General features: G+C 37.8%; 111 protein-coding genes, 1 tRNA gene and 1 other annotated feature (2 of these 113 running past the window's edge). Of the genes, 78 read left to right on the top strand and 34 right to left on the bottom strand.

The genetic code is table 11. The features are described 5' to 3' along the window. A protein-coding gene (locus ACFX4W_RS29735) for a galactokinase (RefSeq protein WP_043980494.1) crosses the window boundary here: on the top strand, positions 1-323 show its 3' end. 856 nt of this gene lie to the left of the window's left edge; 323 of the gene's 1,179 nt are visible here — the last part of the coding sequence; its start codon lies beyond the left edge, outside the window; the stop codon is at positions 321-323. Positions 324-353: 30 nt separating this feature from the next. Then, entirely contained in the window at positions 354-1,877 is a 1,524-nt protein-coding gene (galT, locus tag ACFX4W_RS29730; protein WP_043980492.1) for a UDP-glucose--hexose-1-phosphate uridylyltransferase, read from the top strand. A gap of 42 nt (positions 1,878-1,919) precedes the next feature. On the opposite strand, the gene ACFX4W_RS29725 is transcribed toward galT, so the two are convergent. Next, on the bottom strand, positions 1,920-2,804 hold the full coding sequence (locus ACFX4W_RS29725; protein WP_080781641.1) for an NAD(P)-dependent oxidoreductase: 885 nt from the start codon (positions 2,802-2,804) through the stop codon (positions 1,920-1,922). A gap of 202 nt (positions 2,805-3,006) precedes the next feature. Continuing rightward, positions 3,007-3,195 (bottom strand): YjzD family protein, encoded by a 189-nt coding sequence (locus ACFX4W_RS29720; RefSeq protein WP_013055400.1) that lies wholly within the window; start codon positions 3,193-3,195, stop codon positions 3,007-3,009. A gap of 209 nt (positions 3,196-3,404) precedes the next feature. Between ACFX4W_RS29720 and ACFX4W_RS29715 the strand changes: the two genes are divergently transcribed. The 3 genes from ACFX4W_RS29715 (at position 3,405) to ACFX4W_RS29705 (ending at position 5,483) form a co-directional block, all read left to right on the top strand. Next, a complete protein-coding gene (locus ACFX4W_RS29715; protein WP_043980490.1) occupies positions 3,405-4,145 on the top strand; it encodes a hypothetical protein in 741 nt (246 codons plus the stop codon). 181 nt (positions 4,146-4,326) lie between these two features. Then, positions 4,327-5,211, top strand: coding sequence for an NAD-dependent epimerase/dehydratase family protein (locus ACFX4W_RS29710; protein ID WP_016763037.1), 885 nt, complete (start codon positions 4,327-4,329; stop codon positions 5,209-5,211). Between the two features lie 77 nt (positions 5,212-5,288). Then, positions 5,289-5,483 (top strand): ComZ family protein, encoded by a 195-nt coding sequence (locus tag ACFX4W_RS29705; RefSeq protein WP_013081746.1) that lies wholly within the window; start codon positions 5,289-5,291, stop codon positions 5,481-5,483. 28 nt (positions 5,484-5,511) lie between these two features. On the opposite strand, the gene ACFX4W_RS29700 is transcribed toward ACFX4W_RS29705, so the two are convergent. Beyond that, positions 5,512-5,712: a hypothetical protein gene (locus tag ACFX4W_RS29700; protein ID WP_016763038.1), complete on the bottom strand. Its 201-nt coding sequence runs from the start codon at positions 5,710-5,712 to the stop codon at positions 5,512-5,514. A gap of 256 nt (positions 5,713-5,968) precedes the next feature. On the opposite strand from ACFX4W_RS29700, the gene ACFX4W_RS29695 reads away from it, so the two are divergent. The 9 genes from ACFX4W_RS29695 (at position 5,969) to ACFX4W_RS29655 (ending at position 16,052) form a co-directional block, all read left to right on the top strand. Next, the gene (locus ACFX4W_RS29695) at positions 5,969-6,907 is read left to right on the top strand and encodes a beta-ketoacyl-ACP synthase III (RefSeq protein ID WP_013081747.1); all 939 of its coding nucleotides are present in this window, start codon (positions 5,969-5,971) and stop codon (positions 6,905-6,907) included. A gap of 39 nt (positions 6,908-6,946) precedes the next feature. Next, positions 6,947-8,188 (top strand): beta-ketoacyl-ACP synthase II, encoded by a 1,242-nt coding sequence (gene fabF / locus ACFX4W_RS29690; RefSeq protein ID WP_013055405.1) that lies wholly within the window; start codon positions 6,947-6,949, stop codon positions 8,186-8,188. A gap of 106 nt (positions 8,189-8,294) precedes the next feature. Next, positions 8,295-9,068: a DUF2268 domain-containing putative Zn-dependent protease gene (locus ACFX4W_RS29685; protein WP_060746425.1), complete on the top strand. Its 774-nt coding sequence runs from the start codon at positions 8,295-8,297 to the stop codon at positions 9,066-9,068. Positions 9,069-9,294: 226 nt separating this feature from the next. Beyond that, on the top strand, positions 9,295-10,317 hold the full coding sequence (locus tag ACFX4W_RS29680; RefSeq protein ID WP_028407466.1) for an ABC transporter ATP-binding protein: 1,023 nt from the start codon (positions 9,295-9,297) through the stop codon (positions 10,315-10,317). After that, positions 10,317-11,300 carry an ABC transporter ATP-binding protein gene (locus tag ACFX4W_RS29675; RefSeq protein WP_043980486.1) on the top strand — a complete coding sequence of 328 codons (984 nt, stop codon included), beginning with the start codon at positions 10,317-10,319 and terminating at the stop codon, positions 11,298-11,300. The genes ACFX4W_RS29680 and ACFX4W_RS29675 overlap by 1 nt, the downstream gene beginning before the upstream one ends. A 43-nt stretch (positions 11,301-11,343) precedes the next feature. Further along, positions 11,344-13,083 carry an oligopeptide ABC transporter substrate-binding protein gene (gene opp4A, locus ACFX4W_RS29670; RefSeq protein WP_013055409.1) on the top strand — a complete coding sequence of 580 codons (1,740 nt, stop codon included), beginning with the start codon at positions 11,344-11,346 and terminating at the stop codon, positions 13,081-13,083. A 28-nt stretch (positions 13,084-13,111) separates the two neighbouring features. Continuing rightward, a complete protein-coding gene (gene opp4B / locus ACFX4W_RS29665; protein WP_013055410.1) occupies positions 13,112-14,077 on the top strand; it encodes an oligopeptide ABC transporter permease in 966 nt (321 codons plus the stop codon). A gap of 11 nt (positions 14,078-14,088) precedes the next feature. Further along, positions 14,089-15,003, top strand: coding sequence for an oligopeptide ABC transporter permease (opp4C, locus tag ACFX4W_RS29660; protein WP_043980484.1), 915 nt, complete (start codon positions 14,089-14,091; stop codon positions 15,001-15,003). A gap of 299 nt (positions 15,004-15,302) precedes the next feature. Next, entirely contained in the window at positions 15,303-16,052 is a 750-nt protein-coding gene (locus tag ACFX4W_RS29655) for a YjbA family protein (RefSeq protein ID WP_016763046.1), read from the top strand. 29 nt (positions 16,053-16,081) lie between these two features. Here the strand turns inward: ACFX4W_RS29655 and trpS are convergent, their stop codons facing one another. Beyond that, complete coding sequence (gene trpS, locus ACFX4W_RS29650) at positions 16,082-17,071, bottom strand: tryptophan--tRNA ligase (RefSeq protein ID WP_116733220.1); 990 nt, start codon at positions 17,069-17,071, stop codon at positions 16,082-16,084. A 76-nt stretch (positions 17,072-17,147) separates the two neighbouring features. After that, positions 17,148-17,352, bottom strand: a binding site (T-box leader). Between the two features lie 666 nt (positions 17,353-18,018). Here trpS and ACFX4W_RS29645 point away from each other — a divergent pair. The 5 genes from ACFX4W_RS29645 (at position 18,019) to ACFX4W_RS29625 (ending at position 23,631) form a co-directional block, all read left to right on the top strand. Then, positions 18,019-19,665, top strand: a complete 1,647-nt coding sequence (locus tag ACFX4W_RS29645; RefSeq protein ID WP_043980478.1) for a peptide ABC transporter substrate-binding protein — start codon at positions 18,019-18,021, stop codon at positions 19,663-19,665. A gap of 97 nt (positions 19,666-19,762) precedes the next feature. Further along, the gene (locus ACFX4W_RS29640; RefSeq protein WP_013055415.1) at positions 19,763-20,698 is read left to right on the top strand and encodes an ABC transporter permease; all 936 of its coding nucleotides are present in this window, start codon (positions 19,763-19,765) and stop codon (positions 20,696-20,698) included. A gap of 2 nt (positions 20,699-20,700) precedes the next feature. Beyond that, positions 20,701-21,627 (top strand): ABC transporter permease, encoded by a 927-nt coding sequence (locus ACFX4W_RS29635; RefSeq protein ID WP_013055416.1) that lies wholly within the window; start codon positions 20,701-20,703, stop codon positions 21,625-21,627. 14 nt (positions 21,628-21,641) lie between these two features. After that, positions 21,642-22,712: an ABC transporter ATP-binding protein gene (locus ACFX4W_RS29630; RefSeq protein ID WP_016763049.1), complete on the top strand. Its 1,071-nt coding sequence runs from the start codon at positions 21,642-21,644 to the stop codon at positions 22,710-22,712. A 1-nt stretch (position 22,713) separates the two neighbouring features. After that, complete coding sequence (locus tag ACFX4W_RS29625; RefSeq protein WP_020465427.1) at positions 22,714-23,631, top strand: ABC transporter ATP-binding protein; 918 nt, start codon at positions 22,714-22,716, stop codon at positions 23,629-23,631. A 282-nt stretch (positions 23,632-23,913) separates the two neighbouring features. Here the strand turns inward: ACFX4W_RS29625 and ACFX4W_RS29620 are convergent, their stop codons facing one another. Next, on the bottom strand, positions 23,914-24,489 hold the full coding sequence (locus ACFX4W_RS29620) for a GNAT family N-acetyltransferase (protein WP_013055419.1): 576 nt from the start codon (positions 24,487-24,489) through the stop codon (positions 23,914-23,916). Between the two features lie 451 nt (positions 24,490-24,940). Here ACFX4W_RS29620 and ACFX4W_RS29615 point away from each other — a divergent pair, with 451 nt between their 5' ends. From ACFX4W_RS29615 to madM, 6 genes are all read left to right on the top strand, one after another. Further along, on the top strand, positions 24,941-26,305 hold the full coding sequence (locus ACFX4W_RS29615) for an amino acid permease (protein WP_043980476.1): 1,365 nt from the start codon (positions 24,941-24,943) through the stop codon (positions 26,303-26,305). Between the two features lie 432 nt (positions 26,306-26,737). Then, positions 26,738-28,141: an amino acid permease gene (locus tag ACFX4W_RS29610; RefSeq protein WP_043980475.1), complete on the top strand. Its 1,404-nt coding sequence runs from the start codon at positions 26,738-26,740 to the stop codon at positions 28,139-28,141. Between the two features lie 418 nt (positions 28,142-28,559). Further along, positions 28,560-28,958: a transcriptional regulator SpxA gene (spxA, locus tag ACFX4W_RS29605; protein WP_013055422.1), complete on the top strand. Its 399-nt coding sequence runs from the start codon at positions 28,560-28,562 to the stop codon at positions 28,956-28,958. 201 nt (positions 28,959-29,159) lie between these two features. Continuing rightward, positions 29,160-30,056 carry a LysR family transcriptional regulator gene (locus ACFX4W_RS29600; RefSeq protein WP_043980474.1) on the top strand — a complete coding sequence of 299 codons (897 nt, stop codon included), beginning with the start codon at positions 29,160-29,162 and terminating at the stop codon, positions 30,054-30,056. A 195-nt stretch (positions 30,057-30,251) separates the two neighbouring features. Next, entirely contained in the window at positions 30,252-30,665 is a 414-nt protein-coding gene (madL, locus tag ACFX4W_RS29595) for a malonate transporter subunit MadL (protein ID WP_043980473.1), read from the top strand. After that, positions 30,662-31,423, top strand: coding sequence for a malonate transporter subunit MadM (madM, locus tag ACFX4W_RS29590; RefSeq protein WP_043980472.1), 762 nt, complete (start codon positions 30,662-30,664; stop codon positions 31,421-31,423). The genes madL and madM overlap by 4 nt, the downstream gene beginning before the upstream one ends. 96 nt (positions 31,424-31,519) lie before the next feature. On the opposite strand, the gene ACFX4W_RS29585 is transcribed toward madM, so the two are convergent. After that, positions 31,520-32,185 carry a TerC family protein gene (locus tag ACFX4W_RS29585; RefSeq protein WP_043980471.1) on the bottom strand — a complete coding sequence of 222 codons (666 nt, stop codon included), beginning with the start codon at positions 32,183-32,185 and terminating at the stop codon, positions 31,520-31,522. 360 nt (positions 32,186-32,545) lie between these two features. Here ACFX4W_RS29585 and mecA point away from each other — a divergent pair, with 360 nt between their 5' ends. From mecA to pepF, 4 genes are all read left to right on the top strand, one after another. Continuing rightward, entirely contained in the window at positions 32,546-33,226 is a 681-nt protein-coding gene (gene mecA / locus ACFX4W_RS29580; protein WP_013055427.1) for an adaptor protein MecA, read from the top strand. Positions 33,227-33,440: 214 nt separating this feature from the next. Next, positions 33,441-34,958, top strand: coding sequence for a cardiolipin synthase (cls, locus tag ACFX4W_RS29575; RefSeq protein WP_013081764.1), 1,518 nt, complete (start codon positions 33,441-33,443; stop codon positions 34,956-34,958). A gap of 119 nt (positions 34,959-35,077) precedes the next feature. Beyond that, positions 35,078-36,259: a competence protein CoiA gene (locus ACFX4W_RS29570; RefSeq protein WP_043980469.1), complete on the top strand. Its 1,182-nt coding sequence runs from the start codon at positions 35,078-35,080 to the stop codon at positions 36,257-36,259. A 163-nt stretch (positions 36,260-36,422) separates the two neighbouring features. After that, entirely contained in the window at positions 36,423-38,240 is a 1,818-nt protein-coding gene (pepF, locus tag ACFX4W_RS29565) for an oligoendopeptidase F (protein WP_028407481.1), read from the top strand. Positions 38,241-38,745: 505 nt separating this feature from the next. On the opposite strand, the gene ACFX4W_RS29560 is transcribed toward pepF, so the two are convergent. The 4 genes from ACFX4W_RS29560 to ACFX4W_RS29545 all read right to left on the bottom strand — a co-directional run bounded on the left by ACFX4W_RS29560 (position 38,746) and on the right by ACFX4W_RS29545 (position 41,605). Then, positions 38,746-39,597, bottom strand: coding sequence for a ClpXP adapter SpxH family protein (locus ACFX4W_RS29560; RefSeq protein WP_013081767.1), 852 nt, complete (start codon positions 39,595-39,597; stop codon positions 38,746-38,748). A gap of 26 nt (positions 39,598-39,623) precedes the next feature. Continuing rightward, positions 39,624-40,034 carry a globin domain-containing protein gene (locus ACFX4W_RS29555; protein WP_043980467.1) on the bottom strand — a complete coding sequence of 137 codons (411 nt, stop codon included), beginning with the start codon at positions 40,032-40,034 and terminating at the stop codon, positions 39,624-39,626. A 286-nt stretch (positions 40,035-40,320) separates the two neighbouring features. Then, positions 40,321-41,010, bottom strand: coding sequence for a lytic transglycosylase domain-containing protein (locus ACFX4W_RS29550; RefSeq protein ID WP_043980465.1), 690 nt, complete (start codon positions 41,008-41,010; stop codon positions 40,321-40,323). Positions 41,011-41,014: 4 nt separating this feature from the next. Beyond that, positions 41,015-41,605 (bottom strand): CYTH domain-containing protein, encoded by a 591-nt coding sequence (locus ACFX4W_RS29545; protein ID WP_043980463.1) that lies wholly within the window; start codon positions 41,603-41,605, stop codon positions 41,015-41,017. A gap of 216 nt (positions 41,606-41,821) precedes the next feature. Between ACFX4W_RS29545 and ACFX4W_RS29540 the strand changes: the two genes are divergently transcribed. From ACFX4W_RS29540 to ACFX4W_RS29525, 4 genes are all read left to right on the top strand, one after another. Continuing rightward, a complete protein-coding gene (locus ACFX4W_RS29540) occupies positions 41,822-42,208 on the top strand; it encodes a UPF0738 family protein (RefSeq protein ID WP_043980462.1) in 387 nt (128 codons plus the stop codon). Between the two features lie 27 nt (positions 42,209-42,235). Further along, on the top strand, positions 42,236-42,871 hold the full coding sequence (gene yjbM / locus ACFX4W_RS29535; protein ID WP_028407486.1) for a GTP diphosphokinase: 636 nt from the start codon (positions 42,236-42,238) through the stop codon (positions 42,869-42,871). 61 nt (positions 42,872-42,932) lie between these two features. Continuing rightward, complete coding sequence (locus ACFX4W_RS29530) at positions 42,933-43,730, top strand: NAD kinase (RefSeq protein ID WP_025749877.1); 798 nt, start codon at positions 42,933-42,935, stop codon at positions 43,728-43,730. A 14-nt stretch (positions 43,731-43,744) separates the two neighbouring features. Then, positions 43,745-44,653, top strand: a complete 909-nt coding sequence (locus ACFX4W_RS29525) for an RluA family pseudouridine synthase (protein ID WP_013081773.1) — start codon at positions 43,745-43,747, stop codon at positions 44,651-44,653. Between the two features lie 18 nt (positions 44,654-44,671). Here the strand turns inward: ACFX4W_RS29525 and prpE are convergent, their stop codons facing one another. Next, the gene (gene prpE / locus ACFX4W_RS29520; protein WP_043980458.1) at positions 44,672-45,412 is read right to left on the bottom strand and encodes a bis(5'-nucleosyl)-tetraphosphatase PrpE; all 741 of its coding nucleotides are present in this window, start codon (positions 45,410-45,412) and stop codon (positions 44,672-44,674) included. Between the two features lie 177 nt (positions 45,413-45,589). Between prpE and mgtE the strand changes: the two genes are divergently transcribed. The 4 genes from mgtE to ACFX4W_RS29500 all read left to right on the top strand — a co-directional run bounded on the left by mgtE (position 45,590) and on the right by ACFX4W_RS29500 (position 50,326). After that, complete coding sequence (mgtE, locus tag ACFX4W_RS29515; RefSeq protein WP_043980456.1) at positions 45,590-46,966, top strand: magnesium transporter; 1,377 nt, start codon at positions 45,590-45,592, stop codon at positions 46,964-46,966. Positions 46,967-47,124: 158 nt separating this feature from the next. Continuing rightward, on the top strand, positions 47,125-48,984 hold the full coding sequence (locus ACFX4W_RS29510) for a monovalent cation:proton antiporter family protein (protein ID WP_043980454.1): 1,860 nt from the start codon (positions 47,125-47,127) through the stop codon (positions 48,982-48,984). A gap of 416 nt (positions 48,985-49,400) precedes the next feature. Beyond that, positions 49,401-49,913: a CotO family spore coat protein gene (locus ACFX4W_RS29505; RefSeq protein ID WP_043980452.1), complete on the top strand. Its 513-nt coding sequence runs from the start codon at positions 49,401-49,403 to the stop codon at positions 49,911-49,913. A 77-nt stretch (positions 49,914-49,990) separates the two neighbouring features. Continuing rightward, positions 49,991-50,326, top strand: coding sequence for a DUF1360 domain-containing protein (locus ACFX4W_RS29500; protein ID WP_280559086.1), 336 nt, complete (start codon positions 49,991-49,993; stop codon positions 50,324-50,326). A gap of 47 nt (positions 50,327-50,373) precedes the next feature. Here the strand turns inward: ACFX4W_RS29500 and ACFX4W_RS29495 are convergent, their stop codons facing one another. Continuing rightward, positions 50,374-51,207: an OmpH family outer membrane protein gene (locus tag ACFX4W_RS29495; protein ID WP_043980444.1), complete on the bottom strand. Its 834-nt coding sequence runs from the start codon at positions 51,205-51,207 to the stop codon at positions 50,374-50,376. Positions 51,208-51,347: 140 nt separating this feature from the next. Continuing rightward, positions 51,348-52,085 carry a BMQ_0737 family morphogenetic spore coat protein gene (locus ACFX4W_RS29490; RefSeq protein WP_043980442.1) on the bottom strand — a complete coding sequence of 246 codons (738 nt, stop codon included), beginning with the start codon at positions 52,083-52,085 and terminating at the stop codon, positions 51,348-51,350. 261 nt (positions 52,086-52,346) lie between these two features. Here ACFX4W_RS29490 and ACFX4W_RS29485 point away from each other — a divergent pair, with 261 nt between their 5' ends. The 5 genes from ACFX4W_RS29485 (at position 52,347) to spoVIF (ending at position 53,820) form a co-directional block, all read left to right on the top strand. Next, on the top strand, positions 52,347-52,733 hold the full coding sequence (locus tag ACFX4W_RS29485) for a hypothetical protein (protein WP_043980440.1): 387 nt from the start codon (positions 52,347-52,349) through the stop codon (positions 52,731-52,733). Positions 52,734-52,800: 67 nt separating this feature from the next. Next, a complete protein-coding gene (locus ACFX4W_RS29480; protein ID WP_164797097.1) occupies positions 52,801-52,977 on the top strand; it encodes a hypothetical protein in 177 nt (58 codons plus the stop codon). 62 nt (positions 52,978-53,039) lie between these two features. Continuing rightward, positions 53,040-53,219 carry a hypothetical protein gene (locus ACFX4W_RS29475; RefSeq protein ID WP_043980438.1) on the top strand — a complete coding sequence of 60 codons (180 nt, stop codon included), beginning with the start codon at positions 53,040-53,042 and terminating at the stop codon, positions 53,217-53,219. An 87-nt stretch (positions 53,220-53,306) separates the two neighbouring features. Further along, a complete protein-coding gene (locus tag ACFX4W_RS29470; protein WP_013055448.1) occupies positions 53,307-53,429 on the top strand; it encodes a YjcZ family sporulation protein in 123 nt (40 codons plus the stop codon). A 133-nt stretch (positions 53,430-53,562) separates the two neighbouring features. Beyond that, positions 53,563-53,820, top strand: a complete 258-nt coding sequence (spoVIF, locus tag ACFX4W_RS29465; protein WP_013055449.1) for a sporulation-specific transcription regulator SpoVIF — start codon at positions 53,563-53,565, stop codon at positions 53,818-53,820. 47 nt (positions 53,821-53,867) lie between these two features. Here spoVIF and ACFX4W_RS29460 read toward each other — a convergent pair whose 3' ends face one another. Together ACFX4W_RS29460 and ACFX4W_RS29455 are read right to left on the bottom strand one after the other, a co-directional pair. After that, positions 53,868-54,656: a M48 family metallopeptidase gene (locus ACFX4W_RS29460; RefSeq protein ID WP_241771365.1), complete on the bottom strand. Its 789-nt coding sequence runs from the start codon at positions 54,654-54,656 to the stop codon at positions 53,868-53,870. A gap of 407 nt (positions 54,657-55,063) precedes the next feature. Next, entirely contained in the window at positions 55,064-57,382 is a 2,319-nt protein-coding gene (locus ACFX4W_RS29455; protein WP_043980436.1) for an ATP-dependent helicase, read from the bottom strand. A gap of 378 nt (positions 57,383-57,760) precedes the next feature. Between ACFX4W_RS29455 and ACFX4W_RS29450 the strand changes: the two genes are divergently transcribed. Next, complete coding sequence (locus ACFX4W_RS29450) at positions 57,761-58,012, top strand: hypothetical protein (RefSeq protein ID WP_043980435.1); 252 nt, start codon at positions 57,761-57,763, stop codon at positions 58,010-58,012. A gap of 75 nt (positions 58,013-58,087) precedes the next feature. On the opposite strand, the gene ACFX4W_RS29445 is transcribed toward ACFX4W_RS29450, so the two are convergent. From ACFX4W_RS29445 to ACFX4W_RS29425, 5 genes are all read right to left on the bottom strand, one after another. Beyond that, a complete protein-coding gene (locus ACFX4W_RS29445; RefSeq protein WP_013081784.1) occupies positions 58,088-58,765 on the bottom strand; it encodes a DUF421 domain-containing protein in 678 nt (225 codons plus the stop codon). Between the two features lie 89 nt (positions 58,766-58,854). Further along, entirely contained in the window at positions 58,855-59,289 is a 435-nt protein-coding gene (locus ACFX4W_RS29440; RefSeq protein WP_043980433.1) for a GNAT family N-acetyltransferase, read from the bottom strand. 5 nt (positions 59,290-59,294) lie between these two features. Continuing rightward, a complete protein-coding gene (locus ACFX4W_RS29435) occupies positions 59,295-59,807 on the bottom strand; it encodes a YjcG family protein (protein WP_013081786.1) in 513 nt (170 codons plus the stop codon). Between the two features lie 82 nt (positions 59,808-59,889). Beyond that, positions 59,890-60,615 carry an alpha/beta hydrolase gene (locus ACFX4W_RS29430; protein WP_043980431.1) on the bottom strand — a complete coding sequence of 242 codons (726 nt, stop codon included), beginning with the start codon at positions 60,613-60,615 and terminating at the stop codon, positions 59,890-59,892. A gap of 162 nt (positions 60,616-60,777) precedes the next feature. Further along, positions 60,778-61,164 carry a hypothetical protein gene (locus tag ACFX4W_RS29425; RefSeq protein WP_029324785.1) on the bottom strand — a complete coding sequence of 129 codons (387 nt, stop codon included), beginning with the start codon at positions 61,162-61,164 and terminating at the stop codon, positions 60,778-60,780. A gap of 173 nt (positions 61,165-61,337) precedes the next feature. On the opposite strand from ACFX4W_RS29425, the gene ACFX4W_RS29420 reads away from it, so the two are divergent. Continuing rightward, positions 61,338-61,874, top strand: a complete 537-nt coding sequence (locus tag ACFX4W_RS29420) for a phosphatidylglycerophosphatase A family protein (RefSeq protein ID WP_043980427.1) — start codon at positions 61,338-61,340, stop codon at positions 61,872-61,874. Between the two features lie 125 nt (positions 61,875-61,999). Here ACFX4W_RS29420 and ACFX4W_RS29415 read toward each other — a convergent pair whose 3' ends face one another. Further along, complete coding sequence (locus ACFX4W_RS29415) at positions 62,000-62,479, bottom strand: GNAT family N-acetyltransferase (RefSeq protein WP_025749861.1); 480 nt, start codon at positions 62,477-62,479, stop codon at positions 62,000-62,002. Positions 62,480-62,648: 169 nt separating this feature from the next. Next, a complete protein-coding gene (locus ACFX4W_RS29410) occupies positions 62,649-63,494 on the bottom strand; it encodes a MurR/RpiR family transcriptional regulator (RefSeq protein WP_013055460.1) in 846 nt (281 codons plus the stop codon). 150 nt (positions 63,495-63,644) lie between these two features. On the opposite strand from ACFX4W_RS29410, the gene gnd reads away from it, so the two are divergent. The 5 genes from gnd (at position 63,645) to ACFX4W_RS29385 (ending at position 70,281) form a co-directional block, all read left to right on the top strand. After that, a complete protein-coding gene (gene gnd / locus ACFX4W_RS29405) occupies positions 63,645-64,544 on the top strand; it encodes a phosphogluconate dehydrogenase (NAD(+)-dependent, decarboxylating) (RefSeq protein WP_377560485.1) in 900 nt (299 codons plus the stop codon). Positions 64,545-64,569: 25 nt separating this feature from the next. Continuing rightward, positions 64,570-66,111 (top strand): gluconokinase, encoded by a 1,542-nt coding sequence (gene gntK / locus ACFX4W_RS29400; RefSeq protein ID WP_043980421.1) that lies wholly within the window; start codon positions 64,570-64,572, stop codon positions 66,109-66,111. Positions 66,112-66,389: 278 nt separating this feature from the next. Then, positions 66,390-67,916, top strand: coding sequence for an NCS1 family nucleobase:cation symporter-1 (locus ACFX4W_RS29395; RefSeq protein ID WP_043980420.1), 1,527 nt, complete (start codon positions 66,390-66,392; stop codon positions 67,914-67,916). Positions 67,917-68,186: 270 nt separating this feature from the next. Next, the gene (locus tag ACFX4W_RS29390; protein WP_013081793.1) at positions 68,187-69,515 is read left to right on the top strand and encodes a GntT/GntP/DsdX family permease; all 1,329 of its coding nucleotides are present in this window, start codon (positions 68,187-68,189) and stop codon (positions 69,513-69,515) included. 154 nt (positions 69,516-69,669) lie between these two features. Next, entirely contained in the window at positions 69,670-70,281 is a 612-nt protein-coding gene (locus ACFX4W_RS29385; protein WP_028407502.1) for a DUF1349 domain-containing protein, read from the top strand. A 38-nt stretch (positions 70,282-70,319) separates the two neighbouring features. Here ACFX4W_RS29385 and ACFX4W_RS29380 read toward each other — a convergent pair whose 3' ends face one another. Next, positions 70,320-70,940, bottom strand: coding sequence for a YitT family protein (locus ACFX4W_RS29380; RefSeq protein ID WP_043980417.1), 621 nt, complete (start codon positions 70,938-70,940; stop codon positions 70,320-70,322). Between the two features lie 172 nt (positions 70,941-71,112). Between ACFX4W_RS29380 and ACFX4W_RS29375 the strand changes: the two genes are divergently transcribed. After that, a complete protein-coding gene (locus tag ACFX4W_RS29375) occupies positions 71,113-71,562 on the top strand; it encodes an Lrp/AsnC family transcriptional regulator (protein ID WP_013055467.1) in 450 nt (149 codons plus the stop codon). Positions 71,563-71,589: 27 nt separating this feature from the next. Here the strand turns inward: ACFX4W_RS29375 and ACFX4W_RS29370 are convergent, their stop codons facing one another. After that, complete coding sequence (locus ACFX4W_RS29370) at positions 71,590-72,345, bottom strand: arylamine N-acetyltransferase family protein (protein ID WP_043980415.1); 756 nt, start codon at positions 72,343-72,345, stop codon at positions 71,590-71,592. A gap of 264 nt (positions 72,346-72,609) precedes the next feature. Here ACFX4W_RS29370 and ACFX4W_RS29365 point away from each other — a divergent pair. The 3 genes from ACFX4W_RS29365 to ACFX4W_RS29355 all read left to right on the top strand — a co-directional run bounded on the left by ACFX4W_RS29365 (position 72,610) and on the right by ACFX4W_RS29355 (position 74,989). Then, positions 72,610-72,681, top strand: a tRNA-Val gene (locus ACFX4W_RS29365). A gap of 168 nt (positions 72,682-72,849) precedes the next feature. Further along, a complete protein-coding gene (locus ACFX4W_RS29360; protein ID WP_043980413.1) occupies positions 72,850-74,295 on the top strand; it encodes a DEAD/DEAH box helicase in 1,446 nt (481 codons plus the stop codon). 64 nt (positions 74,296-74,359) lie between these two features. Continuing rightward, on the top strand, positions 74,360-74,989 hold the full coding sequence (locus ACFX4W_RS29355; RefSeq protein ID WP_043980410.1) for a copper homeostasis protein CutC: 630 nt from the start codon (positions 74,360-74,362) through the stop codon (positions 74,987-74,989). Positions 74,990-75,323: 334 nt separating this feature from the next. Here the strand turns inward: ACFX4W_RS29355 and ACFX4W_RS29350 are convergent, their stop codons facing one another. Further along, a complete protein-coding gene (locus tag ACFX4W_RS29350; RefSeq protein ID WP_043980408.1) occupies positions 75,324-76,715 on the bottom strand; it encodes an amino acid permease in 1,392 nt (463 codons plus the stop codon). A 422-nt stretch (positions 76,716-77,137) separates the two neighbouring features. Here ACFX4W_RS29350 and ACFX4W_RS29345 point away from each other — a divergent pair, with 422 nt between their 5' ends. The 12 genes from ACFX4W_RS29345 to lrgB all read left to right on the top strand — a co-directional run bounded on the left by ACFX4W_RS29345 (position 77,138) and on the right by lrgB (position 88,707). Continuing rightward, positions 77,138-77,476, top strand: coding sequence for a YflT domain-containing protein (locus ACFX4W_RS29345; protein WP_013081802.1), 339 nt, complete (start codon positions 77,138-77,140; stop codon positions 77,474-77,476). A gap of 282 nt (positions 77,477-77,758) precedes the next feature. Next, positions 77,759-78,481 carry an MBL fold metallo-hydrolase gene (locus ACFX4W_RS29340; RefSeq protein ID WP_043980406.1) on the top strand — a complete coding sequence of 241 codons (723 nt, stop codon included), beginning with the start codon at positions 77,759-77,761 and terminating at the stop codon, positions 78,479-78,481. A 4-nt stretch (positions 78,482-78,485) separates the two neighbouring features. Continuing rightward, on the top strand, positions 78,486-79,064 hold the full coding sequence (locus ACFX4W_RS29335; protein ID WP_043980404.1) for a TetR/AcrR family transcriptional regulator: 579 nt from the start codon (positions 78,486-78,488) through the stop codon (positions 79,062-79,064). Between the two features lie 260 nt (positions 79,065-79,324). Beyond that, positions 79,325-81,274, top strand: coding sequence for a BglG family transcription antiterminator (locus ACFX4W_RS29330; RefSeq protein ID WP_043980402.1), 1,950 nt, complete (start codon positions 79,325-79,327; stop codon positions 81,272-81,274). Positions 81,275-81,435: 161 nt separating this feature from the next. Next, positions 81,436-81,741 (top strand): PTS sugar transporter subunit IIB, encoded by a 306-nt coding sequence (locus ACFX4W_RS29325; protein ID WP_013055477.1) that lies wholly within the window; start codon positions 81,436-81,438, stop codon positions 81,739-81,741. A 13-nt stretch (positions 81,742-81,754) separates the two neighbouring features. Then, positions 81,755-83,113, top strand: coding sequence for a PTS cellobiose transporter subunit IIC (gene celB / locus ACFX4W_RS29320; RefSeq protein ID WP_013055478.1), 1,359 nt, complete (start codon positions 81,755-81,757; stop codon positions 83,111-83,113). A gap of 13 nt (positions 83,114-83,126) precedes the next feature. Then, positions 83,127-83,456, top strand: coding sequence for a PTS lactose/cellobiose transporter subunit IIA (locus ACFX4W_RS29315; protein ID WP_025749845.1), 330 nt, complete (start codon positions 83,127-83,129; stop codon positions 83,454-83,456). Beyond that, entirely contained in the window at positions 83,453-84,781 is a 1,329-nt protein-coding gene (locus ACFX4W_RS29310; protein WP_043980400.1) for a 6-phospho-beta-glucosidase, read from the top strand. Before ACFX4W_RS29315 ends, ACFX4W_RS29310 begins: the two co-directional genes overlap by 4 nt. A gap of 121 nt (positions 84,782-84,902) precedes the next feature. Continuing rightward, on the top strand, positions 84,903-86,654 hold the full coding sequence (locus ACFX4W_RS29305) for a sensor histidine kinase (RefSeq protein WP_043980398.1): 1,752 nt from the start codon (positions 84,903-84,905) through the stop codon (positions 86,652-86,654). Between the two features lies 1 nt (position 86,655). Then, positions 86,656-87,396, top strand: a complete 741-nt coding sequence (locus tag ACFX4W_RS29300; RefSeq protein WP_043980396.1) for a LytR/AlgR family response regulator transcription factor — start codon at positions 86,656-86,658, stop codon at positions 87,394-87,396. A gap of 162 nt (positions 87,397-87,558) precedes the next feature. After that, entirely contained in the window at positions 87,559-87,993 is a 435-nt protein-coding gene (gene lrgA, locus ACFX4W_RS29295; protein ID WP_034654275.1) for an antiholin-like murein hydrolase modulator LrgA, read from the top strand. Between the two features lie 33 nt (positions 87,994-88,026). Beyond that, positions 88,027-88,707, top strand: coding sequence for an antiholin-like protein LrgB (gene lrgB, locus ACFX4W_RS29290; RefSeq protein WP_025749840.1), 681 nt, complete (start codon positions 88,027-88,029; stop codon positions 88,705-88,707). Between the two features lie 55 nt (positions 88,708-88,762). On the opposite strand, the gene ACFX4W_RS29285 is transcribed toward lrgB, so the two are convergent. Next, positions 88,763-89,197 (bottom strand): hypothetical protein, encoded by a 435-nt coding sequence (locus ACFX4W_RS29285; RefSeq protein ID WP_016763097.1) that lies wholly within the window; start codon positions 89,195-89,197, stop codon positions 88,763-88,765. A gap of 337 nt (positions 89,198-89,534) precedes the next feature. On the opposite strand from ACFX4W_RS29285, the gene nirB reads away from it, so the two are divergent. Then, entirely contained in the window at positions 89,535-91,880 is a 2,346-nt protein-coding gene (nirB, locus tag ACFX4W_RS29280) for a nitrite reductase large subunit NirB (RefSeq protein WP_043980390.1), read from the top strand. 19 nt (positions 91,881-91,899) lie between these two features. Next, positions 91,900-94,050 carry an assimilatory nitrate reductase catalytic subunit NasC gene (nasC, locus tag ACFX4W_RS29275; protein ID WP_043980388.1) on the top strand — a complete coding sequence of 717 codons (2,151 nt, stop codon included), beginning with the start codon at positions 91,900-91,902 and terminating at the stop codon, positions 94,048-94,050. A 49-nt stretch (positions 94,051-94,099) separates the two neighbouring features. Here the strand turns inward: nasC and ACFX4W_RS29270 are convergent, their stop codons facing one another. Then, a complete protein-coding gene (locus ACFX4W_RS29270; RefSeq protein ID WP_377560477.1) occupies positions 94,100-95,281 on the bottom strand; it encodes an MFS transporter in 1,182 nt (393 codons plus the stop codon). Between the two features lie 369 nt (positions 95,282-95,650). On the opposite strand from ACFX4W_RS29270, the gene speE reads away from it, so the two are divergent. After that, positions 95,651-96,538 carry a polyamine aminopropyltransferase gene (speE, locus tag ACFX4W_RS29265; RefSeq protein ID WP_043980383.1) on the top strand — a complete coding sequence of 296 codons (888 nt, stop codon included), beginning with the start codon at positions 95,651-95,653 and terminating at the stop codon, positions 96,536-96,538. 3 nt (positions 96,539-96,541) lie between these two features. Here speE and ACFX4W_RS29260 read toward each other — a convergent pair whose 3' ends face one another. Then, the gene (locus ACFX4W_RS29260; protein ID WP_043980381.1) at positions 96,542-97,216 is read right to left on the bottom strand and encodes a hypothetical protein; all 675 of its coding nucleotides are present in this window, start codon (positions 97,214-97,216) and stop codon (positions 96,542-96,544) included. Positions 97,217-97,461: 245 nt separating this feature from the next. Here ACFX4W_RS29260 and ACFX4W_RS29255 point away from each other — a divergent pair, with 245 nt between their 5' ends. Genes ACFX4W_RS29255 through ACFX4W_RS29230 form a run of 6 tightly spaced genes read left to right on the top strand, consistent with a single transcriptional unit; the run spans position 97,462 to position 106,407 of the window. Continuing rightward, positions 97,462-100,083, top strand: coding sequence for a putative amidoligase domain-containing protein (locus tag ACFX4W_RS29255; RefSeq protein ID WP_377560474.1), 2,622 nt, complete (start codon positions 97,462-97,464; stop codon positions 100,081-100,083). Beyond that, positions 100,080-101,489 carry a Mur ligase family protein gene (locus ACFX4W_RS29250; RefSeq protein ID WP_043980376.1) on the top strand — a complete coding sequence of 470 codons (1,410 nt, stop codon included), beginning with the start codon at positions 100,080-100,082 and terminating at the stop codon, positions 101,487-101,489. The genes ACFX4W_RS29255 and ACFX4W_RS29250 overlap by 4 nt, the downstream gene beginning before the upstream one ends. A gap of 13 nt (positions 101,490-101,502) precedes the next feature. Further along, positions 101,503-103,020 carry a phosphoenolpyruvate mutase gene (gene aepX, locus ACFX4W_RS29245; protein ID WP_043980374.1) on the top strand — a complete coding sequence of 506 codons (1,518 nt, stop codon included), beginning with the start codon at positions 101,503-101,505 and terminating at the stop codon, positions 103,018-103,020. Beyond that, the gene (gene aepY / locus ACFX4W_RS29240) at positions 103,013-104,143 is read left to right on the top strand and encodes a phosphonopyruvate decarboxylase (protein WP_043980371.1); all 1,131 of its coding nucleotides are present in this window, start codon (positions 103,013-103,015) and stop codon (positions 104,141-104,143) included. The genes aepX and aepY overlap by 8 nt, the downstream gene beginning before the upstream one ends. Next, positions 104,136-105,977, top strand: a complete 1,842-nt coding sequence (locus ACFX4W_RS29235; RefSeq protein ID WP_043980369.1) for a 2-aminoethylphosphonate aminotransferase — start codon at positions 104,136-104,138, stop codon at positions 105,975-105,977. Before aepY ends, ACFX4W_RS29235 begins: the two co-directional genes overlap by 8 nt. A 7-nt stretch (positions 105,978-105,984) precedes the next feature. After that, positions 105,985-106,407 (top strand): NUDIX hydrolase, encoded by a 423-nt coding sequence (locus tag ACFX4W_RS29230; RefSeq protein WP_013081823.1) that lies wholly within the window; start codon positions 105,985-105,987, stop codon positions 106,405-106,407. Between the two features lie 110 nt (positions 106,408-106,517). Here ACFX4W_RS29230 and budA read toward each other — a convergent pair whose 3' ends face one another. The 6 genes from budA to ACFX4W_RS29200 form a co-directional block, all read right to left on the bottom strand. After that, the gene (gene budA / locus ACFX4W_RS29225; protein WP_043980365.1) at positions 106,518-107,231 is read right to left on the bottom strand and encodes an acetolactate decarboxylase; all 714 of its coding nucleotides are present in this window, start codon (positions 107,229-107,231) and stop codon (positions 106,518-106,520) included. Positions 107,232-107,247: 16 nt separating this feature from the next. Then, the gene (gene alsS / locus ACFX4W_RS29220) at positions 107,248-108,927 is read right to left on the bottom strand and encodes an acetolactate synthase AlsS (RefSeq protein WP_080781640.1); all 1,680 of its coding nucleotides are present in this window, start codon (positions 108,925-108,927) and stop codon (positions 107,248-107,250) included. A gap of 223 nt (positions 108,928-109,150) precedes the next feature. Further along, positions 109,151-109,315, bottom strand: coding sequence for an aspartyl-phosphate phosphatase Spo0E family protein (locus ACFX4W_RS29215; RefSeq protein ID WP_014461503.1), 165 nt, complete (start codon positions 109,313-109,315; stop codon positions 109,151-109,153). Positions 109,316-110,185: 870 nt separating this feature from the next. Beyond that, the gene (locus ACFX4W_RS29210; RefSeq protein ID WP_043980363.1) at positions 110,186-110,383 is read right to left on the bottom strand and encodes a YwbE family protein; all 198 of its coding nucleotides are present in this window, start codon (positions 110,381-110,383) and stop codon (positions 110,186-110,188) included. After that, on the bottom strand, positions 110,383-110,562 hold the full coding sequence (locus ACFX4W_RS29205) for a hypothetical protein (protein WP_013055499.1): 180 nt from the start codon (positions 110,560-110,562) through the stop codon (positions 110,383-110,385). The genes ACFX4W_RS29210 and ACFX4W_RS29205 overlap by 1 nt, the downstream gene beginning before the upstream one ends. 84 nt (positions 110,563-110,646) lie before the next feature. Further along, on the bottom strand, positions 110,647-111,015 hold the full coding sequence (locus ACFX4W_RS29200; RefSeq protein ID WP_013055500.1) for a winged helix-turn-helix transcriptional regulator: 369 nt from the start codon (positions 111,013-111,015) through the stop codon (positions 110,647-110,649). Between the two features lie 329 nt (positions 111,016-111,344). Between ACFX4W_RS29200 and ACFX4W_RS29195 the strand changes: the two genes are divergently transcribed. The 4 genes from ACFX4W_RS29195 to mdcA all read left to right on the top strand — a co-directional run. Beyond that, positions 111,345-112,544 carry an MFS transporter gene (locus ACFX4W_RS29195; protein ID WP_014461498.1) on the top strand — a complete coding sequence of 400 codons (1,200 nt, stop codon included), beginning with the start codon at positions 111,345-111,347 and terminating at the stop codon, positions 112,542-112,544. A gap of 57 nt (positions 112,545-112,601) precedes the next feature. Beyond that, on the top strand, positions 112,602-113,558 hold the full coding sequence (locus tag ACFX4W_RS29190; RefSeq protein WP_043980360.1) for an LLM class oxidoreductase: 957 nt from the start codon (positions 112,602-112,604) through the stop codon (positions 113,556-113,558). A 224-nt stretch (positions 113,559-113,782) separates the two neighbouring features. Continuing rightward, positions 113,783-114,709 (top strand): malonate decarboxylase subunit epsilon, encoded by a 927-nt coding sequence (mdcH, locus tag ACFX4W_RS29185; RefSeq protein ID WP_043980358.1) that lies wholly within the window; start codon positions 113,783-113,785, stop codon positions 114,707-114,709. Positions 114,710-114,746: 37 nt separating this feature from the next. Continuing rightward, positions 114,747-115,343, top strand: the beginning of a protein-coding gene (gene mdcA / locus ACFX4W_RS29180) for a malonate decarboxylase subunit alpha (protein WP_043980356.1). 1,056 nt of this gene lie beyond the right edge of the window; the window shows 597 of its 1,653 coding nt (coding positions 1-597); the start codon lies at positions 114,747-114,749; its stop codon lies beyond the right edge, outside the window.

Here is a 115,343-nt window from a genome sequence, read left to right as displayed (position 1 = left end):
CTAAATTGCAAAACGGTGATTTAGAAGGGTTTGGTCAATTGATGAATGAATCGCACTGCTCACTGCGAGATGACTATGAAGTAAGCGGGAAAGAACTAGATGCTCTTGTAGAAGCAGCTTGGTTGCAAGAAGGTGTGATTGGATCACGCATGACAGGTGCAGGCTTTGGCGGCTGTACAATCAGTATCGTACAAAAAGCACAGGTTGATAGGTTTATTGAGGAAGTAAAAGACGCCTACTATAAGAAAACAAGTTTAGAAGCTGAATTTTATGTGGTTACGGTTGGAGAAGGAGCGCGTGAACTCACATTAGAAGCAGTATAAGAGAAAACAGATAGAGAAAGGAACGAGTGTATGTCAGTCAACATTCATGAAGAAATCACCCGACTTATTCAATATGGTTTACAAAAGAATCTATTAACAAAATGGGATATAGATGTGGTGAGAAATAAACTGCTGGAAGTGTTAAAGCTCGACGAATGTATTATAGTAGAAGTCAAAGAAGAACGTCTGGAACATCCAGCTGCTATTTTAGACAACATGCTTGATTGGGCTGCAGAAAACAATCGAATCGCCGAGAATTCTATCACGTATAGAGATTTATTCGATACCAAAATAATGGGATGCTTTGCAAGCATGCCTTCAGAGGTTAATCGGACATTTTATGATCACTATCAGCAAAGCCCCCAAAAAGCCACAAGCTATTATTATAAGCTGTCAAAAGACATTCACTATATTCGCAGAGATCGAATTGCTAAAAACGAAAGGTGGGTAACAAAAACTGACTTTGGAGAACTTGAAATTACTATCAACTTATCAAAGCCGGAAAAAGATCCAAAAGCAATTGCAGCAAGCAAATCATTGAAGGAAAGCAACTATCCGCTGTGTCTTCTATGTAAAGAAAATGCTGGTTATGCAGGTCGTATTAACCACCCAGCTCGTCAAAATCACCGGATTATTCCTGTGGAATTGCAGGAAGAGCTGTGGTACATGCAGTTTTCACCTTATGTCTATTATAATGAACATGCCATTGTTTTTGCGAGTGAACATACACCCATGCATATTTCAAAGCAAACGTTTAAGCGGCTGCTTGCCTTCGTTGAACAATTTCCACATTATTTTTTAGGGTCAAATGCAGATTTACCCATCGTAGGAGGATCTATTTTAACTCATGACCACTTTCAAGGCGGCTATCATGATTTTCCTATGGCTAAAGCAAAAATAAATAAATTGTTCTCTCTTAAAGCATATCCAAACGTGAAAGCTGGAATTGTTCATTGGCCGATGTCGGTCGTTCGTCTTCAAAGTTCGCACCTTGCACCATTAGTAGAAGCAGCGGATTTCATTTTGAGGAAATGGAAATCGTATAGTGATCAAAGTGCTGATATTTTAGCTTTTACAGATCAAACTCCTCACAACACGGTCACGCCTATTGCTAGGAAAAGAGGGGATTTGTACGAATTAGATTTAGTACTGCGAAACAATCGAACAAACGTCAAACATCCAGATGGCATTTATCATCCCCATGCAGAAGTTCATCATATCAAAAAAGAGAACATAGGTTTAATCGAAGTAATGGGGCTTGCGGTTTTACCCGGTCGTTTGAAAGACGAAATGAGTCTAGTGGCCGAAGGGTTAGTTCAGAATAACCTGAGCGAGTTAGCCAGCAGACATGATCAAGTGCAAAAACACGTGAAGTGGGCGGAACAAATCAAGAAAAAATATCCACATATTGAAGAGCAAAATGTCCAAAGCATTCTCCAACAAGAGCTCGGTTTGGTCTTTGCAACTATTTTAGAACATGCAGGTGTGTTTAAACAAAACACTGAAGGGCAGCTCGCATTCAGTCGTTTTATGAATTCGTTAAATGAAGCGTAAATCATTAATAAAAACAGGCAGCTCGTAATGAGCTGCCTGTTTTTATACAGTTAGGGCATGCTGTTTTAAAAGGGTGTACAGAGCCTGTGTCCCTTTACTATCATCGCCTTGTTTTTCGAGCTGTTCATAAAGCGATTTTGCTAACTTTAGCCCTGGTGTATACAACTCCATTTCTTCAGCTGACTCAATGGCAATTTTCATATCTTTAATAAAGTGTTTAATATAAAAACCTGGTTCGAAGTCTCCTTTAATCATGCGAGGAGCTAAATTGCTTAACGACCAGCTTCCAGCTGCTCCTGTTTCAATACTTTTTAAAACGGTGTTTGGATCTAACCCAGCTCTTTCAGCATAGAGTATCGCTTCACACACGCCCATCATATTAGAGGCAATAGCAATTTGATTGCACATTTTTGTATGTTGACCAGCACCAGCGCTTCCTTGAAGAACGATATTTGTCCCCATTTTTTCAAGTATAGGCGTAACGGCAGAGAATGCTTCAGAATCGCCTCCTACCATAATCGCTAATGTTGCTTTCTGAGCCCCAATATCGCCTCCTGAAACAGGAGCGTCAAGCGCATGAATGTGCTTCTCTTTTGCTGCTTGATAAATCTCACGAGCAAGTATAGGGCTTGATGTCGTCATATCAATTGTATAGCAGCCTTTCTTTGCATTATGTATAATGCCTTCTTTACCTAAATAAATCTCTTTTACATCGTGAGGATAGCCTACCATGGTGATAATAACATCAGATTGTTCGGCCACTTCTTGAACGGTTTCTTTCCAGTTGGCCCCTTTTTCAAGTAGTGCTTGAGCACGAGTTTTTGTTCGCGTATAAACAAGGACTTCATATCCTGCGTCAATTAAATGCCCGGCCATGCTTTGACCCATAACGCCTGTTCCGATAAAACCAATTTTTTCTTTAGTCACAGCAGTATTCACTCCTAAAATTAATAGTTTGATTATTCTAAAATTATATAGTTAAAGGTTGGGATAATCAATGATTATGAATGTATATAAATGTAAAAAACAGCTTCAGTCATTTGTTTTGAATACGAGTTAACGAAAGAAATTGCTGAGAAGAGCTTATGTCAAAAGATAAAAAAAGCGCTGGCTTTACAGCCAACACTTTTTAGTGATGATTATTTGCTGGTTTATTCGGTACACCCAGTTCTCCAATCAAAATTACAACTAGCGTGAAAACTACTCCAAGGATGGAAGCGGTTGCGAAACTGTAAGTACCGCCCGTCATTGCAGAGATTACGTACACTGCCATATTCATTAGTAAAAAGCCCCAAACAAAAGCCATTACGACACGCATTCTATTCACCTCGTTTACAGTACAGTTTGATTTCATTTTAGCATATAGCAGTCAAATAAGAAATTGAATTTTTTATGAATAAATAAGGGGCGTGTTCCCATGCAGAAACAAAAGAGCAATAAGTCAGAAATAGGCATTATTCTAGTGCGCTTTTTGATGGTTCTATCATACACTGTATGGAACAACTAGTAAGTTACGGAGGAAGAGCTATGATACATCGACGCTTTTTTAGCTTAGATACGCAATGGAATGTCGTACATGTCCCTGAACGACCGAATGGTTTCGGTGTGTTAGTATTGGGTGATAAAGATCATTTTGTTGAAAGTTCAACTAGCTTATGGATTCAGCATGGCGGAAGGTCACAGCTGTTGCAATGTTTACAAGATGAAGGATACACAGTATTTTATTCCAATTTATATGGGCGGCATTGGGGGTCTCCTGAAGCATATCACCTTGCAAAACAACTTTATCATTTAGTAATGAAACAAGAAATTTTAAATAAACGAATTCATATTTTAGCTGAAGGAATGGGGGCTCTGTTAGCGCTGCAGCTAATGGAAAATGACGGGAATACGTTCGTTCGATCAGCTGGTTTACTAAATCCATGTATTGATCTTCATACGCATGCAGAACATGAAAAAAACAATAAATTCTTTTATAAACAATTCACGAAGGACTTGACTCAAGCTTATAAAGTGGAGCGGAAGCAAGTATCAAAGTTAATTAAGGAGTACCCTTCTGTTACAGAATTAAAATCAGCGCTGCCCGTGAAGATATGGACGGCGCCTAATGCCTCTACTCATTATCCAATTGCACACAGTAAAAAATATGAACTACATCGTGAAGAACTTCACTCTCCGATTATGCTTTCACTTTATTTACCGGAAAAAAACTATTTGTTTGAACGGTCCCTTCTCCAATTTTATAAACAGCATGAAAAAGTGTTATAAGCAAAGCTTCTATGATTATACATATCATAGGGGCTTTTTGTATAAGAGATAAAATGAAAAAAGAGTTCATGATGCTTTTACAGATGAACCTCTTTGAAATAAGGAATGAGTGCCCTCTATAACTATAGGGATTTAAGCTTTTTGTTGAATAAATGATGAATGAAGAATTGGAGGAAGCGATATGGGAAATGTAGTAGTAATAGGGGCAAACCGCTTTATTGGTTTTCATTTATGTATGGCTTTTTTAGACGAAGGTACAGAAGTAAAAGGGTATACGCATTCTGCTCATAAAGAAGAAGATGATTTGCAGGAAGAGATGAAATTTTTCTTAGGGAGAAACGCTAATTATGCATCGACTGAAGTTGGAGAGTCATTAGATATGATTACCTCAGAAACGGATGTTGTCTACTTTACGTATTTCGATGGAGGAGATTTTTATCATCCTGATTTTTTAAGACAAGAAATGCAAAAAGCACAGCAAGTGCTCATTCAAGCGCTTAACAAATGCCGTCAATTCAACATTCGGTTTGTGTTTGTTTCTACCATGCGCGTATTTGGAGACCAGCAGCGAAAAATTGAAGAAACAACGATTCCAGAACCGGACAGTAGTGAAGGAAGGCTATACGTTCATTTTGAGCGAATGATAGAGAAATATAAAGATGATGGATGGCCCATTATAATTGTCAGAACGCCGACTCTTTACGGACCTTGGCAGCCTTTGTCAATGTGCTATTCCAAAAATATTGCCGGGTACGAAGAGGCTTTTGACATTATGGAAGGCACGGATTTTATTATTTATATTGAAGATGCCGTCAGTGCACTTAGACGCTGTAAAACTGCTGCATATTCATATGAAGTCGTTCATTTAGTTGAAGAAAAGTTACAGCCTTGGAGCGCAGGAGCAAACATTACTCATATGGAGGTGAAGGAAGAAGCGGCTCAAGAAAAATATGAAATCAGCAGGAAAGCGAAAGAACTGCTGCATTTTTCTTCAAAAGTAACGGCTAAAGAAGGCATTTATCTGCAAAAAAAACATATGAGAACATTCTTTTTACCTCTTCATTAAAAGGAGAAAGTTGTACTTATAGAATAGATTCGCTAATATAAGGAGGAATAAATGTTTTTAATAAAGGAGATTTCACTATGGAAGAGCAAAATATGCAATTCATGCAAATTGCAATGAAGTACTTGCCAGAAGCAAAACAGATCTTAGATGAAACAGGCGTTGAGTTATCAATGGAACACGTACAGCCGGTATTGACATTACTAACAAAAGTAATGAACGATGCCTATGAGCTTGGCAAGCAAGATGCATTAGCTGAAAATGAAAACAACTAAAGAAAACAGCTCGGTAGAATCCGAGCTGTTATTTTTGTTTGGAAAATAAATCGACTAAAGGGGCAAACTGTTTAAGAAGAGGAGCTAGTTCTTCGACGGCGAGTACAATTTCATCGATTTGTTTAAATAATCGTTCCCACTCCTCTCGCTCTCTTTCTTCTTTTGATTTTCTGCGCCCAGCTCCAAACATAAAATCAGAAAAACCTTCATTTCTTTGTCTTCTTGCCATGATACTCATTCCTTTCACTATTTTAATGGTGGGTAAGTTCTTACCTAATGTCCCATACTAGAGTAAGAGGGTCCCGTATCATTACTATATGTAGCATGATAGATACCTGAGTAGGACGAACACCTATATAGACAAAAAATAAAAAATGAAGTAAAATTAGTACCAACTCATAATAATTGATTATATAATCGATAAATGAAATGACGGATATAGGTTTTATAGGAATATAAGCCTTTTATTTAAAGGAGAGGTTGATATGAACGCTGGTGTTCTAGGAATTGGACGTTATGTACCAGAGAAAGTTGTAACAAATTTAGATCTTGAAAAAGTAATGGATACATCAGATGAGTGGATTCGTACGCGCACAGGTATTCAAGAGCGCCGAATTGCAGCCGATAACGAGGACACATCTGATTTAGCTTATAAAGCAGCAGTTGAAGCTTTACATAAAGCTAACGTCGAGGCAGAAGATATTGACATGATCATTGTTGCTACGGTAACGCCAGATCAACCGTTTCCTACAGTATCATGTATGCTACAAGAAAAATTGGGAGCAAAAAAAGCAGCTTCTTACGATGTGAGTGCCGCATGTGCAGGGTTTATGTACGGCATGATTACAGCTAAGCAATTTATTGAAACCAATGCTTACAAGCATATATTAGTGGTCGGTGTAGAAAAGCTTTCTAAGATTACAGATTGGGACGACCGTAACACGGCTGTTTTATTCGGAGACGGAGCAGGTGCAGTTGTAATGGGACCTGTATCAGAAGGACGAGGTATTTTATCCTTTGAACTAGGGTCCGACGGTACGGGAGGTAAGCACTTGTATCAAAACGAGCTTGATCATATTGTCATGAACGGACGTGAAGTATTTAAGTTTGCTGTTCGACAAATGGGGGAATCTGCTGTTAATGTAATTGAAAAAGCAGGTTTAACAAAAGAGGATGTTGATTTTCTCGTACCTCATCAAGCGAATATTCGTATTATGGAAGCTGCAAGACAGCGATTAGACTTGCCTGAAGAAAAAATGTCTAAAACAATCCAGTACTACGGCAATACATCAGCAGCATCGATTCCAATTTCAATTGTTCATGAGCTTGAAGCAGGGAAAATTCAAGATGATGATTTAATTGTAATGGTTGGCTTCGGAGGCGGCTTAACATGGGGAGCTATTGCTATTAGATGGGGAAAATAACACTACATTTTTAAAGCAACTGAAGGAGATGAATGTACGATGAATAAAAAACGTGTAGTTGTAACAGGACTTGGTGGGCTTACACCAATTGGAAATGACGTAGAAACAGCTTGGAAAAACGCAGTAGCAGGCGTGTCTGGCGTTGGTCCTTTAACAAGACTAGATGCAGATGAATTCCCGGCTAAAGTAGCGGCTGAAGTAAAAGATTTTAACGTGGAAGATTTTATTGACCGCAAAGAGGCTCGTAAGATGGATCGCTTTACTCAATATGCAATGGTAGCTGCATTGGCGGCTGTTAAAGATGCGGATTTGACTATTACAGAAGAAATTGCTCCAAACGTCGGCGTTTGGATTGGTTCTGGAATTGGCGGTATGGAAACGTTTGAAAACCAATATTCAACGTTATTAGAAAAAGGTGCCCGCCGCGTAAGTCCATTCTTCATTCCGATGATGATTCCTGATATGGCAACAGGACAAGTTTCTATTGCTTTAGGGGCCAAAGGCGTGAACTCTTGTACGGTAACGGCATGTGCAACAGGTACAAACTCTATTGGTGATGCGTTTAAAGTCATTCAACGCGGAGATGCAGACGTGATGGTGACGGGCGGTACGGAAGCGCCAATCACGCGTTTATCTATTGCTGGTTTCTGTGCGAATAAAGCACTTTCTACAAATCCAGATCCTGCAACAGCATCTCGTCCGTTTGATAAAGACCGCGACGGCTTCGTTATGGGAGAAGGTGCGGGTGTTATTGTGCTTGAAGAGCTTGAACATGCACTAGCGCGCGGTGCACGTATTTATGCTGAAATTGTGGGTTATGGTTCAACAGGAGATGCTCACCATATCACAGCGCCAGCTCCAGGAGGAGAAGGCGGCGTTCGTGCAATGCGTCATGCCATTGAAGATGCAGGCCTACAGCCAAGTGATATTGATTACATCAATGCTCACGGTACAAGTACAGGATACAATGATAAATTTGAAACAATGGCCATTAAAGAAGTATTTGGCGACCACGCTCAAAAAGTAGCAATTAGTTCAACAAAGTCAATGACTGGACACTTGTTAGGAGCTGCTGGCGGAGTAGAAGCTATTTTTAGTGTGAAGGCAATTCAAGACGGTATTCTTCCTCCAACAATTAACTATCAAACACCTGATGAAGAGTGTGATTTAGACTACATTCCAAACAAAGCGCGTAAGCAAGAAGTAAAAGCGGTGCTAAGCAACTCACTTGGATTTGGCGGTCACAATGCAACAATCATCTTTAAAAAATACGAAGCATAATGAAAAATTCTAGGCTGATGCCTAGAATTTTTTTTATTTTTAATAACCAAAAGAGTAGCTGTGAACATATCATGAAACAAAAGGAAGAAGAAAGTGAGGGGAAAACATGCCGATTGTTTCAACTTCTACTTGGACGGAGCCGAAAGAAATAAGCCGTTATCTTGCGCGCTATTTTAAGAAATTAAAAGAAAAAGAATATATGGAATTACTTTTTAACTATGGAATGTGTCCGCCTTCTTTAATGTTTATAAAAGAATTAGAAGAAATGAAGAAAAGACAGGTTTGGAAGAAAGTTAAAGCACATTATGAGAAGCTTAAAAAAGCATGGAATGGGCCCGATGTAGCGGTGCTAGTGCTTCCAAGCAATCCTAGAAATCGAAAAATGCAGCGTGAATTTAATGGAAGAGCAGGTGTCGCTTTTACCGATAAATTATTTGTGTTTATGACAAGTCATACATCCGATGAAGAAATGTTAGCGGTGCTTACCCATGAATACCATCACGTTTGCAGGCTAAAAGCCATTAATAAATCTGATGAAACGATTACTTTGTTAGACGCTATGATGATGGAAGGGTTAGCTGAAAGAGCTGTAGAGGAGTATTGTGGTAAAAAATATTTAGCTCCGTGGACAAATTATTATACCATTGAAGAAGCTAAAAAAATGTGGGAAAAGCATGTTAAACCTTATTACAATCTCCGCGCCGACGAAAAGAAATATGATCAACTGTTATTCGGCCAAAATTGGTATCCAGAAATGATGGGCTACAATATTGGTTATCACCTTGTTACTTCATGTATGAAGCCTCACACTTTAACTACTACCGAGCTGCTTCCTCTTAGCACCAATACTATCTTAAAAAAATCTGCGTTCCAACTGTAAAAAAACAAGTTCTATATACCTAAAGTTAAAAATAGTAAATTTTATCCTATTTTCAACAAAAAATTAGGAGGTTTATGCGTTAAAGTGCCGAAGAGATATTCAGAAATCATTATTTTAAAAATAAAAAATATAATTAATTTTCAAAATATATTGATTTTGTAATGAAATTGTAATAATATCTTATTCAAATATAACAATTTTTAGAAAAATGAGGTGTGCATTATAAATGGATAAAAAGCCCGTCGAATCAACACCTTTACTAGAAGTGAAAAATTTACAAACTGCTTTTTCCATTAATGATTCCTGGCATAATGCTGTGGACGACGTGTCGTTTCAAGTCGGACGAAAGCGAATTATAGGGGTTGTAGGAGAATCTGGCTGTGGAAAAAGCGTATTGTCTTTATCCGTCATTGGGCTATTACCTAAAGTAAATAGTCAAATTAGAAGCGGAAGCGTTTTATTTAACGGAAAGAATCTTACGCACTTATCAGAAGATGAGATGAATGACGTTCGGGGGAAAGACATCTCAATGATTTTCCAAGAACCGATGACATCCCTTAATCCTGTGTTAACCATTGGGTATCAGCTGCAGGAAGTATTGTTTAACCATATGAATATATCGAAAGCGGAAGCGCGTGAAAAAAGCATTGCGCTTTTAAAAAGCGTTGGTATTTCGAGATCCGAAAAGCTCATCGATGAATATCCGCATCAGCTGTCAGGAGGAATGAGGCAGCGTGTCATGATTGCCATGGCGGTAGCTTGTCAGCCTAAACTTTTAATTGCTGATGAGCCGACAACGGCCCTAGATGTTACGGTTCAAGCTCAAATTTTAGAATTGCTAAAAGAAATTCAAGAAAGCAATGATATGTCTATTATTATGATTACACATGATTTAGGAGTAGTTGCTGAGATGTGTGATGAAGTGATTGTCATGTATGGCGGGAAAATTGTGGAGCATACAGATGTTGATACGTTATTTTATGCGCCAAAACATCCGTACACGAAAGCGCTTCTTCACTCAATTCCACGCATGGAAGATGATGTAGAAGTATTAAATACGATCAAAGGAATTGTGCCTTCTCTTGTAAACATGCCGCGGACAGGCTGTCGTTTCGTTAACCGATGTCCTCATGCAATGGAAGACTGCAGTTCCGTTACGCCTGTTCTTCGCCAGGATTCACAGGGGCATGATGTCGCATGTCTGCTGTATAAAAATAGCTATCCGTCAAAAGGAGTGAAGACAAGCTAATGACTAAAGCAGTGAAAGATGTATTGCTAGAAGTTCAGCATTTAAAAACCTACTATCCTATTCACGGCGGATTTTTTCGAAAGAAAATTGGTGATGTAAAAGCAGTTGACGGTATTTCTTTTGCTATTCGAAAAGGAGAAACGCTCGGTCTAGTAGGAGAATCTGGCTGTGGAAAATCCACGGCAGGAAGAACAATTCTAAGACTGTTGGAACCAACTAGCGGAAAAATTATTTTCGATGGTAAAGATATCACAGAAGCAAAAGGAACTTCTCTCCGTAAAATTAGACAAGATTTTCAAATGGTTTTTCAAGATCCCTATGCTTCCCTCAATCCAATGCAAATGGTTGGAGATGTTATTTCTGAACCAATTCGGAATTTTACAGGAAAATCAACCAATCAATTAAAATCAGAAGTTATGAATCTACTTACAAAAGTAGGGTTACCGGAAGATGCATACTATAAATATCCTCACGAATTTTCCGGTGGACAGCGTCAGCGGATTGGAATTGCACGTGCACTTGCACTTCGTCCAAAACTTATTATTGCTGATGAACCGGTATCGGCACTCGACGTTTCTGTCCAATCACAAGTTTTAAACCTTCTAAAAGAACTTCAACAAGAATTCGACCTAACCTTTTTATTTATTGCCCATGATTTGAGTGTTGTTAAACATATGAGTGACCGTATCGGTGTTATGTACCTAGGCGGTTTAGTGGAAATTGCTGATAAGAAAAGTCTGTACGCAGAGCCATTGCACCCTTATACGAAAGCGCTTGTATCGGCTATACCTGAACCAGATCCGCGAAAGAAAAAACAGCGTATTATTTTACAGGGAGATGTACCAAGTCCAATTGATCCGCCAAAAGGCTGTGCGTTTCATCCTCGCTGTATACATGCAATGGCGGAGTGCAGCCAAACGAAACCTGCCTTAAAGGAGGTGAGACCTGGCCATCAAGTAGCTTGCCATTTATATAACTCGTAAAAGCTACATACGAACAGATTATTAGTTAAATAGGGGGAACGTCATGATGAAAAAGAAATCGTTTTTATCACTTGTTTCCATTTTGCTTGTGCTATCGCTTTTTCTAGCGGCATGCAGCGGTGGAAGCAGTTCTTCATCTTCTAGTAATAAAGAAGGCGGAGAAACAAAAACTGAAGGTGCAAAAACAGACAAGCCAAAAGATGGCGGAACGATTACGTATGGGATTGACGGAGCGCCGGAAGGGCTTTTTGAGTACGCATTGTATGGTAGTGCATATGATAGCCAAATATTGGAATTTATCAATGAAGGTCTCTTTACTTATGATAAGAAATTAAAAATTAAATCTGACTTAGCTACTTGGGACGTGAGTGGTGATAAACTAACTTACACGTTTAAATTAAAAAAGGGGATTAAGTGGCATAACGGAGATCCATTAACTGCAGATGATTTTAAATATACGTATGAAACGATTGCTGATAAAGACTATACAGGTCCACGCTATGTAAACGTTGAGCACATTAAAGGCGCTCAAGAATATCACGACGGCAAAGCGGATTCTATTTCCGGAGTTGAAGTAGTAGATCCACAAACATTTAAAGTAACGTTTAAAGAAGTTCGTGTAAATAACTTAGACAATCTATGGCCGTATCCAATGCCGAAAAAGTATTACGAAGGAATTGCTGTAAAAGATCTTGCAGAGTCCAAACAAGTTCGTAAAGAGCCTATTGGTGTTGGACCGTTTAAAGTGAAAAAAGTAGTAGCAAGTGAATATGTCCAAATGGAACGTAATGATGATTATTGGAAAGGTAAACCTCACCTTGATGGTGTTGTTGTAAAAGTACTGGATCCATCTGTTTCCGCCGGAGCATTGAAAAAAGGCGATGTCGACATTATGGATGTTCGCCCAGCTGATCTAGGGCAAGTTGAAAAAGCAGAAAACTTAGACTTTTTGGAAGGGAAATCAACTAGTTATTCGTATATTGGTCTACGATTTGGACATCGTGATCAAAAAGCTGGTAAAAACGTAGATGATTACGAAAAGTTCAAAGATCTAAAACTTCGTCAAGCATTGCTTTATGCAATAGATAGAAAAGCAATGGTAAAAGCATTTATGAACGACAAAGCGGTTGTTTCTAACACAGTTATTCCGTCTGTATTCTGGATTGCTGCTGACCAAAAAGATTTAACAAAGTACAAGTATAGTCCTGAAAAAGCTAAAAAATTATTAGCTGAAGCTGGTTATAAAGACAAGAATAATGACGGTTTTGTAGAAGATCCAAACGGAAAACCATTTACGATTTCATTCGGTCACTATGCTGGTCCAGCCAACTTCGAGGGTCGTGCGAAGGCTATTATGCAAGCATGGAATGATATTGGTATTAAAACAAAATTAGCAACGGGTTCACTTGTTGAATTTAACTTGTACAATGAAATGAAAGATAACGACGATAAGGCGTTAGAAGCATTCTTTGGTTCTTGGGACACTGGTTCCGATCCAGATCCTACAGGATTATGGAGCTCTGATGCTGAATGGAACTATGGCCGTTGGGTAAATAAGGAATCTGATGAAATGCTTAAAGACGGTTTGAGTGAAAAATCATTTGATGATAAATACCGTAAAGATGTATATGTAAAATGGCAAAAATTCTTTAATGAGCAGCTGCCAGCACTTCCTTTATGGGAAAATATCAATATTTATGCTGTGAATAAGCGTGTGAAAAACGTAACTCTAGATCCATCAACGGTAGTTGTAGATCCGGAGAAATGGTCTGTAACGGAATAAGTATTTTACATGTAAAGGAGAGTCAACCATGCTGCAATACTCACTAAGACGTATTTTAGGGATGATTCCAATGTTGATTCTGATCTCCTTTGTTGTGTTTTCCCTGGCAAAAATGATGCCAGGGGACCCTTTTGGGGGAGAAATCAACCCTAGTAATACAGATCCAAAATACATTGAGGAAATGCGTGATAAGCTAGGATATAACGATCCTATCTACGTTCAATATTGGAACTGGGTAAAGGGAGTGGCACAAGGAGATTTAGGAAAGTCAACAACTCATAAGTTACCGACATTAGATATTATTTTAGAGCGTATGCCTAATACTATCTTTTTAGCTTTGACTTCGCTTTTGATTACGTATGTGTTTGCATTTATTTTAGGTATGTACGCAGGAAGAAAACCGTATACCTTAGCAGATAACTTTATTGCAGGATATAATTACTTTGCATTAGCGGTTCCATCGTTTATTGCAGGGATCGTAGGCATTTATTTATTTTCCTTTCAGTTAGGTTGGTTTCCGTTTAGCGGTTCTGTTGAAGTAGGATTGAAAGAGGGATCATGGGAATTTATTCAAAGTAGAATTCATCACGTTATATTACCCGCGCTGATTCTTGGCTTGATGTCGACCGCGCAGTATACCCAGTTTTTGCGCAATGATATTATTGAAAACAGTCGCAAAGATTTTGTGCGCACTGCTAGAGCAAAAGGGACAAAAGAATCTAAAATTTATAATGTTCATATCTTACGCAACTCAATGATTCCGCTTATTACGTTTTTAGGATTTGATCTTGTAACAATCATTAGCGGTTCTATCATTACAGAGACGATCTTTACGTATCCAGGAATTGGAAAATTGTTTGTTGACTCTGTAGCAACTCGTGACTACTCAGTTATGATGTCGCTTACAATGTTGTTTTCAATTTTAACACTGGTTGGGAATCTGGTTGCTGATTTGTTATACGGCGTAGCAGATCCGCGTATTCGTTTGGATTAGGAGGAGAAAGTATGGAAATTGTAACGAAAAAAGATGTACAGCCAGAAGTGAATATGAAAGCTCCTAAAAACCTTTCTCCATGGGCGATTGCGCGAAAGAAGTTTGTTAAAAATAAACTAGCCATGATAAGTTTAGCTTTCATGATTGTGATTACGCTTCTTGCCATTTTTGCACCGCTGCTTACAAAAGCAGATATTACACGTATCGACTATATGGCGATGAATGCAGCGCCTTCTAGTGAGCATTGGTTTGGAACGGATACAAATGGACGAGACGTATTTGCACGTACATTGTATGGAGGAAGAACTTCGTTACTGATTGGAGTTGCTTGTACAACACTCGTTATTTTAATCGGAACTTTTATTGGTTCGATTGCGGGTTATTACGGAGGCAAAGTGGATCAATTCTTAATGCGTTTTACAGACTTTGTATTAAACTTTCCGCTAATTGTTTTCGTTGTAGTGTTAAATACAATCCTAATTGGAAAGATCTCAGGCGTTTGGACGCTCATCCTAGTTGTTAGTTTCTTAAGCTGGGGAAGTACGGCCCGGCTGGTTCGAAGCAAAATCTTGGCTGAAAAAGAAAATGAATATGTGCTTTCAGCCGTTTCGATTGGGTGCAGCCCATTTAAAATCATCTTTAAACATTTGCTGCCAAATGTGTTTTCAACAATTGTGGTTCAAGCCAGTTTGCAGATGGCGATCCTTATTGTGTTTGAGTCAGCGATTAGCTTTATCGGTTTTGGCGTGCCGGCTGATACGCCAAGCTGGGGGAATATGCTGACAGAAGCAAGGGAATCAGATGTGCTGCAGAATAAGCCTTGGATGTGGGTTCCGCCAGGTTTAGCTATTACATTTACGATCCTAGCTATCAACTTCATTGGTGAAGGATTAAAAGATGCTTTGAATCCCAAATCTCTTCGTTAAAAATCTATCACAAAAGTGTGATAGATTTTTTTAGGTTTGTCAGACCTCCTGACAAACCTATTACTATAGAAGAAACTCGGATTTTTTTTGCTTATAGGTGTGAATATAGCTCATGAAGCCTTTAGCAATCATTAGCACTGGCGTTATATCTGAGCTTCGAAACAAGTGCATTTGAATAATAGCCAAAAACGAAGGCATTTTACAATTAATTTTTAGAAAAATAACATCATTTGGAATAAAAATTCCTTTCTCTGCCTATACTGATGGATAACAAACAGATAGTAAGTGAGGGGTAAATTATGCTATATCTTCATGATGTATGGGTTAATTGGTTTGAAGGCGAAGAAAACGGTTATAATGTGTGTCATTTCCATGAGTGGAGAAAAGACGATTGTGTAGAACTGCTCGATCAAGCACCGTTATTAAAAGTAAATCCGCTTTTATTTCATTACATTGAAAATGATCTTTCCGAGCTACCTCAACAACTACTACAAGATGTCTATCAGAAAGCATACATTCGGAAAAATCATGAACGCACGCAGGTTGAATATTGTTTTATTGTTACAGATGGAACGAATATTTTAGCAATTGATACGATGGGATATCATATTCCAATTCGAAAAAGCCGCTTAATTCCAAGACAGGAACAGTTAGTCTATGAGATGATTGCGGATCAAGAAGAGCTAGAATATAAGTTCAGTGAAGACGAGCTGAATAAAAAAGAGCATCATATTCTTTCACCGTCTCCTGAAACGATGAGAGGACTAACACGTAAAGAACGTCAGCTAAAACAGCTGTTATTTATGGCACTTGATCAGCTACATACAACAAAAAATACAGCTCAAATCCGCTACTGGTACACGGAGTGGAATCCAACGAAGTACGAAGACATTCAAGAGATGCCGTTTCAAGACGTGTGGAGTCAGCTATACGATGAAACGAAGTCAGGGTGGTCACCGAAGCATAAATTATTATGCGAGCGCTTAGTAAAAGGACAACCTTTCTTTGAAAAACTTTGGGAAATTGAACAAGAGCCAAAAGTTAATTAAAAAAAACGACTGCATAGCAGTCGTTTTTTTTAACGTTTACGGCCAATTCCCATTGCGTTTCGCATTTTGCGAAGCATTTTATTAGCCGTTGCATTTGCTTTATCGGCACCTTGATCTAAAATATCATCTAGCTCGCTAGAATCAACTAATTCATAATATCTTTTTTGAATTGGAGCAAGTGCTTCAGCTACCACTTTGGCTGTGTCAGCTTTAAAGTCACCATAACCTTTGCCTTCGTACATCGCTTCAATGTCTTCGATCGATTTATTGGCTAGGATTGAATAAATACTTAATAAGTTTGAAATACCTGGCTTATTTTCTTTATCGTAGCGAACAATACCTTCTGAATCCGTTACGGCACTTTTGATTTTCTTTTCAATTGTTTTAGCGTCATCCAAAAGCGTAATGAAAGCTTTTTGGTTTGGATCGGACTTGCTCATTTTTTTCGTAGGATCTTGAAGAGACATGACGCGTGCGCCCACTTTTGGAATACGTACTTCAGGAATAGTGAAGATATCATTGTATTTTTTGTTAAAGCGCTCAGCTAAGTCACGCGTTAATTCTAAATGCTGCTTTTGATCTTCACCAACTGGAACCAAATCGGTGTTGTATAAAAGAATATCCGCTGCCATTAATGGAGGATAAGTTAGTAATCCTGCTGATACTGCTTCTTTTCCAGCGGACTTATCTTTAAACTGAGTCATACGTTCAAGTTCACCGATATACGCTACGCACTGTAACATCCATCCCGCTTCTGTGTGGGCAGGCACTTCCGATTGAATAAATAAAGTCGATTTTGCTGGATCAATTCCTACCGCTACATACAGAGCAGCAAGGCCTCGAATGTTTTTACGAAGTGCTAAACGATCTTGAGGCGTTGTAATTGCATGCTGATCTACAATACAAAAATGACAGTTATAGTCATGTTGAAGTTCAACAAATTGCTTCATCGCTCCAATGTAGTTACCTAAAGTGATTGTACCGCTTGGTTGAATACCTGAAAAAATTGTTTTCATCAAATCTTCCTTTCATCTGCACATATATGATGCTAATTTACGGATACAACATAAAAAGGCCCATCCGCTCCTAGCATAAGCTAGGGGCGAATGGACCGCGTTGCCACCCTAATTAGCACACATAATTGTGAACTATCTTTATTCATGTAACGTTGAGGTCAACGTTCAAGCTTTGCACTTGAAAGCTCCAAAGTCCATTCTGCAGGTTTCAATGTTTGTTCTCACCAGCCACAAACTCTCTAAAAATGAAAATTCTGCATACTACTCTTTTTCACAGCTTTAATTATATAGTTATTCGTTATTATAACGCGAAAAAGCAGGAATTTAAACATCTTATCGCTAAAAAGTTTTATAAGACAATTTACTGGAATTTTTCAGCGGCAAAAAAAGACAAGAACCTTTTAATTAAAGCATTTCTTAATGAAAATTTGGTGGAGGATTTGGTAAAAATCTTTTATTTAATATTTCTAATGGCTTTGTAATACTATCGTAATACCTATACTACAAAAAAGATTTTAGAAGTCTGACAAGTAGGCACAATCCTTATAAGATAAGGTTTTTTCCCTCATGACAAAAAAATACCATTAAATAATAGTATTGCAATAAATTTTTAAAATATTTATAATAGGCGTAACAAACATATTTTTTACAAAGGTATTACAATTTCTTAATTTTTCAGAAAACACAAAATAGACAATGTTTTGTTTCAATTAGCGAATTTTGTAATGAATGAGTCTTCTACATATTAAGCGCATACATTGGATTTACAGCATGTAAACAATTGATGACAGTTTCATAGAGTAGAAGAATAATTTTGCAGTGAGGTCTTTAATGCTCTACTACGTGAAAAAATAACTGATTATTTTGTATTGAAAGAGGATTAAGAAATTAGTACATATCAAAAAAATATGGTTGCCACACAAACAAAATTTAATAGGGGGTAACACGCAATGAAGAAAAGGTTGTCGATTCTTTTCAGTTTGCTGCTTGTAATGAGCTTGTTTTTAGCTGCATGTGGATTTAACAAAGAATCTGGTGGCAGTGAAAATGCTAGCAGTGATGGCGGCGAAAAGAAAAAAGAGCAAGAGCTTCGCGTAAACATTAAAACTGAGCCTTTTTCATTAAACCCAGGCTTAGCTAATGATTCAACGTCATCAAACGTATTATTACAAACATTTGAGGGTTTAACTCGTATCGGTAAAGATGGAAAACCTGAAAATGCAATGGCGAAAGATGTGAAGGTCAGCGATGATCAAACTAAATATACGTTTACAATTCGCGACGATGCAAAATGGTCAAATGGTGACCCTGTAACAGCAAAAGATTTCGAATATGCATGGAAATGGGCGTTAGATCCTAAAAACGAATCTCAATATGCATATCAATTATACTATGTTAAAAATGCACAAGCTGCTAATGAAGGAAAAGGTTCATTAGATGATGTTGCGGTTAAAGCAACAGATGATAAAACGCTTGAAGTAACATTAGAAAACCCAACGCCATATTTCTTAGAATTAACAGCTTTCTATACGTACTTCCCAGTGAATACGAAAATTGCTGAATCAAATGAAAAATGGTACACAAATGCAGGCGAAAACTATACGTCAAACGGTCCTTTCAAGCTTAAAGCTTGGAAACATAATGACAAAATCGAGTTAGTTCCTAATGAAAACTATTGGGATAAAGATGCTGTAAAACTTAAAAAAGTTGAAATGTACATGATCAATGATAACAACACTGAACTTTCAATGTTCAAAAACGGTGAATTAGACTGGGCGGGTATGCCTACTGGTCAATTACCAGCTGATGCACTTCCTGAATTAAAGAAAGACGGTTCATTAAACATTCAAGAGATTGCAGGTACTTACTGGTACAAGTTTAATACAGAACAAAAACCTTTAGACAACGTGAACATTCGTAAAGCATTAGCTTATGCAATTGATCGTAAAGGTATTACAGAACAAATTACAAAAGACGGTTCAGTTCCAGCGATGGCGGCTGTACCACCAACAATGTTTGAAGATAACAAAAAAGGTTACTTCAAAGACAATGATGTGAAAAAAGCAAAAGAATATTTAGAAAAAGGCTTGAAAGAAATGGGCCTTAAAGATGCTTCAGAACTACCAGCAATTAAGGTTTCATACAACACGGATGAAAAACATGCAAAAATTGCACAAGCTGTTCAAGATATGTGGAAGAAAAACCTTGGCATTAAAGTACAGTTAGACAACTCTGAGTGGGCTGTTTACATTGAAAAGTTACACCAAGGAGATTATCAAGTTGGACGTATGGGCTGGTTAGGAGATTTTAACGACCCAATCAACTTCTTAGAATTGTTCCGTGATAAAAAAGGCGGAAATAATGATACAAACTGGGAAAACCCAGAATATAAAAAGTTATTAATTGACTCTCAAAAAGAAACAGATCCTAAAAAACGTCTGGAAATGTTGAAAAAAGCAGAAGGTATCTTTATGGATGAAATGCCAGTGGCACCAATCTACTTCTACACAAACGCTTGGGTACAAGACAAGCAGCTGAAAGATGTTGTGATGTCTGGACTTGGAGACATTCAGATTAAGTGGGCTCATTTTGAGTAAGTAACATCAATTGTGACAAAGGGTATATGGGGCCTGGTGCTCCATATACTTTTCTTTCTTGTGCGCGGATTTTGTAAAAATATGGAGGTGTGTCAGGGTGTTCAAATATATAGGAAAACGACTTATTTATATGTTTCTATCATTATGGCTGATCGTAACAGCGACCTTTTTCTTAATGCGTGCTGTTCCAGGAGGTCCATTCACATCAGAAAAGCAGCTTCCCCCTGAAATTCAAAAAAATCTAAATCAGTATTACGGTTTAGACCAGCCTTGGTACCATCAGTACTTTGATTATTTAACATCAATTTTAAAGTGGGATTTTGGTCCATCTTTCAAATATAAAGGCCAAACGGTAAATGATTTGATTAACGGCGGATTCCCTGTTTCATTCATGCTAGGGATGGAAGCTATTTTAATAGCAATTGCTATTGGTGTAGTACTTGGTGTTATTGCTGCTTTAAAACATAATAAGTGGCAAGATTATACGGCGATGGTTATTGCAGTTCTAGGAATCTCAGTTCCGAGTTTTATCATGGCAGCGGTATTACAATACGTTCTGGCTATGAAACTACAAATTTTTCCGGTTGCACGCTGGGAATCTTGGGCACACACGGTGTTACCAGCTCTCGCGCTTGCTTCAACCCCTATGGCGTTTATCGCACGATTAACTCGTTCGAGTATGCTTGAAGTATTAAGCAATGATTATATTCGTACAGCGAAAGCAAAAGGTTTAAGCAGAGGCGTGATTACAGTTAAGCACGCCATGCGAAATGCGATGCTTCCAGTCGTATCCTATATGGGACCTTTAGTAGCAGGGATTTTAACAGGTAGCTTTGTTATTGAAAAAATATTTGGTATCCCGGGATTAGGTTCACACTTTGTACTCAGTATCTCAAACCGAGATTATACAACGATTATGGGCGTAACGGTGTTCTACAGTATTTTACTACTTTTTTGTATCTTGCTTGTAGATATTGCATACGGATTCATTGACCCTCGAATTAAACTTACAGGTGCTAAGAAAGGAGAGTAACTATGCAGCAACTTCCAAAAATTCCTAAAGAAATGTTTGAAACAGCAGGGATTGACCGCGCTCAGGCAGAAAAGATTGAAAAACCGAGTCTTTCATTCTGGCAAGATGTTTTTATTCGTTTTCGCAAAAACAAGCTTGCTATGTTTGGGGTAGTACTAATGGTTCTCCTTGTTTTTATGGCTATATTTGGTCCATTGATGGTGAAATATGATTATGCAACCAATGATTTATTGAATGCTAATCAGGCTCCATCTTCTGAGCACTGGTTCGGTACAGATGAATTAGGGCGTGATGTTTTTGCTCGTACGTGGGAAGGCGCTCGTATTTCATTATTTATCGGGTTAGCAGCAGCTTTAATTGATTTATTTATCGGCGTAGTTTGGGGAAGCATCTCTGGATACCGCGGTGGCCGTACGGATGAAACAATGATGCGTGTTGCGGATATCTTATATGGTGTTCCTTACCTTTTACTCGTTATTATTTTAATGGTTATGCTTGGCCAAGGGTTAGGCACGATGATTTTGGCGATGACTATTACCGGCTGGATTAACATGGCCCGTATTGTACGTGGACAAGTATTGCAGTTAAAAAACCAAGAGTACGTAATGGCTTCACAAACATTAGGAGCAACAACAAAACGTATTTTATTTAAACATCTTATTCCTAATGCAACAGGTCCAATTTTAGTAACAATGACACTAACGATTCCTTCAGCAATCTTTACAGAAGCATTTTTAAGCTACTTGGGACTAGGCGTTCCGGCACCGCTTGCAAGTTGGGGAACAATGGCTTCAGAAGGCTTACCTGCTTTGGAATACTATCCTTGGCGCTTATTTTTCCCAGGTTTGTTTATCTGTTTAACAATCTTAGCGTTCAACGTAATTGGTGATGGATTACGAGATGCGTTAGATCCAAAACTACGTAAGTAAGGAAGTGGACTCATATGTCACGTTTATTAGAAGTAAAAAATTTAGCTGTATCATTTAAAACATATGGCGGAGAAGTTCAAGCTGTTCGCGGCGTTAACTTCCACTTAAATAAAGGTGAAACTTTAGCAATTGTTGGTGAGTCAGGATCTGGTAAAAGTGTAACTTCACAAACGATCATGCGCCTTATTCCGATGCCTCCTGGCCGAATCAAAAGTGGTGAAATGCTGTTTGACGGCATTGATTTAGCTAAGAAAACGGATAAAGAAATGGAAGCTATTCGCGGTAAAGATATCGGTATGATCTTCCAAGATCCGATGACTTCCTTGAATCCAACGATGAAAGTTGGGGCTCAAATTGGCGAAGTCGTAATTAAGCATTCCAAAGTGTCTAAAGCAGAAGCGAAAAAACGGGCAGTCGAGTTATTAACGCTTGTAGGAATTCCTTTTCCAGAACAGCGTGTGAATCAATATCCGCATGAATTCAGCGGCGGGATGAGACAGCGTGTTGTCATTGCGATGGCTCTTGCTTCTAATCCGAAGCTATTGATCGCTGATGAACCAACAACGGCGCTTGATGTAACAATTCAAGCCCAAATTTTAGAGCTGATGAAAGACATTCAGAAAAAAACGGATACCTCTATTATCTTTATTACCCATGATCTTGGTGTAGTAGCAAATGTAGCAGATCGAGTAGCCGTTATGTACGCTGGTCAAATTGTTGAAATGGGCACAGTGGATGAAGTGTTTTACGATCCAAAACATCCGTATACGTGGGGACTGCTAGCTTCTATGCCAAGCTTAGATAACGAGGCAGAAGAAGAGCTGGCTGCTATTCCTGGAACGCCGCCAGATTTAACGAATCCTCCAAAAGGAGATGCATTTGCAGCGCGAAATCCATACGCAATGAAAATTGATTTTGAGCAAGAACCTCCAATGTTCAAAATATCTGATACGCACTATGCGAAAACATGGCTGTTACATCCCGATGCACCAAAAGTAGAGCCGCCTGCTTCAGTTCAGCGCCGCATGCGTAAAGTTGACAATGTATACAGTACACCTGTACTCGTAGCGAAGGATGGTGAATAACATGACAGATAAATTATTAGAGATTAAAGACTTAAAACAACATTTTTTCACAAGTAAAGGAACAATTAAAGCAGTTGATGGTCTGACGTTTGACATCTTCCGCGGAGAAACATTAGGGCTTGTAGGTGAATCCGGTTGCGGAAAGTCAACGACAGGGAGAACGATTATTCGTTTATATGACGCTACTAGCGGTGAGGTACTATTTAATGGCGAAAATGTACATGGTCGCAAATCTCGCTCAGAGCTTAAAAAATTTAATCGTAAAATGCAAATGATTTTCCAAGATCCATATGCGTCGCTTAACCCTCGTATGACCGTAGCAGATATCATAGCAGAAGGCATTGATATTCACGGTTTAGCTAAGACGAGAAAGGAGCGTATGGCAAAAGTTCACGAGCTTCTTGAAACAGTGGGGCTTAACAAAGAACATGCAAATCGCTATCCACATGAGTTTAGTGGCGGCCAGCGTCAGCGTATCGGTATCGCAAGAGCACTGGCAGTAGAACCTGATTTTATCATCGCAGATGAACCAATCTCAGCGTTGGACGTGTCTATACAAGCTCAAGTTGTTAACTTAATGAAGAAGTTACAGCGTGAACGTGGACTCACATATTTATTTATCGCCCATGATTTGTCAATGGTAAAATACATCAGTGACCGTATCGGCGTTATGTACAGAGGTAAGATTGTAGAGCTTGCACCAAGTGATGAACTTTATCGAAACCCTGTGCATCCATATACAAAAGCGTTACTTTCAGCTATTCCGCTTCCCGATCCTGACAGTGAAAAAACGCGTCAGCGCAAAATTTATGATCCAAGTATCCATGACTATAACGGTGAAGAACCGGAGCTTAGAGAAGTATCTCCCGGTCACTACGTGTCTTGTTCTCAAGCAGAATTTGCCACATATACAACATAACAAAAACGATCTCACAACGAGGTCGTTTTTTATTTAGTTATCAAAGAACACTAAGCTTCAAGTTGCAAAAAACATGTAAGAACAAGTAACATTAGCGCTTTACAGGTATTATACAGTAAAGGATTGAAAAATACTATTGAAAATTTTCAGAATTTTATATTTAAGACAAAATATCTATGCTTAAACCTTATAACTAAAGGAATATAAGTGATTAATAATGTTTTTTATTGAATAATAATTCAATATTTATAAAAAGAAGGTAGACATGCGTCTACCTTCTTTTTATAAATCTGCTAAGATATCGCCGTCTTTACGATTTTTGTCAATTTTTAATACTTGATCTGCCGGCTGATAAGACGCACCATATATTTCTTTGTCTTTGTACGTATGAATTAACTCGTACGTTTTTTTCATTTTATTTAAAATGCTTTCCTCTGTTTCAGAAGTAGGAGACCAATATAGAATTTCCATCTGGTTAATTTCATTTGTGGCTAATGACCGGCGGTTATAGCCAATTGTTTGAGCATGCTTAAAGTCTGCACGTTTATAAAAATGCAGTCGTTTTGCCGAGTCTGAATCTTTATAGTCTACAGGCTCTACTTCTAAGATAATTGGTTTGTTATGCTGTTTTAACTCATCAATTAATTTACCGCCAAGCCCTTGACCTCGAGCGTCTTTTGAAACAAAGAGGTAATCAATAAAGATAAATTGGTCTGTTTCCACGTACATTAATACGTGATGAGGTCCTTCGTTTTTATGATAAATATCGCTGCGTTCTTGTAAAAGCGTTTCGATATGCTTCTTTGATTTCATTTCTTCAATGGGAAAATATTGACTTAGTTTTTCATACCAATTCATAGCACCCTCCTACTGATCTCTTCATGATGATGTTCATAATAGTGTTTAAACAGTTATCTTATCTTTACCCTTTTTAGGGAAAAGTAAGCATCTATAATTGAAAATATAGAAGAATAATCGATTGATTATTCTTAATAGTTAGATAACTATAGTGAAATAAGAACATATAATGTGAAAAATGGTTTTTATTATATTTAGATCGTAAGTTTATTTGTGAAAATCACAAAAAACTATCGCATTTTTTGTGATTTTTGATAAAATGAACAAAGTGAAGTTTTTTTAATATTGTATTTTATAGATGTGAGAACGGTAAAAGTGTAGGTGTGAAACTTGCAATATCAGATTTTTAGTACATACACTGTTTAGAATTATTTAGCTAAAAAATAAGTTAATACTATACACGTAGCCGCTATCGCTATTAAATGAAATGGATATGTTAGGAGAGAGAATTATGCAAGGGAACACGCAAGAAAAAGAATTAAGCCGTGGACTTGAGGAAAGACATATTAGCTTAATGTCTTTAGGTGCAGCTATCGGAGTTGGACTGTTTTTAGGTTCTGCATCCGCTATTCGGTTAGCGGGTCCTGGTATTCTTATCATGTATGGAATCAGTGGTCTTATTATGTTTTTTATTATGAGAGCGCTAGGTGAAATGGCAGTACAAAATCCAGTAGCCGGTTCTTTTAGTAAGTATGCTAACGATTATTTAGGACCACTTGCTGGTTATTTAACAGGCTGGAACTACTGGTTTATGTGGATTATTACATGTATGGCTGAAATTACAGCTGTGGGAGTATATATGGAGTTTTGGTTCCCAGGTGTACCTCAGTGGATATGGGCACTTGCAGCACTCGTTATCATGACAGGGGTTAACTTTTTAGCTGTAAAAGCATATGGCGAACTAGAGTTTTGGTTTTCTCTTATTAAAGTAGTAACGATTATCCTTATGATTGTGCTGGGCCTAGGCATGATTATCTTTGGAATTGGAAATGGCGGTATTGCAACAGGAATCAGTAATTTATGGAGTCACGGGGGCTTTTTCCCGAATGGCATGAAAGGTGTTCTTTTATCACTTCAAATGGTTATGTTTGCTTACCTTGGTATTGAAATGATTGGGGTAACAGCAGGAGAGGTGAAAAATCCGGAAAAAACACTAACAAAAGCAATTGATAATGTACTGTGGAGAATTTTGATTTTTTACATCGGAGCTTTGTTTGTTATTATGTCTATTTATCCTTGGCCAGAGATTGGAACACAAGGAAGTCCATTTGTTTTAACATTTGATAAAGCTGGAATTCCCGCTGCAGCAGGGATTATAAACTTTGTAGTGTTAACAGCGGCTTTATCTTCTTGTAACAGTGGAATTTTTAGTACAGGCCGTATGTTATTTAATTTAGCTCAGCACGGGGAAGCTCCAAAACGCTATGCTAACTTAACAAAAGGCGGCGTGCCTGGTGCAGCAGTTATTGCTTCAGCTGTTGTACTGCTAATCGGAGTTGGCTTAAACTATGTTGTTCCTGATAAGGTGTTCACATGGGTGACGAGTATTGCCACTATTGGAGCAATTTGGACATGGGGAATTATTTTACTTTCTCAAATTCGCTTCCGCAAGGGATTAAACGATCAGCAAGTAAGTGATTTAAAATATAAGCTTCCGTTTTTCCCGTATACGTCATATCTCTCTCTTGCTTTCTTAGCGGGAGTAGTAGTGGTGATGGGTTTTTCCTCTGATACAAGAATAGCCCTTATTGTAGGTCCGGTATGGTTTGTTTTATTGGTTGTTGTCTACTATTCAAAAGGTTTTCATAAAAGATAAAAAATAAGGCTCGGACAAAAGTAGTTTCGTTGAAGGAAGATCCGAACGAGTTAAATTCTTGATTAAGAATTCAACTCGTTCGGATTTTTTTATGGTGAACATAGGTTTACTGTATGTAGGGCTTCTAGCTATTGAATTGGAGGGCAAGGGGGAGACTCTCAACAGCGATGTAACAAGCGGGATCCATACGAACTCATATATCCCATTTGTTCATCTTTAGATTGATGTAGTTGTGTCCCACCCGCATTTTTTTCCAAAAGAAAATGAAGGATTTATTATTTCACTTTTTGCTTTAGTGTGCTAATATATTATATTGTTAAACAAATGAAGAGATGAATGAAGAAACAAATAATTTTTACGTGTTAATAGATTAGCATCGAGCTTTCTATCTCAAAAGTTTAAGCTTTTAGAAAGCAAAAGGAGACACAGCAAATGAAAGATAAAAAATGGGGACTTTGGTTTTTAACAGCCTTTGTAGTTGGTAATATGGTAGGCGGCGGAGTATTTATGCTTCCTTCTAATTTAGCAAACGTATCAAGTCCAGTCGGTTCAACACTTGCTTGGATTGCAACAGGTCTGGGCGTGTTCATGATTGCTCTTGTATTTGGAAACTTAGTCATGCGAAAGCCCGAATTAAAAGGAGGGCCTCAAAGTTATGCGGCGAATCTTTTTTCATCGCCTAAAGCAGGTAAAGTAGCAGGGTATAGCATGGCTTGGGGCTATTGGGCAGCTAACTGGGCTGCAACAGCATCTGTCATCATATCGTTTGCTGGATATTTAACAACGTTCTTTCCAGTAATGGAGAGCAAGGATATTTTATTTTCAGTCGGAGATTTTCAATTAGAAGCTGGAAAATTTATTACGTTTTTAGTATGTTCTATTGTACTTTGGGGAATTCAAGCTATTTTACAGCGAGATATTAACAGCGCCGGTAATATTAACTTCATCACAACAGCAGCTAAAATTATTGGATTCGGTTTATTTATTGTTGTGGCGCTGTCGCTATTTAGCGCATCCAACCTCGTTAGTACAGAATTTGTTAATTCAAAGGGTATAAATGTAGGATTGGGAAGTCAGGTCAATGGGGCAGCTATTGCTACACTGTGGGCGTTTATCGGAATTGAATCGGCTGTACTGTTATCTAACCGTGCAAAATCACAAAAAGTAGTGAAGAAAGCAACGCTGCTTGGATTATTGATCTCAATGGTTATCTATGTGGGGATTACGCTTCTAGCTATGGGGATTCTTTCAACAGCTCAGCTTCAGCAGTCTCAAAAACCTTTGGTAGATACGTTAGAAATGGTGATTGGACATAAAGGTGCTTACGTAATGGCCATTTTAGCACTTATTTCTTTATTAGGCTCTACTGTTGGATGGATTGTTGTTAGTGCAGAAGTTCCTTATCAAGCAGCGAAATCAGGGTTGTTTCCACAGTGGTTTGCTAAAACAAATCAGAACAATAGTCCAGCCCGCTCACTAACATTAACAAATGGCTTAACACAGTTGTTTTTGTTTGCGACTATTTCAGGTACAGTTTCGCAAGCCTATAATTTCGCTATTGTTGTAGCTACTCTCGCTTATTTAGTTCCTTATTTCGTGACGACAGTTTATCAATTAAAGCTTATTGTGACGGGTGAGACGTACGACACGATTAAAGGGTCGCGAGTAAAAGACGGAATCATTGCCTCGTTAGCACTTATTTATTCACTTTGGGTGATTAAGACAGGGACAGCTGATTTAAAAACATTTTTCTTAGGTATTGGCTTATTTGTAATCGGGCTGTTACTGTATCCTATCTTAATGAGACGAGGAAAAAGCACATCAGCTATTAAATAAATAAAAGGTTATTTCAAAAGCTTTGCAGAATGTCAGTTCTTCTGCAAGGCTTTTTTAGTGACTGAAAAATTTGAGGAATTTGTAAAAGAAAAAAATAATAAAAAAAATGAAACTAATCTACAGGTTTATTCGTAATAGTAGTGTGGTAAATAAATAATGAAGAAAATCGGCAATGAAAATAATGACAGTGAAGGAACGAACTAATGTACTAGTTCACTTCAAAAAGTATATCATTCCGATGAAGTTTATAGTATAATGCAAATAGATATTATTTTTTAAAAGTAATTATAAAGTAGTATCGATTTTCATTATCAGTCATTAAATATTTACACTCGTTGAAGTTTGTATAAAACAACATGATTTACAGTTCATGTTTTAAATGTTATGACCGATTATGATAGAAGGAGTGAAGGAGTAAATGGTTACATTATATACATCACCAAGTTGTACATCTTGTCGTAAAGCGAAAGCTTGGTTAGAGGAAAATGATATTGGATATACAGAGCGTAATATCTTTTCAGAGCCGTTATCAATCGACGAGATTAAAGAAATTTTACGTATGACAGAAGATGGAACAGATGAAATCATTTCAACACGTTCGAAAACTTTCCAAAAACTAGACGTTCAGGTAGACGCTATGCCTCTGCAAGATTTGTATGAATTAATTCAGCAAAATCCTGGCTTATTGCGCCGTCCGATTATCATTGATGAAAAACGTCTACAAGTTGGTTACAATGAAGACGAGATCCGTCGTTTCTTACCACGTAAAGTGCGTACTTTCCAACTTCGCGAAGCTCAAAGACTTGTGAATGGTTAATTTTTATATTTGTCTGTTTAAGATTTAAATAAGAAACCAACCAAGTAACGTTTGCTTGAAGTTGGTATATAAAAAATAAGCAGCAGGGAGCCAAAGGGCCTCTGCTGCTTATTTTTTGTCGAAATAGCAGGGAAAATGAAGTATATATGTAATTAGTAAAGAAAGAGAGTATTTAAACATATAAAAGTGGTGGTGAACGGATTGGAGCTTTTACAGCTAAAATATTTCCAAGTAGTTGCTAGACTAGAACATATAAGTAAAGCGGCCGAAGAGCTATACGTATCTCAGCCTGCGCTCAGCAAAACGATTTCACAGTTAGAAAAAGAGCTAGGCATTCGTTTGTTTGATCGAAACGGTAAATACATTAAATTAAATCGATATGGCAAAGCATTCTGTGCCAAAGTAGAACTTGCTTTAAAAACATTGGAAAACGCAAAGCACGAGCTAAAGGATATGTCGAACGACCCATGTGAAGAAATTCGCCTTGTTGTATTAGCTAGTTCACATTTGCTTCCAGAGCTATTGAGCAGGTTTCGTGAACAATATCCTCAGGTGCGTTTTCGACTGATGCAGCATTTGACTAATAGCAATTCACAGCCTGATTTCGATTTATGCATTTCAGCTTTTCCATTAACAACCCGTCAGATCGAACATACTCCTTTGCTTCGTGAATCGATTTTGCTTGCAGTGCCTCTTGATCATCCTTTAGCCAAGCAATCACGTGTAAAGTTAAATGAACTTAAAAATGAGAAATTCATTGTGCTGAGGAAAGGGAAAGAGCTAAGGAAAATAACGGATGTAATTTGTAAGGAACAGAATTTTGTACCTCAAATTACGTTTGAAAGCGATGATCCAGCAACAGTAAGAGGTTTGATTAGAGCGAAGCAAGGAATAGGTTTTATTCCTGAAGTAACTTGGGGAGGTTCTACAGGAAAAGATGTAAAACTGCTGAAAATTGAAGAGGAAACATTTGAACGTACTATCTTTTTAGCTTGGAACAATGGAGGCTATGTGACGGATTTACAACAAATCTTCAGGCAGTTTGTGATTGATTATTTTAAACATTTACGCTCCGGTATGCCTCATGAATACGTATAAGAATCATGACTAAATGTCATGATTTTTATTTCTTTTTCGAATAAATCTAAAGTTAACAGTAGAGAAAAACTGTATTATATCACTTTTGATATAAGTATATAACTAAAAATGCATAGGTTATTCAACTTTTTTCCTTTACACTATTTTTAAACCATAAAGTAAACGCTTTCAAAAATAGGTTGGGGAGGAAGTAATATGATAATCTTCGGTGTAGCGCTGCTATCTATTTGCATGTTGATAGGGGTAATTGTAGGGGACGCATTAGGAGGGCTGATGGGAGTAGAAGCCAACGTTGGAGGAGTAGGGGTATCCATGCTTCTTCTTGTACTAGCGGTGGATTATTTAAAGAAGAAAAATAAGCTCCAAGTAAAATCCGAAGAAGGCATTGCTTTTTGGGGAGGTATTTATATTCCTATCGTGGTAGCAATGTCTGCACAGCAAAATGTTGTAGCTGCTCTTGATGGAGGAGGCATGGCGCTTCTTGCAGGGGTGGTAGTAGTCGTAGGAGGCTTTTTATCCATACCATTTATCAGCAGAATAGGAGAGAAAGCGAAGGTGAAAGAACAAGAAATAGAGCTTTCTATTTTACCTAAGGAGCAGATCAAATGATGAATATGATCAAAGAAGGATTAGAAAATAACGGGCTGATTACGGCATTTGCTATTATTGGGATTGTCATGTATATTGCTTATTTTTTATCAGATAAATTAACAAAAGGAAGAGTTCACGGATCTGCTATTGCTATTATGTTTGGGTTAATCCTTGCTTATATCGGTGGAGTGAACACAGGAGGAGAGAAAGGAATTTCTGATATACAGTTATTTTCAGGAATTGGTTTAATGGGCGGAGGGATGCTGCGAGATTTTGCCATTATTGCTACTGCGTTCGGTGCCAATTTTAGTGAAATGAAAAAAACGGGAATCAGCGGAATTACGGCCTTGTTTTTTGGGGTTTTCTATTCTTTTGTAATAGGTGTAATTATTGCTCTTTGTTTTGGATATAGAGATCCCGTTGCTTTGACCACAATCGGAGGAGGAGCCGTAACCTATATTGTGGGGCCGGTCTCTGGAACTGCGATTGGAGCCTCTTCTGATATTATCGCGTTAAGTATAGCTGTAGGATTAATTAAATCCATTTCAGTTATGATTTTGACACCGATATTTGCTAAGAAAATCAAATTAAACAACCCTCGTACAGCAATGATCTATGGAGGGGTTATGGGGACGACGAGCGGTGTAGCAGCTGGTTTAGCCGCGACAGATGTAAAACTTGTACCTTACGGAGCCATGACAGCTACATTTTATACAGGTCTGGGTTGCTTACTCGTACCATCTATTCTTTTTTTACTCACAGAGATTATTTTTTAAGTGTACAAAGTGTTTTATGAATAAAAGACTGCTGTGCTCATTAAACTAAAGAAAAGGCCATACTAAATAAAAATGTTTAGTATGGCCTTTTCTTTATCATTTAGTTGAACGAAAGCTATTAACAACCATGCCGCTTATCAGCACAACAGCAATTGTTATAAACGGAATAAATGTTCCTAGAGATGTATGGGCTGCAAAGAATGAATGTAAGTTCTTTTCATGTCCAATCATATTTCCAGCAGTATAAGCTAAAATAGCTGCTCCCCCATAAACGAGCAGGGGAAATCGTTCCATCAAATATAAAATAAGCTTGCTTCCCCAAACAATAATGGGGACGGATACGAGTAATCCGGTAACGACCAAGATAATATTTCCATGAGCTGCGCCTGCTACAGCTATTACATTATCTAGTCCCATTACAATATCAGCAAATACGATCGTTCTTACAGCGGCGCCTAATGTCACGCCTGCACGGATTGAAGATGCATCATCACCTTCTGATACAAGAAGCTTAAAGGCAATGATCACTAATAAAAAACCGCCGATGAGCTGCAAGTAAGGAATAGTTAGTAAATAAACAGCTAAAATAGTAAGTACAATCCGAACGATCACAGCTAAGCCAGTCCCTAAAAAAATAGCTTTATTTCGCTGATATTCAGGTAAGTTGCGGCTTGCTAAGGCAATAACAATAGCGTTGTCTCCACCTAATACAATATCGATACCGATAATAAGAAGAATGGAGGTTATTAATTCTAAATCCAATAGTCTTCCCTCCCAATATGTAAGGATAAGTAGCTCATATTGCTTTATCTGTGTTCATTTTTAACAAAAAGCGTTCATAGGGTAAAGAGATTATGTATATAACAAAGTAAGGTGTAAGGTGGCTATGAGTTGTCAGAGTATTTTTTATTTCCTTTCTTTCGCATTTTGTCATAAAATAGATATACAAGGTTCACTCAAATAGTGTATGCTTGTATATCCCAAGTTAGAATGCTTTACAAAGTGAGAAAGTACATGTAATATTGCTTTAACACGGGGGTAAAATAGTCCCTTCATCGTTTAGGGGTAATGTTCGAAATGGCCGGATTACCTTCACTGATTTTTCCGAAGGGAGAGATGATAATGGAAATCGAACGCATTAATGAAAACACAGTAAAATTCTTTGTCACTTACGTAGATATTGAAGAACGTGGATTTGATCGCAATGAAATTTGGTTTAGCCGTGAGCGCAGTGAAGAGCTATTCTGGGAGATGATGGACGAAATTCATCAAGAAGAAGAGTTTGTAGCAGAAGGTCCTCTTTGGATTCAAGTACATGCGCTTGAGAAGGGGCTAGAGGTTATTGTAACAAGAGCACAAGTTTCAAAAGACGGTCAAAAGTTCGAAGTACCTGTTGGTGAAAATGATAAAATCGATATCCCTGTAGATGGAAAAATTGAAGCGTTGCTTGATCATCAAGCGAATCAAAATAAAAAAGCTGATTTTGAAGAAGAAATTATAGAAGACGAAGGGCTACAGTTCGTCGCACGCTTTCAAGACTTAGAACATTTAATTTCCTTAAGTCACCATTTAGAGTTAGATGATATCATCAACAGCATGTACGTGTTTGAAGGAAAATATTATTTATACGTTGAGTTTACAGATGATGAAGACTTTGTAGCTGAAATTGATAACATTTTAAGTATCATTTTAGAATATGCAAATGAATCAAATGTAACAGTTCATCGTTTAATGGAATATGGAAAAGAATTAATCAGTGAAAATGCACTTGAACAAGTAAAGCAGTATTTTCCTTTACGATAATAGCAGCCGATTTCATGTATATGAAATCGGTCTTTGTTTTGCCCTCTTTTTTGGAAATGCCCTCCGCTCATATCGAACAATTTAGGTGGAAAAAGCAGGCGGCTGGTTCCTACACGGGAAAGTGTAGTGTTAAAATAACAAGTTTGAGGATAATAACGGTATAGAGACCTGTTATTAATGATGAAAGATTGGTTTTAGGATAGGTGAAAACAAGTTGAAAAATAGATTACAGCTTTTAATTTTTGTTATTGGTATTATTGCTTTGCTTTATTTTACAAAAGGATATTGGGACGGTAAATTTATTGGCGTGCTAAGTATCTTAATTACGATTAGTGTTGTTTTCATCGGTCTTGTTATTTCATTAGAAAACCGTCATCCAACTCAAACGCTAACGTGGCTCGTAGTATTAGGCGGTTTCCCGGTAATAGGGTTCTTTTTTTATTTATTATTTGGACGCAATACGCGAAAACGGCGTTTATTTGCTAAAAAAGCAAAGCTGGATGAACAGGTGCTTTTAAAGATGGAAAGAGATTCCGGTATATTAGAAAATCACTTTGAACAGTTGGGTACCAGTAGAAAGCAAATGCTGAAGCTAGCCGTCAGGCTTGGCAAGAGTCCAATTTCTTTTTCATCAGATACGCGCGCATTGACGAATGGAAAAGAGACGTTTCACGAAATTATGGAATCATTAAAGCATGCAAGGCATCATATCCACTTAGAGTATTACATCGTACGACATGATCACTTAGGAGAACAAATTAAAGATATTTTAATTCAGAAGGTACAAGAAGGAGTTTATGTACGTTTCTTGTACGATGCCGTGGGCAGTTTTCAGCTTTCACCGCATTATATTCACGAGTTAAGAAACGCGGGCGTAGAAATGATTCCATTCTTGCCGGTCAGACTGCCATTTCTCAATAATAAAATCAACTTCCGTAATCATCGTAAAATTGTAGTCATTGATGGAACAATTGGATTTGTAGGAGGTTTGAACATTGGTGATGAATATCTCGGGAAAAGTCGGCATTTTGGCTTTTGGAGAGATACCCATTTGATGGTGAAGGGTGAGGCAGTTCGTTCATTGCAGCTTATTTTTTTGCAGGACTGGTATTATATGACGGGTCAGACGATGCTTACTCAAACGTATCTATCACCGGATTTAATTGACATTGATATGGAAAAGTGCGGCGGTGTTCAAATGATTGCCGGCGGACCAGACCGTGAGTGGGAAATTATCAAACACTTATTTTTTTCGATGATTACGTCTGCGAAAGAGTCCATTTGGATTGCTTCTCCCTACTTCATACCTGATGAAGATATTTTTACTTCCCTCAAAGTAGCTGCTCTAAGCGGTATAGATGTAAGGCTTCTTGTACCTCAGAAGCCCGATAAAAAAATTGTTTTTCATGCATCACGCTCTTATTTTCCGGAGCTGCTAGAAGCAGGTGTGAAAATTTACGAGTATAAAAAAGGATTTATGCACAGCAAGATTGTGATTGTTGATAGAGAAATTGCCTCTATTGGAACAGCTAACATGGATATGAGAAGCTTTCATTTGAATTTTGAAGTAAATGCTTTTTTATATCGCACAGCTAGTACTCAAAAGCTCGTATATGAATATATGCAAGATTTAGAAGAAACGAGTGAGCTTCACTTTAAAGACTTTGAAAAGCGGCCATTTATACAGCGGCTATTTGAGTCAACAGCTCGTTTGCTTTCACCGCTATTATAATCGCTGTAAACCACATTGCGTACGGTGCAATGTGGTTTTTTTCTGAAAGAAAAGGGTTTAGTAGAAAGGTGTCGAATACAAGAATATAGCTCGCTATTATAGGAAGGAGAAATGTACGATTGTTAGTTGCCCAAACAGAAGAAGGCCTCATTTCACTAGCTCAGCGCTTTTCGCTTGAACAGCTTAAGCTGTGGAAAAAAGAAAAGCAGTTCTACTGTCCCTCTTGTCAATCCCCTGTACAGTTAAAGGTAGGTACAAAAAAAATCCCTCATTTTGCGCACCTGAAAAAAACGTGCGTCGCTCAGCATGAAGGTGAAACAGATTATCATCTCGACGGAAAACGAAAGCTGTTTCACTGGTTTAGTTCTCATCTTGAAGTCGAGTTAGAAAGTTATCTTCCTGACATTATGCAGCGTCCAGATCTTCTTGTAGATACGCCCTCGCAAAAATATGCAATCGAATTTCAATGTGCTTCCTTATCTTCCTCAGCGCTAACCAAACGTTCTATTCATTATGAGAAAGGAAATTATATGCCCCTTTGGATTATGGGGGCAAAAAGAATGAAGCGCTTATCCACTTATATGTATCAACTTTCTTTTCAAGAGTGGCAGTTTCTTACTCTTTCCGATTATACGCCCACACTTCTTTATTTTTCACCTTCTACTAATCAACTGTTGAAACTTGAACATCTTATTCCTTTTTCATCTCAGATTTGTTATGCACAGCTTGTCGTGCTCTCTCCTTACGAGCATACCTTTCATGATCTTTTTTCTACACATACACAACCTCAATTTTTCTCTTCGTGGATAAAGAAAAAGAAGGCATGGAGAACGCATTATATCCTTTATCCTAATCAGAAGCTTCAGCCTTTTTTACACGCTCTTTATGAAAAAAATATTCCTCCCTCCCATATTCCAGCAGAAGCAGGCATGCCGCTGCCTTCTTTATACATGGTTGAAACGTCTGCTACTGTATGGCAAACGTGGCTGCTTCTCGATTTAATGCAGCACAAGCAAGTAGGGGATTTAGTTACAGAAAAAGAGTTAGGCCGGCTATGGCTCAACAGAATTCATAAGAGGCATATTGTATTTCGGTCTTTGCCAATGGCCCCTGTTGCTGTGGAACAGCCCCTGTTTGAGTATATAGAGGTATTATGCCGGCTAGGGATGCTAACGTATATAACTTCTGGGTTATACAAAATCAGAAGGCCCTACACGATTCCAAAGCAAACATCTGATGCTTTTTTAGAAGATGGACAAATGATGAAAAGGTGGTTAAATCAAGCAAAAGAAGTGACATAATCACTGAAAATCAGTACGCTTAAGAAAGAATCCTTTTTTCAAAAGCGTACTGACTTTTGATTAATTCTTTTAAAACAACATACAATAACGAAAGAAATAAAAAGGATTCGCCTTAGAAAAAGCGAACAGTTATAGACAGGTAGAAAAAGATGGAGGGATGACCATGAGTGAACAATCAAAAGTAAAAAAGTTACCAAGTAGAAGCGAGATAAAAGTAGAAGATACGTGGAAACTAGAGGATATTTTTGCTTCAGATGACGCATGGGAAAAAGAATTTGAAGAAGTAAAAGCTCTTATTCCCCAAATGGAAAAATTCAAAGGGAAACTTGGAGAGTCCGCTCAAACTTTATACGACGCTCTTCAAGAGCAAGACGAGCTCACAATGCGCGTTAGTAAACTTTATACATATGCTCATATGCGCTACGATCAAGATACCACTAACTCTTTTTATCAAGGGTTAAATGATCGTATCAAAACACTTTATACCCAAATTGCAAGTGCACTATCGTATGTAACACCAGAAATTTTGTCTATTGAAGAATCAAAAATTAAACAATACATGGCGGAACATAAAGAGCTAAAGTTATATGCTCATGCATTAGATGAAATTACTCGCGAGCGTCCGCACATTTTATCAGAAAGCGAAGAAGCGCTTCTTGCTCAGGCTTCTGAAGTGCTAGGATCTTCAAGCAACACGTTTGGAATGCTAAACAACGCAGATTTAGAATTCCCTTCCATTAAAGATGAAAATGGAGAAGAAGTAGAAATTACGCACGGGCGCTATATTCGTTTCCTAGAAAGCAGCGATCGCCGCGTACGAGAAGAAGCGTTTAAAGCGGTGTACGAAACGTACGGTAAATTTAAAAATACGTTTGCAAGTACGTTAAGCGGTACGGTGAAGAAAGATAATTTTAGTGCCCGCGTTCGTCACTATAATTCAGCTCGTCACTCAGCTCTTAGCACAAATAACATTCCAGAAGAAGTATACGATAACTTAGTTAAAACAGTGAACGATAATTTGCATTTATTGCATCGATATATTGATTTACGTAAGAAAGTATTGGGAATTGAAGAGCTTCATATGTATGATCTCTATACGCCTTTAGTAAAAGACGTAAAAATGGAAGTAACCTATGAAGAAGCAAAAGATTATATTTTAAAAGGCCTGAAACCACTAGGTGAAGACTACCTTAACGTGTTAAAAGAAGGATTTGAAAACCGTTGGGTAGACGTTCATGAGAACAAAGGCAAGCGAAGCGGTGCTTATTCTTCAGGAACGTATGGCACCAATCCTTATATCTTAATGAACTGGCAGGATAATGTAAATAACTTGTTTACACTAGCCCATGAATTTGGCCATTCTGTACACAGTTATTACACAAGAAAAACGCAGCCATATCCTTACGGAGATTATTCAATCTTTGTGGCAGAAGTAGCTTCAACGTGTAATGAAGCGCTTCTAAACGATTATTTACTAAAAACGATTGATGATGAAAAGCAGCGCTTGTACTTACTTAACCATTATCTGGAAGGATTCCGCGGTACGGTATTCCGTCAAACGATGTTTGCTGAATTTGAGCACGATGTGCACGTGCGCGCTCAAAACGGAGAGCCGCTTACACCTGAATTATTAACAAAATTATATTATGACTTAAATAAAAAGTATTTTGGAGACAACTTAGTGATTGACGAAGAGATTGGATTAGAATGGGCTCGTATTCCGCATTTCTACTACAATTACTACGTTTATCAATATGCTACAGGATTCAGTGCAGCAGCGGCATTAAGCAAGCAAATCCTTGAAGAAGGAGATGCAGCTGTTGAGCGCTATGTAGGTTTCTTAAAGTCAGGAAGCTCTGATTATCCAATTGAAGTGTTGAAAAAAGCAGGAGTTGACATGACAACATCTCAGCCTATTGAAGAAGCGCTAGCTGTATTTGAAGAGAAATTAACGGAAATGGAACGTTTATTAAATCAATAAAATTAAAATGAAGCAGGAGCTGTATCCTGCTTCATTTTTTAAATCCTCGAAATTTGTTGTGATTGTTAAGCAATGTAAAAATAATAAGGATAGCTAAAAATAAGAGAGGGCCTGCGATAATGAGAGGGACAAGCTGCATAAGAGATAAAATATAGAATAAAAAAGAAACCAAAAGAATAACAACCCCTAGAGTAATTCCAGCAATTTTCATAGTTAACACCTCTATTAAAAGCATAATTGGTTGTACTATATGAGTGAATCTGGCTGTTTATGAAGTTTTTTTATAAAAAAGTGAATAAAATTAAAAAAAGGGGTTGCCAAAAGTCGACATAATTTGCTATAGTATTAATCGTGAAGTTTATCACAAAACAAACATATACCCCTTTGTTTGACCGTGAAAAATTTCTCCCATCCCCTTGTTGTCTTAAGACAAACGAAAAGACTTGGCGAAAGCCAAGTCTTTTTTGTTTAGTTAATGCTTAGGATAAGCATCAACATTTAATGATTAACAGCTCTTTTCAGTACTTCTCCAAAAGGTGCCGTATTTGACAGGAACTCTCTCAACCACTTGCTGAAGCTGAAGTTTTTTCAATTCCTTTTCAGCCTCTTCTAATGATAAACCATACACAACTGCAACTTCTTTTGAAGCAACAAATTGAAAATAGCTTAAAAATGAACGAAGAGGCGGAAGACAAGCTGGATCTGGGTCAATTTCTAACATCTCTTTAATGATGTGTACATATGTTTCGTACGAATAGTATCCTGATATCTTAATGCCTTCTTCTTCAACTTTTTCGTTGAAGAACACAAGAGTTGGAATCTCATCGACATCCATTTCCGATGTGATTTTTAAATCACATTGAAAGGCCTTCGCAGCATAATCTGAATGCAAATCTTTTACAAATTCATCAACATCTAGCCCCACATGTTTTGCACATTGTATTAAGACAGATTCTTCTGTAACATTTTGTTTTTCTAAAAATACTACTTCTTGAAGTCTTCTCAAAAAGCGAATGCCCTGTTTCTTTCCTTGCAGACCGGCCGCTTTAATCGCAATTGATGCAGCGTAAGGAGTATCGATTGGGTTTTCAAGCCACAGATTGCCGTCACATGACATACCTGATCGGCTTCCAGTTTTCTCCCACGATTTTGCAATATGTTCAAATTTCTGCTGTGCTCCAATATTTAATTGCTGTAAGTTTCCGCCAAGCACATGCTTGAGGGATAACAGCTGACCATATTCTATTTGTAACTTCTTTAGAATAGGCTCGAGTGCCCAGCATTCCGGGCAAAGAGGGTCAACAAATACATAGATTTCAAGCGGTTTTTTATTTGAACCTTGACAAAGCTGATGCAAGGATGGGTATTGGCTATTTAGGTTACTCAATGTGAAAATCCTTTCTCATCTGTCTGTTCCGGTGAATTAATCATGTGTTGGGCAGTTAAAATAAGACGATGATAAAGTGCATCTCTCTCAGGGCCTTCTAAATTAATTTCGTCCATTGCTTCATGCATACACGTCAGCCAGGCTTTGGCTCTTGACGGTGTAATTTCAAAAGGAAGATGCCTAGCTCTCAGCATAGGGTGACCATGCTCTTCAGTGTATAACGAAGGCCCTCCTAAATATTGTGTCAGAAATTGCTTTTGCTTTCGTGCTGTTTCTGTTAAATCATCAGGAAAAATTGGCGCGAGCTCAGGATGTTTTCCAACGCGTGTATAAAAAGCATCAACAAGTTTTGAAATCGTATGTTCACCGCCTAATAATTCGTAAGGGGAGTGGATTTTTTCTCTCATGTTGATAACTCCTTTGTTATAAGAAATATACGTCTTAACTCTTTGGTGTTTTTTACTTTCCTTAATTTTAGCAGTGTCATTTCGTTAACTCAAACTATCCGCTTACTTCTTCTACTGGAAAAGAGATAAAGTGGAATTTTACATAAGAAAAGTCTATGATGCTGTGGCGAATCACTAATTATGAGAAACAAAGGAATACTTTCACAAACGTTTCCTTCTATTTATATAGTGTAACCTCGGCAAACTACAGCCATTCCATGTTCAAGTGGCGAATGATTTGGCTCTTTTACACAAGATAAGAAGACATAATTTTATTTACATATTTTTGCGTTTCTTGAAAAGGAGGTACTCCGCCGTATTTATCAACATTACCTGGTCCAGCATTATAGGCCGCCAACGCTAATTTCACGTTTCCATTGTATTTATCTAACATTTGTCGAAGATATTTGGCTCCTCCAAATACATTTTGCTTGGAGTCGTACGGATCTTCTACACCAAGAGCTTTAGCGGTTGCTGGCATTAGCTGCATAAGCCCAGCCGCTCCTACAGAACTTTTGGCAGATGGATTAAAGTTTGATTCTTGTTTAATAACAGAACGAATAAGTTTAGGATCCAGCTGGTAGCGTGCAGCTGCTTCTGTAATGATCGTTTGTACATCCTGAGAACTGGCCTTTGCCGCTTGGTTTTTTTGTGCCGGTAAGGCAGCATTTGAAGCCGCTGCCTCACCTGAAGAAAAAACAGATGGCTCGGACTGCATTTGAACTGCCGTAGATGGAAACAACTGCGCTGCTTTCAAGTAAAGATTGGTACTCATTTGAGGCTCTTGATTGACATAGTCTTGAAAAAGCTGAGCAAATACAGAGAGTAAAGTTGTACCAAGCATCACGTTAGCTGTTGGCAGCTGGTTGTTAACTGAAAATGGCTGCGTTCCAGGAAATTGAACGGAAGACATGTACTTGTTAATATTCATGCTCATAAATTTATTCTCCATCCATTAACGTATACTTTCGCTTGTAAAACCGTCGAATTTTGTTTTCCGTTGGTTTCTTTTTAATATCAAGCTCCGTAAGCAATTGCTCAAAATGTTTTGCTCCTTCATTGGCATCGGTTACTTCGTATTCAAGTTCATAATCTTCAGCACCTAGATAAAAGCTATGATCGAGTACAAGTAACCCATTTTTATATGGAATTTCTGCTCGACTTGTACGCAAAGTGCCAAAATAAGTTAGCGCATGGCTATCAACTTGTAAATCAGTAATAAGCTGTTGAATTGTTGACGGAATCTTGGCACTGCCATCTAGCAATTCTTTAGCTTGTTCATTTGTTAATGCTTCATGTGTTTCTAAAAGACCCTCTTGATGAGGCTGTTTGAGCGTGAGAACGAACTTACCTTTTTTGCTTCGAATTCGCAGGGCAGCCCCGCAGTCTTTTAATGAGAAAGCAGGTGTATCAAAATAGTGGTTTTCTTGAGAAACAAACTGATCTTCAGTTAATTGAAAGTGTGAGCGGAGACGATCAAACTCTTCTTTCGTTACTATATTTTTAAATTCAATTTCAATTTCTTGTTTCAATGAAATCATCCTTTTAATTTAGGTCTTTTAGTAAGGCACTTTACATCTTAATTTATCACACTTTTTGAGACAGTAAAACTACATTTCCTAACAGGAATATCCAGATGGGGAACTTGGAAAATGAAGAAATACGGATTGTTTAGGTTTTACCTTTATTAAACGTTCCTGGAATGTGTTAAAATAGTAACGAATTGTATAGTTGGAAGGAGTTTATTTATGCACAATCGAATTGACATCACTACCTGTGTGATGAAATCAAATGAATTACACTTAAAAGCAGACCCTATTGAGACAAAAATTGAACAATTGGAAGATACAAAACAAATGCTTGTTGACTCAGATAACATGTCATTTGTATATGTTGTAGATATTAATGATCAATTTATGTATGTTGGCCTTAGTGACAATATTTGGGCGAATTTAAAGCACGTCTTACATAAAGATATGAAAGTATTTTTAGAAATTAATAAGAAAGTAATTGAGCTATCAGCCGTTAAAGAAGAGCTATCTTATCTCATCAGTAACATCGAAGGAAATGTGAATTATGGAGACGAGATGGTAGCAAGAGTAGAGGAAGTTTTTTTAGATAAAGAAAATAAGTAACAGAGAGAAAAGAGGGGGGTGTTATTAATGATCAGGCATTGGGATTTATTTTTAGCACCGTATAAACAAGCCGTTGAAGAACTTAAGGTGAAGTTAAAAGGAATTCGTTCACAGTATGATATGAAGTCTACGCATTCACCTATTGAGTTCGTGACGGGACGAGTAAAGCCTGTCGCCAGTATTTTGGATAAAGCGACTCGAAAAGGAATTTCTCTCGATCGCTTAGAGGAAGAGATGCAGGACATTGCGGGACTCCGTATGATGTGTCAATTTACGGACGATATTAAAGCGGTCGTAGAGCTCCTGCGTCAGCGCACAGACTTTGAATTGATTGAAGAAAGAGATTATATTCTTCATAAAAAAGAAAGCGGCTATCGTTCATATCATGTGGTCGTATGTTATCCTGTTCAAACAATTAAAGGTGAAAAGAAAATTTTAGTGGAAATTCAAATTCGTACACTGGCTATGAATTTTTGGGCTACAATTGAGCATTCTTTAAATTATAAGTACAGCGGGAAATTTCCTGAGAATATCAAAAAGCGACTTCAGCGTGCTTCTGAAGCGGCTACTCAGCTCGATGAAGAAATGTCTCAAATACGAGGTGAGATTCAAGAAGCTCAGGCTATTTTCTCACGAAAAAAAGAATCGGCGGAAGAATCTTAGGTATGACTCAGCAACAGCTTTGTACATTGGATGGATAGGGGGAGAGAATTAGGTGGAGAAAATAAAATTTGCTATTACATCAAAAGGCAACCAAATATCAAATACGCTTATGCAAAAAATGAAAACGTATTTATTAGATTTTCATTTAGAATATGATGAAAACCAGCCTGATATTGTAGTGTCAGTAGGAGGGGATGGAACGCTTCTCTACGCGTTTCACCGCTATCGAAACCGACTTGACAAGACGGCTTTTATTGGGGTTCATACCGGCCATTTAGGCTTTTACGCAGATTGGACACCTGATGAGATTGAGAAGCTGGTGATTGCTATTGCAAAGACACCCTATCAGACTGTAGAGTATCCACTGCTCGAAGTGATTATTCGCTACACCAACGGTGGACGCGAAGCTCGATACTTAGCTCTGAATGAATGTACGGTAAAAAGTGTAGAAGGTTCTTTAGTAATGGACGTGGAAATTAAAGGGCAGCGATTTGAAACCTTCCGAGGAGACGGCCTTTGCGTATCCACTCCCTCGGGAAGTACAGCTTACAACAAATCCCTTGGAGGCGCGATTTTACATCCTTCGCTTCAAGCTATTCAAATTGCTGAAATGGCTTCTATTAACAATCGAGTGTTCCGTACGATAGGTTCTCCATTGGTTCTTCCTGGACATCATACAGCGCTGTTAAAGCCTGTCAACGACGCAGACTTTCAAATTACCATTGATCATTTAACTCTTTTACATAAAGATGTAAAGTCGATTCAATTTCGGGTAGCAAGCGAAAAAATTCGATTTGCTCGCTTTCGTGCGTTTCCTTTCTGGCAGCGTGTCAGAGACTCTTTTGTATGTGATGATTAAAGGCAGGGAAGAGAATGAAACAAGTTTTTACGTTGAGTTGGACCGTAGATCATTCTTTCGAGGGTGTAGCGGTTCGTGAATTTTTAAAAGAACATGATATTTCGAAAGCTTCTCTGACGGACATTAAGTTCAGAGGAGGAGCAATTGAAGTAAATGGAAAGCATGCAACGGTTCGATATATTCTGCAAAAAGGTGACGAAATTAAGGTGGCGTTTCCACCAGAAAAAGCAAGTGAAAGTCTGCTTCCTAAAGCAATACCTTTGGATATTGTATACGAAGATGAGTACATATTAGTGTTGAATAAGCAGCCAAACATGCCAAGTATACCTTCTCGAGAACATCTAACGTGGTCACTAAGTAATGCTGTGCTTTATTATTATGAGAAAAATAACATTAACTCGACTGTTCATCTTGTAAATAGGTTGGACCGAGACACATCTGGGCTGCTTATTGTCGCTAAGCATAGGCACGTTCATTACTTATTCTCTAAAGCACAAAAAGAACATGAAATTAAACGCGTGTACCGAGCTTTTGTTCATGGGAAGCTTGTTGGCAAAGAAACGATAGAGGCACCGATTGGCCGAAAAGAGTCAAGTATCATCGAACGGGAAGTAAGAGAAGATGGGCAGTTTGCTATTACACACTATACGGCGCTTCGTCAGTATTCTTCTTTTACAGAAGTTGCTCTTTCGCTTGAGACGGGGAGAACTCACCAAATTCGTGTTCATATGGCTTATAAAGGATATCCACTGCTTGGAGATACCTTATATGGAGGAACGAATCATCTTATTTCTCGTCAAGCTCTTCACAGCTATGAGCTCACTTTTTTTCATCCTTTTTTACAAAAAACTTTGTCTTTTACAGCACCTTTGCCGCCAGATATGCAGAAACTTCAAATCGTAAAAGAAAGTCGCTTTTTTTAATGAAAAGCGACTTTCTTTTTACACGAAGTGATTAAATTTTTCCTCTACGTAAGGCATAGATGAAGGCACCGATATAATATTCCTTTCAGGATACTGAAACGCCGTTAAAGCCCCTCCAAAAACTGCGCCTGTATCAATATTAATGGTATTATGAATTTTTCTGGCTTTTACTACGGGTGTATGCCCATAAACGATAAACGGTTTTCCGTTATAATGTTTGGCCCAATCCCGTCGGACAGGCATGCCGTTTAGATGTTTTTCACCCGTAATGTCTCCATATAGCACAAAGGTTTTTACTTTTTTATCCGTTCTGCCGATGTATTCAGCTTTAAGACCGGCGTGAGCAATAATTAATTGGTTTTGATCAAGCTGCACATATAGAGGTGATTGTTCATAAAGCTCAATGAACTTTTTTTTAATGAATTTCTGTTCTCTTGAAGGTAAAGCTTCGTACTCGGCAACGGTCGTTTCTAATCCATGAGTAATTTGCACTTTGTTACCGCAAAAGAAGCGATATAGCTTATTGCAGTGATTGCCTGGACAGTAGTAAGCTTGCTGATGCTTTATTACAAGTGACCATACGAGCTCAATCACTTTTAGTGAATGAGGTCCTCGGTCTGTTAAATCACCTACAAATCCAAGGCGCCGTCCGTCAGAGTGGACAGGAATCCCGTCTTGCCATTCATACCCAAGTTTTTCTGTTAACGCTTTTAATTCATCATAGCAACCATGGATATCGCCTATTATATCTACTTTCATCTTTTATCCACATCCTTAAAAGGTTTTTCCTTTGACGATATAAAATTACCCTTATATGGAGCAAACTATGTGTAGAACTTATATATTATTGGGAAAAGAGTAAAGAGCTGTGAGTTGAAAAAAAACAAAATTCATCATAAAGTTAAATGAGTTTTGTGCGACAGGGAGGTTGAAGACATGACAGATTCAATTGAAAAAGAAGAAAAGGCATGGTTCGCCGAACATTTATTATCACTTTTAGAAAAAAATGAAATCGATGCATTTCGTGAAGAATTTTTACATATGCATACGTATGACCAAGCTCAATTTTTTGAAGAATTAGATGAGCCTTCTAGATTTGCGCTGTACGAGATGTTATCTCCGGAAGAAATGGCGGATATCTTTGAAAATGTAGAGATACGAGAAGAAGATTATCAAGAAATTCTCTCAGAAATGCATCCCAATTTTGCAGCAGACATGCTGTCGAAAATGTCGGCGGATGATGCCGTTGACGTCTTAAATGAATTGGATAAAGAACAAGTGGCGAGCTATTTAACGATTATGGATGAAGAAGCAGCCGATGAAATTAAAGAGCTGCTTCATTACGAGGAATATACCGCTGGAAGTATTATGACGACTGAATTTGTGGCCATTCGTGAAAATCAAACCGTACATTCAGCCATGCACATTCTACGCAGGGAAGCTCCAGAAGCGGAAACAATTTATTATGTATTTGTTATTGATGAACAAAAGCATCTAGCAGGTGTTATTTCTCTTCGTGATTTAATTATAGCAGATGAAGATACGATGATAAGCGAAGTTATGAATGAACGAGTCGTATCCGTATCAGTAGCAGAAGACCAAGAAGAAGTTGCGCGTATTATGCGCGATTACAACTTTCTTGCGCTTCCAGTTGTTGATTTTCAGCAGCATCTTCTCGGGATTATTACGGTTGATGATGTGATGGATGTTCTTGATGAAGAGGCATCGGATGACTATTCTAAATTAGCCGGTATTAGTGATGTAGATGATACGATTGACCACAATCCTTTAGTAGCGGCCAAAAAGAGGCTGCCTTGGCTTATCATTTTGCTGTTTTTAGGAATGATGACAGCGAGTTTAATTGGACGTTTTGAAGATACTTTGAATCAAGTAGCTATTTTAGCTGTATTTATACCTTTGATCGGCGGTATGGCTGGTAATACAGGAACACAGGCACTAGCCGTTGCGGTTCGCGGACTAGCGACGGGAGAAATCGAAGAAGAAAGCAAATTTAAGCTGTTAATGCGAGAAGCAGCTACCGGAATGATTACGGGCGCATCATGCGGACTTTTAGTTGTATTAATTGTTTATATTTGGCAAGGAGATCTTATTTTAGGCGCTTTGGTAGGCGTGTCTGTATTTTCAACATTGATTGTGGCTACACTTGCAGGAGCGTTTATCCCGCTTCTCATGCACAGGTTCAAAATTGACCCTGCAGTCGCATCAGGACCATTTATTACAACGATCAATGATCTTATCAGTATTTTAATTTACTTCGGTCTAGCGACAACATTTATGAGTTATTTAAAATAATGAAGGGACTTTAGAATTCGGCATGAGTAATCATGTCGGATTTTCATTATCAGTTCATATAGTTGACAGAGAACCTTCAAGCTTTTATGATTAACCTTTAATTTTGAATACTAACGTCTTCGTTTTATAAATAGCGAAGGTAAAAGGAGGGGAATCTAATGGAACAGCACGCGTCCTTTACATCACTTGTTATCGTCATTAGTTTGGCCTTTTTAACGCCTATACTGTTACATCGGTTTAAACTCAACATTATACCTGTAGTCGTGGCTGAAATTATTATGGGATTAATTATAGGGAAAAGTGGTTTTGACCTTGTGGAGCAGGATATGTGGCTTGAAACACTTTCCACTCTAGGCTTTATCTTTTTGATGTTTTTAAGTGGTTTAGAAATTGATTTTTCTGCTTTTGCTGGAGGAAATTCAAAAGACAAAAAGGCATCAGGAGCGAAGGTGCCAAATGCTTTTTCCATTTCTATACTAGTGTTTGCAGCTATCTTTGCGGTTTCACTATTTTTGTCCTATGTTTTTGTATGGACAGGTTTTATTGATAATGCCTTTTTGATGACGCTTATTATTTCTACCATTTCACTAGGAGTAGTAGTGCCGACATTAAAAGATGCACAGATTATGAAAAAGCCGATTGGACAAACCATTTTATTGATTGCGGTTATTGCGGACTTAGTCACGATGATTTTACTAGCCGTATTTGCTTCCGTCTATGATAAATCAGGAGATAGCAATACATGGTTGATTTTAATTTTATTTGGAGTAGGAGTGATTTTATACTTCATAGGGAAGCATTTTAAAAACCGATCGTTTCTTGAAACAATGTCTAAAGGTACAATTCAAATCGACACGCGCGCCGTATTTGCACTCATTATCATTCTGGTGGGCCTTTCGGAGTCAATTGGTGTTGAAAACATTTTAGGCGCGTTTTTAGCGGGATCACTCGTTTCTCTTCTAGCTCCTAACAAAAATTTAGTTCATAAATTAGATTCGTTTGGCTATGGATTTTTAATTCCTATCTTTTTTGTGATGGTAGGAGTGAAGCTTGATGTTTGGTCATTGTTCAGTGATAAAAAAGTGCTGATATTAATGCCTTTATTATTTATTGCATTGTTGATATCCAAGCTAGTCCCAGCGTTAATCTTAAGAAAATGGTATGATATGAAAACCGTTTTGGCATCGGGTTTTCTTTTAACATCGACTTTATCACTCGTTATTGCGGCAGCAACGGTGGGTGAAAATATTGGTGTTATTGATTCGCAAATGTCCGGTGCGCTGATTTTGGTGGCGATTATTACCTGTATTATTACACCTATTATCTTTAGAAAACTGTTTCCAAAGCCAGAAATCAGTGACAGAAAGCTGAAGGTTAATATGCTCGGTGCAAATCAATTTACACTCCCGGTTATTCGAGAAATGGACCTTGATATATATGATGTTACGATTTATCATCCTACTCAGGACAAAATTGAAAACCGTACGTCGGATTCCATTTTTAATATCGTCGACATCGATGGATATAGTAAGGAAACTTTAATACGTATGGGGATTTTAGATGCGGATGTATTAGTTGTAACAACAGGGGAAGAAGAAAGAAATAGCGACATTGCTCTATTTGCAAAAAAATATGGTACAGAACGGGTTATTGCCCGCGTAGAAAGTCCTGTATTAGATGAAAAGATGAAAGAAAATAACATTGAAGTTTTTTCTGTGCTATTATCTACGACTGCATTGCTAAAAGCTTTAATCGAATCGCCAAATATTTTAAATATCTTAACGAATCAAGAAACAGCACTTTATCAAATTAATATGCGTAACCCTAAATACGAGGGGGTAGAGCTTCGTAAGTTCCCATTTACAGGAGATGTGATTTTTGTTCGAATCTTTAGAGGCAAAGATTCCATTGTACCTCATGGCGATACAGAGCTTGAATTTGATGATCGTTTGATTGTAACGGGGTCTCGTTCGTATGTGAATGAATTGCGTATGCTTCTTGAGTATAAAATTAGATAAAGGTATCTAGGTAGGTTTAGTTTTCTATGTTATTGAATGAGAGAAAGAGGCTGGGACAAAATTATTTTAGCTGAAGTGAAAAACGAACCACTGATCAAAATGTTTGATTAGTGGTTCGTTTTTTTTGTTGTTTTGAAAATAAGTTTCATCGGCCGCCCGCGGAAAGCGAAGTCTTGCACGGAAATCAACTGCGGTGTAACAAGCGGTTCAGCTCATGTGTCCCATTTGTGCGTCTTTAGATTGAATTAATTTCGTTATGTCTCAACCTCTTTTATTGTGTTTTCTCAAATGCTGGAAATAAAAGGACAGCGCTGCTTTTGGTGTTAAAAAGGCTACCGCAAAAAAATAAACAAGTTTTTCCGTGTTCAAGCATACATTTTTAAAAGAACGATAACAAGCAATTGGAGGTATGCTTCATGACTAACTCAAAATCTAAGTCAGAAGAAAATGAGCCGCTAATGTACATTGTCCAGCCAAACGCTACGCAAAATCAGCGTTCTATGCAATATTATTTTAGTTCAAAACAGCAAGACAATAAAGGAATAGATAAAGAGCACGTGTTAAAAGAAGAGCCCAGCTTTTCTTCCATTCAAGAAGTCAAAGAGCCTGACGTAGAAAAAGTGGAAGCGATTAAGCAAGAAAAAGAGGAAGAGCGTTCAATTGTTCCCGTGGATATACCGCAATCAGAGACTAAAAAGCCAAATAAAATGTTTCAGTCTATGACGATTAAAGAAAAAGTTGATTTTCTATGCAGTTTCCCGCCTCATATGTCTCAGCCAATTTGTGAAATTACGTGTCAAAACCAAAAATATATAGGAACAATTTTAGAATTAAAAGAAGGAAGTTTATACGTGAGCGTTCCTCCTAATAAAGAGAAAACAGTATTGACATTTCATGATATTCAGACCATATCTATCATTAAAATTTAAGTAACTCTAAAAGCTAACAGTGAAGAAGCACGTTAGCTTTTATTTTCATAAGTTTGTGAATGCACGGAGGAATGAAAATGACATGGATTTATCTAACATTATTTGTCTTTGCAACATTTCGACTTACTCGTCTAATTGTTTTTGATAAAATCACAGCGTTTATTCGTAAGCCGTTTCATAAAATTGTAGAAGATCAAGATGAACAAGGAAATACGGTAACTTATCTAGAGATAAAAGGGAAGGGACTGCAAAAGTGGATTGGAGAGCTGATCAGCTGTTATTGGTGTACGGGCATATGGTGTGCGGTAGGGATTTATTTTAGTTATGTAGCGTTCCCGCATATTGCTATTCCTATCATTACAATCTTAGCTATTGCAGGATGTGCAGGAATCATAGAATCATTTATGAAATAAATGGACGAGTTAAAAGACATATTGAACATCAATATGTCTTTTAATAATTAAGGGAAATTTAGCACTACTTTATTAAAAAAAGGGATGCCTTCTTGCCACTCTTCGCTATAAAAAAAGCCTTCTAGAATAAATGAAGTCGTATCAGAGGACAGGGGAATGACTACTTGAAAAGAGTCAAATAGTAATTTGTCTTTTGGCCTTAATACGGTTTGCTTAATAGGTTTGATCCAATATTCACCGTCATTTTGAATTTTTTCGTTCCATTTTGGATGAGCATAGCGCCATTCTAAAGAAGAAGAGGGGATACTGGAAACTTCAATGTCTTTTTCATCAATGATCTTCCCGCTTAATATAGCCGAAGCAGTGGGTTTCATTTTTAAGCAAAGCACCGGAGAGCGTAAAGTACTGCTCGTTTGATTTTGAATAATTACGTTGCCGAATATCGTCAGCTCGCTTTCATCTTGTTCTGGCAGCAGTATAGAATGTTGAAAGAAACAGAGGATATCACTCTTTTCGAACCTTTCCACAGGTTTCTCCACAATTTTTTCGATTACTTTTTCCACGATCTTTTCTTCAATAACGGGCTGTTTTCTCGAGGCTTTTTCCCGAAATGCTTCTGCAATAATTTTTTGTTCAGAAAGCTCGTTTCTTAGTAAATCCAGCTCTTTTTCTAATCCTTCAATTTCTACTTCTTTTTCAGATGTAGAAAGCGTCTCAGCGTGTTTTTTCTTCCAAAACGATGTATTTTCTTTTTCTCGTTCTAAAGCTCGTTCATAGCTTTTTAATTGGTTTTGTACGTGCCGAATTTCCGATTTATAGTGAATGAGCTTTTGTTTTAATTGTGTTAAATCATCTTTAGGGGAAGGGGAGTTACGACTCATCTAGTAGTCTCCTTTCCTGCTGAGCTATGAATTAAGTTTGTAAACCTGAGCTGCCCACAGCAGTTTTATTTATATGTATGCACAAAGCTTGTAAACGATGAAAAAAGAGGAGAAATATTCTCCTCTGGCTTTTTATCTCGTTAATCAAAGTCGTGAAGGTCGAAGTCTGACTCTACGTCGTCTCCATCAAAATCATCGTGATGCGGCTTTCCAGGAAAAATAGCATCACATTGAGGTGGATATTCAATAGGTGAGCAGCTGCTTGTGGAAATGATTTCAGGGCGAGGATAGCAGAAGCTTCCCTCTACTTCAACTTTTACATCTTTTTCAATTTGGACACTTAGGCACAATACAAGATCAAAACTTAGTTGCTGTAAGTGACAATCTGATAATCTGAGAGAACCATCAGTTCCTTCAAAAGATTCAAGGTGTACAACAGGCTCTGTTCCTTCCGGAGCGCATAAATAGAATGTCTGATGTATTTTCCAAGGAATAACGCTAGATTCAACCTCATCGTGTTTGTGATGTCCACTCAATTCAATTAACTTAACTCGGTAAAAGCCGCTAATTGATAATTTTACTTCATGAAGAACAACAACTTCTCCATCTGGTAACACAATTTTTTTAGGTCTGCGACCACCGTGTGGCACAAGCTCAATCACGTTATCAAGTGCGTCTTCATCTGAAGGATCTACAGGGTGACCTTCACTATCTGTTAAAACAATTTCCACTTCTACGTCATGGCCCAAATCTTTAAGTGCTTCTTCTTTAAATAATGAAGTATCATTCGTAAAGATTTGTGGTAAAACAACTTGACGTCTAACCCAGTCGTACACTTTAGGCACGCGGATACATAATGATTCAAAAAGTTCTGCCATTTTTAAACCTCCTAATTGTAATTGTCCTTCCTTTACGCTTTTTATTACTAGGTATCGGACTACTATAGTGTATGAATGACCTGCTTTTATGTTCCTTAGTAAAAGCGGAATTTATCGGAATAAATTCTAGTTGGAGCGAGCATAAAAAATGAAGGAAATAATAAACTCAATTACAGCATATTCATGTTAATAAAAAGTGTTATTCATCTTTAACTGATTTTTTAGAAGCTGTGGGTTATTTATAATGGAGGAGTGAAGGGCATGAGTGAGGAAAAAACGAAAAAATATATTGCTTCATTGAAGTCGGAGTTGGCTTTTTATAAAGAAGAATATCAAAAATTCAAGCACCAAGAATTTGAATATGAAGATATTAAGGAAGAGTTAGTGGAATTACAGCAAAAGCATGAAGACGAAAAAAGAAAACTAGAGGAAAAAATAGATTGGCTGAAAGCATGCGTTAATGAACAAAAATCAAAAACCGAACAGTCCATTGTACAGTACAATCATCAAGCCCAAGGCACCGTTCAAGAAATGCAAAATCGGCTGCGTGAAGTGGCAGAGCAAAGGGGAGGAGAAAGGCCAAGAGTAAGGAAACCAAAAAACAGCACGGATTTATTTTTGTCCCTGCAGCGCAAAATGGACAAATAAGATAGAACGTCTTTCTTTAGTCCTGAATATAATGTTATAGATAGGATGCTGTGAAAAGGAGGGAAACATGATGTATTATCATTATAATTATAATCCTAATCAATACCCTCAGCCCCTGCCTTATCATCCACAACCAATGACAAAACAATCGGTAAAGAAAGGGCAGTCTATTCCTAAGCCAGTCCAGTACCCTTCTCCAAAACAAGGTGGTTGCGGCTGTGGTTCAAAGTTACCAAAGCGATAAGCAATAGAAGCATTGTCACTCGGACAATGCTTTTTTACATTAGAGTGGAGAGAGGTGTAGAGATGCCGGATTTTTTCGATGAATTTGAACGTTTTTTTGAACAGCATATGATGGGAGAACATAGAAAGAGAATGAACGAAGTAGAAAAAGCAGAAAAGCAGATGGAACAGCAGGAGGGGAAACTGCAGCAAAATGTAAAAAGAATTGATGAGCAAGATGCTGAAGATCCTTTTGGACAATGAAATTTAATGTACACAGTTGAAAAGCCCATACAAAATCATTTGAGTGAACATACAGTATAGAGAGTAAAACAGAGGGGGTGTAATATTATGGGCTGCGGATTTGGCTACGGTGGTTGTGGTTACGGTGGTGGCTACGGCGGTGGTTTTGCGTTAATCGTTGTATTATTCATTCTATTAATTATTGTTGGTTGTGTTTGTTTTTACAATTAATCCCTTCTATGAATAAGGCACCGAAAAGTGCGGGTGAAGTTTCACTCGCACTTTATTTTTTTATTAAATGTAAAGGGCACCATCTAGGCACATGGTGCATACGATGAAGTATAAATAAAGGAGGTCATGCAAAATGGATAATAATATGTTTAAAAATATAGAAAAGAAAACAGGCGTTAATATGAAGGATATTTTTGAACTTGCGAATTCTGTACAAAATGCTAATTTTAAAGATGAGCAAACGGTGCGTAATATTGTGAAGCGAGTAGCACAAATTGCGAATAAGCCAATTTCAAAACAAAAAGAAGAACAAATTGTTAAGGCGATTGCAAACAATAATCAATCCATTGATTTTGCGACCATCGCTAAAATGCTAAATGAGAAAAAATAATTTAATGTTTTTATATAAAGCCCTGACGTGTCAGGGCTTTTTTCTATTTATGCAATTTCATTTGTTTGAAATGCGTTAGAATCAAGATCAAACAGTTCCGGATGCTGTGCTAAGTAATTAATTTCTTTAATACGATGAGCGAGAGGGGGGTGAGTTGAAGTAGCTTGAGTCAACCACATAAAAAAACCTTTTTCCTGTGAGTGCGTATGAACAAATTCCTCCTGATTTACTTTTTTATTTAGACAATGACCAACCGCAAGTATAGTGAGTGCTTGAGTGGCAGCTTTTGCATCCCCAATCGCAACGGAAGCTATGCGATTACACATATATTCACAGGCCCTAGAGTAAGCTTTTCCTAAAAAAGGAACCCAAAGAGCAGGTAGAATAAGTGAGTGGTAGAGTGTATGCTTACGTTTGATATGAACTAATTCGTGGGCAATAATAAAAGAAAGTTCTTTTTCTTGATTATCTTCAATCATTTCAACAATGTCGGAGTATAAAACGACAAAGTGACGTCCAAAAAAACGTGTAGCAAACGCGTTTAACAAGCCGCCTGATTGAACAATATAAATATCGGGCAGCTCTAAATCCAGCTCTGAAGATAAATGTTTTGCCTGATGATAAGTGTGCGGGAACTGCTTCTCTGTCAATCTAACTCCATTATTGCGAATTTGAGCAATAGAGAAACCGTGGAGTATAAATGTAATTAAAAAACCGATTACAAGATAAATAATACCAACGAGTGAAATAATTAAAAAGAAATAGGTTAATAAGCTGATAACCATACACAGAATGAAAAAAATCTTTTCATTTTCATGAATAAGCTTTGCGTTCAATAATGGAGCCCCCTAAAATATAGTAGTACAGTACATAACGTAGTGTAACGCATCCACTTATGAATATCTACCTCTTAGTGGAATATTTGGTTAATAATAGATGGTGAGAATATTAGTTATGGACGCTAGCTTGAAGTAAGATAAAGAGGTTGAAACATAACTACAGGAATCCAATTTAAGGACAAACAATCTGGATACATGATCTGGACTGCTTTCTCGACCGCTGTTGCTTTCTGCGGGGGCTCATCTGTCCTCGCAGGAGTCTTCGCCTTGCCCTTCAACCAACAGCTAGAAGCACCTGCGTTCACCGCGATTATAAAAAACACGAACTATTTATCTGTTTATGATAGATAAATAGTTCGTGTTGCAATTTAATGAAACTACTTTTGTCCCAGCCTGTTTTTCCTTTACACTTTTTTTATAAACGACTTCAGGAATCTTGAAGGATAAGCGGTTTTACCTCTTCTAGTTTGCGGAACAGATAAGTAAAGTGAATTCTGTGCACGCGTCATGGCTACATATAAAAGGCGGCGTTCTTCTTGAAGCGGCACATCATCTCCGCCTCGATAAGCTTCGAGTGCATAATCATGAGGCAATCCGCCATCTACGCTGCTCAGTACGTATACATGCTTATATTCAAGACCCTTTGCTCGATGAATTGTGGTTAGTTGAATACTTTCATTAAATTGCTTGCTTAAAGCTTTCATCTCTGTGTTCATGGCAATCATATGATCCACATGCTCTAACAGTTCAGGTACGGTTTTAAATTTACGTGCTACAACTTTTAAATCCCGCACGTCATCCGAACCTTTTTCCATCATATTTCCTTCATTTCCGCGTTTTTTGACAAAATCATCGAATCCCATATCTTTAGAAATTGTCTCAAGTGCCAAAGAAGGAGACATTGATTTTAGCGACTTGAATAAAGGAATTACTTTCTTGAGCTTTTTTTGCTGAAACGGTTTTAAATCTTGAAGATATTCAAGTGCATCAATAAATGTACCATCATGAAGAATACTTGCTGCTTTTAAGTCATTGACTGCTGTTTTCTTTAAAAAGAGTGCGTTTACTAAATCTTGTAGCGAACTTGCGTCATTTGGATTCACGCTCAAGCGTAGAAATGAAAGTAAACTTCGAACCATTCGTCTTTTATAAAAAGAATCCGCATCTTGTTCGATTGAAAATGGCAGGTTTGACTGCGATAAACGTTCAAAGATGGCGCGTGAAGAAGCGTGAGTTCGGTACAAGACCGCGAATTCAGTTGGAGAAGCCCCTTGCTTAATTTTTTCTTTCATATCCGTTACAATCATTGTTGCTTCTTCTTCTTCGTCGTATGGAAAGAAGAATGTAGGTCGCAACTCATTATCAAACTGGGCAGCCATTTCTTTTTGTCGGCGCGCTGTATTTCGTGCAATGACTTTATTCGCAGAAGAAACGATGGCATGAGCTGAACGATAATTTTGGTTTAACGTAATAACAGTTGTATTAGCAAAATCTTTTTCAAAGTTTAAAATGAACGAAGGGTCGCTTCCGCGGAAAGCGTAAATTGATTGATCATCATCTCCTACGACACACAAGTTTTTAGAGTCTTCACTTAGCATTTTCATAATTTTATATTGAACTTTATTGATATCTTGAAATTCGTCAATTAAAAAATAGCGAAACCTTTTTTGATAACGGGTTAGTAAATCGGGATTTTGTTTTAGCATTTCATAACATCCATACAGCATGTCATCAAAATCGAATAGCTGTTTTTGCTTTTTGACTTCTTCATAACGACGATATAAAAAGTGCACATCTTGTTCCCATTTGTCCTTTGGGCGAATATCTTTCACGCCAACAAGCGTGTTTTTCCAATAGCCGATTTGCTGAAGTGCCTGATCAAACGGAAAATCTTTTTCATCCACGTGGAGCTCTCTTGCTGCTTCTTTCACAATCTGTTCTTTTTGCCAATCCCATTTTAGCAGGCGGTCCATTTGCCACGCTTGAGGATTATGATGAACAATCATACGTAAGAAAATGCTGTGAAAAGTTCCAACTAGCATTTGACGAAGATGTAAGCCGGACATCTTTGGGTATGTAGCCAATCGTTCTTTCATTTCTTTAGCTGATTTAGCCGTGAAAGTCACCAGCATAATGGATTTTGGATCAATTTGTTTTTCTTGTATCATATATGCGGTGCGAGCTGTTAATACACGCGTTTTTCCGCTGCCTGCACCGGCTAGAATAAGGAGCGGTCCTTCTGAATGTGTAACAGCTTTCCATTGGTTCGAATCTAATTCAATACCGCTCTCTTTAAATTCATTTAAATAAGGAGAGTCAGAGTGTTTAGGAACAGCTGGTTTTAAGCGAAAAGCAGGAACACTTGAAAAAGGTGCGGAAGACCTCCATGTTGCTTTCTCTTTTACAGTTGAACTTTTCTCGCCAATAGCTCGTCCTTTAGGAATACGAAATCCATTGGTTTCTCTGTATTCAGCCGGAGTTTCTTTTATTTGTTGCACAGCTGTTGTTTCTGATAGTATGTCTGAACACTCTTCTCTTTCATGGGGAACTTGAGCATGATAAAAGTAAGGAGAATGCTCAATCCCCAGATATAATTTAACTGGTTCTCCGCAGTGAGCACACGTTATTTCTCCTCGGAGACTAGCTTCATATAAATATTGAAATCGGTCTCTAGCCGTTATAGCAAGATTAAGTATCTGATTTTGATAAAGTGCACGTTGCAAAAAACATGGCCTCCTTTTTAAAACATGAATAATCAATAGTAAATAAGAGGGAGTTAAAGCAAGAAGCCGCTCTCGTTCTACATCGATATAGATGTGTGTATACGCACAGTTTTTGTTTTATAGTCAAAGTCTATCATATCAAAATCACCTTTTTTTAAAAAGAGCACGGATATTTTTGGAGGGATAGGATGTAAAAAAGGGTATATATTGAATAAGACATCACATATGTTCAAAAAAGGCGGTATAGATACAAGGTGCCATCTGTTTTGAGCAAGTCTAAAGTAGAGGATTTAAGTAAGCTGTTTCAATGTCGATACTTCTTGAGAAAAATACTGAGGTCTGGGAGTAGAAGGTATCTTGAAAAAGAGGAGGGTTCATATGGGATATATACTGCCCGTCACGCCTTATCAATCTATTCAATATGCAAATCGCCTTCAAAAAAATAATGCTTCTTTTTCAAATCGTATTTGGCCTATTGAGAAAAAAAGCTTTGACGAAGAGTTTGAATCGCGTTCTCACTTACTGGAATTGACGCCAAGTTCAGTACAAAAGCGAAAAAAGCTTCAAGCAGCAGAACGTGTATACAGCAAGCTAACAAATAAGGGCCTAGTGATTAATACACGTGTCTAATACAAAAAATCGTGAGCGCAGCAGAATGAATGCGCTCACGATTTTTTAACAAAGTAATGAACAAGTAAAAACATCTTAGTAAGATTCAATAAAAAGAGTACTGCCCTGCTGCCATTCAGCATAAAGCACCTGTTTATAATCGGTAAATCCTTGTTTTTTCAACTGTGTCTTTAACCAGTCTTCATCAAAGCCTGACTGAATCAAGTTTTTCAAAAGCAAACGTCCATCACTGACGAAGGCGATAGATAAAACGGGTTCAGAAGGAGGCAGCTGTAGATCGCTTCTTGTCGGCTTAGCATAATCAGATTTTGGCAATACGCTTAGTGATCCATCTGTTTCTAAAATCGCATATTCAACTTCCCGAATGGAAAATATGTCTTTTGAACGAAGCATATGAAGAAGCTGATCGATATCCAATCGATTTTTGCTAAGTTCTTTGTACGAAATTTTCCCTTTTCGAATAATAATAGATGGCCGTCCTTCTAAAAACAAACGCAGGCGAATATTTTTTTGAGTAATAACTTCGGTGACATAAATAAGCGCTCCCCAAAAGATAACAGCAAATAAAATTTTGCCTATTCCTACTTCTGAGTCATATAGCGCATTTCCTACTAACTCTCCTAATACAAGAGCAGAGATAAAATCAAAAGTGGTAAGCTGAGTGATCGTCGCTCTGCCTAAAAATTTAGTTAAAATAAACAGGCAGATAAATCCGATAAAGAGTTCTAATGCAATTCCGATAAGTTCATCCATATTTTCACCTAATTCACATGATTAGGTATTAGTATAAGCAAAGCAAAGGTTCTTATCCTTTAAAAAAGCAAAAACACCAGGTTCAATTCCTAGTGTTTTTTACTTAGTTTCTTTACCATCTCTACATGTGGAATTCCAGCATCCATAAATTCACCTGAAACCGTTACGTAGCCTAGCTTTTTATAAAATCCTTCCGCATGCGTTTGAGCATGCAGCTTAATCTTTTCAATCTCATGCTCTGCTGCGACCTCTTCTAACTTATCCATCAAAAGCTTTCCTACACCGTCTTTTCGATAAGAAGAAAGAACGCAGATTCGTTCTGCTTTTCCATAGTCCTCTACCATACGGAAGCGTCCTGCCCCAATTGGTGCAGTTCCTTTGTATACAACTAAATGCAGGGCTTCGGTATCGTATTCATCGATTTCTTGCTCTACATCAACCTGCTGTTCTTCTACAAATACTTTTTGACGTACGAAGTAAGCATCAGAATGATCTTGTTTGTTCGTTAGTACTTTGATGTTCACGTATCTTATCCCTTTCCAAGACGAAATGTTTCAAACACAGTCCATGTTTCATTTTCAAGCTGGTACATTAAGTGAAAGCGATCCACTGTTTCTTCATGAGCGACATCTACAAGCTTCAACTGGCTATACACATCTAAGTGCTCATCATCTGAAAGGCGTTGACCAATTGTAATATGTGGAATAAATGAATATTCAGTTGGCTGTTCGAGATTGCCTTCATGAAGTTTATTGTAAAGTGACGTCAGTTCTTGCTTTTGTTCCACTTTTAAGTAAATAACGTTATTGGCTGGTGAAAATGAGCTTACTTTCGTTACATTTAATGTAAATGGATTTGTTTCTTCGGCAATTTTACGCAAGTTAGCCGCAATTTCATCAATTTGGTCTTCTGTAGCTTCAAAGACTTCTTTTAATGTAAGATGAGGCGGAATTAATGAATAGTGAGAATCATAGCGCTTTCGATAAGAATTCGCTACATCTTGCAATTTTTTAGATGGAAAAAGTACAACGCCAAATTTCATAAAAAATCCCTCCAAAGTAAGATCATAAAATATGTATAAAGCGAGCTTATTATAACAAATTTTCAAAAAATATGATATCTTTCTACTTCAACATGTATTGAAGCGACCGCTTTACGTCTTTTTGCCAGTATTTCCACGTATGATTTCCATTAAATTCTTCGTAGAAAACAGAATATCCACGCTGCTTCATTTGTTCGTGCAACAGGCGGTTAGGTTCAATAAAATTCAATATACCATCTTGCGTTGTTTTGACAGCCGTTTCTTCAGTTCCAATAACATGATAAAAATCCAGAAGTGAAGGAGAAGCAAATGAGTTGACCGTTTGTAATACAGCATCGTTCACGAAAGGAGAATGCATAATTACTTTCCCGAACGTGTGAGGATAAGCAATGGCCGTCAGCAGTGAAACTGTAGCAGCAAGCGAATCACCAATTAGAACACGTGATTTTCCCATTTGATATGTAGGATATGTTTTATCCAAAAATGGCACAAGTTCATGTGCTAAAAAGCGAATGTAAGCATCTACTTGATTTCCTTCTGGATGATACTTATCGCGTCTGTCTTCCACGCTTTTATATGGAATTCCAACAAAAATAGTACGATCGATTTCCGACTCGTTCATTAAATCATCAATTAAACGAGGTGTCCGTCCGTACATAACATAATCTTTTCCGTCTTGGGCAATAAGTAAGGAATACTTATAGAGCGTAGAATAGTTTGACGGCAAATAGACTAGTAACGTGACATCTTCTTGCAGTGCGTCACTATAAAAAGAAATTTCTTCTAACTTCCGCTTACTTTCTGACATGAATAATCGACTCCTATGCATTTGAATGAAAGCGTTACCTTTATTGTAACACATTTTCTAATAACCGTTCTTTATTTTATTGTAACGAATTTTTTAGCGAATGACGAGAAAGAGGCATGCGTCATTAAAAAAGCGCTTCAGAATCGACTGAAGCGCTTTTGATTAATCTAATTTTTTCATTTTTTTAAACATAGCTTTTTCTGCTTGGCTGGCTTTTTCTAGCGGCTTCTTCGTATATTCTTCTTCTTTTTCATCAATCGAAACCAATTCTGTGTCATTTTTTACATAACTTCGGATATTGCGAGCACCGAAATAGCCGTTTACATCTTCTAAAATAGGCTTGTTTTCTTTTTGATCATAAAGAGTATATGAATTCTCTTCCTTAACGATAGCGTAGTGATTCCCTGCTAGAAGAGCTACGGCTTCTTTTTCGCTTTTTCCAAAAGTAGACATGAGAAACAGAACGATTAAGACGATAAAGAAAAGGGCTGTTGCGCCAATAAAAAATAATAATAAGCCTCTGCTAAATTTACTTTGTTTTTCTTCCACAGTAGACAAACCTCCTGATTAGATAATTTTATTATAGCAAGTAAATGTAATGAGCGCCTAAAGAGATATGTGACGAGTTTATGAATTCAGGTGGATGAAACAAAAAAGGTTTTTAGCGCCTCTCATCGAATTTAATATAAAGAGAGACAACAACTTGAAAAGGAGAGAGAGACATGACAGCGAAAAAAATCCCAACGAGCAAAGAAGTAGCAAAGGCAACATTTGATTTGCTAGAAGAGCGTGGCGTAACAGTTTTAGATATTGCTGAAATTGTGTATGATTTACAGCTTCCATATCATCCTGCTCTAACCATTCAGGAATGCGCTGAGAGCGTAGAGAGAGTACTGCAAAAGAGAGAAATTCAGCATGCGCTTCTAGTTGGAATCGAACTTGATAAGTTAGCTGAGCAACATAAATTATCAGAACCTCTTCAAAGCATTGTAGAACAAGACGAAGGGTTGTTTGGTGTTGACGAAACGATTGCTTTAGGTGCCGTTTTAACCTATGGCAGTATCGCTGTTACGACCTTTGGCTATTTAGATAAAGTAAAAGTAGGCATTATTGAAAAGCTGGACTGTAAAAAAGAAAAAGGAGTTAATACCTTTTTAGATGATTTAGTAGCGAGCGTGGCTTCTAGTGCGGCAAGTCGTTTAGCTCACCGTCAGCGTGATGAACAAGAACAGCTGCAAGAAGGCAATCCGGCTACGTAATAAATTTCTTTTAGTATGTATATAAGCTGCGTAAATTAACACGCCGAAATGATTTAGTCTTTTATTTAAATAACGGATACTAGGCACGTATCACCTGCGTGTCTAGTATCCGTTAATGGAACGATTTATGGCTGTAGTGAAGTAGTCATAAGGTAGCTTAAGTTTTTCAGCCCAAGACTTTCATAAAAAGCACGTGCTTTCTCGTTAAATGCCCATACGGTAAGCTGGAGGTCATTTGCTCCTTTTTGTACAGCCCACTGTTTCGTAGCAGAAAAAAGACTTTTTCCTACGCCATAATTTTGAAAGCCTTTCTTAACGCCAAAATATTGGATGTACGCTGTGTAGGAAAGAGGAGCTAATGTAGTGGGAGGGTTATATTTTAATTCAACAACAGACGCCCCAATAATTTGATTTCGATATTGAGCTACAAGAATATCAATGGTTGCATAATAAAGAGTAGCTTGATATTGTTCCGGAGATAGAACAGCCATCTGATTATCAAACATAGAAGGAAGCGCATTTGCGTGGAGTTCTAGTGATTCCCCTAATATTTTATTTACTTCTGTATAATCATCGAGTTTTGCAGTGCGATAGATAATCTCCATACACACTTCACCTACTTTTTAAAAGTTGTGCTTTATCATATGTAGCAACTTAAAAAATGTTAAATGAGAATTAAAACTTGAAAATTTTAAGCGAAGAACTGCACTAAACAGAGCATATATTCTATGCTCTGTTTGATGTTATAGTTGAAGAATATATAAGAGCGAAACGTTAAATTCTAGTTTCAGCAATGGCATCGCGTACTTTTTCAAGCGAGTGTTTAGAGGCATCTTTATTCGCGATCATTACATTAACGTACAAAGCATCAATGAGGCTTAGCTGTCCAATTCTCGAGGCAAGAGCTTCAGATCGATATTCTGTTTCTTCTGAACTCGTATAAAGAGAAACATCGACATTTTGGCTTAATGGAGATTTTGGAAAACCCGTAATACCGATCGTTTTGGCACCGTTCGCTTTTGCTGTATTTAAAATGTTCATTGTGTCTTTATTTGTTCCAGAATGAGAAATCACTACCGCTACATCCTGTTTTGTTAATTGAGAAGCGGACATAAGCTGGAAGTGGGAATCAATAAATGCAAACGTTTTAATTCCTGTTCGAACAAATTTATGAAAAGCATCCATAGCCACTACGGAAGAACCGCCCGTGCCATAAAACTGAACTTTATCCGCCTTCATAAGAAGTTTGACGGCTTTTTCAATAGCGTTGCTTTCTAGTATTTGTAATGTATTTTCAAGCGTTCGTACATTGGAGCGAAAGATTTTTTCAGCAATCGTTTTTTCATTATCCGTTTCAGCAATTTCCTCGTGAATCTGCTGAATAGGCGTCATAATTTCAGCAGCCAGCGCTATTTTCATCGCTTGATAGCCCTTGAAGCCAATTCGTTTACAAAAGCGAAAGACTGTTGCATCAGCTACATTTAAATCGTCTGCCACTTCGTTAATGGTACTGTGAATAATTTGTTCCGGCTGTTCTAAAATATAATTTGCTATTTTTTTCTCTTTTTCACTGAATCTAGCATAGTGAGAACGAATTTTTCCTAAGCAATTTTGCGTCATAACTGATGTTCCTTTCCACGAATTTAGTAGTAAAAAGAGTATAGCATAAAAATATGAGTGAAAAAAATTTTCTTGTAAACGATTGCAAAATGAAAAATAATTCGTATAATGGAGGTAATGTGAAATTTTTTTTCAAAAGGAGTTTGTAAAATGAAAATTGGATTAATCGGTTTAGGAAAAATGGGATATAATTTATCATTAAATTTAATGGACAACCATCATGAAGTAGTAGCTTATGATGTAAATAAAGAAGCGGTAGAAAAACTTGCAAATGAAGGAGCAACTGGCTCCTTTACTGTTGAAGAGTTAGTTAATGAACTTCCTCCTTCACCTAAAGTTGTATGGATTATGGTTCCGGCTGGAGAAGTAACGGAAAATGTTATTACAGAACTAAAAGAACTTCTGTCAGAAGGAGATATTATAATAGATGGAGGAAACTCTAATTATAAAGAATCTGTTCGACGTGCTCAGGATCTTCAGGAAAAAGGTATTTACTTCTTTGATGTAGGGACAAGCGGCGGAATGGAAGGGGCAAGAAACGGAGCGTGTACAATGATCGGTGGAGATGCGGAAGTATTCCGTACAATTGAACCGATTTTTAATGATATTTGCGTAGAAAATGGATTTATGTACGCAGGTAAAAGCGGAAGCGGTCACTTTTTAAAAATGGTTCACAATGGTGTAGAATATGGAATGATGCAATCCATTGCTGAAGGATTTGAAGTCCTGGAAAAAAGTCAGTTTGATTTCGACTATGAAGCCGTAGCACGCGTTTGGAATAACGGATCTGTTGTTCGTTCTTGGTTGATGGAACTAACGGAAAATGCGTTTTCAAAAGATCCTAAACTAGACAGTATTAAAGGAGTCATGCAGTCTTCTGGCGAAGGGAAATGGACCGTAGAGACTGCTCTTGATCTTCAAACGGCAACTCCTGTTATTGCTTTATCGCTAATGATGCGCTATCGTTCATTAGAGGAAGATACATTTACAGGAAAAGTTGTAGCAGCACTTCGAAACGAATTCGGCGGCCACGGTGTTGTAAATAAGTAAAGTAGTAAAGTAGGGGGACAGCAGCATGAGCAAAAAATATGCAATAGGTGTAGATATCGGAACAACGAGTACAAAGTCTGTATTGTTTTCAGTAGACGGTACAGTCATTGCAAATCATGGGATTGAGTATCCATTATACTCGCCGACGCCCGCGATGGCTGAGCAAGATCCTGAAGAAATTTTTCAAGCAGTTGTACGTACAATTCAAACGGTTGTAAAAACGAGTGATGTAAAACCTGAGGATATTTTATGCGTTTCATTCAGCTCAGCTATGCACAGTGTTATTGCCGTTGATCAGCAGGGAAAGCCGCTGACAAAATGTATCACGTGGGCGGATAATAGAAGTGCAGAATGGACGGAAAAAATTAAAAATGAATACAATGGTCATGAGATTTATTTGCGTACGGGTACGCCTATTCATCCGATGTCGCCGCTTTCCAAGCTAACATGGCTATCTAATGAACAGCCTGAACTAGTGAAGGGAACACATAAATTTATTTCGATTAAAGAATATGTATTCTTTAAGTTGTTTAACGAATATGTTATCGACTATTCGATTGCATCAGCAACGGGTTTGTTTAATCTGAAAAATCTTGCGTGGGATGAAGAAGCACTTAAAGTAGCAGGTGTTACAACCGATCAGTTATCCACTCCTGTTTCAACAATGCATCAGTTAAAAGGGCTAAACCCAGCGCTTGCAGTTGACATGCACTTACTTCCAGATACGCCCTTTATTGTAGGTGCAAGTGACGGTGTATTATCAAATTTAGGCGTAAATGCAATTGAACCAGGCGTTGTGGCTGTGACAATCGGGACAAGCGGAGCTATTCGAGCAGTGACTGACAAGCCAGTAGTCGATCCGAAAGGTCGTATTTTCTGTTATGCGTTGACAGAAGACCACTGGGTAATTGGCGGCCCTGTAAATAACGGCGGTATGATTTTCAGATGGGCTCGCGATCAGTTTGGAGCGTCGGAAGTAGAAACAGCTAAACGCCTTGGAAAAGATCCGTATGAAGTATTAACGGATATTGCAGCTTTAGTGAAACCGGGAGCGGACGGCTTATTGTTTCACCCATACCTTTCAGGAGAGCGTGCGCCGCTTTGGGATGCAAATGCTAAAGGTTCATTCTTTGGCCTAGGTTTGCATCATAAAAAAGAACATATGATTCGTGCTGTATTAGAAGGCGTTATCTTTAACTTGTATACGGTATTATTGGCACTTGAAGAGTTAATTGGAGAGCCTACAAAAATTCAGGCAACAGGCGGATTTGCACGTTCCGCACTTTGGCGTCAAATGATGGCAGATATTTTTAACCAAGAAGTATCCGTGCCGGAAAGTTTTGAAAGTTCATGTCTAGGAGCAGTTATCCTTGGCTTATATAGCCTTGGCGAAGTTGACTCATTGAACGTTGTTTCTGATATGGTTGGAGCGACTAATCATCATTATCCAATCAAAGAAAACAGTGAAGTATATAAAGAGTTAACGACTATCTATATTCGTTTGGCTCGCTTATTTAAAGAAGAATACGAAAGCATTACGGCTTTTCAAAAAAAATATGTACATTAAGTTCACAAATCATCGCTTGAAGTTTTCAAGCGATGATTTTTTGTGTGTTAGGTTATCTAACAACCAAAAGAGTTGACACTACACAATATATAAAAGTTCCCTCAAATAATGTTACAATTTGTCCAGTGTATCCCCGTTTCTCATTAAATATAATAAGGGATAACGTTAGTATTTATCACATACCAGAAGGAATCGTCACAAACGCCTTTATATTTCAGAAAATTCAAATAAAATTTGTTTTTTGAAATGAACTTATTTTATGAAAAGGGGTTTTATGGATGAAAACACAAATTGAGCAAGATGGAATTGTGACGCTCACAGATGAGACGCACAATCAGCTGAGCGGCAGTGACCTTTGGAATGAGGATTTACGTCCGACTACGATGAAAGAGCATTCTTGGAAAGGAGTTAACTTTGCCACGCTTTGGATTGGGATGTGTCTGTGTATTCCAGCTTACACAATGGCGAGTGGAATGATGACGCTTGGAATGAACTGGTGGCAAGCAATTGGTACAATCTTTTTAGGAAATGTTATTGTTCTTATTCCTATTTTGCTTAATTCTCACGCTGGAACCAAGTTTGGCATTCCTTATCCAGTATTTGCCCGCCTGTGGTTTGGAGATAAAGGAGCACATATCCCAGCACTGGCTAGGGCCATCGTGGCTGCTGGGTGGTTTGGAATTAATACATGGATTGGAACGGAAGCAATTGATACACTTCTAAGCGCTTCGTTTTCGTCTTGGAATGGTTTAACTGGTCATACAGCTATTGTATTTGCTCTTTTTTGGCTTTTAAATGTAGGAGTGGCATATAAAGGTCCGCAAGCGATTAAAGTATTAGGAGCGATTGCTGCTCCGGTTATTGGTATTTCGGCTATTATTCTTTTTATATGGGCTTATACAAACTCGGGAGGGTGGGGCCCCATTTTATCTACGCCTTCTAAATTTACATCAACAGGAGAATTTCTAGCCGTATTTTTCCCAGCTTTAACGGGGGTTATTGCCTTTTGGGCGACGCTCGCTTTGAACATTCCAGATTTCTGTCGATATGCTAGAAGTCAGAAATCTCAAATGGTTGCGCAAACCTTTTCCTTGCCATTGACGATGAGTATTTTTTCATTTATTGGAATTGCCGTTACTTCAGCAACAATCGTTATATTTGGAGAAGCTATTTGGGATCCAGTGGCCTTAGTAGCTAAATTCCCTCCGTTTATCATTTTCTTAGGAACAATCGTTATCGTGCTTTCTTCTTTAACGATTAATGTGGGAGCAAATATCGTCGCACCAGCCCGTGCAATTGAGAATCTGAATCCAAAGAAAATCACGTTTGCGATGGGGGCGCTAGTGACCGGTATTTTTGCTATTCTACTTCAGCCATGGTACATCATGTCTAATTTCGGGAACTATATTTTCGGCTGGCTTGGAACATACGGAGCGCTGCTTGGCCCTATAGACGGCATCGCCATTGCTGACTACTGGCTTGTAAGAAGGAGACAGATGGCATTAAAGGATTTATATGAGGTAAACGGTCGCTACAGTTATTCAACAGGTTTTAATAAAAACGGCATTTATGCATTAGTAATTGGCGTGGCCATACCCGTTTTAGGCTTACTGATTCCTGGACTGCGCTTTTTATGGGATAATGCCTGGACATTTGGTCTATTCATTTCTATCATCGCTTACACGTATCTCATGAGAGGAGATAAAAGTGTATTAGCGCCGGGGGAATATGAAGAAATAACGTTAAAAACAAGCGAAAAAACGATTATCGACAGTCAAACGGCGGATCCAACCATCACCAAATAAATAAGATGAATCCAATCATTAACATGATTGGATTTTTTTGTGTGTTAAAACTGTATGGAAGAAAATTGATAAAATTTTTTTGAGTTTTTTTGTTGATTTAAGAATTTTTTTTTCATATAATTTAAGTAATAAAAAAATGAAATCGTTTTCTAAAATAATTAATGTAAACGATTTCGATAATTGAAACTTATTTTTAAAAAAATTCACAGGATGTAGAGCTTTTTTGCTACATAGAGAAAGCGTTTACTTAAAGGGAAGGTGGAAAGCAAGATGGATGCATACTTATTAGCTATTACAGTTGCCGCAATTGTTATTGTTATTGTAGGTGTTTCAGTTTTTAAATGGCATGCGTTTATTAGTTTAACGGTTGCGAGTTTGTTTTTGGCAATTGCTTCTGGGTTATCAATGGATAAAATTGTTGGCGCTTACGAAACGGGAGTGGGCGGTGTTTTAGGCCACTTAGTAGGAATTTTAGCGCTGGGAACAATTTTAGGTAAGCTGATGGCCGATTCAGGTGCCGGCATGCAGGTAGCGGATTATTTCGTAAGAATATTCGGTGTGAAAAGACTGCCATGGGCGATGCTAGTAGCAGGTTTCATTATTGGTATTCCTGTTTTCTTCGAAGTAGGAATTTTAATTCTACTGCCTTTAGTTATTTCCATTCATAAAACAACAAAACAAAATATATTATTGATTGCTCTGCCGGTTATTGCGGGATTATCAATTGTTCACGGTCTCGTTCCTCCTCATCCAGGTGCGATGGCAGCTATTAGTATTTACGGAGCAAATACGGGGAAAGTGCTTTTATATGCATTAATCATTTCAATTCCAGCTGCAGTTATCGCTGGACCGGTTTTTGCAAAATGGGTTCACAAACGAGTGATTCCAGAAGGAGAACCTGATCTAATTCGTATTACGACAACATCAAAAGATCTTCCTGGTACAGGCGTTTCATTTTTTGTCATTTTACTGCCCGTTCTATTAATGGTCTTAGCAGCTATAGCACCTGTTATTAACGGATTGCCAAGCGGCGTAGTGAAGTTTGTAGAATTAATAGGAAGTCCATTAATTGCACTTTTAATTGCTTGTTTTGCAGCGTTTTACCTGCTTGGAAAACGTCAAGGTATGACAAAAGATGTGATTAAAAAACTAACGGAAGAATGTTTGCTTCCTGTAGGATCTATTGTCTTAATTATTGGTGCAGGGGGCGGCTTCAAACAAGTATTAATCGATAGCGGAGTAGGTACAACGATTGGTCAAATGTCTGAACATCTATCTCTATCACCACTTGTACTTGCATTTTTAATTGCTGGATTAATCCGTATTGCTACAGGTTCAGCAACAGTTGCATTAACAACAGCGGCTGGTATTGTCTCACCAATCATTGAGCATATGTCCGGTGTTAACTTAGAACTGCTTGTTATCGTTACGGGTGCGGGTTCACTAATGTTCTCTCACGTTAATGATGCTGGCTTCTGGATGGTGAAGGAGTATTTAGGATTAACAGTGAAAGAAACGTTCAAAACATGGACCGTTCTGGAAACGCTTCTATCCTTTATTGCTTTTGCAGGAGCACTTATTCTAAATGCATTAATTTAAAAATAAGACTCTTTTACTCTATGTAAAAGAGTCTTATTTTTTTATGAAAGAAAAGAATTTGCAAGAAAAATAATCAAAATATTTTATTTATTCGTTAAATTATGGCAAAATGGAAATAGAAGAATAATAGCTTCTAAGAAGGGAATGACAGAGAGTGAGTAATCAACTAGTATTTTTCACAAACTTTTCAGAAGGAAAATTAGATTCAGACGTTTCTTGGTATTGTCCACCAGCTCAATTTCAAATTGATACAGAAACGAATCGATTAGTGATTAAAACAGACGCTAAAACGGATTTTTGGCAGCGTACTCATTATGGCTTTGAAGCGGACAATGGACACTTTCTTTACCGTGAAGTAGAAGGCGACTTTGAAATCATGACAAAGGTGCATACATATCCAGTTAATCGCTACGATCAAGCAGGTCTCATGATTCGTGTATCAAAAGATACGTGGATCAAAACGTCAGTTGAATACAATCCCGATGGTCCTAACCAATTAGGAGCAGTCGTAACCAACCAGGGCTTCTCAGATTGGTCCAGTCAAAATTTTACTCAAAACAAATCAGCGCTTTATTTTAAAATTCAGCGCAAAAACGATGATTACACCGTTTGTTATTCAAGTGATGGAGATTCTTGGACTCAGCTCCGACTCGCTCACTTATTGAACTCAACCAAAGAACCTGTTCAAGTTGGTATTTATGCTTGTAGTCCTCAAGGAGAAGGGTATGAAGCCCAATTTGATTTTATAAAAGTAGAAAAAATGTAAATAAAAACCACGATTTAGCTACAGCTAAATCGTGGTTTTTATTTAGAAAGCGCATTATCTAAAGGCTGTGTGACAGAAGCGGATGTCGGTTGATTGTGTAAAGCAATTTTTTGCTTGAAGTAGCTGATGACAAAACCTGTAATCGCAATGGATATAACAGAGAAAATTCCTTTTGAAAGTCCAATTGAATACATGCTCGACAGCACGACAAGGAAATCAAATGAAAAATTCACTTTTCCAGGATCCCAGCCGAATTTTCGCTGTGCGAATAACGCTAGAATATTAGCACCGCCGAGAGAAGCTCCGTTCATAAATAAAATGGATAAGCCAAGGCCGGCAATTAGTCCGCCCGTAACAGCACCCATCAGGCTGGGAAGTGTAAAAGAAGGAAGCAAGTGATCGAGTGAAGTGAGAAGCGATAGCAAAGACACTGATCCTATAGTTGTGGCGGTAAATTTCCATCCCATTTGAAAGAAGGAAAAGAGATAAAAAGGAATATTAATGAGAAAAAAGATTACCGCAAACGATAAGGGAAGGGCATATGACAAGCTAAGGGACAGACCAGCTGTTCCCCCCGTCACTACGTGAGAGTGCCGCAAGATAAGAACACCAATACTTGCAATCGTACATCCAAGAATAATCCATAAAACTTTTCGCATAAATAAACCCCTTTGTTTGTTTTTTCGGAATTTTCATTTTCAATTATCTACTTTAATGATAGGATATTAAATAAAGAAAACACATGTATAAATGAAGGAAATAATACTTGTTCTTTTATCAACTTGAATAAAGATTTTATTTATTATATTCATTTTGAAAGGAAAGGTTTGGATGGATCAAATCGATGCACAACTATTGTCTATTTTGCAAAGGGACGGACGTATGACGATTAGTGATTTATCAAAAAAGCTGGCTCTTAGCCGTCCAAGCGTATCAGAAAGACTGCAGCGTCTTCAGGAACGAGGAGTGATCCAGCGTTTTAGCGCTACGGTGTCTCCGAAAGCTTTAGGAAGAGATACACAGCTGTTTATTCAAGTAAGCGAATTAAAAAGAAAACCGGAGGAATTTGAAGACTTTATTGAGCAAAATGAAGACGTGCTTGAATGTCATCGCGTAACGGGGCCGGTTTCTTACTTTATCAAAGCAGCCGTGTCTGGAATGGATGGACTTAGAATGCTAGTGGATGAACTGATTCCTTATGGAAATGTGAATACCTCAATTATTTTAAAGTCGCCTGTAGAAAACAGGATGATTACTCCTGTACAAAAACCGGCCCCATAAGAGGCCGGTTTTCTGTGTAAGGAGATATTAATAAAATCCTTTAATAATATAAAAATGATTTTGTAAAATATCAGGTATTTCTTCTTCTGAAACGTTCCTTTTCGTCTTTTTTTCGCCGTCTGTTACAGTTAGCGTTTCGCCAGAGAGGGTAATGCGCCCTGTAGGGGTTGCGATCGTAACAAGACGTTTGTGTACAAACGGAGAATCCGCTGACGTTTGATTGAACTCACACATGGGAGTAAAGTCAGTCAGTTTCTTAGGAAGCGTAGACACACGGTACAGCGTTTTCCATACATCATCTTCCCATCGCTGCAAATCATACATATGCTCAGCAACGTTTGTCATACGATAAGAGCCGCTTACATCTCTTACTACTTCGCCATTTAAAGGCATTGGCTTGCGCACAGAATCTCCAAATCCAACGTCTACGATGTAAGGCTGATCTTCAATCGTCACAAGGTTTGTAGCATGACTTCCTTCAATGGTCCATGTGCCGTCGGGTTTTTTGACGGTAGCTGAAACGTAAGAGACTTCATATCCGCTTTCTTTTAACAGCCAGCCAAATAGACCGTTTAATTCGTAGCAAAATCCTCCCCGCAAATTTACGATTACTTTTTGAAAAATTCGTTCTAAATCAATTATGATAGGGGTTTGAGACAGAACATCTAAGTTCTCAAAAGGAACATGAAGCATGTGTTTGTTCTGTAAAGCAGCTAAGCTTTCATACGTTGGGCTATCCGGTTTCTTAGCTAAAAACCGACTAAAATAATAATTAATATTCATCAAATGCACCTCTTAGTAAATCATTTCTCTCTGTCTTTAGCAGAACGTTCATGTAACAGCGCTTTTTCGATTGTCTCTTTGGAAGCGAATCCTTGAAGTACAAGGCTGTCAATTTTTAAAGTTGGTACTTTCATCTCGTCACGCTCCTTTATGGCATGTTTTTATTTTATCAAAAGTAAAGACGATCCTTCCAACTTGGGAACTGCGGAAAAATAGTTGACAAAATTGGATAACTCTTTCTATAATATAGTCAATACATATCACGAGCGATTAGTTCAGTGGGAGAATACATCCTTGACAGGGATGGGGTCGGGGGTTCGAATCCCTCATCGCTCATACCAAAGCCGTTTTCTTATTAATAAGAGAGCGGCTTTTCTCTTTTGTTTGACAAATCAATGCTACATTAAATCTTGAGCGCGTATAGAAGAATTAAAGTATAATGAAACATAGTGCATCAGGTCATGATAAAGATAATCACTAATTTAAAATAAATGAGGGTACAAAATGAATCAAAAAAGTTTTAGTCAATATGGTCTTAGTGACAAGGTAGCTAAGGCGCTTTCTAGTCTGCAATACAATCATCCTACGGAAGTACAAAGCAAGGTGCTTCCCATCGCGCTAGAAGAAAGAGATGTTGTCGTGAAGTCTCAAACAGGAAGTGGAAAAACGGCTTCCTTTGGCATTCCACTGTGTGAATTAGTGAATTGGGAAGAAAATAAACCCCAAGCCTTAGTGTTAACACCTACACGAGAGCTGGCTGCGCAGGTAAAAGAAGATATTACAAATATCGGCCGTTTTAAGCGAATTAAAGCAGCAGCTGTCTACGGAAAATCACCGTTTGCCAAGCAAAAAGTAGAATTAAAGCAAAAAACACATATTGTTGTAGGTACGCCTGGACGAGTGCTTGATCATATAGAAAAAGAAACGCTTGCATTAGAGAAAATTCGTTATTTGGTTATTGATGAAGCAGATGAAATGCTAAATATGGGTTTTATTGACCAAGTAGAAGCAATTATTCAACATCTTCCTAGTGAGCGTGTAACGATGCTTTTCTCCGCTACGCTTCCTGAAGATATTGAAGAGCTTTCTCGCAAGTATATGAAAAAGCCGGTTGATGTTGAAATCAAAGCGAATGGATTAACGACAAGTACGATTGACCATTCTGTTATAACAGTAGAGAACGAACGTAAATTTGAACTGCTGAAAGACGTAACCACAGTAGAAAACCCGGACAGCTGCATCATTTTTTGCCGCACGCAAGAGCAGGTAAATACGCTGTTAGATGATTTAGATGATCTTGGGTATCCTTGTGATAAAATTCACGGGGCAATGGTGCAAGAAGACCGTTTTGAGGTTATGAATGATTTCAAAAAAGGTAAATTCCGCTATTTAGTGGCGACAGATGTAGCTGCGAGAGGAATTGATATTGATAATATCACACACGTTATTAACTATGACCTTCCGTTAGAAAAAGAAAGCTACGTTCACCGTACAGGAAGAACGGGACGTGCCGGTAAAAAAGGGAAGGCTATCACATTTGTAACGCCTTATGAAGAGAGAATGCTATCGGAAATTGAAGAATATATCGGTTTTTCAATTCCAACATCTACTCCTCCTTCTAAAGAAGAAGTACAGCAGGCAGCATCCGCTTTTACTGAAAAAATCAATGAGCGTCCAGAAGTTAAAAAGGATAAAAGCGAGTCATTAAATAAAGACATTATGAAGCTGTATTTTAACGGAGGAAAGAAAAAGAAAATTAGAGCGGTTGATTTTGTGGGAACAATTGCGAAATTAGACGGAGTAACCGCGGACGATATTGGAATTATTACGATCCAAGAAAATGTCTCTTATGTAGAGATTTTGAATGGAAAAGGTCCAAAAGTGTTACAAACAATGAAAAACAAAACGATTAAAGGAAAGAAATTAAAAGTTCATAAAGCGATTAAATAGCAGAAGGAAGTCCATCTTTTTAAAGATGGGCTTTATTTATAGAGCCAATAAAGGAGTTGAGAGTATGAAGTACATAAAAGAAGCGTGTGCAGAAGGGTATGAGCAGGCAAAAAAAGCAGAAAAGCTAGGAGCAGACCGCATTGAATTGTGTGACAATCTCAGTCAAGGAGGCACCACGCCAAGTTACGGCACCATTGAATATGCAAGCGAACATCTTGATACAGATATCAACGTGATTATTCGCCCAAGAAGCGGTGATTTTATATATTCTGAAGCAGAATTTCAAATTATGAAAAAAGACGTTAAAGCATGTAAAGACCTTGGAGTAAACGGAGTAGTATTTGGCATTTTAACAGAAGAAGCTGAAATCGATTACGGACGCACTAAAGAGTTAATAGCAGAAGCTCATCCTTTAAGCGTTACGTTTCATATGGCATTTGATGAGATTAAAGATAAATACAAAGCCATTGATATACTTAGTGAATTGGGAGCAGACCGTATTTTGACCAAAGGAGGGAAAGGATCTGCTTTGCAAAATCTTCATATGATCCGAGAATTGATCACATATGCTAACGACCGTATTATTATTTTGCCCGGCGGAGGAATTCATGAAAGCAACGCAAAGGCGGTTATAAAAGAAACAAAAGCAGCTGAATTACACGGAACAAAAATTGTAGGAGATTTATCTCGTTAAATAAAAAGAGGCTGGGACAAAAGCATTTTAATCCAAGTGAAAAACGAACCATTAATCAATATGTTTGATTCGTGGTTCGTTTTTTTGATGGTGAATATAGTTTCATCTGTTTCGTTCCTTCTAGCAGGTGATTGGAGGGCAAGGCGAAGACTCCTGCGGGAACAGCGAAACAGATGAGACCCCGCAGGAGTACAAGGGACGAGGAGGCTCAGCACCCGCCCGCGGAAAGCGAAGCCTTGCATGGAAATCAACTGCGATGTAATAAGCAGTCCAGCTCATCTATCTCATTTGTTCATCTTTAGGTTGAATTCATTTAGTTATGTCTCAACCTCTTTTATTTTGATGTATTTCCTTTTGCTGCTAAGCCGCTCGTCATTTTGGTACGCTGAAAGAAAAAAGAACCTACGATGAGTACAGCAATTAAAAGAGTTAAGAAGAACTGAGAACGTAATGAATCAATAAATGCCATGGCTATAAAAATACTAGTGATGGCAAGGATTGTAGCGTAAGTTAAGTAAGGAAATAACCACATTTTAATTTTTAATGCTTCAGGATTTTCTTTTTCATATTTTTTTCGCATTTTAATCTGTGAAAATGCAATAACTAGATACACAAGAAGCGCTACGCCACCTGATGCATTCACTAAAAACAAAAAGATTTTGTCCGGTGAAATGTAGTTAAAGATAACGCTAATGTACGAGATAACTGTACAAGCTAATATGGCGCTAACCGGCACGCCTTTTTTATTTAATTTTGAAAAACTTTTTGGTGCATCGCCGTTTTGAGACATGGAAAACAGCATGCGAGAACTTGTATACAGACCAGAATTCAGACAGGAAAGAACGGCTGTTAAAATAATAAAGTTCATAATTTGAGCTGCGGCCGGTACATTCACTAATTCAAGAATAGATACAAATGGGCTTTTCATTAGGCTTGATGAATTCCAGGGAAGAACCGTTACTAAAATAAAAATAGAGCCTAAATAGAAAAACAAAATGCGATAAATAACGGTATTGGTCGCGATGGTAATGGCTTTTTCAGGCTGAGACGATTCACCTGCTGCGGTTGCGACAATTTCTGTTCCCATAAAAGAGAACATGACAAGAGCAATGCCTAAAAACACAGAGCTAATTCCATTTGGTAAAAATCCCCCTTTGTGAAAAAGGTTGGAAGTGCCAGGAGGATCAATGCCTGGAATGAATCCACAAATAATAGCTATACCTAAAAGTAAAAAAAGAACGATACTGACGACTTTAATGAGGGAAAACCAATATTCAAATTCTCCGAAAGATTTAACCGAGTACAGATTGGTCATCGTTAATAAAAAAGTAAGAGCCAGGCTTACTCCCCAAGACGGCAAAGACGGGAACCAGTATTGAATAATATTTGCACCTGCAATGGCTTCAACAGCAATAACGATAACCCAGAAAAACCAGTAAAGCCAGCCAATCGTGTAGCCGGCCCAAGGGCCTAATGCCTCTTTTGCATAAGTAGAAAAAGAACCGCTGGAAGGATTGGCAGTAGACATTTCGCCAAGCATTCGCATGACTAAAATAACGAGCAAACCAGCAAATGCGTACGAAAAAATAGATCCCGGTCCAGCGGTGTTAATGAGTGATCCGCTTCCGATAAATAATCCAGCACCGATAATTCCTCCAAGAGAAATCATGGTGATATGCCGGATCTTTAACTCTTTTTTTAACTGTGGCTGTGGATGGCTGTTCATTTGTAACCTCCTATATAAACTAAATTTTTAGTTAATATGGAGAATTATAGTATGTTGTAAGACGTATGGACAGGATGTTGTTAGAGGTTCTTTCATACAAAAAGCGGATATGAATTGTTGCATTCATATCCGGCTTACTCTGACACAGATATTCATTATGCGTATAAAGTACCTGATTAGCGTCTTTTTCCTTTTTATAATAAGCAATGTAGCTGAAAATAAACTGAATGATTGTTTCAAATAATTTAATCAAAAGAGGTATACATTCTATTAAAGGATAATGTGGAGTGATATTCAAACTCTCTGCAAAGCTCTAAATGCGGGTTTTCCTTTCTGAAAACGGGTATATATAGTAGTAAGAAGTTTATTCTTTTGTTAAGTATAAAAGAAAGATGTGCGATAGAAACAGGAGGTTATAAATAATGAAACATGTTGAAGTAGTAGAAAAAGGAGCAAACATTAACGAAGCAGTTAATCAATTTGCAGACAAAGGTTTTGAGAAAGATGAAGTATACGTGTTTACGTATGACAAGGAAAATTCTAAAAATTTAACAGAAGTAACGGATACAAATATTATTCGACTGTCTGAAGAAGGTCCTTTACATTCAGCAGCGAGTTTATTTTTAACCAGAGAAGATGAGCTTCGAACAAAAATGGCTTCACTAGGCTTATCAAAAGACGAAACAAAAAAATATGAAGAAGAGTTAAAGAAAGGCAGTGCGATTGTAGTGGCTGCTACAGGAGAAAGAAAAGACGTTTAAGTTTAATAGAGGCTATGAAAAAAGTAGTTTAGTTAAAGGAAGATCCGAACGCGTTTGATTCTTGATAGAGAATCAAACGCGTTCGGATTTTTTTGTGGGGACGGTATAACAAGTGATCTATACGAGCTTCTTTATCCCATTTGTTCGTCTTTAGATTTAATTGATTTTGTTATGTCTCACACTTTTTTGTTTTTTCCAATATATGATTGATAAAACTAATGGTATTAGTTAAAATTAAAACTAATACCATTAGTTTTAATTTTGATAATAGGGGATGAGGAAATGAGAATAGTTCGTGAGAAAATGTTGTATCAACTGACGTTTTTGCCTCGCTTTTTTCCAGTGAATTGTTATTTAGTCGAAGAGAAAGACAGTCTTACATTAATTGATGCGGCTCTTCCATACAGCGCGTCGGGTATTTTGAAAGCTGCAGATCAAATTGGAAAACCGATTACTCGAATTGTTTTTACACATACTCATGAAGATCACATCGGAGCGATTGATCATTTGAAAAAAAGGTTACCGAATGCTTCTGTTTATATGTCGCAAAGAGATTATCGATTATTTTCAGGAGATTTCACACTCGATTCTGAAGAACCTCAAAACCCAATCCGTGGAGGAATACCAAAACTAGGAAAGGTTTCAACTAAAATTGATCATTTCATCGAAGAAGATTCTTATATAGGCTCACTTGCTCCTATTTTTACACCTGGACATACACCTGGATCTATGTCTTTTTTAGAGCAGAGAACGAACGCATTAATTGCCGGAGATTCGTTCCAAGTGCGAGGAGGAATTGCGGTATCAGGTCAGTTAAAACCGCTGTTTCCGTTTCCTGCCTTTGGAACGTGGAGCAAAGAGCTAGCGCTTAAAAGTGCAGAAAAGCTACATGAGCTAAACCCGTCACTTCTTGCTGTTGGACACGGAAGAATTCTTTCTCAGCCGCTAAAATTGATGGAAAAAGCAATACAACAAGCGAAAGTAAAAATAGAAAAAAGGAGATGAAGGGATGTCGCCACGACAAGGACTAGATTTCAAAAAGGTGATTCAAACAGGTGAAAATTTGGCCAATCGTGAAGGGTTTTATGCTGTTACAATTGCTTCATTAGCAAAAGAATTAAATGTTCGTCCACCGTCTTTATATAACCATATAAAAGGATTAGAAGAGCTGCGCAAAGAACTGGCTTTAAGTGGACTGCAGCAGCTATATCATCTTTTAAAAAGTACTGTTGAACATGCTTCCGCAGAAGACGCTGTTTATCATCTAAGTAAAGCGTACGTTTCATTTGTAAGAAAGTCTCCGGGAATATACGAAGCAACGGCAACGGTAGCACCAAGGATAAAGGATGAAGAAGTACAAAAAGCATCTGATAACATTTTGTTTTTAGTGCTGGATGTGTTGAAACCGTATCAGCTTCCGGAAAATGAAGCCCTTCATGCTGTTAGAAGTCTTCGCAGCATTTTACATGGGTTTTCTTCTTTGGAGCATAAAGGGGGATTTGGAATGTCATTAAGCACTGATGAGACTCTAGACTTTTTAATCCGTACGTTTGCATTGGGCCTACACCGGTATAAACAGACCACATAAATTTCATTAAAGCCACTAAGCCTAATGCTTTAGTTGAAATTGAAAAAAAAGAGAAAGAATGATAGATTACAAATAAAGACATTTATTCCTATTGTTTTAGGGTTGTTACTGACGAAGCAGGCAAAACCTAAGCTGCAAGGACAGAAAAGATAGTTTCTGTTTGTTGCTGTTTAGGTATTTTTTGTTTTTGTTTAAAATAACCAGCCCTTTTTCATTTGTTTTATAAGGGAGAAATCTTCTGAGAATGGAGAGAAGCAAACATGCTTAATTCAAGAATGATCGTCATATTAAGAGAACTAATGTCCGTACAGTCTACATTATCAACCGTTACGAGTGAATATTTAGCAACAATAAATCAAGTATCTTCTCGAACTATTCGAACGGATATAAAACAGCTAGATGACATTTTGTCTCAGTACGGAGCTAAAATTAAATCAGCTCGTGGGACAGGATATGAACTTAGCGTTTTAGATGAAAAACAGTTCCATCACCTATTAAAAGAACTTTCGGCTAATCAATTATTTGATGCAACTTCTATTCCAACCGTTCCTGATGACCGCGTGCATTATTTAATCAAAAGATTGCTGCTAGCAGACGAATATTTGAAGCTCGAAGATTTAGCAGACGAGTTGTATATTAGCAAGTCAACGGTTCAAAACGATTTAAGAGATGTTAAAAAACAGCTGTGTAAGTATGATATTCTTTTAGAAAAACGTCCTAACTATGGCTTGAAAGCTAAAGGGGACGAAATGAAAATGAGATTCTGTATGTCTGAGTACATATTCAACCGAAAAGATAAAGAAATAGATATGGTATACAATAAAATATCTATTCTGCCCCAAGAATCAATCTTAACGATTAAAGCCCACATTTTAAATCAAATAAAACGATACAATATTATGGTTTCAGACATTGGATTAAATAATTTAATCATTCATTTAGCTATAGCTTGTAAGCGAATACAAGAAGAAAATTTTATTTCTTTGTATTCAGAAGATCTGCTTGAGATTATGGAACATAAAGAATATGAAGTGGCAGCTGAAATTGTGCGGGAGATTGAAAATGCATTCAAGATTCGTTTTCCGAAGTCAGAAACGGCATATATCGCCATTCATTTGTTAGGTACAAAAATGCTCAACAATAGCAATCATGAAGAAAAAGAAGTAAAGCAGTTTATTGACACAAATATCTATGAATTAACAGCAGCTATATTAGAAGCAATTGAAAAAGAGCTTCATTTAGGAATTAGTGAAGATTCAGAGCTGATCCTTGGCATGAGCTTGCATTTGAAACCGGCTATCAATCGCTATAAATATGGAATGAATCTGCGAAACCCGATGCTTGAAGGAATTAAGAGTCATTACCCTCTGGCTTTTGAAGCTGGGATTATAGCTGGGAAGGTTTTGAAAAATCGCCTTGAAATCGACATGCATGAAACGGAAATTGGCTATTTAGCTTTACATATTGGAGGGGCCATTGAACGTCGGAAAATTATCAATCAGCCTAAGCGCTGTTTGATTGTATGCGCATCGGGAGTAGGGAGTGCCAAGCTATTATCATATAAGCTGCAGGCTACTTTTGGATTAAATCTGACTATTTTAGGAACAACGCAGTATTATAAGCTTCACCAAATGTCGCTGCACTCTTTAGATTTTATTGTTAGTACCATTCCAATTCCAGATCATCTTCCTGTTCCTGTAGTACAAGTAAGTACGATTCTAGGAAACAGTGATTTTAAAAAAATTGATTGTTTAATGAAGAACAAACAGCAGCCTTCCTTAGAATACACAAAAAAAGAATTAGTATATTTACAGCAAGAATTTCAAACGAGAGAAGAAGTGCTTCATTTTTTAGGAGAGAAATTAACTCATCTAGGACTAGTTCCTTCTCAATTTATAGAATCTGTTTTTGAAAGAGAAGCTGCATCACCAACAAGTTTTGGCAATCTCGTTGCGATTCCTCATCCTATGGTTCCTCAAACGGATACGACGTTTTGGGCCATTTGCACGTTAAAAAAACCGATTATGTGGGAAGGAAACCTCGTACAATTTATTTGCCTTTTAAGTGTAAAAGCGAATAATCAAGGCGATTTGCAAAAGATGTACAGTTTGTTAGTCCGCGTTGTGGATGATAAGCAGGTCGTGCAGCGCTTAGTAAAGTGCAAGGATTATGAGGAATTTATAGAGGTGTTTATGAAAAATATTAGATAAAAAAAGAAGTCTAAGAGAGGGGCTTCTTTTTTTATCTGAATGTTCAAACATAATTTTTCCGCTAGTAACGGAAAAAGGTTGTGTATAAATGTAAGCGCTTTTATTTTAAGATAAAACTATCAACAAAACAGATAGCAAAATAAAAAACGGGGGAATGACAAATGAATATTCTATTATGTTGTGCAGCTGGAATGTCTACAAGTTTACTAGTAACAAAAATGGAAAAAAGCGCTCAGGAGCAAAGCACGGAGTATAAAATTTGGGCGGTTCCTGGTGACTCTGTTCGCAACCATATTGATCAAGCGGATGTACTTTTATTAGGACCTCAAGTGCGTTACCTATTGCCGCAGCTTAAGAAGCTAGGTGAAGAAAAAGGAGTGCCAGTTGACGTTATAAATCCTGTTCACTACGGAACGTGTAATGGGGAACAAGTGTTAAAATTTGCAGTTCAACTAGTTTCAAAATAGGAGTGTGGACTACATGAGCAAATTTAATAGTATGCTTGAAAGCAAAGTAATGCCTATCGCTGGAAAAATGGCGGGTCAACGCCATTTACAAGCACTTCGAGACGGTATTGTTCTGACAATGCCGCTCATTATTATCGGTTCAGTATTTTTAATACTGTCGAATTTACCGATACCAGGTTATAACGACTTTATGGCAGGGATTTTCGGAAAAGAATGGGCAACGAAAATGGCCTATCCAGTTGGAGCTACATTCGATATTATGGCGCTGCTTGCTTGTTTCGGAATAGCCTATCGGTTAGCTGAAAAATACGGAGTAGATGCTTTGTCCGCAGGGGCTATTTCACTGGCTGCTTTTTTACTTGCTACTCCGTATAAAGTGTCCTTTCTCCCAAGTGGAGCCAAAGAAGCTATTTTAGTAGACGGCGGAATTCCAACCGCTTTAATGGGAAGTAAAGGACTCTTTGTAGCAATGATTGTCGCGATTCTCTCTACGGAAATTTACAGATGGTTTATTCAAAAAGACATTATCATCAAGATGCCTGATGGAGTTCCTCCCGCTGTTGGAAAATCGTTTGCTGCTCTTATTCCTGGCTTTACGGTAATAGCATTTATTTGGATTTTACGTTTGTTAGTAGAACAAACGCATTTTGGAAGTCTGCATAATATCGTTGGAGAATTGCTTGGAAAGCCTTTAGGTGTGTTAGGCGGCAGTTTAGGCGGTACGCTAGTTGCCGAACTTGTTATTATGCTCATGTGGTCATGTGGACTTCATGGAGCGAATATTGTCGGTGGAATTATGGCTCCCATTTGGTATGGAGCTATGGATGAAAACCGAATTGCATTTGCTAATCATGAAGCATTACCAAATATTTTTACACAGCAGTTCTTTGATATTTGGATTAATATCGGAGGCAGCGGAGCAACGTTAGCTCTAGTTGTAGCTATGATTTTAAAAGCACGCAGTCAACAAATGAAGCAGCTTGGTAAGTTAGGAATAGGACCAGCTCTTTTTAACATCAATGAGCCAATCATCTTTGGACTTCCGATGGTGATGAATCCAATGATGCTTATTCCGTTTATTATTACCCCTCTTGTGACGGTAGTAGCAACCTATATTGCGATGTCGACAGGACTGGTAGCAAAACCAGCAGGTATTGCGGTTCCTTGGACTATGCCTCCGATTATTTCTGGCTATTTGGCAACAGGAGGGAAATTATCGGGTGCAGTTATGCAAGCTATTAATATCGGAATCTCTGTTTGCATTTATTATCCTTTCTTTAGAATGTGGGATAAACAAAAATTCACTGAAGAAAATGGTATACAGCCTGCAGCTGAAGGGGTACCAAGTGATACAAAGAAAGATATTGTGTGAGGAGGGATAAAGGATGGAAGGCATTCAAGAATATATTTTTAAATTAATCTTACACGGTGGAAACGGCAGAAGTTCAGCAATGGAAGCGATAGCAGCTGCCAAAAGCGGAAATTTTTCGGAAGCACGTGAAAAGCTTACACAAGCTGCAGAAGAATTAAATGCTGCTCATCATATCCAAACGTCGTTAATTCAAGGTGAAATTAGAGGGGAAAGCACAGAAATTTCTCTGCTCATGATTCATGCTCAAGATCATTTAATGAATGCGATGACGGTAAAAGAAATGGCTACTGAATTTGTAGATTTATATGAAGCAATCAAAATTTCCGGGGGGATTACACTATGAAAAAAGGTATTAAGATTGTAACGATTGGCGGAGGTTCAAGCTATACGCCTGAACTAATAGAAGGATTTATTAAACGATACGATGAACTTCCAGTTCGAGAACTGTGGCTAGTAGACGTTGAAGAAGGAAAAGAAAAGCTAGAGATTGTTGGTAATTTGGCAAAACGAATGGTGAAAAAATCAGGTTTGCCAATTAATGTTCATTTAACGTTAGATCGAAGAGAAGCACTAAAAGATGCGGATTTCGTAACGACTCAATTCCGAGTTGGTTTGTTAGATGCACGAGCGAAAGATGAAAGAATACCGCTAAAATACGGGGTGCTTGGTCAAGAAACAAATGGACCGGGCGGATTATTTAAAGGACTTCGCACGATTCCCGTTATTTTAGATATCTGCCGTGACATTGAAGAGTTATGTCCAGAAGCTTGGCTGATTAACTTCACAAATCCTGCAGGCATGGTAACAGAAGCTGTGCTCCGCTATAGTAACATTAAAAAGATTGTAGGACTTTGTAATGTACCAATCGGAATGGAAATGGGGATTGCTAAGCTGCTTGATGTAGATCACTCTCGCATTCGAATTGATTTTGCTGGTTTAAATCACATGGTCTATGGATTAGATGTATATGTAGATGGTGTAAGCGTTAAAGATCAAGTTATTGATTTATTGAGTGATCCAACTAACAGCAGCTTTGTGAAAAATGTAGCGGGACTTGGATGGGAGCCAGAATTTACAAAAGCCCTAAATGCGTTAACGTGTCCATATCACATGTACTATTATAAAACGCGTGAAATGGTAGAAAAAGAGCTCGTTAATTATGAAAAAGGTGAAACGAGAGCAGAAGTCGTAAAACAGTTGGAAAAAGAGCTGTTCGAACTGTATGAAGATCCTAATCTAGACATTAAACCGCCTCAATTAGAACAGCGCGGCGGAGCCTATTATAGTGATGCAGCCGTTCGATTGATTACATCCATTTACACGGATAAAGGTGATATTCAGCCCGTAAATACTATCAATAATGGTGCCATAGCAAGTATTCCTGCTGATTCTGCCGTAGAAGTAAGCTGTATCATTACAAAAGATGGACCGAAGCCAATTTCAGTCGGCGACCTTCCTGTACCTGTGCGAGGTCTTGTTCAAACAATTAAGTCATTTGAGCGTATTGCAGCTGAAGCAGCAGTGACCGGAGATTATGATAAAGCTATTTTAGCATTAACCATTAATCCTCTTGTGGCTTCTGATAAACTAGCTAAGCAAATTGTAGACGAGATGCTAGAAGCTCATAAAGATTACTTGCCTCAATTTTTTAAAACGGTTCAAGCTTAAAATCAAGCTGTGCGAATACAGTACGTATTCGCACAGCTTTTTTTCTATTTGTAAAGCTAGATTTCTGCCACCATCAATGTAACAATATAAAGTAGAAACGGACAGCAAAGGGTGGCTAGAAATGATTCATTTATTAATTATGATGGTAGAACGAGTCGGAGTTATTGTCATCTTAGGTTTTTTGCTGGCACATACAAAAGTTTTTCGGCAATTTCTCCGCAAACAGCAAGGATATAAAGGAAAAGCTGTACTTATTTTTATTTTTTCTCTTTTTAGCATTATTAGTAACTACACGGGAATTGAGATTCAAGGAACAATTATTCGAAATGAAGACTTATTATTAAAAGTAGATCCATCAAGCTCGATTGCAAATACACGAATTATGGGTGTGGAAATGGGCGGTCTGCTTGGCGGTCCATTTGTTGGTTTAGGAGTAGGAATACTTGCTGGCGTTCATCGCTTTATGTTAGGAGGGAGTACGGCGTTTAGCTGTGCAGTTTCATCCGTTTTAGCAGGGGTGTTAACTGGATATATCGGCTATGCCTACCGGAAAAAACATCGAACGATTACACCGCGCTTTGCTGCACTTGTAGGCATAGCGATGGAAACGCTTCAGATGCTGATTATTTTATTATTTGCTAAACCGTTTGATTCGGCATGGACGCTAGTGAGTATTATTGCTATTCCAATGATTATTGTAAATGGCACGGGAAGCTATATTTTCTTATCTATTATTCAGTCCATTTTACGGCAAGAGGAACAAATGAGAGCGCTTCAGACACACAAAGTATTATTAATTGCGGATCAAACTCTTCCACATTTTCGTCAGGGTCTTACTAGTGAATCATGTGAAAATGTTGCAAATATTATTCATCGCTTCACAGGTACGGATGCTGTTTCGCTAACTGATACGCACAAAATTTTAGCTCATGTAGGGGAAGGAATTGATCATCACGTTCCTTCGCATAGTTTAATTACCGGGCTGTCTCACGAAGTGCTGAAGACAGGAAAAATTATGAAAGCAAAATCGAGAGAACAAATTGATTGTCAGCATAAAGATTGCCCGCTTCATGCCGCTATTGTGATGCCGCTTACTTCTCACGGTACTACCATTGGAACACTAAAAATGTACTTTAAAGATGCGAGCGGGTTAAGCCGAGTGGAGGAAGAGCTGGCAGAAGGATTAGCTAAACTTTTTTCAACTCAGCTAGAGCTCGGCGAAGCAGAGCTTCGAAGTAAATTGCTAAAAGATGCGGAGATTAAAGCTTTACAGGCTCAGGTGAATCCTCATTTTTTATTTAATGCTATTAATACGATATCGGCGCTGTGCAGACAGGACGTAGAAAAAGCCAGAAAGCTGCTTTTGCAGCTAAGCATTTATTTTCGTTCCAATTTGCAAGGTGCAAGGCAGCTGTTGATTCCGTTATCAAAAGAGCTTGATCATGTTCACGCGTACTTATCGCTGGAACAAGCCAGGTTCCCTAATAAATACGAAATTGACATGTATATTGAAGAAGGGCTAGATGATGTCTTGCTTCCACCATTTATTCTTCAAGTGCTTGTGGAAAATGCCATTCGGCACGCCTTTCCGCGTAAACAAAAGCACTGTCGCGTAGAAGTTCATATTGAGACAAAAGATAAATATGTATACGTAAAGGTAAAAGACAATGGACAAGGTATAGACACAAAACGATTGCAAAAGCTTGGCAATCAGCCCGTTTTTTCAGAAAAAGGAACGGGGACGGCTCTTTACAATATTAAACAACGTTTGCACGGATTATTTGGAAAAGAAACAACGCTGGAGTTTGACATAACAGAAGGAACAGCGGTTTCGTTTGTTATACCAATTGAATTAAAAAGCGAGGGTGTATAATATGCTGCGAGTACTAATAGTAGATGATGAAATGTTAGCGCGAGATGAATTAAAATATTTATTACATCGAACGAAAGAAGTAGACTTCATTGAAGAAGCTGAAAGTATCGAAGAGGCGTTGGATAAAATGATGGATGAAAAGCCGGATTTATTATTTTTAGATATACAACTGTCAGATGACAGCGGTTTTGATATTGCTAAAAGGCTTAAAAAAATGAAAAATCCGCCAGCTATTATATTTGCAACCGCGTACGATCAGTACGCTTTACAAGCCTTTGAAGTAGATGCAATTGATTACATTTTGAAGCCTTTTGACGAAGAGAGAGTGGTGCAGGCCATTCATAAATATAAAAAAATGCGTGTTCCTCATTCCGCTGTGAAAGAAGAAGAATCGATAGGAGAGTCTTCTTCTCAAACTGGAAAGTTAGCGATTTCTGTAGACGATTCGATTGTGTTGGTGAATATAAAGGACATCTTGTTTGTAGGGTTAATAGAAGGAGAAGTCACCATTCAGACTATAACAGAATCCTACCATACTGCTGATACGCTTGCTATGCTAGAAAAAAAGCTCCCTTCTCAGTCGTTTAGTCGTGTGCACAGGGGATATATCGTCAACGTAGATCATATTTCCGAAGTACAGCCTTGGTTTAATTCTACGTATAATTTAGTAATGAAAAACGATGAGCGAGTTCCTGTCAGCCGTACATATGCTAAAGAATTAAAGAAACGTTTAGGAATTTAAGAAAAAAACAGCTTGCGTATGCATTTTGGCAAGCTGTTTTTTGCATTTCAAGGCTCGATTTTTGTAAGTGAGCACAAATATTTGACTCTTTGATTTGAAAACGCTTTCCTATTGATTTTCATTTTATATAATGAAGTCAACAAACAGAGAGAGGTGAAAGAAATGAGTGCTAAAAAAGTGTATGGCTTCTTAACACAAGCATTTATTTTTTCCGTAATTATGTTGATTTCAGATTTTATTGCAGAGCATTTGCCTTTTCCAATGCCTGCTTCAGTCATTGGACTTGTGCTGTTATTTCTTGCACTCTGCTTGAAGATTATTAAACTAGAGCAAGTTGAATCACTGGGAACGGCTTTAACTTCTTTGATCGGATTTTTATTTGTACCAGCAGGTATTTCTGTTATGAATTCATTAGGTATTATGCAGCAGTACGGCATTCAAATTTGTTTAGTTATCATCGTGGCAACGATTATTTTGTTAGGCGTTACAGGCTTATTTTCACAGCTTATACTTGGCATGACAAAAGATAATAAAGCAAAAGAAGAAATAAAAGATGTAGATATGAGTGAAAAAACGAAAAAACAAGGTATTGCTTAACATCAATTATAAAGAGACAAGGTGGTTGGAAAGATGAATCCGTATTTTGGAATCGTGGTTTCTTTAGCTGCGTACGGCATTGGAACGTATTTATTTAAAAAGTCAAAAGGTTTTTTCTTATTTACTCCTTTATTTGTGGCAATGGTACTAGGAATTGCTTTTTTGAAAATTGGTCATTTTTCTTATGAGGAATATAGCAGCGGCGGGAAGATTATCAGCTTCTTTTTAGAACCGGCAACAATTGCTTTTGCCATCCCTTTATATAAGCAAGCCGATAAATTAAAAAAGTACTGGTGGCAAATTCTTTCTTCTATTGCAGTAGGGTCAGTTTGTTCGGTAGCGATTATTTTTGCGATTGCTAAAGGTATTCATATGGATGAAGTTGTGATGAAATCAATGCTTCCACAAGCAGCTACAACAGCGATTGCGCTGCCATTGTCTCAAGATATTGGAGGGATTCCTGCTATTACTTCCTTTGCTGTTATTTTTAATGCAGTCATCGTATATGCGCTGGGCGCTTTATTTTTAAAAATATTCAAGGTGAAGAATCCAATTTCAAAAGGATTAGCTCTTGGAACTTCTGGACATGCGCTGGGAGTAGCCGTAGGGATTGAAATGGGAGAAGTAGAGGCAGCCATGGCAAGTATTGCAGTTGTTATTGTAGGCGTCGTCACAGTTGCCGTTATTCCACTTTTTGTTCAGCTAGTCATGTAACAAAAGCCTGAAGGAGTCAGAGATTTTCTGACTCCTTCAGGCTTTTGTTTGTTAATTAATACACCACTCCAAAATGTCGTGATGCGCAGTTTTGACAGGTTGTATGGTCAAAAAGACTCTCAGGAATGATAAATTCAAAACAAAATTGACATTGTTTGAATTGACTTTGTCTATAAAACATTGTCTCTAAGAAAATAGCTGTAATATGTTCAGTTATGTGCTTATGGGAACGTTGTTCTAAAGTGGACCATGGAATAGACTGATGCTCTATGTAAATCGGACAGGAAGTATAGGGTGTATCCCATTGAATGGCTTGATATCCAAACGTAAGGCCATGATGAGCTGCTGATGTAAATATGATTAGATTTTGATGGAATTCTGGCAGAGGTAATTCTAGTTTTTGATCTTTAAGCGATCTCGTTTTGGAATGAAGGTTATACAATTTAATTTGAAAATGAATCCACTGAGTGGCGTGAACGGTTATTGACATGTTTTAAACCTCCAATTCAGACTCTTTCTTTTATCATAATTGATTTCAAAATAAATAAATAGTAGGCAAAAAGAAGATAACAAAATTTTATATAGATTACTTATAAGGCGTAGGGAAAGGTGATATAAGCATAGCATCCTTTTTTCTACCCCTTTTTAAAGCATATTAATCTTCTATATAAAAGCTTGCTTTCAACGAATGGTATCGGCGTATTCATACGCTTTAAACAGATTTTAATGTTAGAAGTTATAACAAGGTTCATTTCTTTTAGAGAAGTTTATGGAATAATAAAAACTGTATATTTTACGGTCTGAATCTATGTGTTGGAGGTTTTTATATGACGAAACAAAAGCTGATATTAATCGGAAATGGAATGGCAGGAATGCGCTGTATTGAAGAAATTCTTATTCATTCTCCAGATGGTTTTGATATTACTGTTTTTGGAAGTGAGCCTCACGTTAACTATAATCGAATTTTATTATCAACCGTTTTACAAGGCAGTACAAAGCTTGAAGATATCAATATTCATTCTTTCGCATGGTATAAGGAAAATAATATCACTTTATTTAAAGGAGAAAGCGTTACGCACATAGACACTAAGAGAAAAATAATAAAAACAGATAAAAACAGAGAGACGATGTACGACAAGCTTATTCTTGCTACTGGCTCGAGCCCGTATATGCTCCCCGTTAAAGGGTCTGACAAAGAAGGTGTCCTCGGTTTTCGTACCATCGAAGACTGTCAGGAAATGATTAAAATTTCTAAACAATATAAAAAAGCAGCGGTTATTGGAGGGGGTCTGTTAGGGCTGGAAGCTGCTAGGGGACTATTAAATTTGGGAATGGATGTTCAAGTCATTCATCATTCGGGTTTCTTAATGGAGCGACAGTTAGACAGAGCAGCATCTGCTATGTTAAGAGAAGAATTGGAAAAGCAAGGCATGAGTTTTCTATTAAACAAACATACGGATGAGATTATAGGGGAAAATCGAGCAGAAGGCGTCCGATTTAACGATAGCAGCAAAATTGCAGCTGATTTAGTTGTAATGGCTACAGGAGTGAGGCCAAATGTTAATCTAGCTAAAAAAAGCGGAATAGAAACAAATAGAGCAATCATCGTAAATGATTATTTAGAAACGAGCATCCCGGATATCTATGCAGTAGGTGAATGCGCGGAACATCGAGGGATGACATACGGCCTTGTTGCTCCTCTTTACGAACAAGGAAAAGTCTTAGCGCGACATCTTTGCCAAATAAAAAACGATGGTTATCGCGGGTCCGTTCTTTCCACTCAATTAAAAATATCAGGAATAGACGTTTACTCAGTCGGAGAGTTCAAGGAAAATCAAGGTGCAAAAGCCATTACGATTTTGAATATGTTAGATGGTATATACAAAAAAGTCGTTTTTCGCGAGGGGAAAATAGTGGGAGCTGTTCTTTTTGGAGATACCAGTGAGGCTATAAAGCTATCACAAATGATTAATGAAAAAAAGGATTTGTCGCAAGCGGAAAAAGTACAATTATTTCCTTCTCAACATGAAAAAGAAAATGCAGTAGCTTCTATGCCACTTACAGATATGGTATGCAACTGTAATGGTGTAACAAAGGGAGCCATTATTGAAGCAGTACAGAAAAATGATTTAACGACAGTAGATGAAATAAAAAATTGCACGAAAGCTTCTGGTTCATGCGGAGGATGCAAACCCCTTGTAACAGATCTTTTAACATATATTCAAAGCGATGAGTTTGATGAAATCATTGAACAAAAAACCTTTTGTACATGTACACATTTATCAGAAGATGAGCTGGTAAGAGAAATGCAGCAATATCAATTTGAGACGGTTCAGCAAGTAAGAGAAATATTAAAGTTTAAAGACATGAAAGGCTGTTCGTTATGTGAAGGCGGTCTTCATTACTATTTAGATATGATGCATCCTCATTATGAAAACAATCGACATTCTTTATTTACTACGGAGACTGAACAGGCCGTTTTGCTTCACGATGGGACTTATGCAGTGGTACCGCAAATTCACGGTGGTCTGACAAATGTACAGGAATTAAGGAACATAGCAAATGTAGCTGAAAGGTACAACATCTCTAATATTCGTTTAACAAGTGATCAGCGCATTCAACTTATTGGAGTGAAAAAAGAATATCTTCCGTTGATAAGTGAGGAAATAGATAGAGGACTTCAGCAGCTATATGAACGTACAGTTAAAAATGTATCTGTTTATATAGGAAAAGGAACGTGTATTTGTCAGCATGAACCTGCTCTTGCTTTATCAAATGAATTAGATAAACAGCTTGAATATGTAAAGACCCCATGTGATATCAAAATCAGTATTGCTTCGTGTTCTCACATTGCAGAGAATGTAACAACAAGTGATATAGGATTAAGAAGAATAGACAGAGGATGGGAAATATATGTCGGCGGAAGCAGCGCAGAAGCCAGAAGCGGGGAGCTGTTTTATGTGGCCGAAACGAACGAAGAAGCAGTAGAAATCAGCTGTTCTTTGATTCAATATTACCGTGAAACAGGAAACTATTTAGAAACTGTCGGGAGCTGGATCGAACGAGTAGGAATTGTTCATGTCAGAGAAGTTTTGTTTGAGATAGACAATCGAGAGTATTTAATGAAGCAGCTCAGTTCAGAGCGCTCTCGTGCAATCACATATTTATTATAGGAAAGAAGGGTGACCTACGATGACTGAGATGCTATTGAAATATTTTCGTGAGCAGCAAAAGCAAGTTGAAACCGAGCGTATCTATAATACTCAGTGTCCTTACTGCAGCATGCAGTGCAAAATGCAGTTAGTTGAACAAACACATGTAAAAAGGAAAACGTATAAAACAATTGGAACAGATAACCCTACTTCTCAAGGAAGGTTATGTATCAAAGGAATGAATGCGCATCAGCATCCTTTGCATAAAGATCGGATTCAATATCCTTTATTAAAAGTAAACGGAGAGTTTGTAAAGATTTCTTGGAAAGAAGCTCTTCACTATATTAAAGAAAACGTTACAGAGATTCAAGAGAAGAATGGAGCAGATGCGCTAGGTGTTTATGGAAGTGCCTCTATTACAAATGAAGAAGCTTATTTATTAGGGAAATTTGCTCGAGTTGCGTTAAAAACAAAGTATATTGATTACAATGGACGCTTATGTATGTCGGCTGCTGCTTCTGCTGCTAGTAAAACATTTGGCATGGACAGAGGATTTACGAATAGCTTGCAAGAGATTCCGTTTACTGAATGTATTATGTTAGCTGGAACAAATATTGCGGAATGTCAGCCAACGATTATGCCTTATTTTGAGAAAGCAAAAGAAAATGGAGCATTTATTATTGCAATTGATCCAAGAGAAACCGCTACAACTAAAATAGCTGATTTACACTTGAAACTTAAGCCGGGAAGCGACGCGGCATTAGCCAATGGAATCTTGAAGGTCCTTATCGAAGAAAATTATCTAGATGAACGATTTCTACAAGAACGTGTAAATGGATTTGAAGAAGTAATTCAATATGTGGCGTCTCTAGAATTTAATATCATTGAAGAAATAACGGGAGTGCCACTTGAAGAGATGTACCAAGCTGCCCGTATGTTTGGTCAAAGAAAAACGGGAATGATTTTTACTGCTAGAGGGGTAGAGCAGCAAACAGACGGAAGTGCTGCGGTGCGGAATTTTTTAAATATTCTACTTTCTGTTGGGAAAATTGGTAAACCTCGCTGCGGATATGGGGCCATTACTGGTCAAGGAAATGGGCAAGGAGCCCGGGAGCATGGTCAAAAAGCGGATCAGCTTCCAGGCTACCGTTCAATCGAAAATCGTGAGCACCGGATGTATATAGCGGATGTGTGGAACATAGAGGAGAAAGACCTTCCTAGAAAAGGTGTTTCTGCATATGAGATGATTGAAAAAATTCATGATGGTGAAATTAAAGGGTTGTTTTTGATGTGTTCAAATCCAACAGTTTCAAATCCAAACGCTAATTTTGTTAAGAAGGCTTTTGAAAAGCTTGATTTTCTAGTAGTAGCAGATATGTTTGAATCAGAAACAGCAAAATTAGCAAACTTGATCTTACCAGCATCTTCCTACTTGGAAGATGAAGGAACCATGACAAATGTAGAGGGAAGAGTTACATTACGCGAAGCTAGCTTTCCATGCCGCGGCGAAATCAAACACGACTGGGAAATACTGTGTGAAATTGCTAAAGTTTTAGGGAAAGAGGAACATTTTTCGTTTGCATCAGCTGAAGAAATATTTAATGAACTGCGAATAGCAAGTAAAGGAGGGATCGCGGATTACTCTGGTATTACGTACGAACGATTACGAGAGGAAAAAGGAATTTTATGGCCATGCAGAAGCTTAACAGATAAAGGAACCGAGCGCCTGTTTGAAACGCGTTTTGCTCATAGTGATGGAAAAGCGATGATGGTCGCTGTCTCGAATCAAGCTATTGTACCTAAAGCAAAAATAACGGAAAAATACCCTCTCTATTTAACAACGGGGAGAGTGATGTCGCACTATTTAACGGGTGTACAAACGCGAAAAAGTGCGTCTTTATCTGCTAGAAATTTCGAATCTTTTATGGAAATCCACCCTTCAACAGCGAAAAAATATGAAATTTCGAATCAAGAATTAGTACAAATTGAATCTTCATATGGAAGGATTGTGGTAAGAAGCAAATTTTCAGAGGGCATTCGGCCAGATACCGTATTTGTTCCCTTTCACTGGGCGGATTCTCAAAATGTTAATAACCTTGTTTCTGAGAAATTAGATCCCTCCTGTAAGATGCCGGGGTTTAAAGTAAGTGCTGTGAAGATTAGCCCTTCTGTAAAAAGAAGCAGCTATTAAAAATGCTGATGCAAAAAGCCTCTTGAAAAAAGAGGCTTTTTGCATGGAATCAGGCAAGGTGCTTTTGGTTAATACGTACATTTTGGTTTTTGAATCCAGAATAATTTAGTAAGAGACAGAATAGGGCAAAAAGCGCTAGTAAGGAAAAACCGACAACGTAGTCTCCGCTTGTATCTTTTATAAAGCCTAGCACAATAGGGGGAAAGAAGCCGCCTACTCCTCCGAATGCTCCTACGATCCCGGTAACAGCTCCAATATTTCCTGTTGAAACAGATGGAACCATTTTAAAAACAGCTCCATTTCCGATACCAAGAGTAATGGCTGCAAGTAAACAACCTACGCTAAATAGGGAGAAGGCAGTGGTGGTAAATGCAATAAATAACCCTATTAGTAGCATTCCGGTAAAGACGAAGGTGAGTACTTTTTTTGCTCCGAAGACATCCGATAAATATCCTCCAAGAGGCCGTACAAACGTTGCTAGTACGACAAATACAGCTGTTTTCAGCCCACTGTCTACAGTTGAAGCATTAAATTGATCATGCAAAATGGTAGGAAGATAGATGCTGAACGTTACAAATCCACCAAATGTTAAAAAATAGAAAATGGATAAAAACCACGTTTCTTTAAATTTTAATACCGATAAAGATTCCTGCAGCGTTTTGGGGGAAGCAGCAGAAGGGTGGTCTGAAGTTCCTATCCATAATAAAAGAGCCATTAAGGCTACCGCAATTGCTAAACTCCAAAATACCCAAGGCAAGCCAAAAGAAGAAAAGATAAGTGGAATACTAAAGCTTGCTACCGCCGATCCTAAGTTGCCCATCCCGGCAATTCCCAAAATAAAACCTTGCTTTTGAGGTGAATACCATTTAGAGACATATGTAATGGAAATAGCAAATGTTGTTCCAGCCATGCCGATAAAAAATGCCCAAAAGAGCAGCATAGAATAAGAATGAGTAAAGCCTGCACAAATAGTAGGGAGTAAAAGAGCCAGCATAGTCAAAGAATAGACTTTTCTTCCCCCGAAGCGATCTGTTAAAATCCCCATCGGAATTCGCATGAGGGAACCTAATAAGACGGGAGTGGCAATTAAGATACTTTTTTCAGCATTGGTTAATGAATACATTACTTGAATATCTGCAGCGATAGGTGCGAAGACAGACCATACTGAAAAAGCAATAATCATAGATAAAGTCGAGATGAGAAGTACAGATAAGGGCCGTTTAGAAAACATTACTTAAAAACCTCCTTTTTTATATCCAGCGTAAAGCTGTTGCAATATGGTAATTATGATACTACGCTTTCTTTCTTATGTATCATTCTGTGTTAGGTTTTCTTCCGTACTTTTACTGAAGAACGGACCCAGATAAAAGTGGAGAGATAACTTAGACTTACACTCTATCTAAGTGCTGATGAAGAAACGGTTAAAAAGCTTTGAAAGAACAGTAAGTAGAAATATTGTCGAAAGAATGGAAGGAAAATTGAAATTAGAAGAGATTAATAGAGTAAGCATCTATAAATTTGTGCTATCGAATTATAGCGAAATAAAAAATAATTCATATTTTATATAGAACACAAATTTTTGAAATAGAAGGTGGAAAAAGTGACAGAAAAGCATCCTCTTTCAGGTTATAAAAAGGATGATAATGGGGTTCTCTGGATATGGAGTTACGTTGGACAGGCTAGAGTGAAAATGGGGTATAAAGTAAAAAGTCTGCTTCACTATGAGCAATCTTCCTATCAACAAATCAGTATTGTGGATACAAAATGGTATGGAAAAATGTTGGTGCTAGATGGTACTCCACAAATTTCAACAGGAGAAGGGTTTATTTATAATGAAATGATTAGCCATGTGCCAATTATAACGCATTCAAATCCCAAAAAAGTTGCGATGATTGGCGGAGGAGACTGTGGTCCTGCACGGGAGGCCATGAAGTATGCCGGAATTCAACAAATTGATGTAGTCGAAATCGATCCAAAAGTTACAGAAATCTGCCGCACATGGCTAACTCCGGCTTCTTGTTATGATGGTGAAACGAGGCTCAATATGATACATCGCGATGGAATAGATTGGATTCAAGAACAAAAGGGAGTTTATGATGTTCTCATAATTGATCGGCCTGACCCTGTTGGACCGGGAAAAAAACTATTTCAACCTGATTTTTATCAATATGTCTACAACAGCCTTAAGGATGACGGCGTGGTTGTTTTTCAATCGGGATCTCCTTACTACAATACTTCTACATTACAAGGCACAATTAAAAATTTAAAGGAGCTATTTCCAATTGTCCGCACATATTTAGTGACGATACCTCTTTTCCCTTGCGGCATTTGGAGTTTTACGATTGCTTCTAAAAAAATGGATCCTCTTCAGGCCGATTTGACGAAGCTACAGCATACAGATACTCAATATATTGATCCTGAAATTTTCCATGCATCATTTGTTTTACCTAAATATATAAAAGAAATAGTAGACGGAAAAGATTCCTAAAAACTAAGTAGCGACGAATGTTTGTTGAAAGTCATCAATAATCTCGGAAAATATCTTTGTTATAGTAGTTCTGTGTTTGCTGCGCAGAGTCCGGGATAATTCAATTTGAAACGTATTAAAATTATGACTGTAACCTAGATAGCCGCTATTGTCACCTTGTCTGTGAAAGGCAATTGATTCGTTTCCAACAAATTTATTATCAAATATTACATGGATTTTCGGGAACGAATCTTCAGATTTTTTAGTCAGCGCCTGTTGAAACCAATCTTTAACTTCCTTTGAGCAGGATTGTCCATATAAAGTCCCCACTTCAATTGCATGAGGCCCATAATGTGTATCCTTCATTCCATGAAAAGATAAATGCAAATAGGGTGTTAAAAGGCAATTATTATCATCTACTATCTTCAAAGATTTAACAATTTCTTGGATTGTTCTTCTATATTCATGTATCCCCTCATGGTTTGTTTTATTTAGGTTTCTATTTAAATCTGCTATGGTTCTGGAAACCGTACTAACGATTCCTGCACATCCTGTTTTCTTGACTAAATTTTCTACAACTTTATCCGTAAATAAATCAGCAGCAGGTGGTTCTGCATGAAGTGCATCCACATGACAGCTTATAAAACCAGTTCCTTTGTTGTATTTTAAGTAGTTTCCATGAATGAATTTTAATGTCATTGACTAATTCTCCTTTTATATCGTTTGAAATCTATCCTTTCTATAATAAATGCAGTAAAAATAAAATCGGTGAATTATTACACGTGTTAAATACATACATAAAAAGTTTTTAGAGATGGTGGAAATAAATAGATAAATGTACAGGATTATTTTGTCTAGTTACATACTATATGAGTAGCTGATTATTGTTATAGGGCATTAAAGTAGCAAAATACGATAGAAAGTTCTAATTAGGAGGCTTTAAAATGGATCCAATGAGAGAAGAGTTAGGGATATTATCTGATAAAGAAATGACGCTGCAAACTCTTAATCTGAATAATATACCGTCTGTTGAATTAGTTGACCCCAAAACCTGTTCATATCCAGTGATAGGGAGGAAGTATGGTCACCATAGCGGAAGAGATATTGTTATCGTAAATACAAAGGACCAAGCAATATATGAAGGGTATGATTATTTTACGAAAATATATGCAATAGACAAAGAATATTGTCTAGAAGTAGAAGGACTGAGCGTAAAAACAGTACAAGTAGTGACCAGTGAACATGTTGTATTTAATGAAATACCCATTCGAACACAAGCCTTCGGCTGGAAATTAGAACAGGTACACGGCATGGATGTACCGGAAATGCTGATGAACGTAGCCATTCGAGCGCTCTACGTAACGGGAGCTAAAAGCGGCTTTGTCAAAATGGGGTTATTAGAAAATGGAGAGTGCATCGTCACAGATATTAACTCATCAGAAAGTGAATGGATAGAAAATCTATTAAAGCCTAGTGTTCCTTTTAGCATGGGTGCTGACGTTGAGTTTATGTTAAGTTGTGACGGAGAGCTTCTACCAGCTTCTACTTTTTTTTCTGTTGAAGGTCCGGTAGGCTGTGATGAAAGACAAATAGAGCAAGATAGCGGTGAGTATGCATTAGTAGAAGTTAGGCCTGAAAAAGCGAATTCATCAACAGAACTATTTGAGAACATCCAAAAGTTAATAGAAAAAGCATCTGCACAGGCACCATATGAAAATATTCATTTTCGGGCAGGCAGCATGCCGTTTTCAGGGTATCAATGTGGAGGACATATTCATTTTGGCATTCCGCTTTCTTTATCTTTATTAAGAGCCCTTGACCACTACCTTGCTATTCCAATAGCGCTGATAGAAGAATCTAAGACCGCTAAACTCAGACGGAAAACGAACCATGGAGGTCTTGGACGCTATCGTGAGAAACCGTATGGATTTGAGTATTTAACTTTAAGCTCTTGGATTATCGACCCTAGAATTACTCTCTCCACTTTAGCTCTTGCTCAGCTAGTTGCTACCCATCATCATGAATTAAAAAGCGAATTTTTATTTCATCCACTTACGCAACGTGCTTACTATCAAGGGAATAAAATCTTTCTTAAACGAATGTGGAAAGATATCAAGGCCAATCTTATGAAAACATCCAGCTATCCACATTATCAAAATGAACTATCTTTTCTATTTGAAATGATAGAAAAAGAAATTCCTTGTGATGAATCAAATGATATTCGGCGGAATTGGAATGTAAAGATTTCTAAAGAAATCTATGACCGCGGACATATTATTCAAATCCCCAAAAAGCTCCGTTTAAAATACGGCCTCAAAGAGGGGCAGTCTACGATTGTTAGTGCAGGAAAGGCAATATCAACTGCAACTGTTCATTCTTATCCTTTTTCATTTCGCCATCCAAATATGGTTCAACTCTCTAAATCTCTCCGTGATAAACTATCTCTCCCGAAAGATTGGTGCCCCAAGCTATCAGCTTCAGAAGGCATCATAACTTTAGGTCCTATCATTGGCATTCTTGCTAACCGTCCTTTTGAAAGACAAACAACCTATTTCCATCATCTATGTCGCTTAGCAACTGAAAAGCGAATGCTTGTATATGTGTTTGAACCCGAAGATATTGATTGGGAGAAAAAATTGGTTAAAGGAACAACTATTAACGGTGAAGGGCTTTATCCTTTTCCTGCTGTTATTTATGACCGTTATTTCATAGATGGCAGAAAGAATATTTTAATAGATGAAGTAAGGGCAAAACTTCAGGCGGTTTATAAAATTCCTTTTGTTAATTCTTCAAATTTGTTTCAGCTCACGGGAGATAAGTGGGCAACATATGAACTTCTTATGAAAGAATATGAAGAATTTCTTCCAGAGTCACGTCTGGTACAAAATTCTGGTGACATTGCAGAAATGCTTGATAACTACGGAGAAGTCTATTTAAAACCGCTTGGCGGAGCCTTAAGTAAAGGAGTCATGCGTATCGTTCGCCGACCAACAGGCATCTTTTGGTTTGATCTTAATAAAAAAGAGCTGCATCAATTCAGTAATATGGAAGAATTATTTACTTTGCTCTCCCCTTTGATGAAAAACAATCCTTATCTTGTTCAGGAAGGAATTCGCAGAAAACAGCATAAAGATAAAAATTTAGAAATACGGGTTTATATGCAAAAAAATGAAAAGCAAATTTGGCTTCGAACGGGTATGGTTGCGCGTCTCACCGGTGAAGATGTGCTAACGGAAGATTCTGAAACGAATATGCGCCTCAGTAAAATATTAAACAGTTTATATCCTGATCCAACAGACAGAAGGCTCATTATAAACCAATTAGCTAAAGTATCTAAAAATATTGTTGCAACAGTAGAGGAGAAAGTGGGTCCTTTTGGGGAGCTGGCGGTAGATTTATGTATAGATCAGTACGGTTCCATAAAGTTACTTGAAATAAATGCAAAACCAGATAGTCTATTCTCACAAATTAGAGCCTACAAGCTGCGTACTTTGGCGGGGATTCGTCTGCTTAATTATGCGTCTTCACTGGCTGGTTACGAAGAAGAAAAGGAGGATTTAACATGAAGCACTTCACATTAAATGAAATCCTTAAACAAACGGGAGGAGACCTTTGTTATGGATCAGGAAATCCTGTTATTAAACATGCTATAAACTACGCTAAAAAGGATATAGAGGATCATACACTCATCTTTCATTTAGATAGAGAACCGATTAGAGGGAAGTATTGGAAAGAAAATCATTCAATTGTCGTTATAACAGATCACCCTGAGCTGTGCACGAACTTAGAGGGAAATATTATTCTTGTTAAAACAGCTCAATTAGAAGAGGCTTATTGGAAATTTATTGAATACTACCGAGGGCTCTTTGATCTTCCTGTTATTGGTGTTACAGGGACTTGTGGGAAAACGACCACGAAAGAGATGATCCGACAAATATTAATTGAAGATTATAAAGTGAAAGCTACGTGGATGAGTATGAATTCTATGTCTGTAAATCTACGTTATTTAACAGGTATTGATGATACGACAGAAGTAGCTGTTTTTGAAATGCCAGTCGCTTATCCGGGCTATTTAAAAGTTGCGTGTCGCTACTTTCAGCCACAAATACGAATTCTATTAAATATAGGCGTACACCATCTCGCTGATTGTGAAACACCTGAAGAATATATGAAAGCAAAAGCCGAAATTGTAGAAGGTTTAGATCCAAATAGAGGCATTTTGATTTTAAACGCAGATGATGAAAATATTAAGAGAGTGCTTGATGTTAGTCATCTGCAAAATGTTGTATATATAGGTAAAAATGATAGTTCCCAATTTCAAGCAAAGAATATTAAATATGCCCAGGGAGGAATGGCTTTCACTTTAAAGCACCAAGACAAAGAGTACGATGCCTTTATCCCTGGATATGGTGAACATAATGTGTATAATGCACTGGCCGCCATTGCTGCAGTATTTTATGTGGGCGTTGATATTTCCGTTGCCATACAAAGACTTAGCTTATTTGAACAAGTAGAAGAACATTTGGAATTTAAAAGAGGAATAAATGAATGTACGGTAATTAATGATACATGGAACTCTTCACCTTTATCGATGACTACAGCTCTCGGAGTTCTTAGTGATATGTCAAAAGAGAAACAATCTATTGCTTTATTAGGTTACATGCCTCAGCTAGGAGAAGGACCTTATGCAATTAAACAATATGAAGATATGGGAAAAAAAGCAGCGGAATCAAAGATTGATATTTTAGTGGTAGTAGGAGAAGAAGCAAAAGCTATTGGGACAGGAGCTTTAAAATATGGAATGGACCCTAATAAAGTCTATTTTTGCAAGACTGGTGATGAAGTATACAATGTGCTAGCGCCATATTTAAATGAAAATACAATAATTTTATTAAAAGTAACGCATCGTGTTATGACAAAACCTACTTTTAAAGAATTAAGAAATAAACTTATTCCAGACAACGAAGAGTAAAAGGAGGATAGACATGAAGAAGACTAAACAGCTAAGAGAGTTGATAGAAAGTAAACAGCTAGAGTTTATTATGGAGGCTCACAGTGCGCTATCTGCAAAGATTGTAGAAGAAGCAGGGTTCAAAGGGATATGGGCCAGCGGCCTGTCATTATCTGCAGCACTGGGTGTAAGAGATAATAACGAGGCTTCATGGACACAGGTATTAGACATCTTAGAGTTTATGAGTGACGCAACGTCCGTTCCAATTCTTCTTGATGGGGATACAGGCTATGGGAACTTTAATAATGCAAGAAGATTAGTTAAGAAATTGGAGCAGCGAGACATTCCAGGCGTATGTATTGAAGATAAATTGTTTCCAAAAACAAACTCATTTATTAAAGGTGAAGCACAGCCGCTTGCAGATATTAATGAATTTTGCGGCAAAATTAAAGCAATGAAAGATAGCCAAAATGACGAAGATTTTGTAGTGGTATCGCGTGTAGAAGCTTTTATTGCAGGGTGGGGGCTGAAGGAAGCTTTAAAGCGTGCAGAAGCTTATCGCCAAGCGGGAACCGACGCCGTTTTGATTCATAGTAAAAGGTCAGATATGACAGAGATTGAAGCTTTTATGAAAGAGTGGGGAAACAGGCTTCCGGTTATTATTGTTCCAACCAAATATTATTCGGTTCCAACTGATAAATTTAGTGATTTAGGAATTAGCTTGAGTATTTGGGCCAACCATAACTTAAGATCTTCCATTACAGCTATGCAAAAAACGTCCGCTCAGATTTATTGCGATAAAAGTTTGATTAACGTAGAAAAAAATGTCTCTCCGCTTGAGGAAGTTTTCCGTCTTCAAAAAGCTGAAGAGCTCGACATCGCAGAGAAACTTTATTTAAGCTCTGCCAATCATAGCACGAACGCTATGATTCTGGTAAAAGAATCAGCAAATGAAGCTTTGATAACTGAGCAGATAAATCAGTTAAAAAAAGTCGGCGTGACAAATAGTATAAAAGTAGGTTCCAACAAAGCTATGGAAGATAAGGCGTTTCCTAATAAAGGAGAATTATATCATCTCTATGCTGCAAGAGATAAGCTAGGAACGGCTACTTTAATAAGCGATAGTAACATCGTATATAAAACACATGTTTTTGAGGAGTTAATTCATGAAAGCGGTGATATCACGATCGTAGCAGGAGCTGATTATGAGTTAAAAGGGAATCAAACATCTTATGTAACTGCTAAACTTCCCTATTCCAAGCAGCTGTATTCCAAAACAGTAGACTTGATTCAAATGTCGTGCAATCCAAACTCTAACAACATTCACGGTGAATTCATTGGTCTTTGGAAAGTTTCTGGAAAAGGCACTGAGGTTGTAAAAAAAGCTTTGGAAGAATTGGCACAAAGAAAAGATTTTGCTCAGCTCACGTTTTCTGATTTCTTTAATTATATTAATCTAATTCACCCGGTTACTGTTAAATATACCATGGGGTCATGGATAGATACCGAAACGTATACAAAGATTCAAAAAGATGGTGGGAGAAATGATTAGTACGTCCGTATTTGGAACTCAATTAAAAAAACTAGGTTTTCAATTTTATAGCGGGGTTCCTTGTTCCTATCTTAAACATCTTATTAACTACGCTATCAACGAATGTGAATATGTTGCAGCAGCAAACGAAGGAGAAGCGGTAGCGATTGCTGCTGGGGCATCAATTGCTGGCAACAAAGCAGTTGTTTTAATGCAGAACTCCGGATTAGCAAATGCTGTTTCCCCTTTAACCTCTCTTATTCATCCGTTTAAAATTCCTGTCCTTGGATTTGTCAGTTTTCGCGGAGAACCTGGATTTCCAGATGAACCGCAGCATGAATTAATGGGAGAAATTACTCCTGTCCTGCTAAATACAATGAAAATAAAATGGGAATATTTATCTTCTGATTTTGCCGAAGTTAAAAAACAATTACAGCGGGCTAATCAAACTGTTGAAAATAATGAAAGCTACTTCTTTATTGTAAAAAAAGGAACGTTTGAGCCAGTTAAGCTCTCAGAAAAATCAATAAAAAAAGTTACTCCTAAAATGAAAAGTGAACAGATAACAACCGATGAGTTACCTTCAAGGTATGAGGCATTACGAGTAGTTAATTCATTAAAAGACAACGATACTATTCAATTGGCCGCTACAGGAAAAACAGGAAGAGAGCTTTACGAAATAGAAGACGCAAGAAATAATTTTTATATGGTTGGATCTATGGGGTGCGTTAGTTCCATTGGTTTAGGCTTAGCTTTGAGCAAAAATGGAAAGAACATCATTACAATTGATGGAGACGGAGCGTTGCTTATGCGCATGGGGAATCTAGCAACCAACGGATACTACTGTCCAGCAAATTTATTACACATTCTTTTAGACAATCAAACCCATGATTCTACAGGGGGGCAACATACGGTCTCTCATAACATTAATTTTGTAGATATTGCTTCTTCCTGTGGATATCAAAATTCCATTCATGTTCATAACTTACATGAGTTAGAGACGTATATCAAACAGTGGAAAAGTGATAAAAAATTAACGTTTTTATATCTTAAAATAGCGAAAGGATCTAAAAAGAACCTGGGGCGTCCTGAAATGAAGCCTTATGAAGTCAGAGAAAGACTGCAGGTGTTTTTAGATGATTAAAACAGCTGTTATTCTAGCTGCAGGGATGGGGAGCAGGATTCGTAAAAGAGCTGGAAACCGCCCTAAAGGGTTTTTGATGATTGATGAAAAATCGATTATTGAACATTCCATTTCCAAGTTAATAGAAGCAGGAGTCAAGACGATTTTTATTGGAACAGGATATATGAAAGAAGAATATGAAAAGCTAATGGTTAGATATCCTCAAATAAAATGTGTTTATAATTCTAGATACGAAACAACGGGAAGCCTGTTTACGCTGTATCAATTTAAAAATTATATTAAAGAAGATTTTTTACTATTGGAATCAGATGTAATTTATGAAAAGAATGCGTTGGAAACATTAGTAAACCATTTGAGATCAGACGTCATACTAGCGAGTAAATTGAACGGTGCTGGCGATGAAGTTTATATTGAAGCTGATGAGAATAATAACCTTAAGAATATGTCAAAACAAAAAGAAGAGTTAAATAGTATCTATGCAGAACTAGTTGGTTTAACCAAACTCTCTTATGCTACATTTCAGGGACTTTGTGATGAAGCAAATACGCTGTTCCAGTTTAATCAAACGATCGATTATGAATATGGCCTCGTTAAAATTTCCGAAAAAACAAATGTGTATGTTCATAAACTGGATAATTTGGCATGGTGTGAAGTGGATGATGAAGATCACTGGGCAAGAGCAACTGCTATTGTTTATCCGATTATTAAAGCTCGAGAAGGTATTACGCATACAGTTAAGAGAAGTATACTCCTAAACCCCGGACCGGCAACTACAACAGATACCGTCAAATATGCTCAAATAGTGGAAGACATTTGCCCGAGAGAAAAAGAATTTGGAGAGACGATGGAATTTATCTCTGCTGAACTAACAAAATTTGTGGGGAATCCAGAAAAGTATACTACGGTATTATTCGGCGGATCTGGAACGGCGGCAGTGGAATCGATTTTAAGTTCAGTAATTGATAATGGTACGGTTGTTATTATCAATAATGGTCCATACGGTGAAAGAATGTGTAAAATCGCTGAAATTTATGGACTGAATTATTTAGAATATAAAAGCTCCGCTGAGCAGGCTATTGATATGAACGACTTAGAAATTTTTGTGAAAAAGATTTCAACGAACGTTTCTTATCTGGCGCTTGTTCACTGTGAAACTTCCACGGGACTTCTTAATGATATTGAAAAAATTGGGGAATTTTGTGCAGTGAAAAATGTCGAAATGATTGTGGATGCAATGAGTTCGTATGCAGCTGTTCCAATTGACATGCAAAAAATGAATATAAGCTATCTAGCCGCAAGTGCAAATAAGAACCTTCAAGGAATGGCAGGCGTGTCGTTTGTTATAGCAAATAAAGACCGGTTAGAAAAAACGGAGCAAATAAAGCCTCGTAACCTTTATCTTCATTTATATGATCAGTATCGATATTTCCAAATGAATAAACAATTGCGTTTTACTCCTCCTGTTCAGACTATGTACGCCTTAAAGCAGGCAATTATAGAAACTCAGTGGGAAGGAATTGAGAAACGATATGAACGCTACTCAAAATCATGGACTACTTTAACGGATGGAATTACTCGGCTTGGGTTAACCTATTTGGTTCCTGAAACGCATCATTCTAAAATTATTACCTCTATCCTCGAGCCTTCCGATAAAAAGTATAATTTTGATATTATGCATGATTTTTTTTATAAACAAGGATTCACCATTTATCCTGGTAAAATTGATAAATTAGAAACGTTTCGAATAGCAAATATTGGTGATATCACATATAGAGATATAGAAAGATTTCTTCATCTTCTTGAACAATATCTTAACGGGCTAAAAGGAGAGTGAGAAAAAGTTGAATCAAAAATTAGCTGTAGCAGTTATGGTGGTAAATCAAGATCATCACGTGCTTCTAGTCAAGAACCATAGACGGGGATGGGAATTTCCAGGCGGTTTTGTTGAAGCAGGTGAATCAATAAAAGATGCGGGGATACGAGAAGTTAAAGAAGAATCTGGAATTGTTATTGAAGTAACCAACTTTCTAGGAGTAGAACAAGATGTTAAACGATCTACTACTGTTATTTTATTAAAGGGAAAAGCGATTAGCGGGGAAATTTCTGTCTCCAATGAAACGCAGGATGTGGGATATTTTACGTTAGAAGAAGCAAAAAATATAATTAAATTAGATAACTTTAAGGATCGAATGGCTAGATGTCTAAAAGAGACTGAAATACCATTTTTCTATGTTTTAAAAGACACAGGCTCTTTTTACGTATAGGCGGAAGGTTTCTGTGTTGTGCTAGAAATGAAGCCTGAACGCGATTAAATAAAAAACGCTCATCGTCATGCATGACGATGAGCGTTTTTTATCAGTAAAAGTATCGTTGTTTATTCAGCCGTCGCAATTTCTTCTTCTACATCATGGTCTTCTAAATTAGCATTTAAAAATTCACTTGTTTCCGATAAATTGAGATTTAATTTCGTTTTTTTGCAGATTTGAATTGTAACATCTTGAACAGAGACATCTAAAACATGTCCCCCTTCTTTTTTATATTCATCAATAAAGTGCAGGTGGTAGCCGGGAACACCGATGCCTGAAGAATATTCTGGCGTATAAAAACCTGCTAGTGTTCCATTTACATCTGAAGATGTAAATGTAGGCTGATCAGCAGCCGCATCTACCATAGAAGGATAGGGCTTCTCTTGCTTTGCAACCGTGCGCGTTTTTACTTCTTTAAACTTTCCGTCAATGCGAACTGCATAGAATAAATTCGGGCTAGGAATAAGCTCGTTCATTAAGGTTTCTAGTTGTTCACGATTCATTTCCTTTTCTACACGATAAGAGATATCTTCATAAAAGGTTGTCATAATGGCAAAAGGTGTTTTTGCATCTTCGCCAATAGGCGCGGCTTTCCCATCAGCAATATGATAAAATTCTCCGTCAAAGGCAATCATTTCACCGTCCAATTGATTAAACGTACCGATGCCGAAATCACCTTTCTTAGCTAAATCCTTGTATGTGACAATACCGTCAAATACTCCGTCTAATAAAGCGATCATGGTGGAAGTTTGGTGAATCGTTAATTTTTCTTTATTGCTCATTCTTTACTCAGTCCTTTCAGTTAATTTGATCTGGCAGTAGCTGTGTATTTAATTTTTCATTATCTTTATAATCTACAGGAACATCGATGATAACTGGGCCTTGTTCACGAAAAGCGCTTGCTAGAGTCTCCGAAAATTCTTCTGGTGAGTTAACTCTAAATCCTTTGGCACCAAAACTTTCAGCAAGCGTAACAAAGTCTACACTGCCAAACTCTACTGCAGATTTTCGGCCATATTTAATCTGCTGTTGAAAGCCAACCATATCGTAGGTTTGATCGTTCCAGATAATGTGAACAATTGGTAAGTTTAATCGCACGGCTGTCTCGAGCTCCATAGCTGAAAATAAAAACCCGCCGTCTCCAGACATGGACAGAACTTTTTTATGGGGGCGAACGAGTGCAGCTGAAATAGCCCAAGGCAAAGCAACACCTAGTGTCTGCATACCGTTGCTGAATAGTAAATGCTGAGGTTCATAGGAACGAAAATAACGAGCCATCCATATGTAATGCGAACCAACGTCACATGTGATGGTAGTATCATCTTCAACAAAGTTCTGCAGAGCTTCAATTAATTGTAGGGGATGAAGGTAAGTGTCATTAGAAAACTCGTACTGATCGTCAGGTTGTTCAAGTTTACTTTTTAGCGTTTTTAAAAAAGAAGCACTTTCTTTTGAACGTATTAAATGTGGGAGTTTATCCGCTAATATGTCAATTGTGCTTGGAATATCCCCTACTAACTCAATTTCCGGCTGATAATGGTGGTCAGCTTGTGCTTGTAAATCATCTAAATGAATAATGCTCCTTTGACTTTCTGAGTTCCAAAGAGAAGGAGGATATTCAACTGGGTCATAACCGATTGTTAAGACGACGTCAGCATGCTTCAATAAGACGTCTCCAGGCTGATTGCGAAAAAGACCTACTCGCCCAAAAAAGTGAGTTTCAAGCTCTCTTGAAACAGCTCCCGCACCTTGGAACGTTTCCACCACAGGAAGGTCATGTTCTGCTATAAGTTGACGGATTGATTCCACTGCTTTAGATTTACTTGCTCTCATACCTAAAAGCAAGACAGGTAGTTTTGCTGTGCGAATAGTGTGTATAGCTTGGGCAACAGCGTCTAAATTGGCAGTCCCAATCGTAGGAGCTTTTAAAACGGATAGAGTGGAAGCTGATGTTTCGCTATCCATTACATCCTGCGGCAAGCTGACAAAAGATGCTCCTGAAGGAGAAGAAACAGCTTCGCGAAAGGCGTCTGTTATCACTTCTGGAACGTTTGCAGCGTCTTCTACCTCAACGCTGAATTTGGCGATAGATTTAAATAGTCCTTCATTATCCATTGATTGATGCGTCTTTTTTAATCGATCTGCTCTTGGAACGGCTCCTGCTAGGGCTACCACTGGGTCACCTTCAGAAGTAGCAGTCACAAGGCCAGTGGCTAAGTTAGCGGCACCTGGACCTGATGTGACAAGGCAAACGCCCGGCGTACCTGTCAGTCTTCCCATAGCAGCTGCCATAAACGCAGCATTTTGTTCATGGCGGCAAACAATTACTTCTGGTCCTTTTTCTTTCAAAACATCAAATACGCCATCAATTTTGGCTCCTGGAATGCCGAAAATATAAGGCACATTCTGACTTGCCAAACTTTCTACTAGTAAGTCAGCGCCTTTTTTTGTTTCGGCAGTATCAGCATTACTCATCATGCATTCTCTCCTTTATGTTTCTTAGATAGTTAAGGCCTACTGATTGAATACCCAATTTGTATGACAACTAACCTAAGGAAAGGAGAAGGTTTTAATTTTCTAAATAAAAAACTTCCCTATTAATTAGGGAAGCAGAGATGTACCTATTGCGAATAAAACATATCTGTTTTATTTGTAGGTTTATGGTACTTGAGGGATAGCAAGTGAAAGTCCAACGCGGCTCTTATTTGGTATGGTTAAAAAGCTTTTGGTAACTAACAATTTTTTGATCTAGCTTTTGACTTAATTTTAAAATCTCACCGTGAGAATAGCTGCTTGTTTTTTTAGCTAATTGGTAAATATCTGATTGTAAGGCTCGAATTTCTTTTTCTAACTGAGGTTGCTTCATTGAAATCCTCTCCAAGTCAGAATACTTCTATCTTCTATGTTTTATCTTTTATCTAATAGTATGAAATTCCTTCATATTTGTAAAATGTTTTTTGTTTTGAAAAATATGACATAGGTGAAGAGCTGCTAACAAGCTTTGTCGAACACTTTTTTTACCTGTTTTCAATAAATATGATATACTGAGACTAGGAAAAATGACAATCTGGAGCGCACGTTCAGTTATTCTTAACAAGCGAATGAATTCTTAGCTTTGACAAGTGCAACTTGTAAGGTGAAGAAATTCATCACATAATCTTATTAGATCTGAACCTTGTTAGCCCGGATGAGGATTTGTCGAAAACGATTCACTAGAGAAAACCTTCGAGACCGCCAACTCGGAGGTTTTTTTATTTTTGTGTATGGGAAGTAAAAAAAAGACATAGACTAATAAAGAAAAAGGTCCCGCACCCATAATCGGCCGTAGTTGATTACACCTTGTCCATTTCTGCAAGGAAGCTGTCTTTTTACTATAGGGAAGTGCCGCCAAACACGATTCCCTAAAGACAATCAGCACACGAGGCTTATGGATGAAGAACCTTTTAGACGATACTTATCGGTGATTACTTATTTTACTACTGGAAAAATAGCAAAATAAGAGCGACTATGGCTCCTAAAAGCTCTACGTAAGCCGTTAGGAGCTGAACATTCTCAGCATCTAGGAAAAATGACTTGAGGATTCGTCTCAGACTATCCACCACCTTTTTCTTCCTTGCGTGAATTCCCAAGGGAAAGAAAGGGGACGACAGTGCTTCTTTATTTTAACAAAAGTAGGAAATGATAAGTAGATTTATTTGAAGTGTAAATTAAAAAAGCATGTAGAATACATGCTTTTTTAATTTGGGTAAATTTCTTTTATGCGTCCGACTTGTCCATCTGTTAAACGGACTTTGATGCCGTGTGGGTGAAAGTTTGAATTGGTCAGAATGTCTTTGACCGTTCCGCGTGTAAGTTTTCCAGAACGCTGATCTGCTTTTAAAACAATGTCGACTTCAATTCCAGGAGCTACGTCTTTTCTATTTTGTCCGTTCATTATACACCTGTTCTCTTTCGCTGATTATTCGTTTTTTTTGTTTGTTGACTCGTCAGCTTTTTGGTTGCTTGATTGGTGCTGCTATTTTGAGCTTTACTTGAAGATTGATTTTTCTTATTAGCAAGCTGCTGTTTGATAGCATCTTGAAGACTAATTTTCTTTTTAAGTTGTTCTGTCATATGGGTTCCTCCTGAATATATACATCATCTGAAAAAACAAAGAAAGTAAGGGAATGAAAAAGCTGACTAGATAGTCAGCTTTTTTTAATTAGAAACAGTGACTTCTTCTACAGGCTGCATAAGTACAGCTTCTTTATCAGGATACGTTTTTTCAATATGATGTTCTCCCCAAGAGCATAATGAATCAAGAATGCTTTTTAAAGACCATCCGTAATCTGTTAAAGAGTATTCTACTCGAGGCGGCATTTCATTGTACATTTTTCTAACAATGATGCCGTCTGCTTCAAGTTCTCGAAGCTGCTGCGTTAATACTTTTTGCGTAACGCGCGGCATAATTCTTTTTAATTCTCCAGGGCGCTTTGTCCCTTTAATTAAGTGGCAAAGAATAACGACTTTCCACTTGCCTCCAATGACTTCTAGTGCCGCTTCCACTGGAATATTATATTTTTTCACGTTAACAACTCTCCTTGTTCTAGAGATAACGGTCAAATGCATGTTTTCGCATTTTTTCTGATGTTTATCATATCACTATAGAGCAAAATTTTCTAGGTGTAAGCATTTTTTTAGAATACCCAATAGTTCATGACTTTAGTATTTACGCTTATTGTAACCTCCAGGTGCCTATATCACTTGAAAGTGCGTACTTTTTCTTTGGTTTTACATCGCTCATAATAACAATTGTTGATGGCGAGTTAGCGAATATATGAAAGGTACCTAAGCTAATTAGCCGTAAGAGAAGCTATTATGAAGAAGTTATCATAACGAACAGGAGGCGTTAAGAAGTGAACACACTTTCACAAACACAACAAAGTAAAAAAAGCGGTGCTTTGCCGCTATTAGCGCTAGCTATTAGCGCCTTTGGAATCGGGACTACAGAGTTTGTTCCAGTAGGTTTATTATCATCGCTTGCAGATGATTTAAATATTTCCATTACACTAGCAGGGTTATTAATTTCAGGATACGCAATGGGAGTTGCATTTGGAGCTCCCGTATTAACAGCTTTAACAAGTAAAATGAGCAGAAAATCACTGTTGATGCTATTGATGGTTATTTTTATCGTAGGAAACTCAGTAGCAGCTTTATCAACAAGCTTTGGGCTGCTGCTTATAGCACGAATTATTACTGCATTTTCACACGGAATTTTCTTTTCTATCGGTGCGACTATCGCTGCTGATTTAGTGCCAGAAGATAAGCGAGCAAGTGCCATTGCTTTAATGTTTACAGGTTTAACAGTTGCAACTGTTACAGGTGTTCCGCTTGGTACATTTATCGGACAAGCTTTCGGCTGGAGAGCAACATTTTGGGGAGTAGCGTTACTTGGGGTTATTGCCATTATTGCAAGTGCTCTTTTAGTGCCTAAAAACTTAAAGGAAGCGCCGCCGGCAAAGTTTAGTGATCAATTGAAAATTTTGAAAAACGGGCCGCTTTTACTATCGTTTGCTATTACCGCCTTAGGATATGGCGGAACGTTTGTAGCTTATACGTATTTAGCACCTATTCTTGAAAAACTAACAGGATACGCACCAAGCGCGGTTAGTATCTTACTGCTGGTATACGGTGTAGCAGTAGCCATCGGAAATACAATCGGAGGAAAAGCTGCGAATAAAAACCCGTTAAAAGCATTATTTTGGATGTTTCTAATTCAAGCAGTTATCTTAGTTATTTTATCGTTTACTGCATCGTTTAAAGTAGCGGGAACGATTACGATTTTTGCCATGGGCTTATTGGCATTTATGAACGTACCTGGACTGCAAGTGCTGGTCGTGAACTTAGCTGAAAAGTATGTTCCTTCAGCAGTGAACGTAGCCTCTGCGCTTAATATTGCTGCATTTAACGTTGGAATTGCTATTGGTTCTTTTGTAGGCGGCCTGATTGTTGATTCGATTGGTCTTGTTCATACTCCTTGGATTGGAGGCGTTATGGTTTTAGGAGCGGTCTTATTAACAGCATGGAGCCGCTCAATAGAAGCAAAAGCAAAATAAAACAAGAGATCATCGCAAAAGGCGATGATCTCTTAGCTATAAAAGGAGAGGAAGTAAATGACTACATTTCAGCATCATAAGGCGTATTGTCGTATGTACAAGGAGAATGAGTTAACGTTAGGGTTGCATATGCCGCTTGAAAATTATCAATATGCCACGCCTACGATGGAGAAACAAGTAGAGCTCACGCAGCTTGCAGAACAATATGGATTTACAAGCTTATGGTTCCGCGATGTCCTTCTTCAAGATCCATCATTTGGCGATCCAGCCACGGGTCAAATTTATGATATGCTTATTTATTTGACTTATCTGGCCAGTCAAACAAAAGAAATTGCTCTTAGTACATCTGCTATTGTGCTGCCTTTGCGCCATCCGCTTCGCGTAGCTAAAGAAATGGCAACCATTGATCAGCTTTTTCCTGAGCGTTTGATTATGGGCGTATCTTCTGGAGACCGTCAAGCAGATTTTCGAGGGTTAGGTATTCCTCATGAAGAAAGAGGAAAGCGATTTGCAGAGGCTTTTCATTATTTAGAAGAAGCGTTAAATAAAGAATTTCCATCTATCCAGTCTGCTTTGGGATCCATTCAAGGAGCAAATGTCGTTCCTAAGCCAACGAAACGTATTCCGACGATGATCACGGGATACAGTCAGCAAAATATGGAGTGGTTTGCACAGTATGGAGACGGCTGGATGTATTATCCTCGTCATCCCCATTTTCAAGCAGAAGCTATTACACAATGGAGGAAACTGGTTGACATCTATTATCCAGGCGTTTTTAAACCTTTTACACAACCTATGCATCTAGATTTGGCAGAAGATCCAAATGAAATGCCAACGCCAATTCGTTTAGGATTTCGAGCAGGTCGTAATACATTAATTGAGCTTCTTTCTGTTTATAAAGAAATAGGAGTTAATCATCTCTTTTTTGCTCTTTTTGATAGCAAGCGTCCGGCTGAAGAAGTTATACATGAGCTTGGCGAAGAAGTGCTTCCGCATTTTCCAGCTCATCTGTAGCTAAAAGTACTTTAGTTGAAGATCCGAACGGGTTAGATTCTTACTGGAGAATCTAACCCGTTCGGATTTTTCCATTGATTTCGTTATGTCTCAATCCCTTTTTATATAGATTTCAAGTTATAGGATATATAAGAAATATGTATTAGAGTTATTGACCCTATGTTCTTTATAATAAAATTATCCATTATCTCCTTGGATGATATAAAGTCGAAAGGAGAAACACGATGAGTGTTGCATTTCTATTTCCAGGCCAAGGCGCACAATATGCTGGTATGCTTCATGATATAAAAAATAAATGGGGATTAGCGACTACGTTTGAAGAAGCAAGTGAGGTTTTAAATCAAGACGTATTATCTTTAGATTCGTCAGAAAAATTAAAATATAATAAAAATGTTCAAATATGTCTTTTTATTGCAGGAGTGGCTGCGGCTAGGTCGTTTAAAAACAAAGGATACTCGCCAGACGTGGTAGGAGGGCATTCTATAGGGGCGTTTGGAGCAGCAGTTGCATCTGAAGTGTTATCTTTTAAAGAAGCTCTTCTTCTTGTGAAAAAAAGAGGGAAACTGATGGAAAATGCTTATCCTGATGGTTATGGTATGGGGGTTGTGATGGGACTGCGTGAACATCAGCTTCTCTCTATTGTACATGAACTATCAACTGATGCAGCTCCTGTGTACGTAGCGAATCTAAATTCTCCCGATCAAATAACGATTTCTGGCACCTTAAAAGCAATCGAGAAAGTTCTTGAAAAAGCATGTAAAAAAGGGGCTAGAAAAACTAAAATGCTTCATGTAGCGGTGCCTTCTCACTGTCCTCTTATGGAAGGAGTTTCGAGGGAATTACGAAAAATCATAACGGAAGTGAAAGGAAAGGACCCGTCCGTTCCTTTTATAGGTAACTGTAAAGCTCGGAAATTATGGAAAGCTGCTGATGTTAAGGAAGACTTAGCAGCGAGTGTTGCGATGCCCGTCCGTTGGCATGATACGACGGAAGTTATGTATGAAATGGGCACAAGATTATATATTGAAATGGCTCCAGGAAGAGTGCTAACGGATTTGGCTGCTAAGAGCTTCCCTGAAGCAAGGGCTATTTCGGCAGCCGAATCTACGATGAAAACTTTGCTGATTTTAATGGAAAAAGAAAAAATGTAAGCGTATTAATTTAGAAGTATCAGAAAGGAGCTAGAACATGAGTGGCATAAAAAAAACTTCAAAATCATGGACAACTCGCCGAGATCAAAAAGCAGCTCGCCTTGCGAAAGTAGACCATCTTCTTAAAGAAAAGTTATTGGGTAATGAACACATTATTGAAGCGTTAGAATTGCTTATATCACCCGGAGATAAAGTAGTGCTTGAAGGAGACAATCAAAAGCAAGCATCTTTTTTATCAAAGGCGCTGAATGAAGTAAGCGCTGATAAAATACACGGCCTTCATATGATTATGTCTAGTATTTCACGTCCGGAACATCTCGACATATTTGAAAAAGGAATTGCTGAAAAAATTGATTTTTCGTACGCCGGTGCTCAAAGCCTTCGCGTGTCTCAAATGATTGAAGATGAGACGTTGAAAATGGGAGAAATTCATACATATCTAGAGCTTTACGGACGTCTTTTCATTGATTTAATTCCGAACATTGCCTTAGTGGCTGCTGACAAAGCAGATGCACAAGGTAATTTATATACAGGAGCAAATACGGAAGAAACACCAACCATTATCGAAGCAACCGCGTTTAAGGATGGAATTGTTATTGTGCAGGTAAACGAACTTGTTGAAGAACTTCCGCGA

The sequence above is a fragment of the Priestia sp. YIM B13489 genome (genome assembly GCF_042787645.1).
Classification (GTDB): domain Bacteria; phylum Bacillota; class Bacilli; order Bacillales; family Bacillaceae_H; genus Priestia; species Priestia megaterium.
Note: the sequence above shows the minus strand (reverse complement) of the source record. Positions and strands in the feature narration are given on the sequence as shown.

Bases quoted from the DNA above. Each gene is read 5' to 3' on its own strand.
- galT (WP_043980492.1), top strand. From the start codon at position 354: ATGTCAGTCAACATTCATGAAGAAATCACCCGACTTATTCAATATGGT.
- ACFX4W_RS29720 (WP_013055400.1), bottom strand. From the start codon at position 3,195: ATGCGTGTCGTAATGGCTTTTGTTTGGGGCTTTTTACTAATGAATATG.
- ACFX4W_RS29715 (WP_043980490.1), top strand. From the start codon at position 3,405: ATGATACATCGACGCTTTTTTAGCTTAGATACGCAATGGAATGTCGTA.
- ACFX4W_RS29710 (WP_016763037.1), top strand. From the start codon at position 4,327: ATGGGAAATGTAGTAGTAATAGGGGCAAACCGCTTTATTGGTTTTCAT.
- ACFX4W_RS29705 (WP_013081746.1), top strand. From the start codon at position 5,289: ATGGAAGAGCAAAATATGCAATTCATGCAAATTGCAATGAAGTACTTG.
- ACFX4W_RS29700 (WP_016763038.1), bottom strand. From the start codon at position 5,712: ATGGCAAGAAGACAAAGAAATGAAGGTTTTTCTGATTTTATGTTTGGA.
- ACFX4W_RS29695 (WP_013081747.1), top strand. From the start codon at position 5,969: ATGAACGCTGGTGTTCTAGGAATTGGACGTTATGTACCAGAGAAAGTT.
- fabF (WP_013055405.1), top strand. From the start codon at position 6,947: ATGAATAAAAAACGTGTAGTTGTAACAGGACTTGGTGGGCTTACACCA.
- ACFX4W_RS29685 (WP_060746425.1), top strand. From the start codon at position 8,295: ATGCCGATTGTTTCAACTTCTACTTGGACGGAGCCGAAAGAAATAAGC.
- ACFX4W_RS29680 (WP_028407466.1), top strand. From the start codon at position 9,295: ATGGATAAAAAGCCCGTCGAATCAACACCTTTACTAGAAGTGAAAAAT.
- ACFX4W_RS29675 (WP_043980486.1), top strand. From the start codon at position 10,317: ATGACTAAAGCAGTGAAAGATGTATTGCTAGAAGTTCAGCATTTAAAA.
- opp4A (WP_013055409.1), top strand. From the start codon at position 11,344: ATGATGAAAAAGAAATCGTTTTTATCACTTGTTTCCATTTTGCTTGTG.
- opp4B (WP_013055410.1), top strand. From the start codon at position 13,112: ATGCTGCAATACTCACTAAGACGTATTTTAGGGATGATTCCAATGTTG.
- opp4C (WP_043980484.1), top strand. From the start codon at position 14,089: ATGGAAATTGTAACGAAAAAAGATGTACAGCCAGAAGTGAATATGAAA.
- ACFX4W_RS29655 (WP_016763046.1), top strand. From the start codon at position 15,303: ATGCTATATCTTCATGATGTATGGGTTAATTGGTTTGAAGGCGAAGAA.
- ACFX4W_RS29645 (WP_043980478.1), top strand. From the start codon at position 18,019: ATGAAGAAAAGGTTGTCGATTCTTTTCAGTTTGCTGCTTGTAATGAGC.
- ACFX4W_RS29635 (WP_013055416.1), top strand. From the start codon at position 20,701: ATGCAGCAACTTCCAAAAATTCCTAAAGAAATGTTTGAAACAGCAGGG.
- ACFX4W_RS29630 (WP_016763049.1), top strand. From the start codon at position 21,642: ATGTCACGTTTATTAGAAGTAAAAAATTTAGCTGTATCATTTAAAACA.
- ACFX4W_RS29625 (WP_020465427.1), top strand. From the start codon at position 22,714: ATGACAGATAAATTATTAGAGATTAAAGACTTAAAACAACATTTTTTC.
- ACFX4W_RS29620 (WP_013055419.1), bottom strand. From the start codon at position 24,489: ATGAATTGGTATGAAAAACTAAGTCAATATTTTCCCATTGAAGAAATG.
- ACFX4W_RS29615 (WP_043980476.1), top strand. From the start codon at position 24,941: ATGCAAGGGAACACGCAAGAAAAAGAATTAAGCCGTGGACTTGAGGAA.
- ACFX4W_RS29610 (WP_043980475.1), top strand. From the start codon at position 26,738: ATGAAAGATAAAAAATGGGGACTTTGGTTTTTAACAGCCTTTGTAGTT.
- spxA (WP_013055422.1), top strand. From the start codon at position 28,560: ATGGTTACATTATATACATCACCAAGTTGTACATCTTGTCGTAAAGCG.
- madL (WP_043980473.1), top strand. From the start codon at position 30,252: ATGATAATCTTCGGTGTAGCGCTGCTATCTATTTGCATGTTGATAGGG.
- madM (WP_043980472.1), top strand. From the start codon at position 30,662: ATGATGAATATGATCAAAGAAGGATTAGAAAATAACGGGCTGATTACG.
- mecA (WP_013055427.1), top strand. From the start codon at position 32,546: ATGGAAATCGAACGCATTAATGAAAACACAGTAAAATTCTTTGTCACT.
- pepF (WP_028407481.1), top strand. From the start codon at position 36,423: ATGAGTGAACAATCAAAAGTAAAAAAGTTACCAAGTAGAAGCGAGATA.
- ACFX4W_RS29555 (WP_043980467.1), bottom strand. From the start codon at position 40,034: ATGAGAGAAAAAATCCACTCCCCTTACGAATTATTAGGCGGTGAACAT.
- ACFX4W_RS29550 (WP_043980465.1), bottom strand. From the start codon at position 41,010: ATGAGCATGAATATTAACAAGTACATGTCTTCCGTTCAATTTCCTGGA.
- ACFX4W_RS29540 (WP_043980462.1), top strand. From the start codon at position 41,822: ATGCACAATCGAATTGACATCACTACCTGTGTGATGAAATCAAATGAA.
- yjbM (WP_028407486.1), top strand. From the start codon at position 42,236: ATGATCAGGCATTGGGATTTATTTTTAGCACCGTATAAACAAGCCGTT.
- ACFX4W_RS29525 (WP_013081773.1), top strand. From the start codon at position 43,745: ATGAAACAAGTTTTTACGTTGAGTTGGACCGTAGATCATTCTTTCGAG.
- prpE (WP_043980458.1), bottom strand. From the start codon at position 45,412: ATGAAAGTAGATATAATAGGCGATATCCATGGTTGCTATGATGAATTA.
- mgtE (WP_043980456.1), top strand. From the start codon at position 45,590: ATGACAGATTCAATTGAAAAAGAAGAAAAGGCATGGTTCGCCGAACAT.
- ACFX4W_RS29510 (WP_043980454.1), top strand. From the start codon at position 47,125: ATGGAACAGCACGCGTCCTTTACATCACTTGTTATCGTCATTAGTTTG.
- ACFX4W_RS29505 (WP_043980452.1), top strand. From the start codon at position 49,401: ATGACTAACTCAAAATCTAAGTCAGAAGAAAATGAGCCGCTAATGTAC.
- ACFX4W_RS29500 (WP_280559086.1), top strand. From the start codon at position 49,991: ATGACATGGATTTATCTAACATTATTTGTCTTTGCAACATTTCGACTT.
- ACFX4W_RS29495 (WP_043980444.1), bottom strand. From the start codon at position 51,207: ATGAGTCGTAACTCCCCTTCCCCTAAAGATGATTTAACACAATTAAAA.
- ACFX4W_RS29490 (WP_043980442.1), bottom strand. From the start codon at position 52,085: ATGGCAGAACTTTTTGAATCATTATGTATCCGCGTGCCTAAAGTGTAC.
- ACFX4W_RS29485 (WP_043980440.1), top strand. From the start codon at position 52,347: ATGAGTGAGGAAAAAACGAAAAAATATATTGCTTCATTGAAGTCGGAG.
- ACFX4W_RS29480 (WP_164797097.1), top strand. From the start codon at position 52,801: ATGATGTATTATCATTATAATTATAATCCTAATCAATACCCTCAGCCC.
- ACFX4W_RS29475 (WP_043980438.1), top strand. From the start codon at position 53,040: ATGCCGGATTTTTTCGATGAATTTGAACGTTTTTTTGAACAGCATATG.
- ACFX4W_RS29470 (WP_013055448.1), top strand. From the start codon at position 53,307: ATGGGCTGCGGATTTGGCTACGGTGGTTGTGGTTACGGTGGTGGCTAC.
- spoVIF (WP_013055449.1), top strand. From the start codon at position 53,563: ATGGATAATAATATGTTTAAAAATATAGAAAAGAAAACAGGCGTTAAT.
- ACFX4W_RS29450 (WP_043980435.1), top strand. From the start codon at position 57,761: ATGGGATATATACTGCCCGTCACGCCTTATCAATCTATTCAATATGCA.
- ACFX4W_RS29445 (WP_013081784.1), bottom strand. From the start codon at position 58,765: ATGGATGAACTTATCGGAATTGCATTAGAACTCTTTATCGGATTTATC.
- ACFX4W_RS29435 (WP_013081786.1), bottom strand. From the start codon at position 59,807: ATGAAATTTGGCGTTGTACTTTTTCCATCTAAAAAATTGCAAGATGTA.
- ACFX4W_RS29430 (WP_043980431.1), bottom strand. From the start codon at position 60,615: ATGTCAGAAAGTAAGCGGAAGTTAGAAGAAATTTCTTTTTATAGTGAC.
- ACFX4W_RS29420 (WP_043980427.1), top strand. From the start codon at position 61,338: ATGACAGCGAAAAAAATCCCAACGAGCAAAGAAGTAGCAAAGGCAACA.
- ACFX4W_RS29415 (WP_025749861.1), bottom strand. From the start codon at position 62,479: ATGGAGATTATCTATCGCACTGCAAAACTCGATGATTATACAGAAGTA.
- ACFX4W_RS29410 (WP_013055460.1), bottom strand. From the start codon at position 63,494: ATGACGCAAAATTGCTTAGGAAAAATTCGTTCTCACTATGCTAGATTC.
- gnd (WP_377560485.1), top strand. From the start codon at position 63,645: ATGAAAATTGGATTAATCGGTTTAGGAAAAATGGGATATAATTTATCA.
- gntK (WP_043980421.1), top strand. From the start codon at position 64,570: ATGAGCAAAAAATATGCAATAGGTGTAGATATCGGAACAACGAGTACA.
- ACFX4W_RS29395 (WP_043980420.1), top strand. From the start codon at position 66,390: ATGAAAACACAAATTGAGCAAGATGGAATTGTGACGCTCACAGATGAG.
- ACFX4W_RS29390 (WP_013081793.1), top strand. From the start codon at position 68,187: ATGGATGCATACTTATTAGCTATTACAGTTGCCGCAATTGTTATTGTT.
- ACFX4W_RS29380 (WP_043980417.1), bottom strand. From the start codon at position 70,940: ATGCGAAAAGTTTTATGGATTATTCTTGGATGTACGATTGCAAGTATT.
- ACFX4W_RS29375 (WP_013055467.1), top strand. From the start codon at position 71,113: ATGGATCAAATCGATGCACAACTATTGTCTATTTTGCAAAGGGACGGA.
- ACFX4W_RS29370 (WP_043980415.1), bottom strand. From the start codon at position 72,345: ATGAATATTAATTATTATTTTAGTCGGTTTTTAGCTAAGAAACCGGAT.
- ACFX4W_RS29360 (WP_043980413.1), top strand. From the start codon at position 72,850: ATGAATCAAAAAAGTTTTAGTCAATATGGTCTTAGTGACAAGGTAGCT.
- ACFX4W_RS29355 (WP_043980410.1), top strand. From the start codon at position 74,360: ATGAAGTACATAAAAGAAGCGTGTGCAGAAGGGTATGAGCAGGCAAAA.
- ACFX4W_RS29350 (WP_043980408.1), bottom strand. From the start codon at position 76,715: ATGAACAGCCATCCACAGCCACAGTTAAAAAAAGAGTTAAAGATCCGG.
- ACFX4W_RS29345 (WP_013081802.1), top strand. From the start codon at position 77,138: ATGAAACATGTTGAAGTAGTAGAAAAAGGAGCAAACATTAACGAAGCA.
- ACFX4W_RS29340 (WP_043980406.1), top strand. From the start codon at position 77,759: ATGAGAATAGTTCGTGAGAAAATGTTGTATCAACTGACGTTTTTGCCT.
- ACFX4W_RS29335 (WP_043980404.1), top strand. From the start codon at position 78,486: ATGTCGCCACGACAAGGACTAGATTTCAAAAAGGTGATTCAAACAGGT.
- ACFX4W_RS29330 (WP_043980402.1), top strand. From the start codon at position 79,325: ATGCTTAATTCAAGAATGATCGTCATATTAAGAGAACTAATGTCCGTA.
- ACFX4W_RS29325 (WP_013055477.1), top strand. From the start codon at position 81,436: ATGAATATTCTATTATGTTGTGCAGCTGGAATGTCTACAAGTTTACTA.
- celB (WP_013055478.1), top strand. From the start codon at position 81,755: ATGAGCAAATTTAATAGTATGCTTGAAAGCAAAGTAATGCCTATCGCT.
- ACFX4W_RS29315 (WP_025749845.1), top strand. From the start codon at position 83,127: ATGGAAGGCATTCAAGAATATATTTTTAAATTAATCTTACACGGTGGA.
- ACFX4W_RS29310 (WP_043980400.1), top strand. From the start codon at position 83,453: ATGAAAAAAGGTATTAAGATTGTAACGATTGGCGGAGGTTCAAGCTAT.
- ACFX4W_RS29305 (WP_043980398.1), top strand. From the start codon at position 84,903: ATGATTCATTTATTAATTATGATGGTAGAACGAGTCGGAGTTATTGTC.
- ACFX4W_RS29300 (WP_043980396.1), top strand. From the start codon at position 86,656: ATGCTGCGAGTACTAATAGTAGATGATGAAATGTTAGCGCGAGATGAA.
- lrgA (WP_034654275.1), top strand. From the start codon at position 87,559: ATGAGTGCTAAAAAAGTGTATGGCTTCTTAACACAAGCATTTATTTTT.
- lrgB (WP_025749840.1), top strand. From the start codon at position 88,027: ATGAATCCGTATTTTGGAATCGTGGTTTCTTTAGCTGCGTACGGCATT.
- ACFX4W_RS29285 (WP_016763097.1), bottom strand. From the start codon at position 89,197: ATGTCAATAACCGTTCACGCCACTCAGTGGATTCATTTTCAAATTAAA.
- nirB (WP_043980390.1), top strand. From the start codon at position 89,535: ATGACGAAACAAAAGCTGATATTAATCGGAAATGGAATGGCAGGAATG.
- nasC (WP_043980388.1), top strand. From the start codon at position 91,900: ATGACTGAGATGCTATTGAAATATTTTCGTGAGCAGCAAAAGCAAGTT.
- ACFX4W_RS29270 (WP_377560477.1), bottom strand. From the start codon at position 95,281: ATGTTTTCTAAACGGCCCTTATCTGTACTTCTCATCTCGACTTTATCT.
- ACFX4W_RS29260 (WP_043980381.1), bottom strand. From the start codon at position 97,216: ATGACATTAAAATTCATTCATGGAAACTACTTAAAATACAACAAAGGA.
- ACFX4W_RS29255 (WP_377560474.1), top strand. From the start codon at position 97,462: ATGGATCCAATGAGAGAAGAGTTAGGGATATTATCTGATAAAGAAATG.
- ACFX4W_RS29250 (WP_043980376.1), top strand. From the start codon at position 100,080: ATGAAGCACTTCACATTAAATGAAATCCTTAAACAAACGGGAGGAGAC.
- aepX (WP_043980374.1), top strand. From the start codon at position 101,503: ATGAAGAAGACTAAACAGCTAAGAGAGTTGATAGAAAGTAAACAGCTA.
- aepY (WP_043980371.1), top strand. From the start codon at position 103,013: ATGATTAGTACGTCCGTATTTGGAACTCAATTAAAAAAACTAGGTTTT.
- ACFX4W_RS29235 (WP_043980369.1), top strand. From the start codon at position 104,136: ATGATTAAAACAGCTGTTATTCTAGCTGCAGGGATGGGGAGCAGGATT.
- budA (WP_043980365.1), bottom strand. From the start codon at position 107,231: ATGAGCAATAAAGAAAAATTAACGATTCACCAAACTTCCACCATGATC.
- alsS (WP_080781640.1), bottom strand. From the start codon at position 108,927: ATGATGAGTAATGCTGATACTGCCGAAACAAAAAAAGGCGCTGACTTA.
- ACFX4W_RS29215 (WP_014461503.1), bottom strand. From the start codon at position 109,315: ATGAAGCAACCTCAGTTAGAAAAAGAAATTCGAGCCTTACAATCAGAT.
- ACFX4W_RS29210 (WP_043980363.1), bottom strand. From the start codon at position 110,383: ATGAACGGACAAAATAGAAAAGACGTAGCTCCTGGAATTGAAGTCGAC.
- ACFX4W_RS29205 (WP_013055499.1), bottom strand. From the start codon at position 110,562: ATGACAGAACAACTTAAAAAGAAAATTAGTCTTCAAGATGCTATCAAA.
- ACFX4W_RS29190 (WP_043980360.1), top strand. From the start codon at position 112,602: ATGACTACATTTCAGCATCATAAGGCGTATTGTCGTATGTACAAGGAG.
- mdcH (WP_043980358.1), top strand. From the start codon at position 113,783: ATGAGTGTTGCATTTCTATTTCCAGGCCAAGGCGCACAATATGCTGGT.